The 86427-nt window shown below is 67.6% G+C and carries 57 protein-coding genes and 1 tRNA gene; 38 read left to right on the top strand and 20 right to left on the bottom strand.

Going from position 1 to position 86427, the window contains the following annotated elements:
- Positions 1-2305 (bottom strand): C25 family cysteine peptidase (locus PLE19_01100; GenBank protein HPD13514.1); only part of this gene is annotated, 2305 nt, incomplete at its 3' end.
- 348 nt (positions 2306-2653) lie between these two features.
- Between PLE19_01100 and PLE19_01095 the strand changes: the two genes are divergently transcribed.
- From PLE19_01095 to PLE19_01085, 3 genes are all read left to right on the top strand, one after another.
- A complete protein-coding gene (locus PLE19_01095; GenBank protein HPD13513.1) occupies positions 2654-4033 on the top strand; it encodes an NAD-binding protein in 1380 nt (459 codons plus the stop codon).
- 175 nt (positions 4034-4208) lie between these two features.
- A complete protein-coding gene (locus PLE19_01090) occupies positions 4209-6158 on the top strand; it encodes a hypothetical protein (protein HPD13512.1) in 1950 nt (649 codons plus the stop codon).
- Positions 6159-6255: 97 nt separating this feature from the next.
- Positions 6256-7602 carry a Xaa-Pro peptidase family protein gene (locus PLE19_01085; GenBank protein HPD13511.1) on the top strand — a complete coding sequence of 449 codons (1347 nt, stop codon included), beginning with the start codon at positions 6256-6258 and terminating at the stop codon, positions 7600-7602.
- A 13-nt stretch (positions 7603-7615) separates the two neighbouring features.
- On the opposite strand, the gene PLE19_01080 is transcribed toward PLE19_01085, so the two are convergent.
- The 5 genes from PLE19_01080 to PLE19_01060 all read right to left on the bottom strand — a co-directional run bounded on the left by PLE19_01080 (position 7616) and on the right by PLE19_01060 (position 13959).
- Positions 7616-8281: a YiiX/YebB-like N1pC/P60 family cysteine hydrolase gene (locus tag PLE19_01080; GenBank protein HPD13510.1), complete on the bottom strand. Its 666-nt coding sequence runs from the start codon at positions 8279-8281 to the stop codon at positions 7616-7618.
- On the bottom strand, positions 8278-10002 hold the full coding sequence (locus PLE19_01075; GenBank protein ID HPD13509.1) for a right-handed parallel beta-helix repeat-containing protein: 1725 nt from the start codon (positions 10000-10002) through the stop codon (positions 8278-8280). Before PLE19_01075 ends, PLE19_01080 begins: the two co-directional genes overlap by 4 nt.
- 11 nt (positions 10003-10013) lie before the next feature.
- The gene (locus PLE19_01070) at positions 10014-12227 is read right to left on the bottom strand and encodes a DUF4838 domain-containing protein (protein HPD13508.1); all 2214 of its coding nucleotides are present in this window, start codon (positions 12225-12227) and stop codon (positions 10014-10016) included.
- Between the two features lie 74 nt (positions 12228-12301).
- Positions 12302-13033, bottom strand: coding sequence for a hypothetical protein (locus tag PLE19_01065; GenBank protein HPD13507.1), 732 nt, complete (start codon positions 13031-13033; stop codon positions 12302-12304).
- Between the two features lie 89 nt (positions 13034-13122).
- Complete coding sequence (locus tag PLE19_01060; GenBank protein ID HPD13506.1) at positions 13123-13959, bottom strand: glycoside hydrolase family 16 protein; 837 nt, start codon at positions 13957-13959, stop codon at positions 13123-13125.
- A 131-nt stretch (positions 13960-14090) separates the two neighbouring features.
- Here PLE19_01060 and PLE19_01055 point away from each other — a divergent pair, with 131 nt between their 5' ends.
- Positions 14091-15344, top strand: coding sequence for a Gfo/Idh/MocA family oxidoreductase (locus PLE19_01055; GenBank protein ID HPD13505.1), 1254 nt, complete (start codon positions 14091-14093; stop codon positions 15342-15344).
- 112 nt (positions 15345-15456) lie between these two features.
- On the opposite strand, the gene PLE19_01050 is transcribed toward PLE19_01055, so the two are convergent.
- A complete protein-coding gene (locus tag PLE19_01050; protein ID HPD13504.1) occupies positions 15457-17748 on the bottom strand; it encodes a DUF2961 domain-containing protein in 2292 nt (763 codons plus the stop codon).
- A gap of 140 nt (positions 17749-17888) precedes the next feature.
- A complete protein-coding gene (locus PLE19_01045; GenBank protein HPD13503.1) occupies positions 17889-21164 on the bottom strand; it encodes a hypothetical protein in 3276 nt (1091 codons plus the stop codon).
- Between the two features lie 305 nt (positions 21165-21469).
- On the opposite strand from PLE19_01045, the gene PLE19_01040 reads away from it, so the two are divergent.
- Positions 21470-22762: a cellulase family glycosylhydrolase gene (locus PLE19_01040; GenBank protein ID HPD13502.1), complete on the top strand. Its 1293-nt coding sequence runs from the start codon at positions 21470-21472 to the stop codon at positions 22760-22762.
- 49 nt (positions 22763-22811) lie between these two features.
- Here PLE19_01040 and PLE19_01035 read toward each other — a convergent pair whose 3' ends face one another.
- The 4 genes from PLE19_01035 to PLE19_01020 all read right to left on the bottom strand — a co-directional run bounded on the left by PLE19_01035 (position 22812) and on the right by PLE19_01020 (position 30985).
- Positions 22812-26327: a DUF4838 domain-containing protein gene (locus PLE19_01035; GenBank protein HPD13501.1), complete on the bottom strand. Its 3516-nt coding sequence runs from the start codon at positions 26325-26327 to the stop codon at positions 22812-22814.
- A 154-nt stretch (positions 26328-26481) separates the two neighbouring features.
- A tRNA-Leu gene (locus PLE19_01030) sits at positions 26482-26567 on the bottom strand.
- A gap of 482 nt (positions 26568-27049) precedes the next feature.
- On the bottom strand, positions 27050-29587 hold the full coding sequence (locus tag PLE19_01025) for a hypothetical protein (GenBank protein ID HPD13500.1): 2538 nt from the start codon (positions 29585-29587) through the stop codon (positions 27050-27052).
- A gap of 3 nt (positions 29588-29590) precedes the next feature.
- Positions 29591-30985, bottom strand: coding sequence for a PQQ-binding-like beta-propeller repeat protein (locus tag PLE19_01020; protein ID HPD13499.1), 1395 nt, complete (start codon positions 30983-30985; stop codon positions 29591-29593).
- 469 nt (positions 30986-31454) lie between these two features.
- Here PLE19_01020 and PLE19_01015 point away from each other — a divergent pair, with 469 nt between their 5' ends.
- The 4 genes from PLE19_01015 (at position 31455) to PLE19_01000 (ending at position 37258) form a co-directional block, all read left to right on the top strand.
- Positions 31455-33212, top strand: coding sequence for a DUF4091 domain-containing protein (locus PLE19_01015; protein ID HPD13498.1), 1758 nt, complete (start codon positions 31455-31457; stop codon positions 33210-33212).
- A 2-nt stretch (positions 33213-33214) separates the two neighbouring features.
- Positions 33215-34570: a PQQ-binding-like beta-propeller repeat protein gene (locus tag PLE19_01010; GenBank protein ID HPD13497.1), complete on the top strand. Its 1356-nt coding sequence runs from the start codon at positions 33215-33217 to the stop codon at positions 34568-34570.
- Positions 34567-36768 carry a hypothetical protein gene (locus PLE19_01005; protein HPD13496.1) on the top strand — a complete coding sequence of 734 codons (2202 nt, stop codon included), beginning with the start codon at positions 34567-34569 and terminating at the stop codon, positions 36766-36768. The genes PLE19_01010 and PLE19_01005 overlap by 4 nt, the downstream gene beginning before the upstream one ends.
- A gap of 247 nt (positions 36769-37015) precedes the next feature.
- The gene (locus tag PLE19_01000; protein HPD13495.1) at positions 37016-37258 is read left to right on the top strand and encodes a hypothetical protein; all 243 of its coding nucleotides are present in this window, start codon (positions 37016-37018) and stop codon (positions 37256-37258) included.
- Between the two features lie 238 nt (positions 37259-37496).
- Here PLE19_01000 and PLE19_00995 read toward each other — a convergent pair whose 3' ends face one another.
- From PLE19_00995 to PLE19_00965, 7 genes are all read right to left on the bottom strand, one after another.
- Positions 37497-38879 carry a Gfo/Idh/MocA family oxidoreductase gene (locus PLE19_00995; protein ID HPD13494.1) on the bottom strand — a complete coding sequence of 461 codons (1383 nt, stop codon included), beginning with the start codon at positions 38877-38879 and terminating at the stop codon, positions 37497-37499.
- Positions 38880-38929: 50 nt separating this feature from the next.
- Positions 38930-40294 carry a Gfo/Idh/MocA family oxidoreductase gene (locus tag PLE19_00990; GenBank protein HPD13493.1) on the bottom strand — a complete coding sequence of 455 codons (1365 nt, stop codon included), beginning with the start codon at positions 40292-40294 and terminating at the stop codon, positions 38930-38932.
- 14 nt (positions 40295-40308) lie between these two features.
- A complete protein-coding gene (locus PLE19_00985) occupies positions 40309-41334 on the bottom strand; it encodes a ThuA domain-containing protein (protein HPD13492.1) in 1026 nt (341 codons plus the stop codon).
- A gap of 116 nt (positions 41335-41450) precedes the next feature.
- Positions 41451-42161 (bottom strand): discoidin domain-containing protein, encoded by a 711-nt coding sequence (locus tag PLE19_00980; protein ID HPD13491.1) that lies wholly within the window; start codon positions 42159-42161, stop codon positions 41451-41453.
- Positions 42162-42312: 151 nt separating this feature from the next.
- The gene (locus PLE19_00975; GenBank protein HPD13490.1) at positions 42313-43335 is read right to left on the bottom strand and encodes a carbohydrate ABC transporter permease; all 1023 of its coding nucleotides are present in this window, start codon (positions 43333-43335) and stop codon (positions 42313-42315) included.
- Positions 43336-43347: 12 nt separating this feature from the next.
- Positions 43348-44217 carry a sugar ABC transporter permease gene (locus PLE19_00970; GenBank protein ID HPD13489.1) on the bottom strand — a complete coding sequence of 290 codons (870 nt, stop codon included), beginning with the start codon at positions 44215-44217 and terminating at the stop codon, positions 43348-43350.
- Entirely contained in the window at positions 44214-45542 is a 1329-nt protein-coding gene (locus PLE19_00965; GenBank protein ID HPD13488.1) for an extracellular solute-binding protein, read from the bottom strand. Before PLE19_00965 ends, PLE19_00970 begins: the two co-directional genes overlap by 4 nt.
- Positions 45543-46560: 1018 nt before the next feature.
- Between PLE19_00965 and PLE19_00960 the strand changes: the two genes are divergently transcribed.
- The 29 genes from PLE19_00960 to PLE19_00820 all read left to right on the top strand — a co-directional run bounded on the left by PLE19_00960 (position 46561) and on the right by PLE19_00820 (position 83388).
- Positions 46561-47109, top strand: coding sequence for an antitermination protein NusG (locus PLE19_00960; protein ID HPD13487.1), 549 nt, complete (start codon positions 46561-46563; stop codon positions 47107-47109).
- Between the two features lie 8 nt (positions 47110-47117).
- Positions 47118-48638: an MraY family glycosyltransferase gene (locus PLE19_00955; GenBank protein ID HPD13486.1), complete on the top strand. Its 1521-nt coding sequence runs from the start codon at positions 47118-47120 to the stop codon at positions 48636-48638.
- Positions 48625-49476 (top strand): ABC transporter permease, encoded by an 852-nt coding sequence (locus PLE19_00950; protein HPD13485.1) that lies wholly within the window; start codon positions 48625-48627, stop codon positions 49474-49476. The genes PLE19_00955 and PLE19_00950 overlap by 14 nt, the downstream gene beginning before the upstream one ends.
- Positions 49477-49658: 182 nt before the next feature.
- Positions 49659-50957, top strand: coding sequence for an ABC transporter ATP-binding protein (locus PLE19_00945; protein ID HPD13484.1), 1299 nt, complete (start codon positions 49659-49661; stop codon positions 50955-50957).
- 140 nt (positions 50958-51097) lie between these two features.
- Positions 51098-51895: a class I SAM-dependent methyltransferase gene (locus tag PLE19_00940; protein HPD13483.1), complete on the top strand. Its 798-nt coding sequence runs from the start codon at positions 51098-51100 to the stop codon at positions 51893-51895.
- 89 nt (positions 51896-51984) lie between these two features.
- Positions 51985-52536 (top strand): class I SAM-dependent methyltransferase, encoded by a 552-nt coding sequence (locus PLE19_00935; GenBank protein HPD13482.1) that lies wholly within the window; start codon positions 51985-51987, stop codon positions 52534-52536.
- Positions 52537-52555: 19 nt separating this feature from the next.
- Positions 52556-53665, top strand: a complete 1110-nt coding sequence (locus tag PLE19_00930; GenBank protein ID HPD13481.1) for a glycosyltransferase — start codon at positions 52556-52558, stop codon at positions 53663-53665.
- Positions 53662-54876, top strand: a complete 1215-nt coding sequence (locus tag PLE19_00925; protein ID HPD13480.1) for a glycosyltransferase — start codon at positions 53662-53664, stop codon at positions 54874-54876. Before PLE19_00930 ends, PLE19_00925 begins: the two co-directional genes overlap by 4 nt.
- Positions 54873-56111, top strand: coding sequence for a glycosyltransferase (locus PLE19_00920; GenBank protein HPD13479.1), 1239 nt, complete (start codon positions 54873-54875; stop codon positions 56109-56111). The genes PLE19_00925 and PLE19_00920 overlap by 4 nt, the downstream gene beginning before the upstream one ends.
- Positions 56108-57370 carry a glycosyltransferase gene (locus PLE19_00915; GenBank protein ID HPD13478.1) on the top strand — a complete coding sequence of 421 codons (1263 nt, stop codon included), beginning with the start codon at positions 56108-56110 and terminating at the stop codon, positions 57368-57370. The genes PLE19_00920 and PLE19_00915 overlap by 4 nt, the downstream gene beginning before the upstream one ends.
- A 90-nt stretch (positions 57371-57460) precedes the next feature.
- Positions 57461-58999, top strand: a complete 1539-nt coding sequence (locus tag PLE19_00910) for a hypothetical protein (GenBank protein ID HPD13477.1) — start codon at positions 57461-57463, stop codon at positions 58997-58999.
- Positions 59000-59074: 75 nt separating this feature from the next.
- Entirely contained in the window at positions 59075-59683 is a 609-nt protein-coding gene (locus PLE19_00905; GenBank protein HPD13476.1) for a class I SAM-dependent methyltransferase, read from the top strand.
- Positions 59684-59831: 148 nt separating this feature from the next.
- Entirely contained in the window at positions 59832-61523 is a 1692-nt protein-coding gene (locus PLE19_00900) for an asparagine synthetase B family protein (protein ID HPD13475.1), read from the top strand.
- Between the two features lie 20 nt (positions 61524-61543).
- Positions 61544-62434, top strand: coding sequence for an FkbM family methyltransferase (locus PLE19_00895; protein HPD13474.1), 891 nt, complete (start codon positions 61544-61546; stop codon positions 62432-62434).
- A gap of 76 nt (positions 62435-62510) precedes the next feature.
- On the top strand, positions 62511-63242 hold the full coding sequence (locus PLE19_00890) for a WecB/TagA/CpsF family glycosyltransferase (protein ID HPD13473.1): 732 nt from the start codon (positions 62511-62513) through the stop codon (positions 63240-63242).
- Complete coding sequence (locus PLE19_00885; GenBank protein HPD13472.1) at positions 63242-64123, top strand: PIG-L family deacetylase; 882 nt, start codon at positions 63242-63244, stop codon at positions 64121-64123. Before PLE19_00890 ends, PLE19_00885 begins: the two co-directional genes overlap by 1 nt.
- Positions 64124-64130: 7 nt before the next feature.
- Positions 64131-64934, top strand: a complete 804-nt coding sequence (locus PLE19_00880) for a methyltransferase domain-containing protein (GenBank protein HPD13471.1) — start codon at positions 64131-64133, stop codon at positions 64932-64934.
- Between the two features lie 4 nt (positions 64935-64938).
- Entirely contained in the window at positions 64939-66123 is a 1185-nt protein-coding gene (locus PLE19_00875) for a glycosyltransferase family 4 protein (protein ID HPD13470.1), read from the top strand.
- Entirely contained in the window at positions 66120-67046 is a 927-nt protein-coding gene (locus PLE19_00870) for a glycosyltransferase (protein HPD13469.1), read from the top strand. The genes PLE19_00875 and PLE19_00870 overlap by 4 nt, the downstream gene beginning before the upstream one ends.
- Entirely contained in the window at positions 67036-67797 is a 762-nt protein-coding gene (locus tag PLE19_00865; protein HPD13468.1) for a ChbG/HpnK family deacetylase, read from the top strand. Before PLE19_00870 ends, PLE19_00865 begins: the two co-directional genes overlap by 11 nt.
- Positions 67794-69032 (top strand): glycosyltransferase, encoded by a 1239-nt coding sequence (locus PLE19_00860; protein ID HPD13467.1) that lies wholly within the window; start codon positions 67794-67796, stop codon positions 69030-69032. Before PLE19_00865 ends, PLE19_00860 begins: the two co-directional genes overlap by 4 nt.
- A gap of 175 nt (positions 69033-69207) precedes the next feature.
- Positions 69208-70206 carry a GDP-mannose 4,6-dehydratase gene (locus PLE19_00855; GenBank protein HPD13466.1) on the top strand — a complete coding sequence of 333 codons (999 nt, stop codon included), beginning with the start codon at positions 69208-69210 and terminating at the stop codon, positions 70204-70206.
- Positions 70207-70550: 344 nt separating this feature from the next.
- On the top strand, positions 70551-71423 hold the full coding sequence (locus PLE19_00850; GenBank protein ID HPD13465.1) for a hypothetical protein: 873 nt from the start codon (positions 70551-70553) through the stop codon (positions 71421-71423).
- Position 71424: 1 nt separating this feature from the next.
- Positions 71425-72279 (top strand): glycosyltransferase family 2 protein, encoded by an 855-nt coding sequence (locus PLE19_00845; GenBank protein ID HPD13464.1) that lies wholly within the window; start codon positions 71425-71427, stop codon positions 72277-72279.
- Between the two features lie 163 nt (positions 72280-72442).
- On the top strand, positions 72443-74362 hold the full coding sequence (locus tag PLE19_00840; GenBank protein ID HPD13463.1) for a glycosyltransferase family 39 protein: 1920 nt from the start codon (positions 72443-72445) through the stop codon (positions 74360-74362).
- Between the two features lie 83 nt (positions 74363-74445).
- A complete protein-coding gene (locus PLE19_00835; protein ID HPD13462.1) occupies positions 74446-75630 on the top strand; it encodes a glycosyltransferase family 4 protein in 1185 nt (394 codons plus the stop codon).
- A gap of 70 nt (positions 75631-75700) precedes the next feature.
- Positions 75701-77026, top strand: a complete 1326-nt coding sequence (locus tag PLE19_00830; GenBank protein HPD13461.1) for an O-antigen ligase family protein — start codon at positions 75701-75703, stop codon at positions 77024-77026.
- Positions 77023-80250 (top strand): L-fucokinase, encoded by a 3228-nt coding sequence (locus PLE19_00825; GenBank protein HPD13460.1) that lies wholly within the window; start codon positions 77023-77025, stop codon positions 80248-80250. The genes PLE19_00830 and PLE19_00825 overlap by 4 nt, the downstream gene beginning before the upstream one ends.
- 390 nt (positions 80251-80640) lie before the next feature.
- On the top strand, positions 80641-83388 hold the full coding sequence (locus tag PLE19_00820; protein ID HPD13459.1) for a glycoside hydrolase N-terminal domain-containing protein: 2748 nt from the start codon (positions 80641-80643) through the stop codon (positions 83386-83388).
- Between the two features lie 54 nt (positions 83389-83442).
- Here PLE19_00820 and PLE19_00815 read toward each other — a convergent pair whose 3' ends face one another.
- On the bottom strand, positions 83443-85407 hold the full coding sequence (locus PLE19_00815; GenBank protein HPD13458.1) for a cache domain-containing protein: 1965 nt from the start codon (positions 85405-85407) through the stop codon (positions 83443-83445).
- Positions 85408-86427: the final 1020 nt, after the last annotated feature.

The raw sequence follows: 86427 nt of genomic DNA, 5'->3' as shown, positions 1-86427 counted from the left end.
CCGGCGTGAAGGTCAGGCTCGTGGGCGAGACCGTCCCCTCGCTCGGGTCGCTCGAAGAAAGGCCAATGGTGACGTTGGCCGTCGGCTGCGTGGCGAGGGCGACCGTGAACTGGGCGGTGCCGCCGGCCTCCGTGGTCTTGAGGCCCGAGGTGGGCTGAACGATGATGCCAGGTCCGACGTAGACGGCCACCGCCGTGCGATTGGCGGTCATGGCGACCGTGAGCGTGGTTTGCCCGACCGGCTGGTCCACGTCGTCCAGCTTCCAGCGGCGGAAGGGGACCGTGCCGTAGGTGGGGGGCGCTGTGAGGGCAACATTGGAACCGCGTGGGTAACTGCGGGTGAACTCGGTGACGCCATTCGGCGCCGGGTTGACGGTGACGTTGAGGCCGGTGAAGTAATTATTGACAGTGGGGGTGGCGTCGAAGGACTTGACGGTAAGATTCTGGGGCGAGGTGGCAGTGGTGACGGCGGTGTAAGGGTCGCCGAAGAGGGTGAGCTCGAAGTAGCACCAGCGGTAGACCATGCCATCGGGGCCTTCGACGTGCTCGACGCTGCCGAGCATGTCGGTCTTGGAGCGCTGATGGGCCACCCCGATGCGGTTGTAGCCTTTGGTGAGCAGGTTATTGAAGAAGGTCTTCTGGAACTCACCGCTGAACATCCACTCGGCGTAAGGGTTGTACCAGCCGTAGCGCGAGTTCATGACGACGGCGAAGGCGCCGACGCCGTTAAGCAGGTGCAGGACCTCGGCGAAGCAGTCCGAGTAGTCGAAGGCGCCGGGATAGCAGCCGATGCTGTTGACGAGAAACAGTCCCGTGTTGGTGAGCGAGGAGAGGTTGCTGTTGCTCAGGCGCAGCGCGTAGTTCCAGTTGGTGTGGCCGCAATGGGCGACGAGGTGCGGCGAGTTGTTGAGGGCTTGGAGGCATTGGGTGGCGCTCCAGTAGGCTACGCGGTCGTCCAGCCAGTTCACCGTGTAGTTCGAGAAATGAGGCAGGAGAGGGTCGAGGCCGTCGCCGCCCTCGGCCCCGCCGCCGAGGGATTCGGCGAGGAAGAGGGCCGTGTCGGGGTGCGGGTGGGGAGTCGTCTCGTAGGCAATGGTCTTAGCGACGAACTGCTGGGTGAGCGCCACGGTGTCCACGGCGGCGCGGCCCAGGTAGACCTCGGGCACGAGGTCCACGTCGCCGCCGCCGGCGCCGTCGTTGGGCTCGCCCCAGAGGGCGTCGCCATCGAAGTTCCACGGGCCATCGAGGCAGGCATAGTAGAGGTCGCAGGGGATGCTGTTGTCCACATAGTCGCCCAGGGCGGCGGCGCCCGACACCTTGCCGTAGACGCCGCGGGCGGGGATGACGCCGACGTCGCCACCGAGGAGCACGTACTGAATGCCCCAGTTCGTGTAGGCGTAGATGATGTAGTTGCGGAGCTTCTCGGCGGTGTCTACGCCCGCATAGCTATTGACGATGTTCTCGATGGCCTCGGCCTTCACGCGCAGGCCTTGGGCGGTGCGGTGATTGAGGAGCGGCTGGAAGGAGCTGAGGAGCGAGGAGCCGGTGACGAGGAGATAGTCGTAGGGGCCCTCAGCCGGCTGCGGGCCGCCGGTGGGTGCCGGAGCGCTGGGCTCCGCGGGCTGCTCGGGCAGAGCCTCGGGGTTGTCCACCAGCGCGGCCACGCGGGCGGCATCGGCCTTCGAGCGCCGAAGGGTCGTATTCGCCGCGGCCTTGCCCCCCTGTGGCGCTATGTGCACGGTGAGCTCGATACAAGGCGAGAAGAGGAGCTTTCTGGCCTTGGGGGTGTACTGGACCGGGAAGATGCGGATCAGCGCGATGTCGTAACCGCACATCCGCTGGACCGACAGCAGCTCGGCCCGCTGCTGGGGATAGGGGTTGTTGGAGTTGTAGACCTCGGGCCTGGGCCTATCGGCGGCCCGGGCCGCGGCCACGCGGGCCGCATCGGCCCCGAAAGGCACCGCCACGCGCCCGAACTCCACCGGGCGAGCCACGTCCAACGATCTGGCCGGCCCCGTCAGGCGGGCCTCGACCCCTGTGACCGTGCAGCCCAGGGGCAGGAGCACGCGCGCGAGGCGGAAGGGCAACGCCGGCTCGCCCACGCGGCGCGTCCGGCCGCAGCCGGGCATGGCCAGGCGCGTGTGGTCGCCGGCCGCGCTCATCTGGGGGCTCTCGAAGTCGTAGGCGAGGGTGATCGCCTGCTGGCCCTGCGGCGGCGCGGCAGCCGCGCCCGCCTGCGCGCACAGGGCCAGGCTCGCCAGGATGTGAAGGAACACCCACTGCGCCGCAAGCCGCCGGCACAGCATGCTCGTCTCCTTGTTTCTTGCTAGGGTCCGCCAGCGTTGGCGTCCTGAACCTCTGGAGCCCAGAACCGCCCTCCCCCCTGGCCAACGCCGACAGCTCCAACCGCGCCGCAGACACTCCCCGACCGTCCCACGAAATCTCTTCTACGATTATACCGCACTGCCTGCTGATATCAAGAGGAAGGAACCTTACTCTGGCGTAAGCTCTTGATTCGGAGTATCATAAGAAGGTGTTTGGGCCGACCGGCTCCGGCGGGGCCACGCGTGAGAGGGGCGCCCGCGAGCGCTCGGACGGGGTGGCGGTTGCCCATGGCGAGCCGGCGTGCGGCTCGGCGGCAATGGGGGTGCACGATGACGAGCGAGGCAGATACTGGCCGCCACCCGGACGCGCCGGCCGGGACCCGCTACTGGGCGCGGCGGGTCCTCTTCAGCGGCAACCCGCGCGTCAAGTGGGGCATCCTCGCCATCCTGTGGCTTGCCGCCCTGCTCTTGGGCCACCTGGGGTACGCCAGACACTTCGCCGACACCGGCCGGCCGACGACCTTCTGGCACACGCTCCACTCGACCCTGGAGTTGTTCAAGCTCAGCGCGCGCAACATCTCGAATCCCCTGGCGGTGAACTGGGCGCTCGAGGTCGCTCGCTTTCTCGCGCCGGGGGTGATGTTCTACACCGTGTTCCAGACGATGGTGATGCTCTTCGCCCGGCAATCGCAGTTGCTGTGGCTCCGCCGCGCCCGCGGCCACGTGGTGATCTGCGGCCTGGGGCGCAAGGCCATGCTGCTGGCGCGGGACTTCCGCGAGCGCGGCCACCTGGTGGCGGTCATCGAGTCGGACCCTGCCAACGAGTTCATCAGCCAGTGCCGCGGCTTCGGCGCCGTCGTGGTGGTGGGGGATGCCAGCGAGCCGGAGATGCTGCGCCAGGCGCGGGTGCCGATGGCGCGATACCTGATCGCCCTGACCAACGACGACGGGGTCAACACCGAGATCGCCGTGCGGGCGGAGGGACTGGTGCGCGGGCGCCAGGGCGGCGCCCTGGAGTGCTACGCCCACATCAACGACCGCGAGCTGTGCCGTGTACTTCGCGAGACCCAGGCCCGCGCCGAGCGGCCCGACGCCTTTCGGCTGCAATTCTTCAATGTCTACGAGCGCGGGGCCGAGGCCCTGCTTCAGGCCCACCCGCCCTTCGCCGCCGCCGAGGGCCAGGAGCCGCAGCTCGTGGTCGTGGGCCTCGGGCGCCTGGGCCAGAGCCTCATTGTGCGCGCCGCGCATGCCTGGCGCGGCCACCCACATGCCGCCGGGGCGCGTCCCCATATCACCGTGGTGGACGAGCAGGCGGAGGCCAGCGTGGCGGCCCTCAAGTTCCGGTACCCCGGGCTCGACCGCACGTGCGTCCTCCTGCCGCGCCAGATGGGCGTCGCCACGCCCCAGTTCCAGCGGGCCGAGTTCCTGGCCGACGAGTACGGGGTCTGCCGCGCCACCATCGTCTACGTGTGCCTGCCCGAGGACGCGGAGAGCCTCTCGGCCGCGCTGATCGCCCACCACCGGCTGCGCGATCTCGGCCGCAACGTGCCCGTCGTTGTGCGCCTCCATGAGGGCCATGGGCTGTCGGAGCTCCTAGGCCGCCTCAGGGCCGAGGGCGGCGCGTTCGAGAACCTGCACGCCTTCCGCCTCTTCGATGAGACCTGTCGCGCGGCCTTCATCCTCCAGCGCGGCGCGGGTGCAACGCCGTGAGGGCGCGCCGGCGCCCCGTAGCGCCGCCCGGCCTTGCGTGGGGCTCTCCTCCTCGCTTGACACGGCGGGGCTGTTCGCCACAATGGACGCCGGCGGACCTCTCTGCAGGGAGACGCCGCCGCGGGTAGAGTCGACAGCCACCGCGCCGCGATCCTGCGATAAGACAGGGGGCCCGATGACGGAATTCCTGGTGAATCCCGCGCGGACGGCGGGCGAGATTTCCCCGCTGTGGTTCGGCCATAACCTCGAGCACACGCGGAGTTGCCTCTGGCGCGGCCTGAGCGCCCAGCTTCTCCGCAACCGCAAGTTCGCCGGCATGCCGCAACACAATGGCCTCGCCAACGGTTGGCAGCCGGCCGGCTCGCGCCAGAGCTGGTTCCTGCTCGAAATGCAGGGCGGCTACAAGGCGACTGACGGCGATCCGTTCACCAGGCACTATGACGCGCGGAACGGCTCGGCCTGCCAGCGGCAGCGGGTCGAGTGCTTCACGAAGGCCCGCTGCGGCATCGCCCAGCGCGGCATCCCGCTCGTGCGCGGGCGGCGCTACGTCGGTCGCCTCGCGCTCCGCGCCGACCGCGATCTGGCGGTGAGCGTCCGCATCTCGGGCAAGGCGCCGAACCCTGCCCGCTTCAAGGCCAACGCCGCTGGATGGGCGGAGGTGGACTTCGGCTTCGCCGCCCCGGCCACCACGGCCGACGCGCGCCTCGAGATCACGTTTCAGGGGCCGGGCGTGCTCTACGTAGGCACGGCCTCGCTCCTGCCCGCCGACCACTTCCACGGCCTGCGCCGCGACGTGGTCAAGCTGCTCAAAGAAATCGGCATGCCGCTCCTGCGCTGGCCGGGGGGCAACTTCGCCGGCGACTACCGCTGGCAGGACGGCCTGCTGCCCGTGGACCGCCGCGCGCCGCTGAAGAGCGCCTTCATCGAGACGCTGCCCCATACCGACGGGTTCGACGACCACGAGATCGGCACCGACGAGTTCCTCGCCCTCTGCCGCGAGCTGGGCGCCGAGCCGTTCCTCACCATCAACATGAGCCTGGAGGGCGTCGAGGAGGCCGCCGCCTGGGTCGAGTACTGCAACGGCGGCCCCGAGACGAAGTGGGGCCGCCTGCGCGCCGAACGCGGCCACCCGCAACCCTACAATGTGCGGCACTGGACCCTCGGCAACGAGATGGGCTACTCGCACATGAAAGGCCCCAACACGCCCCGCGAGTACAGCCGCCTGGCCGCCGACTGCGCCCGCGCGATGCGCGCCGTCAGCCCCGGCCTCGTCTTCACGTCGTCCACCGGCTGGAGCGAGCAGTGGTACCAGGGCCTCCTGGCCTTCGAGGAGGACTACTATCAGAACATCTCACACCACACCTACAATACTCTCATGCGGCGGTTCGAGGGTGCGGAGGGGGAGGCCGAGTTCCGCCACCTCGCCTCGTGCCCCGACATCATCTTCCACACCCGCGCCCGCGGCGAGGGCTACACGGGCGAGACGCGCCTCACCATGCTCGACATCCGCGACCTCATCGCCGAAAGCCCCCGCCGCGACAAGAACATCGGCATCGCCTTCGACGAGTGGAACGTGTGGTACGCCTGGTATCGCGAGCCGGGCGTGGCCGAGGGCATCTACGCGGCGCTCATGCTCGGCCACCTGTGCCGCGAGGCGCGCAAGCTCGGCGTCGCTATCGGCGCCTACTTCGAGCCGGTCAACGAGGGCGCCATCCTCGTCGAGCCGGCCTCCGCGCGGCTCACGCCCACCGGCCAGGTCCACGCGCTTTTCAAGGCCCACCACGGCAATGAACTGCTCGACATTGAGCCCTCGCCGGAAGGCGACGACCTCGATATAGTTGCCTCGCGCAACCCGCGCACCGGGCAGCTCACCGTCACCCTCGTCAATCGCAGCCCCGACGCCGCCCGCGAGGCGGCGATCTCGCTGGCGGGCGCCCAGACACTCCCTTGTGGGCGGGGCGTCTCTGCCCCGCGGGAGGCCTGTCTCCTCACAGCCAGCAACTACCGCCCCGGTTCCGTGTTTCGCCGCCGGCGGCTCGCCGTGCGGCGCGGGCCGGAGGGGCAACTCGTGGTCTCACTGCCGCCCCACAGTGTGGCGAGGGTCCAATGGGGAATGAATGGATGAATGGATGGGTGGATGAGTGCCGGGCAATCATCCATTTATCCACCCATCCAATCATCCTCTCGTGTTGTGTCCACAAGCCACGGTTCGAGGAGTTTGCATGGCACCACAGACTGAGGCCAATGCGGCCGAGAGCAAGCTGTTCCAGACCGACTTCCCGCCCGAAGAGTTCCAGGAGCGATGGGCGAAGGTTTTCGACGCCATCGGCCCCGAGGCCCACGCCCTGATCCAGGGCGCGCCGCAGCAGGGCGGAATGGAGGTCTTCCGACAGTCCAACGAGTTCTACTATTGTTGTGGCATCGAGGTGCCGCACGCATACCTGTTCCTCGACGGGCGGAGCCGCAAGGCGCGGCTCTTCCTGCCCCACCGCCCCGAGCAGGCGGCCGCCGAAGGCCCATCACTCGCCGCCGAGGACGCCGACCTGGTCAAGCGCCTGACGGGCGTGGACAGCGTCCACCCGCCCGAAGCGCTTGCCGGCCACCTTCAGCAGGTGAGCGTGCTCTACACCCCGTTCCGCCCGACCGAGGGCCGCACGGCCAGCCGGGGCTCCATGCTCCACGCCGAGCGATCGGCGGCGAGCGACCCGTGGGACGGCCGCCTGAGCCGCGAGCAGCACCTCATCGCCCTGCTGCGTGCGCGCCTGCCGAGGCTGGAGCTTCGCGACCTCACGCCCACCCTCGACACGCTCCGCTCCGTCAAGAGCACGCGCGAGGTGGCCCTCCTGCGCCGCGCGGGCGAGCTGACGGCGCTGGCCGTCGCCGAGGCCATGCGAGCGACGAAGCCGGGCATGGTCGAGCGCGAGCTGGCCGCCATCGCGGTCGGCCTCTACATTCGCCACGGTGCCCGCGGCGAGGGCTACGCCGCCATCATCGCCTCGGGGGCCAACATGTGGCACGGCCACTACAACCGCAACGACGCCGTGATGCAGGACGGCGATATCGTGTTGATGGACGTAGCGCCCGACTACCACTACTACACGAGCGATATCGGCCGCATCTGGCCCGTCGGCGGCGCGTATGCCCCCTGGCAGCGCGAGTTGTACAGCTTCATCGTCGAGTACCACAAGACCCTTCTGCCTCTCATCCGCCCGGGCCGGACGGCGGACGAGATTCACGCCGAGGCCGCTGCGGCGATGGCGAAGGTGGTCGAGCGCACGAGGTTCTCGAAGCCCATCTACGAGGCGGCGGCCCGCCGGGCGCTGGAGTTCAAGGGCCACCTCTCGCACCCGGTCGGCATGGCCGTCCACGACGACGGCCCCTATCGCGCCCAGCCCTTGCGTCCGGGCGTCGTCTTCTCGGTGGACCCGCAGATGTGGGTGCCCGAGGAGAAGGTCTACATCCGCTGCGAGGACACCGTGGCCGTGACGGAGACGGGCATCGAGAACCTCACTGCCCTCGCCCCGCTCGATCTCGACGCCGTCGAGGCCGCGATGCGGGGGAGAGCCTGAGCCGGTGCGCCGCTCACCACCCCGTCGGCCGGCCGTAGGCGTGGATGATCCGGATCGCGGACGAGCGCGAGATGCCGCCGGGGTTGATGCCCGGCTGCCCCTCGGGGACCGGGGCGTCGAGCTTGCGGAAGTAGTCGGCCCAGGTGGGCAGCGTCGCGCCGGTCGCGGGGTCGCGGAAGGTCATGGGCGCCAGGTCGAAGAGCGGCTGCCCGCCGTTCGCCCGCCGGAACGCTTCGTAGACCAGTTCTGAGCAATAGAAGCCGTCGTTACCGATGGCGAAGACCTTGTCGTAGGGCTTGCCCAGGAGCGCGACGGCCTCGTCGAGCGCCCGGGGGATCAGGTGGCGATAGGCGGGCCGCAGGCGCCCCACGACCACTTTCGGGCGGCCGCGGGCGTCGCGGCTGCGTGCGAGGAACTGCTCGAGCGAGGTCGTCTTCACCCCGCCCCCACCCGCCTCGATGACGATGGCCCGCCCGTCGTTCGAGCGGGCGGCGATGCCCACGTGGGAGAACTTGGCTCCACCAACCCCCTCGGTCACCGCCTCAATGGCGTCGCACAGCGGCCCGGCATCGAGGTCCTGGAACAGCAGGTCGCCGGGCTCGGGTGTGAACCGCCCGCCGAACTGCTGGCAGCCGGCCAGAGCGCAGGCGAGCGCGACGACGGAGAGGATGCGCTTCACTGGCCGCGCCTCGAGAGCGGCCATTCGTCGAGAAGCCATTGGGGAATCTCGGGGAACTTGCCTTTCTCGCCGAACACCTCGTCGCCGGGCTCCAGGGCGCCGGCGGAGGGGGCCTTGTCCTTCCCCTCGGGGGTGAGATGCGGGAAAGGAATGCCCAGGCCGATGGCTTGACTGTCGGGCTTGAGCCGGAAGTCGAACTTCGCTCTGTCAACGAACGGGTCGGCCGCCGCGAACTTGCTCGCCAGCGCCCAGGCAGGCACCTCCTTGCCCCCGTCGCCGCGCGGCAGCAGCAGGTTACCCCGCACGGTGTTGAGGGCCGGGCCGCGGGCGTCGTCGAGGAAGTTCACATAGCCGCCAGGATGCGCCTCGCCGCCGGGGGCGTATTCGAGGATGTTGTTGAGGATGAGATTGCCGAAGCTCTCGCCGATCTGGACCGGCGCACCGTCGCTGCCGACGAGCGTGTTGTGGGCGATCAGGTTGAAGTGGCACTTGTGGACCGACATCGCGCGGTCCACCGGGCCGAGGACGAGGTTGTGGACAATGCGGTTGCCCCCCGCCCAGCGGCTGCCGCCCCAAACGTAGACCGCCGCGCTCTTGCGGCCGGCGAGCGGGAAGCAGCGGTTGCGCTTGTCGGGGCCGAAGACGTTTCGCTCGACCACGATATTGCGCGGGCTATCCACGCCGGTGCCCGAATAGATGTGGATCGCCCCGCCGCTGGTGCGCCACCAGACGTTTCGCCGCAGCACGAGGTTTTCGGCGCCCTGCGAGATATAGATGCCGTGGTCGCCCTGGCCCATGCCCGCGTTATAGATCACGCAGTCCTCGATCAGGTTGAAGCGGCTCTCGTTGGAGGTCATGCCGCAGCCCATCATGTCGCGGACGATGCAGTTTCGGACGATGTTGAACGAGCCATAGGAGTTGTTGGCGAGGCCCGAGATGTCGAGGTACGTGCCCGCCTCCTGTTTGTAGGTGTGGACCAGCTTGCCGCCGAGGCCGATGCCGATGACCCCGCGGCGGACCAGGAAGCCGTCCACAATGTTGTACGCGCCGCTCACATGCAGGATGGTGCCGGAAAGGGCGAAGACTTCCTTGGGCTCCGCCCCGGCCCAGGGGCGGATGTGGACGAGGAAGCGGGAGCCGGCAAACCGCGAATCCCGCGAATCCCGCGAATGGGCCGGGCGTTCTCCTGATTCGCCCGATTCGCGGTTTCTCGCCCCGCCTTTGTCCTCCTCCAGCACGTCGGGGTCGCGCTCTATCTTCTCGCTGGCAAACATCCCCTCATCGAGGGACTCCTTGCCGTCGCGCCGCCAGCGCGAGGTGGAGGGGATGAGCCCTTCGCCGTTCACGAGGAAGCGCTCGGGCACGGCGTTCATTCGGCAGGTCCACACGCCCGCGAGGTTGGGCGCCTTCTGCCAGCCGGCGACGGGCGTGCCGCCGTCGAGGATCGCCCGGTGGCGGTTCGCGGCGCGGTAGACGATCGGCCCCTTCTCGTTGCCGATGGACGAGATGCTCAAGGTGCCCTTGTAGACGCCATCAAGGAAGACCACCTCGTCCCCGGGCTTGAGCTTCTCGCGGGGGATGGCTGCGAGGCTGAATGGCTTCTCGCGGGTGCCGTCGCCCTGCGCCGTGCCGTCGGGCGCAACGAAGAAGCTCGCCGCGCGGCTGGCTTGCATGGCCACGACCAGCGCGCCCACCACAGCAAGGAGTTTCCTTTTCTGCATTCCTGCCTTCCTCATTGATTCCGTGCCTTCGCGGGCGGCTCGGGCTTGGGGCCGGCGTAGAGCATCGCGGGGCGCACGATGCCGCCGAGCATCAGCTCGCTGATGCTCAGGTGGCCGGTCTTGACCACGACAAGGTTCTCCTTGCCCGCGAGCAGCTTGCCCGTGACCTCGACCTCGCTGGGCTTGCGGGCGCCGGTGAACTCGCCCACGAGCTCCCCGTTCACCCACACTTTCGTCGGGCTGCCGTCCACCTCGCCGAACCACAGGTGCAGCGGGCCGGCGGGCAGGGCGTCGGGCGCCTTGAGCCGCGTGCGGTACCACATCCAGGTGAGCTGTTCGGGCACCTTCTGCTCGTTGAGGGTGGCGGAGTAGGTCTTCACCTTCTGCCAGCCATCGGCAGCGACTTCGGCCTTGAACCAGCCCTCTTTTTCGCCACCGTCGGCGGGGTCGTAACGGAAGTCCCACTCGTCGGGCAGTTGGGCCACGAGCGTGCGCTCGCCGGTCGTGCGGGCGAGTCCGCTCTCGATGACGGGCTTGAGGAACCATTCGGCGTAGCCGCGCTTGTAGCCGCCCATGGTGCTGTACTGCCTGGCGAAGGCGTCGTCCATGTGCTTCAGCCAGGCGTCGAAGGCGGTCTTGGCCGCCGCGAAGTCGCAGCGGTTGATGGCGTCGCGGACGGCGAGGAAGAAGCGGGCGCTCTCGAGGCCGGAGCGGAAGAGCGTGACCCGCTCGCGCTCGACATCATTCTCGGCGGCCCTTGCCGCGGCGTCGAGGTCGGCCTCGCATTGTTTCACGAGGTCGGGGGTCCAGATGGCGTGGACGCCGTGGAAGGAGCCGACGTGGACGTCGGCCTCGCGCACCGCCTTGTCAATCCGCTCCCAATAGGCTTTCACGTCGCGCGCGGCCTTGCCGAAGAGCTTGGCGTAGTAGTCGTCGAGGATGGCGTCCGCGTCGGCATCGGCCTTCCACATCAGGCGGCTGGCCAGATAGGTGTGGGGGCCGTAGAGGTTCCAGGCCGACATGGACTCCAGGTTGATGCCCCAGCAGCCGGTGCTCTTGAGGAAGGGGATGTTCTCCTTCATGTAGGCGATCTTGGAGATGGGCACCGTGACCTCGGCGAGGTTGTAGTTGTAGTCGTAGCAGGCGGTCTGCATGAGCTTGGCCCAGGCCTCGACGACGGCCTTGTAGCGCTGGCGCGATTCGCAGCGGGGGTTGTTGACGCCGTGGATGCGGCAGAAGCGGATGGTCGTGACCCAGGCGCAGAGGTTGCCCGCGACCTTGCTCACGGTCTTCGGCGGCAGCGTGTAGTCGGAGTAGCAGTAGAAGCTCAGGATGAAGCCGGGCGCGTCGCGGGCCACCTGCTGGCCGACGGCGTCGAAGAAGCGGACGTAGCGGTCGGACATCGAGAGGGTGCCGGAGCTGGGCTCGATGTAGCCGGGCACATCGAGGGCCCTGCACTTGTCGCACTCGCAGAAGCCGCGGCCGTCGGGCGGCGAGATGGTGTCGGCCTTCAGCCCCTTCTTCGCCTTGGCGACGTAGGCTTCGGCGAACAGGCGGGCAACGTCGGGGTGGCTCGTGCACAGCCAGCCGCCGGGCCGCCGCTCGCCCCCGCGGAGGGCGTAGTACTCGGGGTGGTCCTTGAAATACTTGTCGGGCGGCACGTGCTCCCAGTCGTGGCGGTTGGGCAGGTCAACTCCGCCCAGGCGCGAGCGGGCCTGCGGCACGAAGTTCCAGACGTTGCGGTAGAGGAAGTCGGGCTTCTCGCTCGCGTCGAAGCCGTCGAGCGAGATGGTCTTCAGCTCGGGGATCACCTCGCCCAGCCTGTTGGCCATGAACCAGCGGCAGCCGAGGGCCTCGAGGAAATGCGTGACGGCGAAACGGGTGGCGAGGGGCGATTCGCCGGCCGCAAGCAGGTGGCTGCCCTTTGTCTGGAGGCAATAGCCGTCGAGCGAGACGGTTTTCGGCGGGGGCTTGAGGCCCATCTCCAGCGCCAGAGCGCCCAGCACGATGGCCGGCTCGCCCGCGGGGGGCCGCTCGCCCGCCGCGGCGACCTTCGTGTCGAGGTTCGCGCCTGACATCCTGGCGATGAACTCGGCGGCATCGGCAGCGGCCTCCTTCGCATCGCCCGCGTGCCACACCGCGCCGAGCGGCTTCCCCTCCCGCACGATCTCCACGCCCCACGCCGTCGCCGCGAGCAGCAGGCCGAGAACTGGTAGGGCGTGCATGCTTGCACGCGGGATTGGACGGGAGGCACTGCGAAGATGGTGTGCAAGTATGCACACCCTACCCATCTCTTGCATCACTGGCTCCTCTTGCTGGCGCGGCGTCCCCAGGTGCGGGCGTCGGCTTCGAGCATCCGCAGGACGTCGGTGTAGTTCAGCTCGTGGGTTCGGGCGTATGCGAGGAACTGGCGCGGGGTGCGCACGCCGGCCTGGATCACCGCCTTGTAGAGTTCGCCCGACATCCCGAAGCGGCACATGTCGCGCTTGGCGTAGTAGCGCTTGAGCTTGAGGATAGCCGCCCGCAACTCAGGCGTCAACCGCCGCCGTACCCAGCGGGTCGGCCCCGTGCCCAGGTTCTCGGGGTCGCTCGTCACCCACACGTCCACGTGCCAGGTCCGCTCGCCGACACGGGTATCGAAGCCGATCTTCACGGCGTCGCGGAAGAGGAAGCGCAGGAGTTCGAGCCTGTGGATTCCGCGCTCCAGCAGCCCTTTGGCGATGGCGAGCGCGGCGGGCACCTCGGGGGCGTCGAGGCCAGACCAGGCTGCAAACCGCGAATCTTGCGAATCACGCGAATGGGCCGCTCGGATTCCTGATTCGCCAGATTCGGGCGATTCGCGGTTTCTCACGCGGCGGGGCACGAGCACGTGGATGTCAATGTCGGGCTTGACGATCAGCTTGAGCGGCACGCTGCCGACGAGCCACGCGCGGCCCACGCCGCGCGCCAGCTTCATCAGCCCCAGACTGCGCACCAGCCCCGTCGCCTCGCGGCACAGCGTCTCCTGGCTCGCAGCGGCCGCGCGTTTCATCCGCGTCCCCTCTGGGTTCCGCGTGCAAGTATGCACGCCCTACCATTCCGTACCCGAACACCTGACACCGAACACCCAACACCGCCTCTCTACTTCAGCGGCTTGGGCTTCCAAACCACTTGCCCCGTCTTCGCGTCCACCAGGTCGTAGACGCGGACGTAGTCGGTGAGGAACTCGTCGGGCAGCTTGGCCTTGGCGAGTTCGCCGGCCCAGCCCTTCAATTCCACTTCGTCGCTGAGCTTGAGGTAGAGCGGCACCTGGCACACGCCGCCGGCGTTCGTCCGCCAGGTCTCCTGGCCGTCCACATAGAAGACGTACTCGTCGGGCGTCCAGAGCAGGCCGTAGGTGTGCCAGCCCTCCATGATGCCGGGGTTGCGGGAGACGTGGCCCTTGGACTTGTGGTCCTTGCCGTAGCCGTCCCAGTGCAGGGTGTGCTGCACGCGGTCGTCGAGCCAGGGCTTCTCCATGATGTCAATCTCGGTGCCGTCCATCCCCTCGTTGCCCACGGTGGTCACGCCGCTGCCGAACATCCAGAAGGCCGACCAGTGCCCTTGCTGCCTCTGGAGGCGGATGCGGGCCACGTAGTAGCCGAAGGCGTGCTCGAACTTGCCCCGTGTGCGCACGCAGCCGTCGAGGTACGTGTCGCCCTCCTTGAGCGTCCGGATCACCAGGCTGCCCTTGCCGTCGAGCGCCACGGCCTTGGGCGACCAGCGCCCCGCGCGGCGGGGGCAGTCGGTCACCTCCCACTTGCTCTCGTCCACCTTGTCGCCCTCGAACTCGTCGTGCCAGACCAGCTTCCAGGTCTGGCCTTCGGGCGCGGGGGGCAAGGCATCGGGCGGGTCGAGCCTGGGCTTCATCGGGGCCTCCTCGGCAGCGAACACGCATGGGGCGATCAGGCTGAGCAGCGCACACACTCTCATCTGCATGGCACGCTCCTTTCGCCCCCATCCTAGCCAGGCAAGCCCAGACAAGCAAGTGGCCCAGCGTCTCCGTATTGCAGGGAACCGAGACGTATGATAGGCTGCGTGCGCAGCGGACCCCGCGGAAAGGAGAGCCTATGCCCCCCGTGACCCTGGTGATCGTGGGAGCCGGCGGCCGAGGCACCGGCTATGCGTCGTACGCCGCGAAGTACCCGGACGAGGCGAAGGTGGTCGGCGTGGCCGAGCCGCGCGACTACTACCGCGAGAACCTCGCGCGCGTTCACGACATTCCGAAGCAGCACGTGTTCACCGACTGGCGGGCGCTGGCCCGCCGCAAGCGCTTCGCCGACGCGGCCGTGGTGGCCACGCAGGACGACATGCACGCCGGCCCCGCCATCGCGCTGGCCCGCAAGGGCTACCACATCCTGCTCGAGAAGCCGATGGCGCCGAGCGAGCGCGACTGCCGCCGCATCGTGGCGGCGGTGACGAAGGCGGGGGTCGTGTTCGCCGTGGGCCACGTGATGCGCTACACGCGTTACACGCAGAAGCTCAAGGCCCTGCTCGACGCGGGCGCGGTGGGCGACCTCGTGAGCCTTCAGCACCTCGAGCCGGTCGGCTACTGGCACCAGGCCCACTCGTTCGTGCGCGGCAACTGGCGCAACTCCGCCCTGTCCTCGCCCATGCTACTGGCCAAGTCGTGCCACGACCTCGATTGGATTCGCTACATGATGGGCGTGCCCTGCTGCCGCGTGGCCTCGTTCGGCACGCTCAAGCACTTCCGCAAGGAGGAGGCGCCCCGGGGCGCCACGGCCCGCTGCCTCGACTGCCCCGTGGAGGCCGCCTGCCCCTATTCCGCACTGAAGATCTACGTCCGCGACCGCCTCGAACGCGGCCACCTCGGCTGGCCGCTCGACGTGCTGACGCCCCAGCCCACGCGCGAGAGCGTGCTCGACGCCCTCCGCACCGGCCCCTACGGCCGCTGCGTCTACGCCTGCGACAACGACGTGGTGGACCACCAGGTCGTCTCGATGGAGTTCGCGGGCGGCCGCACGGCCACGTTCACCATGACCGCCTTCAACCGCGGCGGCAACCGCCGCACGCGCCTGTTCGGCACCCGCGGCGAAATCCACGGCGACGGCTCGAGGCTCACCCACTACGACTTCCTCACCGACCGCACGCAGGAGATTGACACGACCGCGCCCGACCCCAGCATTCTGGGCGGCCACGGCGGCGGCGACTTCGGCCTGATGCACAGCTTCCTGGCCGCCGTGGCGAAGGGCGACCCGGGCCTCGTCCTGTCCGGCCCGCAGGAGACGCTCGAGAGCCACCTCATCGTCTTCGCAGCGGAGAAGGCGCGCAAGACGGGGCGAGTCATTACGGTGCGCCAATAGGCGCAGAAAGAAGAGCAGCCGCGCCGACCCGGCGCCGCGCCACCGCGCCGCGCAGGGGGCGCGGCCCTGCACGCCGCCCGAGGGGGTTCGGCCCGGTCCGCACAGGCAGCCTCTATGGCATCTCCCAGGCGTCGAGAACCAACTGCGCCTTCGCCTCCCGCTCCTGCCCCTTCCCCGCCGCCAGGCAAGTCAGCTCCAGGATGACAGGGGCAGGCAGCCTCAGGGCGCCCGCGGGCAGGGTCCAGGAGACCACGGTGGCCGCATCCTTGCCCGGGGAGAGCTCGACGGCGGCCGCCGCCTCCCCCCAGGCCCGCGCGGCCCAGCGCCCCTGCTCGGGCCCCAGGCAGCCCTTGAGCGTGATCGCCCTCGGGCGAGCGGGGCCCGTGGGCGCGAGCGCCACCATCGCCGCCTTGCCGCCGGGGGGCGACTCGAGGAGCAGGGCGCCCCAGCCCGACCACTCGAACCGCCCGTACTTCGGCACGGCGGCCACGAGGCCGCCCGAGGTGGCGGGCATCGGCAGCTCCTCGAACTCGTGCCACCCAGGGGCCGTCGGCGGCGGGGTGTCGCAGCGGAGGCGGTCGAGCTTGAGCAGATGGCTGTTGCTGTCGAGCGGCTTTCCCTGGCAGACCAGGCGGAGGACACCCTGCTGGTCAGGAGCGGGATTGAGGATGGGCGGGGTGCGGTGGCAGCCGGGGTCGCGGCGGAGGTCGAGCGCGTTGCCAGTGAACACCGGCGCCTTCACGGGCACCGATCCGAGGATGCGCCCCTGAATGAAGGCATCGGTCTGGGGAAAGCTCGGCCCCTCCCGCGCCTCCGCGCGCGAGAGGAGGTCCAGCTCGAACGTCCCGCGCCCCGGCCCCCAGAGCGGGTAGACGCCGATGGCGACGTAGCGGCTGGCGGGCAACCGCACCGCAAAGTCCACGTAACCGCCCGGCCTGTCGGCCACGATGTGCAGATACTTCCCGCCGTTCGGGTGGTAGTTGTGGTCCGTGTCCTCCACCACGCGCAGCTCGGTCTCGTGGGCCGTGGCCATTGGGGCGAGGTCCTCGGCCTCCGCCGCCCAGGTCGGCGGCGGAGCCTCGTCGGGGTAGACGGAGTGTGGAAGCGGCTCCGCCCTGTCGGGCAGCGCGGGCGCCTCGTAGGGCTTCGGGCCGAAGCGATACCAGAGGGCGAGCACGGTGCCGCTTGTGGGCGCGCCCTCGGCCTTCGGCCCAGGCGTGAAGCCGAACACGGCCTCGCGCTCGAACAGAATGGGGTCGGTGAGGAAGTGGCGCATCACGCCTGCATAGCCTTCTTCCAGCCGCGGATGGTTCCAGAGCGGCAGCCCGGTGATCGGCCCGCCGTAGATGCCCTGGAACCACAGGGGCAGCAACCCATGGCCGACGACCGGCTCGCGGCCATCCGCCGCGAGCGACACAAAGCTCTCGTGCACGGCCGGCGGCCAGAAGGCGTTGCCGGTGAGGAACAGCCCAAGGCCCACGACCTGGCCCGGCCCTGGCAACGCGACGAGGGGCTGGGGCTCGGCAGCGGGGCGAATGGGCGCGATGAGCCGCGTGCCACACAGCCGCCCGCAGCGGGCCGCTTCGTCCTCGCTCAGAGGCAGCACGGCCGCCCGCGTGTGCCCCACGAACTGCGTGAGGCTGGAGCGGTTGACCAGTTCGATCCGCAAGCCGCGCGCGAAGGGAATGGGAAGGTTGAAGTGCACCGTGGCCTGGGGGAAATGGACGCGCGGCGCGTTCAGATACCACGGGTACCGCAGGCCGGCCGCCAGGTCGCCGTTATAGCGGTCCCAGCGCCCGGTCGGCCACGGGTGCGGCACGCCGGCGAGGTCGGTCAACGGCATGCGCAGCGACGGAGCCATCGCCCCATCACAGGTGAACTCGGCCACGACCTCCCGCAGCGTGCCGGTCAGAGCGGGGTTCATGTGGAACTCAAGGGCAACGACCTCCCCGCTCCCCTCTTGCTCAAACGCTACGACGCGGCCATGGGCAGGCAGCACGAATGGGCGCTCTGTGAATGGCTTGCCCTCGTGCAGGCCGAAGCCGCCCATCTTCCAGGCTTCGGCTGCCGCCCTCAGCTTCTCGGCATCAGGCACGGCCACCGGCGTGCCCTTGGGGAACACGCGGTAGCTGGCGAAGTGCGCGTATTGCGGCTTGCCCGCAATGACCCGCAACCGATTCTGGAAGCCGATGGGCGCGACGAGATGCCGCATCCCGCCGCCCTCGAAGGCCAACGGCTCGGGCGGGTGCTCCTGCCGTTTGCCGTCTGCCTCGACGATGGGAAGGGCGCCGGCCGACGATGGCGTCCACAGATGATCGAGCACTCCAGGCCCGGGGACGTCGAGGGCGACGAAGCCGCCTTCGGTCGGCTCCAGCTTCCGCTTGCCCCAGGGGTCGTTGCTCACCACCCTTTGCCCCACCAGCGGCCTCGCAAGCCAGCGCCAATCCAACAGCGTCGCAGCGTCGCCGGCCAGCGGAGCCTCGTAAGCCAGCGCCGTGGAAGCGAGAAGCAAGATACGGGCTGAAGCCCGCACTACAAATGCGCTCACTCGAGGAGTTCCTGGGGAAGTTGGGCGGGCTTGGCCTCGTGCGTGCGGGCCTTGGGCGATTCGTCGGCGCCGCGATAGGTGAGCGACTTGCCGCCAACGACGACGCGGGACTGAATCTGCCCAATGTGGTCGTGGCCGATGACGGCGAGCATGCCATCGCTCGCCAGCGGGCCGGCGGAGGCGGGCTTGCCCGTGGTGTTGAGCATCACCCACGTGTCACTGCGGAGCTTGTTCATCGGGTCCATCTCGCTTGTGGCCTTGAGCACGGTCAGGTCGTCATCATCGTGCGCTACTTCGATGCGCTTCTGGTCCTTGAGGAACTCGCTCGGGGTCATGGAGGGGACGTGCGGCAGGAGGATGCTGGTGAACGTGAGCGTCTGCCCCGCCCTGGCCATGCCCGACCACACCTGCCGCAACTGCACGGGGGCGTTCCGCCACACGTTCTCCATCGTCTTGTCCTGCACCGTGTGCGTGCGGTCGGCACGCGGCGTGAAGTAGACCAGGAGGTCCCAAGAGGGATTGCGGATGGCCTGGACGCCGCGTCCGAGGCCGAGGCCGGTGTAGTAGAGCTGGTCGAACCAGGCGTTGAACCAGTTCTCGCCGCACTCGGGGCCGAGGCTGCGGGTCTGGTAGCAGGGGCCGAGCCGCACCTTCATCGTCGCCCCGAACTCCACGCGGTCCTTCACCACGATGAAGCCGTTCTTGACGAACAGGATGTCGCGGGTGTAGGTGAGCGGCAGGTGCTGGTAGGCGGTGGTCCTGATGCGGGCGAAGGTGAAGGCGGGGTCTTCCACGAAGACCGGCACCTCGGTGGTCATGGGCCGCGGGTCGGCGGCCAGGCCGTCCAGGTCTTCCACCCACAGAATGTTATTGAAGTCGGGCGTCAGCTCGTAGTAGCCGTTGCCGGCGAGGAGCGCGCCGTCGTGGATCATCAGGTTGGTGAGGTTGCCTGGCAGCTCGCCGCAGTGGCCGCCGTGGGGCAACAGCTCCACGAGGCCCCAGAGGTCCTGCGCCTGGGCGCCGCTGGCGAGCACCAGCTTGTCGGGCACCCACTGCGAGCCGTCCATCCGCAGGTGCCACAGGCCGGGCCGGGCCTTCAACTCCTCGAGCGGCACCCTGGCCATCGGGTGGCGCCAGGTGATGCGGCTCTGGCCCGAGGGCGGGGCCGGCTGCACCGCATCGTCGGCGAAGAGGTAGGCGAGGACGAAGTTGTCGCGGGCGTTGTCAAACGGCAGGTGGTACTGGTTCGCGCGGTAATCCATGTGATTATAGAAGTACTCGGCGATGCGGTGGCTGGTCCAGCGGAAGCGGCCGTCGCGGGTGATGTTGGACATCCACTCGTAGGCCCACATCGAGTGGCCGACCTCGGGCCAGCCGGAGCCGGAGCCGAAGGGGACGCAGGCGCCGCTGGGGGCGACCATTTCAACGTAGCGGGCGAGGGTGCGGCGGAAGCCCTTGTGCTGGGCAAACGCCCCCCAGTCGCCCGTGTGGAAGTAGAGCGCGGCGGCGGCATCGAAGAAGACCCAGTGATAGCCCGCCGAGTTGTCGTCGTCGTCGCCCACCGCGCCGATCAGCTTGTCGTGGTAGTTGGTGTATTCGATGATGCGCGGGTCAATCGGCTTGCCGTCGGCCTCGGCCACCTGGCGGGCGGCCTTCTGAATCGAATAGCGGTGCCACACGCGATTGTGGGTGCCCGATTCGTTGAAAAGGTGCGGTTCGGGCTGTGCGGCGACCTTGAGCAGAATCGCCCGATAGCGCTTCTCGGCGTCGGGCGGGGCGAAGGGGCTCTTCGGGTCCTTCAGCCACGTGAGGTAGCGGTACATGGCGGTGCTGGTGAACTGGAACCAGCCCATCCCCTTCTCTTCCTCGATCTTGAGCATGGCGTCCATCACGTCGCGGGCGAGGGCGGCATATTCGGGGTCGGCAGTGAGACGGTGCATGGCCAGGCACTGGAAGGCTTCGCGGTAGGCCCAGGGGTTGCCGCCTTTGGCGTACTGCTGCGCCCGCCCTTTGAGGCCGGGCTCGACGTACTTGCGGAGCCAGGGCACGTAGTCCTCCTTGCCCTTGACGTAGCCGTGCTTGTAGAAGCCGGTGCGGTGGGCGCTCCAGGCGTTGTGCGCGATGCGGTCGGGCGGCATGTGATGAATTTCGCCCGGGAAACCTCCCGCAGGTTTCGAAACCTGCGGGAGGTTAACGCTCTCGGGCGCGACGACACAGAACGGCTCCCTCGCGGCGACGACCCCGCCCCGCGGCGTCCGCGCCACCAGCTCTGCAAGATAGCCGCCCGGTTCGGCGATGGGCGAAAGCTCGACGAGTGCCTGGCCGGTCTTGCCCTTCGGCACATCCAGGGGTGCCTTCGCCTCCTGCACCACCTTGTCCTGGGCGTTCCGCACGACGATGGCCTCGATGCGAACACCGTCCTTCAGGGCGTCCAGCTCGGCGCGAACGGCCAGCCCCTTGTTGGAGGGCACATCGTCCATCGAGAGGGTGAGGAGGCCGAGGGCGTCGTCCTGCTCCACGAGGCGGAAGATCGGGCAGTCCTTCGGCTCGCCGTGGAAGCCCCAGCCGACCTGGTTGAGGGCCTCATCGGGATCAATGTCGGCGGCGAGGAATGCCATGAAGAGCCTCTCGCCGGGCCGCGGCGCGAAGGCGAGGTCCTTCCACGGGATGGCCGCCTCGACGTTGTAGCCCTGGGGCGTCTCGGTGCAGGCCCACTTCGAGTTCTCGGTGAGCACCCAATAGGCGTCGCGCTTGTCGAGGGCCGCGGCGTCGGGCAGCAGCCTCCCGCGCGGATTCGGGCCGGTGGGCGCGTAGCGGAGACCGAGGAAGGGGGTCTTGCTGTAGGGCGAGTTGGTCTTCATCGGCTGGCGGAAGGAGTGGACGAGCAGCATCAGGCTGTCGCAGCCCCAGCCGGGCGGCCCCTGGTTGCCGGCGCTGTCGGGCTTGATGCCCACGAGATGGTCGTCCACCATCTGGCCGGCCACGTAGAGACACTGCTCGTCCCAGGCGAGAGCGGCCCGGCCGCTGATGTCGGCATCGCCCTTCGGCGGATTCGTCGGCTCGTTGGCGTGGATGCTGGAGAGCGGGTCCTTGCTCGTCGGGCTGATGACGTAGGGCGAGGCCGCCAGGTCCCACTCGTCCAGCCTGCCGTCAATCACCACGGGCTTCGGCGGCTTGCGGATCAGGTACTGCGTCGGCGTATCCGCCAGGCTGCCGGCCTGGGCCGCCGCGCACAGCAGGAAAGCCAGGCCACACACCAGGGTTCGCCCCATCGGGTTCACTCCTTGCGCAAGGGACCGCTCTCTCGTTCAGCCGCCGGCTGCCATCATGCACACCCCCAATGCCGTGTCAAGAACCCCGCCCTCGGCCCCCGAGAGCGCCAGCACGGGGCACTTGACTCGCGGGTGGCGCCAAGGCATGTCTGAAGGGGCCGCGTGTGCGCGGGCGGACAACCCATCTCGAACACAGCGAGGCGCGAACCGTGTTGCTCACCGCAATGGTACCCCTTGTCCTCCTGGCCGCACCAGGGGAGCCAGACGCCGCCGTTCCGCCGGGGACGCGTCTGCCGAAGGTGCGAGTGGACACTGCCCGCCGCGGCTTCGTGGACGCCGCCGGCCGGCCCTTCGTGCCCTTCGGGGTGAGCTACTACCGGCCGGGGACAGGCTGGGCGCCGCAGTTGTGGAAGCAGTTCGATGCGGAGGCCACCCGCAGAGACTTCGCCCTGCTGCGGAAGCTCGGCGCCAACGTGGTGCGGGTCTTCGCATCCTTCGGCTCGTTCTTCAAGGAGCCCGACAGGCTCGACCCCGAGGGGCTGGCGAAGTTCGACAAGCTGCTCGACCTGGCCGACGAGGCGGGGCTGTACGTCCATCCCACGGGGCCCGACCATTGGGAGGGCATGCCGCCGTGGGCCAAGGGGATGAACTTCTTCAGCCTCGATGCCCACGAGGCCTGCCTCCAGGCCCTCGACGACTACTGGCGGTTGTTCGCCACGCGCTATCGGGGGCGGACCACCCTCTGGGCCTATGACCTCCGCAACGAGCCGTCCGTGGCCTGGGACACGCCTCACCTGCGCACCCAGTGGGACGCCTGGCGGAAGCAGCACGGCCAGGAGCCAGTCCCCGTGCCCGACCCGAAGGCGCAGCCGCCCGCGGCTCACGCGGGCGACTACCAGCGGTTCCGCGAGAGCGCGGCCGAAAAGTGGGTCGCGCGCCAGGCCCAGGCGATTCGTGCCGCCGACCCCGATGCGCTGGTGACAGTGGGCCTGATCCAATGGTCGGTTCCGGCGCAGAAGATCGGCCTGGACCAATATGCGGGTTTCCGGCCGGCCGCCATCGCGAAGCACCTGGACTTCATGTCCCTGCACTTCTACCCGCTGGCGAGCGGGGCCTACAGGTACGAGAGCCCGGAGGCCGAAGCCGCCAACCTGGCGGTGCTGGAGGCCATGGCGCGCGAGGCGGCAAGGCCCGGGCTGCCGCTCGTCATCGCGGAGTTCGGCTGGTACGGCGGCGGGCCGCTCGACGCCGGAGGCAAGCCTGCCACCGAGGAGCAGCAAGCGCAGTGGTGCCGGCGCGTGGTCGAGGTCACCGCGCCCATCGCCTGCGGCTGGCTCAACTGGGGCCTGTACGACCACCCCGAAGCGAGGGACGTGAGCCGGCTGACGGGGTTGTTCACGGTGGACGGCAGGGAGAAGGCCTGGGGCCGCGTCTTCCGCGAGCTGGCGGCGCGGCACCGCGCCCAGCCCCCCGCCTATGAGCCGCCCGTGAGGCCCGACCTGCCGTGGGACGATTGCGTCGCGAGCGGCGAGGCGATGGAGAAGTTCCGCCAAGCCTATCTTCGGGCGTTCCTTGCGGAGCGGGGACCCAAGCGGTAGACGCGGGCCCCGCGCGGCCGGTTCGCAGGCAGAGCGCCCCGGGCGTGGTTCAGCGCCCGCGAGCCGCGCCGCCGGGCAGCGCGACGCGGAAGCCCGTCTTCACCCAGTCGCGGACGTGGGGGGGCATGGCCATGCGGGCGGCGCAGCGGGCCAGGCGCTCGTCCCACATGCTGTCGCCGCCGCGAAGCACCTTGTGCGAGCCGGCCTCGGGGCCGAGCGGGTTGTTGCGCGGAGCGCGCTCGTAGTAGCGATACCCATACCAGTCGGCCACCCACTCCCATACGTTGCCGGCCATGTCCTCGGCCCCGTAGGGGCTGGCGCCCGCAGGCGAGCTGCCGACGGGGAACATGCCGGCCTTGTGGCGGTAGTGGGTACGTTCCATGCCCACGGCGCGCTCGGGGTCCCAGGCGTTGCCCCAGGGGTAGAGGCGGCCGTCGGTGCCCCGGGCGGCCTTCTCCCACTGGGCCTCGGTGGGCAGGGCGCCCCCCGCCCACCTCGCGTAGGCATCGGCGTCGTGCCAGTTCACGAGCATCGGGTAGCTCCCCTCGTCGGCCTTCTCATCCACGCGCAGGCTCTGGCCCCAGGCCAGGGGCGGCATCTCGCGGCCGGCCTTCTCGCAGAATGCCCGGTACTGCTTGAGCGTGACGGGGAACCTGTAGACCCAGAAGCCGTCGAGGCAGACCTTCCGCTGCGGCCGCTCGTCGGCGCTGCCCTCGCCCTTCGGGCTGCCGCGCAGGAACTCGCCCGCAGGCACCCAGACCAGTTCGGCGCCATCGCGCTCGTTCACCGCCCGCCCGTCGCCGACAACCCGGATGGCGCTTGTAGTGCGGCCTTCAGGCCGTATCTTCTCTTCGCTCGGAGAGGGGCTGAAGCCCGCACTGCGAACGGGGGCATTGCTGACCCGTAGCGTCTGCGTCGGCAGCTCAATGGCTCTGGCCTCCTTGTCCGTCGCGGCCGGCGTGCCGACGAGGGTGACGGTGAGGCGGCGCTTCTCGGCCACGGGCTGGAGGTCCATCCGCTCCCAGCCCGCCGCGGGAAGGGTGAGGGTGACGAGGAGGCCGTCGCCGCGGTCGAGGCGCACGGCGACCTCGCCCTCGGGATCAGCGATGGGCAGCGAGACGACCTGCGCGTCGGAGACGGCCGTCACGTCATCGAAGCGCTGGTCCATGAAGTCGGCGCCCGGCAGGCGCTCGCCGACTCTCTCGCCGCGGACGCCGCCGGGCCGGACGTGGCGCAGGTCGAGCATTCGCTCGATGCCGCCGCCGCGGACGGCCACCCGCGCCCTCGCGGGCTCGGGCAACTGGAGCATCCAGCGGGTGGTGAAGCGCGTCTTGTCCGGCAGGCCGCCGCCCTTGTCCTGCTCATAACGGCGGGACACAACGACGCCCGCGCCGTCGGGCGTGAAGGCGACGGAGCGGGGCATGCGATTCGCCTTGGTGAATCCCCAGTAGGGCGGCGAGAGGAGGAGGTCCGTCTCCACGCTCGCAGTACGGCCTTCAGGCCGCCTCCCCTCCCCCGCCAGGCTCCAGAGCTGCGAGCTGATGCGGTCGAACAGGTCCCGGTAGCCGAACTCGGCGCCGTCGGCGGCCAGGATCTCCTTGCCCGTGGGCAGGTGGACGATGCTGGTGATCTGGCCGCGGAGGTTCGGCACGACGTCCACGGCGTAGTGGGCGTTTCGCAACGAGGCGATGAGGCCGCCCTGGGAGGCGACGAACCAGGAGGTCTCGCGCTCGGGGCCGTGCTCGCTGTTGTCGCCCAGGGCGTAGATGTCGGCGATGCGGCGGATGCGGGCCGGCAGGTCGGCCCGGCCGCCGGGCACGAGCCAGCGCTGGCCGTCCTCGCGGCAGCTCACGGGCTGGAACGGCGCGGCGCAGCGCGCCTCGTCGAGCACGAGCAGGTCCACACTCGTCGCCCGCGCTTCGGCCACGTGCTGGGCATAGAGGGGGTCGCGCTCGCGCGCCGCGGCGCGCATGGCCCGGGCCATCAGGGCATCCATCTTCTCCAACACGTCTGGCGGGTACATCTTCGCCCGCAGGTTCTGGGGCCAATAGGTCCAGCGGACGCCGCTGGGGACGTAGCTGTGGCAGGCGTCCTCGTACGCCTGCCTGGTGAGCCGCAGGTACTCCCAAAGGTGCCCTGCCGCGCGGCGGCCATAGTAGTCGTCGAGGAACTGGCGGATGAGCTTCTCAGCATCGGCCCTGGGGTTCCAGGCGAGCTTGAGGAAGAGCCAGTTACGCAGCCAGTTCCAGTTGCTTGTGCCCCAGCAGACCTGGAGGGCGGCGCCCGTGACGCCGCTCTCGTGCCAGAGGCGGACGTTGTCGGGCAGGAAGAAGAGGTTGGGCCACTCGACGAGGGGGTTGCTGGTGAGCGCCCAGTCCCAGAGGGTCACGCGGCCTGGGGCGAGCCTGGGCCAGCCCTCGATGGCCCGCAGGTAATCGCGGTTGGCGGGGTTGCCGCGAATCGGCCCGACCTGGTCGCCGGCGTGGTTCTGCGAGAGGGAGCTGGAGACGACGTTGAACCACAGGTTCGGATGCGGCTTCATCGTCTTCGGCGGGATGAGGGTTTCGAAGTACGAGAAGGTGACGATCTGGAGGTCGGGATAGGTCCTGGTCGTGATATCCAGGATGCGGTTGAGGAGCAGGAGCAGCGGTGCGGCCTCGGTGCCCTCCCTCTCCACCAGTTCGCGGCAGGCGGGGCACTGGCAGCCCGTGTAGCCGTCGCCCTGGGCGAGGGGGATGGGCAACGCGGGGTCCTTCCACTTCGCCATCTGCTTCTCCATCAGGTTCTTCGCCAGCTCTCTGGCCAGTTCCTCATTGGTGCCGCAGAGGCCCATGGCCCAGTCGTGCTGGCGCTTGCCGCCGCGGAGCGGATACCACTCGGGGTGCTTCTCGAAGTAGGTCTTCGGGTCGGCGAAGTGGTAGAAGTTGTGGGTGCCGCACACGGCTCCGCCGTGGGGTGCGATGGGCAGGCCGCCGCCGCGGTTCTTGAAGAGCCAGTCGCCGAGGCTCAGGTAGTAGACGAAGCCGCGGAGCTGGAAGGCCGGCTCCTGCACCTCGTCTATCTGGCCCAGCCGCAGGCGGGGCCGCTGGGGGACGAGCTCGAACTTCGGCCCGAGGTATCTGTTGAACGGCATGGCCGAGTAGCTGTAGAAGCGGCAGCCGAGATGGTCCTCGAGGAAGCCCCAGACGGCATAGGTGAGGCCCAGCTCGGTCGCGGCGGTGAGGAGCAACCGGTGGCCCTCCGTGTGAATTCGGTATGCCTGTTTCGCCGTGGCGCGGTCGCTCGCCCCGGGCACCCTCTCGACCACTTGGAGCACAATGGCGGGCCGCCCTGGGGCCTCCGCGCCGAAGGGGAGCTCCACCCCCGTGATCTTCAGGAGGTACGCCTGGAGGTCCTTCGCCTGCCTCTCGAAGCCGTTGTGGACGATGACGGCCTCGGTGCCCCCCTTGTCTGCAAGCACGAGGTCAGCCTGTGCCCGCATCGCAGAGGCCGCCAGCGCGAGAACCAGGATGGCCGTCGCGCCCAAAACCCGCGGAACCAGCGATAGCCGCACGGCCGGTCTCATCGGCGCTCCTCCTGCTGGGGTCGTTCCGGGTCGCACGGCATTGCCTGGAGACGGATCATGGCAAAGCGGGCTGTGGAGCGAGACACCAGAGGTGAGATGGGAGAGGGCCAGGGCAGGATGACATGGCTCCTTGCCCTGCCGCGTGCTGCGTCGTTGGTGCCGGAGGAGGGAGTCGAACCCTCACGACCTTGCGGCCACTGGATTTTGAATCCAGCGCGTCTGCCATTCCGCCACTCCGGCCTGGCTTGCGGTTCCTTCGTGGCCGGTTCCTGCTGCGTCGGGGCAAGCCGCCCCAGGTGCCTTGCAGGATACCAGTTCCGCGCCGCCGTTGTCAAACGCCCCGTTGCACGCGCTCGGTCTGCCGCTGTGCGGCCCGCTGCACCTTGGCCATCGGGCGCCTGAACCGTTGAGGGGGCCGCGGCCCTGGCAGTTCCTTGGGAGGGCGCACCCGAGTGCCTGGGCGGGAGCAGCGTGTCCATGCTGTATCAACCCTGTGAGGAGGAAAGTGATACAGCATGGGCAGATGGGCGAGAATGGGCGATTCTCGCGGCTCCGGCCATGCTCGCTCATCTGCGGGATGAGCCGGCATGCCATGGGGGCTGCATGAGGAGCGTAAGGCGATGGGACATAGAGGGTTATGCGATGGCCCTCGCGGGTGCCGGAGCCCCCTTCCGACCCTCCCCGGCAGCGGCCGCGTCAGGATCGCCAGACCCTGAGGAGCCTCATTTCAACGCCTCCCATCGCTCGCCTCTGTATGCCCTGATCGTCTCCGCGAGCTTGTGGATGTAGAACCAGTCGCCGCGGCCAATCCAGGGGAGGTCGGCGTAGCGCCAGAGCCGCTCAGGCGGGTCGCCTGTCACCCAGGCCCGCGCGAGGAAGGCCTGGTAGGAGTCGGCCGGATGAAGGCTGTAGGTTTCGAACGACAGCGTGCAGTCGGCGTAGGGCGTGTACCACTCGGGGTTGCTCTCCTCGAGGATGCGGACGTAGTGGCCGACTTCGGCCTTGAGGTGGTCTTGAAGGAAGCGGCCAAGTTCCGGGACCATGTGGAGGTAGGCGATGAGCCGGTGGGGGTGCCAGTGGACGTGGACGTAGCACTCGCGCATGGTGAGGAGGAACTCGTCCATCTCGGCGACGACGAGCGGGTCGTCGTCGGGGGTCTTGCGCCCGAAAGTGTGGAGGCCGGTGCCGAAGAAGCTGCGGGGCGGCGCGTCGGCGGGGCGCAGGGCGAGGAACTTGTCCTCGTGGAGGATGTATTTCCACTGCTCGATGGCGAAGCGCAGGATGGCTGTGCGGGCGAGATGGTACATTGCGCGTTCCACTTCGGCCTGGTTGCCGAGCATACGCGCCAGGCGAACCCGTCCGACCAGGCCGGCGAAGAGGCGGTTGGCGTCGTCCACGCCGCCCTTGCCGTAGTCGCGGTCGAAGGTGTCGCGGCCCTTGTCGTTCTTGAACAGGGTCTTGGCCCCACGCAGGAGGCCGAGGGACGCCCAGTCCGAGCGGGCGAGGTAGGGCTCCAGGATGCGCGGAAGGGCGGCGGGCTTCTCGCCCGCGTAGCGGCAGTAGTCGGCCAGATAGTACTCGGCTTCGCAGGGGAGGACGTTGTTGAGCAAGTGGAAGTTCAACTCCCGCTGCGGCCACGGGCGGACCTTGTGGATGGTGGGCAGGTAGTGCTCGCGCTGGGCGTCGGCAGTGGCGGGCATGTGGGCGACCTTCTCGGAGGGGTACTTGGCTTCCCAGGCTCGGGCCAGCTCTGTGAGCTTGGCGCGGTGCTCGGGGGTGGCGAGGTCGAGGCATTGGCCGATGAAGTACAGGTTCTCGCCAGGGATGCCCCAGAGGAGGCGATGGCCCTCGTTGTGGGCGCGGCTGGCGCGTCCGCCGAAGCCGCCGACCGCCAGGATGGGGAACCAGGGGGCCATGATGCCGGCCTCGATGACCTTGGCGACCTCGCGGTCGAAGGCCCGGCGCACTTCTTCGGGCTCCTTGCCTTCTCCGGTCGAGCGAACCTCAAAGGCGTAACGGCCTAGTCCCTTCACAGAGTAGGCGTAGCCGTCGCCACCTTCCATTCCCACGTACGGCCCCCACTTGGTCATGAAGCCGGAGCTGCTGGGTTCTCCCCGGAGGCTTAGCGGCGAGAACTTCTTCCTTGCTGCCACCGCAAGCATTGGCGGGAGCGGGGCGAAGCGCTTGCCGCCATCGGCGAGCCGCAGGAACTCCACCTTGCCCGTTACGGTGAGCGTGTCGGCGGCGGCGTGGTAGGCGTGTGTCTCAGTCACACTAACCGGCACTTCCCTCAGGTGCTCGGCCCACCAGGCGCACTGCGCGGCGACCTCCTTGGGTAGCCCATCTTTCCATGTCTCGGTTGGCGGGAGATCGGCGAATTGGAACTCGTGATTCGCCCGGAAGGCACCGACATGAGCCGGATAGGGTTTCGGCTTCTCGCCAGGGACGGCCTTCGGCAAGCGCTCGCCGAGAAGCGGCAGGACTGCGACACGTTTAACCCCCTCGCTTGCGAACGCGACGGCCAGGCCGTCCGGCCCGGCGGCGAGCGTGGCCGGCGGCGCGCTGAAGACGAGAAGCACGGGGCAGTCCACGGCGATGGTGCGATGGCCGATGTCGGCCTCCGCGCGAATCCGCGAGTCAACCCCGTACCACGCCAGGAGCCAGCTCTTGACCGCCAGGTTGCCGATCTCCTCGCGGGATGTCGCCGCGCCCTCGGTGGCGAAGTGCTTCGGCACCGGCGGCGGGACGGACAGGCGCTGCTCAGGCGGCACCCAGCTCGCATCGCCACGGGCGAACTTGGAGACCTTCGCGCCCTCGAAGAGCCGCAGCTCTTTCCCCGTCAGCTCGAAGACCACGGCAGGCGAGAGACGCGTGACGTATACTCTGAAAGTCTGAGCCTTGCCACCCTCCTGGTAGGCAAACGAGCTCTGCACGGTGGCCCAGGAGGACTCGGAGTCCTCGGGCGTGAGCGCCGCAGGGCCGGGCCGCACGAGGCCGATGTCGGCCCAATCCGAACCGGCGTAGGTGCACCAGCCCTCCAGCCCGTAGCCGCCCTCCTCAAAGCAGATGTGTGCGCGGCGGCCGAGGCGGATGCCGTCCTTCTCGGTCGCCGCTCGCCAGCCGAGACCGCCGGCGATCACGCTGCCGTCGGGCTGCTTCGTGAAGTGCAGCCCCACATACTCATCCTCTCCCGCGGGGAGCGCGGCAGGACTCGAGAGAAGCGAGGCCAGGAGGAGCGGGAGCGTGCGTCTCGCGGCCATTTCTCAATCCCCCACCCAGCAGCGAAGGGTATGGTTGGTGATGCGATAGAAGCGCTTCCCCGCGATGGCGATGGGATTGGCAAGAGGCTGGGCGTTGTACTCCATGTCCGAGCCCATCTGTGGGGTCGGGATGTCAAGCTTCAAAGGCCTGGTGAGGTCGAAGGCGCAGAAGATGCCCGCCTCGCCCTCCTCCTGCTCGGAGACGTAGAGGATATCGCCGCCGACGGAGAGCGCGTGGGCCTCGTCGTTGCTCGCGGGCTTGCACTTCGGCGTCCAGAGCAACTCGGAGAGGCGCCCAGTCTTCGGGTCCATGCGTGCGAAGGCCATCGTGCTGCCCCAGGGGGCGGCAATCGGGCCGGCGAAAATCGGCAGATACCAGTTGCCCGCCCCGTCGCGGCAGACGGAGAATGCCGGCCCGTCCACGGTGGAAACCCGCCCGCTGTGGACGGGCATGTAGAGTTCCTCGCCCGTCTTTGCGTCCAGGACGAAGAGCTCCTGCCTCAGCTCGGGCTCGCGGCGGAGGGCCTCCAGCGCCTTGTCCTGAAGCTCGTCGGGTATCCTGAGATAATGCCCCGCGTCGGTGGCCTCCTGGATGCTCGCCTTCGCGATCCGGAGGTCCGTGTCGTCAATCGCGCTCCAGGTGCGGACGACGACCTTGCCCTGATCCACAAAGGCGTTGCCGTCGCGGAAGGTGAAGCCCCAGAGGCGCTTCGACTTCCAGAGGATCTTGCCGTCGCGGGCGTCAAGGCACAGAACTCTGATCTCCTCGTTGGCGACGAACACGCGGCCGTCGGCACAGGCGGCCGTGTGCCACACGTAGCCGCCCGTGTCGGTCGCCCAAAGCCGCCTGCCCGTCTTCACGTCCAGGCAGCAGAACGTGCCGTCGCGCGCGCCGATGAAGACCTTGTCCTCGGCGATGCAGGGAGCGGTGCAGAAGCCGCGGATGCCGCCATAGAAGTCCCAGGCCTTGGAGCCATCCGCCGCCTTGAGCCCGTAGACCTTGCCGTCCAGGCTGCCGAAGATGACCAGGCCATCGGCGCATCCGACCGAGTTGAGGATCGGCCCGGCCTTCTCCCATTTCCACGCCCTTTCGCCAGTCGTGGCGTCAATAGCGTAGACGCGCCCAGTCTTGGACGGGACGAACACGCGTCCGTTGTAGATGATGGCCTGCACGACCGGGTGAATCTTGTCGTGCTCTTTGGCCGCGAAGTCGTAGTTCCAGGCGTGCTGGAAGGGCGGCTTTGGGCCGTCGCTGGTGTAGCCGCTGCGCGCGGCGTCGTGTTGGAGCTGCGGCCAATCCGCTCCCTGGCAAGCTGCCGCCACAACGGCCACAATCCCTGCGGCGAAGGCGGCCATGCTGGCCGCCGCTTCGCGGGGCGTACACGCAGCCTCTTTCATCTCGTATCTCCGGGATCACGGGCCCCCAGCATGTCACGCAGCGGTCCACCCAGCATGCTCCCCAGGGAGAAGATATGCCCCGCCTCGAGGCGAGTCAAGCGGCTTGCACGGGTGCGGGCCGGAATTGCAGGCAGGGTGATTGTCTCTGGAGCCTGAAGGGCTCGCATGGGATAGCCCAGGGCAACGCCCTGGGTTCAGCGGGATCCACGAGTCCAGCCCTGAAGGGGCGAGATAGAAGCTCTCGATTCCGCCCTGTCAGGGCTGCCGCGGGGCGGTCTTGTTCCCAGGGCGTTGCCCTGGGCTATCCTATTTCGCTCCTTCGGAACTCCCGCAGCCGCCTACAATTCCGGCCCACACCCGGCTTGCACCCTGAGCGGTGGCGGAAGGTGGCTATGGCTGCTTGATTCCGGATGCCAGGCAGCCTAGACTGCGGCTGTGGGAGAGCTCTCGTGTTGAAAGGAGCGCCTGGATGAAGGGGTCTTGGCTGCCTGCCGCCGTGGGAGAGCTGTGCGTCCTTGCGATCGGCTTGGGCGGCGCGCGCGCTGCCGAGATCGGGCTGCGGGTGTGGGCCGTGGACCCTCTGGTGAAGGTGCTTCGCACGGATGAGCCGCCGGCAGCACCACCAAGAAGCGTCATCATAGAGGCCGCCCGCAGCGAGGTCGAGAATGGCCAGATCGCCTTCCGCACAACGGCCGATGTGGCCAGGCTCGCCGCGTCGGCGACAGTGCTGAAATCGGCGGCAGGCGCCGAGCTTGCAATGCCGCGGGTCCGCTTCGTCGGCTATGTGCCCATCAAGAAGAACACGGAGCCACACCTCGCCGAAACAGGCGAACAGGTCCTCGTGGCGAAGGCGCCGGTAGACCTGCCCGACCCGCTGCTCGAGGACAGCTCCATTTCCGCCAAGGCCGGGCAAACCGGCGCGGTGTGGCTCACCGTGGCGGTCCCCGACGACGCGGCGCCGGGCACCTACGAGGGCCACGTGGCCATTGCGGCGGACGGAGTGGAACAGAAGGTGCCGCTCAGTGTCAGGGTCTATGCCGCGCGCGTCCCCCGCCAGATGAGCCTGAAGGTGGTCAACTGGTACTACCCCGTCGTCCTCACCCACATGTACCAGGCCCCGTGGTGGTCGGAGAAGCACTGGAAGCTGATCGAGGCCGACGCCGCGAGCATGGCTGCCCACCGCCAGAGCGTCGGCCACGTGACGCTTCACGAGACCGTCCGCGCGGTTCAGGACGAGAAGGGCGCCGTGGCGTTTGACTTCGCTAACTTCGACCGTATGGTCGAGACCTTCCGCCAGGCGGGCCTGCCGTGGGTCATGGGCTCCGCGCTCGCAGGCCGCCACGAATGGATGTCCAAGGACTTCTATGCCATCCCTCTCCCGCTCACAAAGCCCGATGGCACCAAAGGCCAATTCCCCGCGCCCGAGGACCCAGCCTCGAAGGAAGAGGCGAGGAAGCGGGTGTTCGTGATGACGGATGCCTTTGAGAAGTATCTTGCTGCGTTCCTCCCCGCCTTCCAGAAGCATCTTGAGGAGAAGGGCTGGGTGGAGAGCTACATCCAGCTCCAGGCCGACGAGCCGGTGGGGAGCAACGCGGCGGCCTATGTGCGGCTGGGGCAGCTCGTCAAGAAGTACGCCCCGAAGCTCCGCCGCGCCGAAGCCATCCGCGCGACCAACATCGTCGGGGCGCTTGACATCTGGGCGCCGCTCCTTGACCAGCTCGACCGCCAGATGAAGTTCTTCCAGGAGCGCCAGGCCGCCGGCGACGAGGTGTGGTTCTATACCTGCGAGCGCCCGCGCGGCAAGTACATGAACCGCCTGATTGACTACCCGCTCATCAAGACGCGGCTCCTCCACTGGGCCAACTTCGCCACGGGCACCACCGGCTACCTCCACTGGGGCTTCAACCCCTCGTGGGGAAACCCGTTTCAGAACCCCGGCGACCCGCCGGGCGACGCGACGCTCGTCTATCCCGGCGTGGCCAAGCTCCGCGGCGCACCGTCCTCCGAGGACAAGCTCCACTCGCTCGATAGCCTCCGCTACGAGGCGATGCGCGACGGGATTGAGGACTACGAGCTCCTCCGCCTCCTGGCCGCGAAGAGGCCGCAGGAGGCCGATGCCATCTGCCGCAGCGTCGTCCGCAGCCTCACCGACTACACCCTCGACCCCGCCGAGTTCAACCAGGCCCGCCGCAAGCTCCTTGAGGCAGCCGCCAGACTGGGGGAGTAACCGTGAGAACCGCTCTTCTGGCCGTGATCGCCGGCGCCTTCGGCCTCGGGGCCGCGTTGGCGGACGAATGGCCGTGCTACGCCCACGACCCCGCGCACACGAGCTTCTCCAACGAGCCGATCAGCCCCGATCTGGTGATCGCGTGGGACAAGGAGATCGGCCGCTCAACCGCGCAGCCCGTCGTGGCCGGCGGCAGGGTCTACATCGGCACGTGGGGCGGCCGCCTCTTCTGCCTGAATGCCGACACAGGCGATGAGCTCTGGCACTTTGATGCGAAAGGCAAGATCGGCTTCGCCGCCGCCGTGAACTCCAACATCGTCGTTTTCGGCAGCGACGACAAGACGGTCTACGCCCTTGACGCGCAATCGGGCAAGCTCGTCTGGCGCAAGGAGACGGGCGACAAGATATGGTCGGCGCCCGCCATCGTGGACGGCGTGGTCTTCATCGGCTCAAACGACTTCAACCTCTATGCTTTGGACCTTAAGACTGGCGAGGAGAAGTGGAAGGCCGACTGCGGCAGCCAGGTGTGGTCCAGCCCCGCCGTCGCCGGCGGCATCGTCTACGCCGCGGCACGCGAAGGCATGCTCTTCGCCTTCGACAAGGCCACCGGCAAGCAGCTATGGAGCCACAAGACTCAAGGGAAGATCGCCTATTCGTCGCCCTCGGTCGCCGACGGCGTGGTCTGCATCGGCACGCTACTCGGGCGGGTCTGGGACGACGGCACCGGCTACGAGTGGTTCATCCACGAGAACCTCGCCAAGGCCCTCGTCGAGCAGGGCAAGGGCATCACTTTCTACGCCCTGGATGCGAAGACGGGCGAGGAACTGTGGAGCTGGCCCCGCGAGGCCAAGCCGCCGCAGGAGATGGAGTGGGGCGGGAACCGCAGTTGGTTCCGCAAGCTCTACTCCATCGCCCAGTTCCAGGGCCTCGCCCCCTCCATCGCCGATGGCGTGGTCTACGCCCATTGCACGATCTACAATCACGAACACAACGCCCCCGTCCTCGCCTTCGACCTCAAGACCGGGAAGCTCCTCTGGGACGAGGAGTTCACCCGCGCCTGGACGGGCGGGCACCTGATCAAGAACAACGTGGCCTTGACGCAGGACTTCATCTTCGGCACGTCGTTCATCGGCCGCCGCGACGGCACGATTCTGGAGCTCAGCAGGCGCCATCCCTGGCCCTGGGGCGAATGCCCCGACGCCGGCAAGCTCACGGGCGGCGCCAAGGGCTTCCACGTCTACTCGCCCGTCGTCGCCGAGGGGAAGGTCTTCGCCAACGGCATCATCAGGGCCATCCCGGCAATGTCCCACGGCGGCGACAACCTGCGAGCCTTCAAGCCAAGGGAGGCCAAGCGATGAGGCCAATCGTCTTCTCCATCTGTTCAGTCTTGACCGCGCTCGCGGCCGGCGCCGAGTGGTCGCGCGGCGTTGACCAGGCGGCGATGGGCACCTTCTGGCAGCCCGGCCGCGAGGTGCTTGGCATGGCCCTCACGGTGAAGCTGAAGCCCAACGCCTGGCCCGAGCTCGCCCTGCGGGGAACCGAGCTCGGCTTTGGCGAGGTCCGACTGCCCGGCGACGGCCCAGTGAAGGCCACACTGGTCTCCGCCGACTGGTGCGCGGCCAGGTGCCGCTTCGAGAGCGCGGCCGGCGCGCTCGAGCTATGGGTGAGCAACCTTTCGCCAGCGGTACTCATTCGGACCGATGCACGCAAGATAGCCCTTTTCGCCGGCGCTGCCCCTACGCAGACCAGGGCACCCCTCTCCGAGCCGTTCGCACTGGTCTCCTTCCACAAAGCGAAGGGGTTCAGCGACGGCCAGATTCCCGCCGTCCACGGCACGCCGGCGGTCGTCGGGGTGGACGCCCCGATGCTCATCACCCTGCAAACGAGGCTCAAGGGCGTCGGGCACCATGGCGCGGTGGTGCTGGACTTCGGCGAGAAGCCGGCCGGCGTCATGCAGGTGATGCCGCTCTTCGGGGCCAGGAAGCTCAGGGGCTCCGAGACAGGCGCATGGAAGGAGGAACTGCCGGCCGAGGTGAGGGAGCGATGCCGACGCCTCGTCCGAATGAGCCGCTTCTTCCCCGTTGCGTGCAAGGAGGAATACCGCCTGGGAGCCGATGGCTCGGTGAGCGTCCGCCAGGGCTTTGACTGCGAAGAGATCAAAGACGACTGGGGCACGAAGGGGGAGAAGCTCGCCCCTCTGCCCCCCGCGCTCGGCATTGCCCTGGCCTTCGCAGGCAAAGGGCCGCTGCCCATAGAAGTCGCGCCCGCTCCAACCGACCTGTCGTATCCGACGGTCAACGGCCCGCTCCTGGCCTGCGAAGGCGACAGCCACACCCTCCGCTTCCCCGGCGGCCGCAGATACGTTGACGAAGTGCTTGAGATCACGCCAGGCGACGACCCGATAAGCAAAGAGGCCCTTGCGAAGCTGAACGCCCAGGTGGAGAAGATCCTCAAGAGCGACAAGCCCTTCCGCTGGCTCTCAAGCTCCTCCAACTACCAGTTCTTCCGCTTCGGGGCCAGGAACGAGCAGCTCTTCTCCCTTTGCCAATCGCTGCCGTTGCTCAAGCCCGAGCTCCGGCAAGAGGCCAAGGCACGTGCCAAGGCGATGCTGGGCGAGGTCCTCGCCGAAGCCAACTTCCTCAAGGAAACCGTCCGCACACCGTCGGGACAGGTGGCCGTCCTCCGCCCGAAGTCCGAGCGCAGCATCAGCGGCGTCTGGGAATCCGAGGACCTCTACAACGGCATCGCGCTCTCCGCTGTCTGGGCCTACGCCCACTACACGGGCGACCTTGACGCCGTAAAGCCCAATCGGGCGTTCCTGGATGCAATGGCTAACCACGTGCTCACCCGCCACAACTGGCTCCTCGGCTTTGCCGTGGAAGGCTGGGCGACGACCGGCTTCTGCCACACTGCGCAGGTGAACGCCCTCATCGCCTACGCCCGCCTGATGAAGGCCCTGGGCGACGAAGCCGCGTATGGCAAGGCCGCCTACCTCGTCGCCAAGCACCTCGTCGGTTGGTATGCCCACTTCTTCGGCACCGACTACATCGCCAGCTACATGGGCCGCGACCACACGTCGGGCGCCAACCGCTTCCGACACCTCACCGGCGTCCTGCCCGACCACCTCGCCCGCAAGACCGACATCATCTATGACACGAAGGTGAACTGGTGGATAACGACCCACGGGCCCGGCCCCGAGGGCGACCCGACGCTCTTCCTGGCCCCCTGGACAGGCATCTTCCCCCTCGCCCGCGACGAGATGCACCGCTTCTGGCGCGATCACATGAAGGGCGAGGTCGCCGTCGTTTGGGACTTCTTCACCTGGCTCTGGCCTGAGACCTTCAACCAGTTCTCGCAGGACCAGATGAACAACTGGGGTGGGATCACGCCCTACTATCAGGTCAAGGCATTCGTCCTCGACGGCACGCCCGAGTGGCTCCTCGAGAACCTGCCGTGGCCGGAGGTGACGCAGGACCCCTTCTACCTTCAGAACCTTCGAGCCATCCTCGTCGCTGCCGGCCAGAGCCGATGGGCGCCCCTTTCCCAGCGGCACTGAAGGGAGGAGTGACCTCAGATGGCAGGCCGAACTTCTCGCATTCTGTGGGCGGGAGTCCTGTGCTGGCTGGCGGGAGCATCACAGGCAGCGGGATTGCGCGTCTGAGCACGCCCTGGATGCCCAGGGCAACCTCGCGCTCCGCTCGCCCGCCATCCAGCACTGGGACCCCACTGGCCGCGAGAAAGCGGGCAGGCTCGACTCCACGGATGTTGACGCCCCAGGCTACGGCCGCTTCCTGAAAGCCCTCATGCCCGCGCTGGAGAAGCGCCTGGACGGGAAGGGCTGGACGCGCAACTTCACGATCTCGCTCCGCGACGAAACCTTCGCGCAATACGCCCGTTCGCGCGTCGCGCTCGCCAAGTTCATTCGCGCCATCGCCCGAAAGATCAAGTTCGTAGACGCCAACCGCAATACCGACCAGAGCGCCTGCTTCTTCGGCCTCGGCTCCGAAATGAACGCCTTCTCAAGACTTCTCATCCATTCCAAGTAGCGCAATCGTCCCCGCGCTCCCGTGTGGGGACGCGCGGTCCGGGACGCTCCCGCGTCCTTCTCTCGTGTGTGGGGCTGTCAGTCATCCCCCAGGTGGCCGTGGGCGCCACGCAGGCCTGGGCATGGGTGCTCGACGAACCCGCGCAATCGCTGGAGAGATACCTCGACGTGCCCTGGCTGCCGCTGGGGGAATGAACTCCGCAGGTTCAGGACCGCGCGGGGCAGGCGCTGCCCCGCGCTCACAGCGACCAGCCGTCGCGGTAGGGGCGGCGCAAGAGGGCATCGGCCTCCGCGTTGTTGGTGATCTTGCCCTCCAAGGGGTCGTACTCAAGCTCCCCTTCGCATAGGGTGGCGACGTTGGCGAGGAGCATCATCTCCATGTAGGGGCCGGCAAGGCTGAAGCTGGACATGGGCGTTACGCTCTCGCCCTTGGCGGCCCGCACCCAGTCGCGCTCCGGCCCCTGCGAGCCGAGGAGCTTCTTCGGGGCGTCCTTCTGCGCATCCTTGAACTGGTCGGCGGGCAGAAGCTCGGTCGTGGCGCTGTGGCCGCCGCCGAGGATCATTCCCTTGGAGCCGACAAGGAGAGAGCCGGCGAACTCCTTCCATTTCTTCTCGCCCGCGTCGCCCCAGTCCAACTGCCTGCCCACAAGCCCCTCGATCTTCTTGCGGGAGGGCGAGTCCAGTCCGCCGCCGTTGACCCAGTGGATCGTTGCCGGTGGCATGCCGCCGCGCGCGGGAATGGCGAAATGCACCAGCTCCCACTTGGGATAGGAGAGCCTGTTGATGCCCGAGAACTCGGCCTGCACTTTGATGCGGGGCTTGGTGGCGGGGTCGGCATGCCAGAGGTCCACCACCTGGAGGGCGAAGAAGGCGAGGTAGCCGCTGTGCGAGCCCCACATGCCGAGCTGCCCGGTGCCGAAGTCCCGCCACCCGCTCCAGGCAAGCCACTTGGGGTGGAAGGGACGGTCTTGAGCCGGACCGAGCCAGATGTCCCACTTCAGGTAGGGCGGCACCGGCAGTTCTTCCTTGGGCGCTTCCTTGGTGTCGGGGCCGCCGCCGGAGTTCCAGACGAATGCCTCCTTGACCTCGCCGAGCGCGCCTTCCTGGACGAGTTCGACCCCGCGGCGAAAGGCCCCGCTGGCGGAGCCCTGGTTGCCCATCTGGGAGGAGACCTTCATCTTCTCGGCCGTCAGGCGCATCGTGCGGGCCTCGTAGGGGCAGGCGGCCATCGGCTTCTCAACGAAGGCGTGCTTGCCCGCTTTCATCGCGGCCACGCAGGCGACGGCGTGGGTGTGGTCGGGCGTGGACACGATCACCGCGTCAATCTGCTTGCTCATCTCGTCGAGCATCTTGCGGAAGTCGTGGAACTTCGGCAGATCGGGGAAGAGCTTGTAGGCGGCCTCGGCCTTGCTCTCGTTCACGTCGCACAGCGCCACCACGTTCTCCATCTTCGGCATCACGTCCACAAACCACTTCCCACGCCCGCCGCAGCCGATGAGGGCGATGTTCAGCTTGCCATTGGCCGCATAGGTGCGTGCAGAGCGGCTGCCGGCAAGGTCGACCAGTCCCGCTCCACCCAGGGCCGCGCGGCGGAGGAAACCGCGTCGAGTCTGCGCCACCATAGTTCATCTCCTCTTCTCGGTGTTGCGGTCGCCAACTCCCCCGTGGCAGTTCAACGGGTGGGCAACTCCCAGCCTTCCCGGCGGGGCGGGTTCAAGAGCGCGTCCGCCTCGGCGTTGTTCACAATCTTGCACTCCAGCGGGTCGTACTCCAGCTCATCGGGGAACTGGGTAGCGATGCTGCCGAGGGCCATGAACTCCCAGTAGGGGCCGGTGTTGCCGAAGTTGCCCCAGGCCGGGATGCCGCCGCGGCAGGCCTGGAAGAAGTCGCCCTCGTGGCCGCGCGAAGGGGGCAACTTCTTGGGGCCGGAGATGACCTCGCCCTTCTCCTGCTCTCCCGGGACCGGCACGAACCAGCATTCGCCGGCGTTGTTCTCCATTCTGCCCTTGGTGCCGACGATGAGCCCGCCACAGGCCCAGGCTTTGAACTTCTTCCCGCGGTAGTCCACGATCTTGTCCCAGGCCTGTTGTGCAGCGCCGCCCTGGCCATTGACCCAGGTGAAGGTGAGGGGCGGGAAGCCCTCGCGGGCGGGCACCTTCCAGCGGATAACCTGCCAGCGCGGGAAGGAGAGCTTGTTGATCTCGGAGACTTCGGCCTGGACGCGAATGCGTGGTCTGCTCTCCGGCGGCATCGCCCACACCGAGCCGAGCTTGAGGGCGTTCCAGCCGAGGAAGCAGACGTGGGAGCCCCAGTTGCCGAGCTGGTAGTTGCTGAAGTCGCGCCAGACGGTCCAGCCGAGCCACCGCGGATGGAACTCGCGGTACTGGGCCGGCCCGAGCCAAAGGTCCCACTTCAGGTACTCGGGGCATGGCGCGGCCTCCTTGGGCGGCTCCTTGATGTTGGGGCCGCCATCGGCATTGAAGCCGTACCACTCCGTCACCTCGCCAAGGGCGCCCTCCTCCACCAGCTCGACGCCGCGGCGGAAGGAGTTGCTGGCGGAGCCCTGGTTCCCCATCTGGCTGGCGACCTTATGCTTCTGGGCTATGTCGCGCATCACGCGAGCTTCATACACTGTCCGCGTCAGCGGCTTCTCGCACAGGACGTGTTTGCCGGCTTGCATCGCGGCCACGGCGGCGGCGGCGTGCGTGAAGTCAGGCGTGGCGACGAAGACGGCATCCATCTCCTTGCCCATCTTGTCCAGCATGACGCGGAAGTCGTGGAACTTCGGCAGATCGGGAAAGAGCTTGCAGGCCGCCTCGGCCTTGCTCTCGTTCACGTCGCACAGCGCCACCACGTTCTCCATCTTGGGAACCACGTCCACGTACCACTTGCCGCGCCCGCCCACGCCGATGAGGGCGATGTTCAGCTTGCCATTGGCCGCATAGGTCCGCGCGGAGCGGCTGTTGGCCAGCAGCAGCGCGCCGGCGCCGAGAGCGGCCCGGCGCACGAACTCGCGACGCGAGACTTGGCCTCCCATCCTCGTGTCCTCCTTCACTTCTCGCTCGGTGTGGTGTCGCCTGGCAGGTCACCCAGGGCGAACTGGATGCCGCCCAGCAGGTAGCGCATGAAGAGCGGGTTGGAGTAGGGGGCCTTCTGTACGCCCAGCGAAAGGTAGAAGACCCGCCCCTTGCCGTACGACTTGACCCAACTGATGGGGTACTCCCTGCGTCCGGTGGATTGCTCCAGCTTCTCCACGCTTGGCTTCAGCCAGGCCGCCTTTGGATCGGCGACAGGGTCAGGCGTCTGAGTGAGGTCGAGGCTCAAGAGGACGCGCACCTTCTTCGGCGAGTAAGGTGGGCCGGGGACATAGCCCTGATCAAACACCTTGAACGCCTGCCCCGCAAGGCAGGCCGTCAGCGGGTGGGCCGGGTCGTCCACCTTGAGAACAAAGTTGCCTACGTAGTGGCCGGCGTAGAAGGCGCCCATCAGCTCGCCGAACTCCTTCCAGTCCCGCAGGGCGCAGATGGAGCCCTCGATGCCGGCGATGCCCTTGCCGTCCTCGCCGACGAACTTGAGGATGCTGGCCTTGACCTTCTGGTCCAAGGCAATCGCGGCCTCCTGCTCCTCCTTGGGCATGCTCTTCAGCCAGTGCGGCAGGAAGGGGGTGGGGTCGTGCAGGCCGTTGAGGAAGATGGCATCGAAGCCCTTGAGCTTCTCCGGCAGGAGCATCTGCGGGTCGTCGGTGACCACGACCTCGAAGGCGCCTGTCTTCCGGCCCAGGGTCTTCACCGTTTCCTCGGTCATGGGGTTGGCCATGTGGGTCCAGACCCGGCCCCAGAGGAGGAGCTTGCGGGGCTTCTGTGGCGCCGCGGGAGGCTTGTCCGGCGCAAGCTCCTCGATGGTCTTCATGTCCTGCGGCGCGGGCTGGATGAGGAAGGTCCTCTTCATCATGGCCTCCCGCTGCTCTGGCGGGGTAGGCCCCGGCCAGGGCCAGGTGGGCGGGGGCTCCTTCACGGCTTCGCCGCCGAGCGCCACTGCCGCGACCACGAGACCCCAGAGATTCCCGAGCGCTCTCACGGCCTTCTCCTTTCGCCCAAGGGCCTGCAACCCCCAGCCCCGCGCCGCTCAGAGCCGCGTCACGCACAGACGCACGTCGAGCCCGACGCGGCATGGCCCGTGTGCTCCTCGCTCGACTACGGCGCGGCAGGCCTCCTGCCGTACACCTCGATCTCGGTGCAGTGATTCAGGCCGTTCTCCGTGTTCCCGTTGCCCCAGAGGCGGACGTAGCGGGCCTCGACGCCGCCCGCGTCAAGGAGGAGCCCCTCGTGGGTGTCTATGTACTCCTTGTCCCTGCCGACGCCGAGGCCGAGTGAGTTATCGTGGTCGTTGTTGTAGAGGGTGCGGACGTCACGTGCGAACTTCGGATCGTCGGAGACCTGGACGACCACGTCGTGGTAGACCCGCGCCTGGGCGTGGTAATGCCATACGACAACGGCGAAGACCTGGTAACGCTCCTTGAGGTCCACCTGGAACCACTGCTTGCCCGGGCCGATCTCCACATAGCTCCCCTCGATGCCATCCTTATCGCCGTCCGTAACCTGGCTCAGTTCGCCCATGATGGGCGAGGTGTCGCTGGCCGTGACCGGCTTGTTGAGCGCCACATTGGTGAGGCCCGCAGGGACCAGGAGGTCCGGACGCTTCCCCTGGCGGGGCTTCTCGAGGTTGGGGGTCTTGAGGTTGATCGGCGTGCCGATGAATCGCGGCCGGGGCAGCTCGAGGACCAGCGCCACTTTGCCCGGCGCGGGCTCGCCCGCCGCGCTGGCGCAGCAGAACAGGCAGGCCCCGGCCGCGAGGCCCGCGGCTGCCCATCCTCCCCATATCGTTCTGGTTCCTGCCACACCCATTGTGAATGCCTCCTGCGGGCCGCATCAGGACGGCCCGGGGCGTTGTGCTGTTCTTCGCCTGGATCTCGAGCCCCCGCAGCCCGGAACGCGGACGCCCCGCCCGCGGCCAAGAGCCTGCCCTGAGCGACGGCTCAAACGCCCCCCCCGCGAGCTACCCCTTCAGCGCGCCGAGGGTCACGCCGCGAGTCAGGTGGCGCTGCAAGAGCAGGTAGGCCGCGAGGATCGGCAGCACGGTGATGACGAGGCCGGCGAACATCAGGCCGTAGTCGCTCTTGTAGTCGGCGAGAATCGAGACGCTGGCGAGGCCCAGCGGCAGGGTGCGCATCGCCTCGTCGTCGAGGAACACCAGGGCGTAGAGGTACTCGTTCCAGACGCCGAGGAAGTTGAAGATCGCCACGCTCGTGAGGCCGGGCCTCGCCATCGGCAGCATCACCCGCCAGAAGGCCTGCCACTCGGTGGCGCCGTCTATCAGCGCCGCCTCGCGGAGCTCCGACGGGATCGTGCGCATGAAGTTCGTGAGCACGAACACGCTGAAGGGCAAGCTCACCGCCGTGTAGAGCAGGACCAGAGTCACGTGGCTGTTGTGCATCTGGACCCGGTACGGCCCGACGCCCAACGCCCTGCTGACGGCGAGCGTGACGGCGGAGAGCTGGTCGGACATCCACGAGAACTGGAAGAAGAGCGGCACGAGGATGAGCTGAGCCGGAAACATCATCCCGGCTAGAAAGAGCAGATAGAGGACCTTGCGGCCGGGGAACTCGAATCGCGCGAGCACATAGGCCGCCATCGCCGCGAGGCCCACCGTGAGCACCACCGCGCAGGCCGCGATCTTCACGCTGTTGGCAAAGTAGTCGCGGAAGTGGGACTTCGTCCAGGCCGTGGCGTAGTTGTCGGCCGTCTGCCGCCAGTGCGCGGCCGTGGGCTCGCGGAGCACGCGGGGCAGGGCGAACGGCGATTCGAGAATCTCGCGGCTCGGCTTGAGCGACGTGAGGATCACCCACAGGAACGGCGTCACGACGAGGAGGAACTGCGTCCAGAGCAGCACGTAGCCCGCCGACCGCACCAGCGCCTCGCCCCGCGTGTGGCCCCGCCGCCGGTGCAGGAGCCAGGCCAGGCCCGCGACCAGCGCGAGCAGGCCGAGCACGAGAGTTCCCACGAGCGTCCAGCGCGTCATCCGCTTGCCGCCTCAGTATTCCAGCCGTTCCTTGCGGAAGAGCTTCAGGCTCACCAGCGTCACCGCCAGGATCAGGACGAACTGCACGATGGACATCGCGGCGCCGTAGCCGCTGCGGTACTGGTTGAAGGCCATCGAGTAGATGAGCGTGGCCACGACGTGCGAGTCCTGGGTCGGGTACTGCTTCTCGAAGATCCAGATGAGGTCGAAGAACTTCAGCCCGCCGATGATGGCGAAGATCAGGCACATGGCGATGGTGTCGCGCAGGAGCGGGAGGGTGACGTGGCGGAACTGGTGCCAGAGGCCCGCGCCGTCCATCCGCGCCGCCTCGTAGAGGGTCGAGGGGATGCTGCTCATCGCGGCGAGGAAGAGGATCATGTAGAAGCCGGCGCCGCCCCACACCAGGATTGGCACGAGGGAGCGGAGCAGGTTGGCCGAGCTCATGAACTGCACGGGCGCGAAGCCCATCGCCCGCAGCACGCGGTTGACCGCCCCGATGTCGGTGGCGGAGAACACGAGGATCCACAACGCCGCGGTGGCCGCCAGCGGCAGGATGTTCGGGAAGAAGAACACCACCCGGAAGAGGCGGCTGCCGTGCAGTTGCTGGTCAATGAAGAAGGCGAAGGCCAGGGCCACGAGCAGCGTGGCCGTGCCCGGCACGAGGATGATGAAGAGGTTGTTGAGGAGCGCCGCCGTGAAATCGCTGCCCGTGCCCGCCAGCTCGGCGAAGTTCTCGAGGCCGACCCACCGCGGCCTGGTGACGCCGGTGAAGTCGGTGAAGCTGTAGCCGAAGGCGCTGAGGGCGGGGATGAGGACGAACACCGTGTAGAGGGCCACCGCGGGGAGCAGGAAGAGGGCGATCATCCAGCGCGAGGGCCTCATGGCGACGCCCTCCGGAACTTCGCGGGCACCTCCATCGGCGGCGCCTTGGGGATTCGCGGGTTCCCGCGCACCGTCTGGCAGGCCGCCTCCATCGCCTGGCAGAATGCCTCGGGGCGGCACTGGCCGGTGATGAGGAAGCGGATCTGGTCCACCATCGTCTGGCCCAGCCCCGGGTAGAAGAAGCTCAGCCGCGACTGGAACGAGTAGGCCGCCTTGTCCATCAGCTCCTTGGCGGCCTTGAGGTCGGGCGGCAGCGCCACGTCGTCGGCCGCGCCCCGCACGGGCGCCAGGCTGCCCGAGTGCTCGATCCACCGGGCCATGTTCTGGCGCGAGGTGAGGAAGCGGAGGAAATCCTCGGCCTGCTCCGCGTGGGGCGCGTCGCGGAACACCATGCAGATGTGGCTGCCGCCGCCCTGCCACATGTAGGGCACGTCGGGGCGCAGCGGGGGCAGGTCGAAGCAGCTCAACTCGAAGTCGGGCGGCGTGTTCTGCTCCATCTCGTGCTTGAGCCACAGGCCGCAGGCGACCATGGCGCAGCGGCGGTTCACAAACTCCATCTGGCTCTCGATGTGGCTGAGGGCCATGCAATTGGGGTCGAAGTAGTCGAGGGCGATATGCTGCATAAGCCGGGCGGCCTCGGCTACGGGGGGCGCCAGCCAGGCCCCGGGCTCGAGGTTCTGCGTGGCGGCGAAGGCCTCGAGGCCGCCCGCGCGCTGCACCAGGCCGAAGAAGGTGCCGATGGCGTAGCTGGGGTATTTGCCCTGGAAGGCGAAGGGCGCGAGGCCCGCCTTCTTGATCTCCTGGCACACGCGCTCGAAGTCGGCCCACGTGCGCGGCACCTGCCAGCCGCGGTCGCGCCAGAGCTTCCGGTCGTACCAGATCACCCACCCGCCGAACTCCGTGGGAATGGCGAGGCAGTGGCCCTGATAGGTGGTGAGGTCGAGCACGCCGGGCAGGAAGGTGTCGCCCCACGTCTTGCCGGGCTGGCCGTACGCGGGGCGCGAGAGGTCGAGCGGGCGGAGCTTGCCGCCCTGCATCAGCAGCCAGATCGGCAGGTCGCACAGCGCGAGCTCGGGCGGATTGCCCCGGAGAATGCGCGGCCGCAGCTTCTCGCTCACGCGTGGCGAGCCCCACAGGCTCACGCGCACGCCGGGCGCGAGCGCCTCGTAGGCGCGGCTGGTCCGCTCGTGCCAGCCGAGGCCGTAGCCGCCCTCGAAGATGGCGAACTCGAGCGTCGCCGGGCCGTCCGAGCCAGTCTGTGCCTTCTCGCAGCCGGCCGCGGCCAGCAACAGGGCGGCCAGCAGGCGTTCACCGTGGCGAGCCAATGCGGCCTCCTGCAAGGCGCAAGGGACCCAGAGCGCCCCCACCGGTAGCAGCTTTGGAGCGGTTTGTCAAAGCCGATCGCTGAGTGGCAGGAAGGCGGCTGCGATGTCTGAGGGTGTGGAACGCGGATCACTTGCGCGCGGCTTCCGAGAACTGTCCCCCAACCTGCCGCCGGCGTCTGGCAATTCATGGCCTTTCTGGAATGCGGCATCCGCTCTGGTGCGATCCCCACTACTCCGGCCGTGAATCAGTTTGCAGCGGCCGGAACTATTCCTCTCTCTCGCCCCTATGCTCCGCGTGGGGGCGGAGGTCCGGACGCTCCCGCGTCCGACAACCTCCCGCGGGTTCGCAACCCGCGGGAGGTTCCCACTCCGACGCGCGCGGAAGCGAAGAGGCCGCGGAGCGGCCAAGAGGCGCGTCCCCACGCAGAGCGTAGGGACGAGAGGAAGGAGCAAAGCGTAGGGACGAGGGAAACGTATTGGAACGTTCGGGAGGGGCGGCTCGCGGGTCGGGTCCGGGCGCAGTCTGCGCCCCTGGCGAAGGCGGAAGCTCACATCGCGACCGCCTCAGTACCAGGCGCGCCGGCGCCTCGCAGAAGCACCTCCAGGTGGCCCGACGCGCAGGGAGGGGCTGAGCACAGCGCTCCGCGCCCCCTCTGCCTTCTCCCCCACGCCGGGCCGCGCTCCGTTGACAAGCTCGGCGCCATGCACTATAGTGTATGCGGGCTATACGGCAGTTGCAGTCCACCCCGGCTCCCGCCGCAGAAGGGCCTGCCATGGCCGGCGGCGGGGCGGGCATGGCGTGTCGCCCGCCGGCTTGGTTGTGCGGCCGGCCAGGGGCGGCATTGCCGTCCAAAGAGAGGGTGCCCCCTCACGGCGCGCAACACGCGGGCGTTCTGGCCCGGCTCCCCCCGCGGGCCCGGGGCGCCGAAGGAACTGGCACCGGCGGACACGTATCCTCGGTTTCCGGCTCCGCCGGTGCACCGACAGGGACGGAGTGTGGCCCAAAGGGGACTGGCTGGTGCTGAAAGCTGCCGAGAACCCGCCGAGTCTGCCGCCCGGCGTCGAGGTGCCGGCGGGCCTGCGGGGCCGCTGGTGGGTGGCGCACACCAAGGCCCGCAACGAGAAGGCGCTCGCCTGGGACCTGCTGCGCCACGGCATCGGGTACTTCCTTCCGCTGTGCCAGCACGTGTTCTTCTCCGGCGGCCGCAAGCGCCGGACGCTGATCCCCCTCTTCACTTCTTATGTCTTCTTCTGCGGCGACGAGGCCGCTCGGCGCGCGGCGCTGACGACGAACCGCGTCTGCCGAACCCTGGAGGTGGCCGACCAGGAACGCCTGGTCCGCGAGCTGTCGGCCGTCCAGCGCGCGATATCCGCCAGCGCCGACCTGGAGCCTTACCCTCAGGCCGCCGTCGGCCGCCGATGCCGCGTCAGAGCAGGGCCCTTCGCGGACCTGGAGGGCGTTGTCGTAGACCGCCGGGCCCGCGCGCAACTGGTGCTCGAGGTGAGCCTCCTTCGTGTCGGTGCAGCGCTCCTGGTGGACGCTGACCTCCTGGAGCCTGTGGACTAGGCGCTCCGATGAAGACCTATGTGGCCACCGTAGCCGCCGCGGCGGGGCTCTCGCTAGCCATCACCCCCCTGGTGGCATGGATTGCGCGCCGAATCCGCCTGGTGGACAGGCCGGACCCCCGAAAGGTCCACTCCGGGGCCATTCCCCGCGTCGGCGGGGTCGCCATCATCGTGGCCACGGCGGCTGCCGTGCTCCTCGGGATGACGCTGACGAACATCATCGGGACCGCGCTGCGCGCCGCCCAGAAGGGCCTCCTTGTGATTCTGGCCTTCGCCGGACTGGTCGCCGTCGCGGGCCTGGTGGACGATGTTCGCGGCCTTCGCGCCCGCTACAAGCTCCTGATACAGGTGGCCGCCGCCTGCGGCGTGTGCGCCTTCGGCATCCGCATCGAGGCCATCGTCGTCAAGGGGGTCCTCTCGCTCGACCTCGGCTGGCTCTCGTGGCCCCTCACAGTCCTCTGGATCGTCGGGATCACCAACGCCGTGAACCTGATTGACGGCCTGGACGGCCTGTGCGCCGGCATCTGCGCGGCGGCCTGCGCGGTCATCGGCATCTTCGCCATCCACACCAACCAGGCGGTCATGGCCGTGCTCATGGCGGCTCTCCTGGGCAGCCTTCTGGGCTTCCTCTACCACAACTTCAACCCCGCCAAGGTCTTCATGGGCGACTGCGGCACCTATTTCCTCGGCTTCGTCCTGGCCACCGCGAGCGTCTTCTGCGCCACCAAGGCATCCACCATAGTGGGTCTCGCGCTCCCCGCCCTCGCCCTGGGCGTGCCCATCTTCGACACGCTGTTCAGCATGCTCCGACGCTTCCTCGAGCGCCGCTCGATCTTCGCGCCCGACCGCGGCCACATCCATCACCGCCTGATCGACATGGGCGTCCAGCACCGCCACGTCGTCCTGATCCTCTACCTCGTCACCATCCTTGCCGCAGGAATGGGCCTGTTCATGATGCTCACGCGCGACGCCGGGCAGCTTCTCGTTCTCGCCGGCGTCCTCGTGCTCCTGCTCCTGGTCTTCGGGATCGCGGGCTCCGTGTCCCTGAGCGACACGATGGCGGGCATCCAGCGCAAGCTGGCCATCTCCCGCGCCATCCAACAGGGCCGGCGCGAGTTCGAGAGCGCCGAGCTGGGCCTCCGCCGAGCGACCACGTTCGATGAATGGTGGCAGGCCCTCTGCGCGGCCGCCGCCCAAATGCAGCTCGCCGCTCTCACCCTCACCCTCGACAACCGCGACGGCACGCAACGCACCCTCACCTGGAGCCAGGCGAACCCCCAGGGCCACCCCACCCTCAAGGCCACCATCCCCGTGCGCCACCGCCGCAGCGGCGCGAGCCTCGATGCCCAGGTCGAGGCCCCCGTCAACGGCTCGCTCGAAATCGCCGGCCAGACGCTCGCCTACTTCACCCGTCTCCTCGACGAGCACAACCCGGCCTCCCTGCCCGCCCCGTCGCGCCCCGTTCACGCCCCGGACCCCGCCACGCCCGATCCAGCCCCCGGAGCCGCACAGTCCCATGGCCGTCGCTGAGCCATCCGCCCCTCCGGCCCCGCTGCCCGAGCTGGTCATCAAGCCCTGCAAGGGCTGGCTCCCCATCAACTTCCGCGAAATCTGGCGCTACCGCGAACTCCTCTACTTCCTCGCCTGGCGCGACGTCAAGGTCCGCTACAAGCAGACCGTGCTCGGCTTCCTCTGGGCCTTCCTCCAGCCCTTCACCAAGATGGTCATCTTCAGCGCCATCTTCGGCGGCCTGGCCAAGATCGACTCCGAGGGCTTCCCCTACCCCATCTTCCTCTACGCCGGCCTGCTGCCCTGGCAATTCTTCTCCGAATCGCTCAGCCGCAGCAGCAGCAGCGTCGTCGGCTCCTCCAACCTCATCACCAAAGTCTACTTCCCACGCCTCATCATCCCCCTCTCCGCCATCGGAGCATGCCTGGTGGACTTTGCGATCTCCTTCACCATCCTCATCGGCCTGATGCTCTACTACAGCATCCCGCCCACCCTGGCCACGCTGCTCGTCGTGCCCCTGGTCGCCCTCACCATCTTCGCCGCCTTCGGCGTAGGGTGTCTGCTCAGCGCCCTCGACGTCACCTACCGCGACTTCCGCTACATGATCCCCTTCGTCATCCAGATCTGGATGTTCCTCACCCCCGTCCTCTACCCCGTCCAGATCGTGCCACCGAGGTGGCAGTGGCTGCTCCTGCTCAACCCCCTCACCGGCATCGTGGACGCCTACCGCTCCGCCATCCTCGGCAAGCCGTTCCACTGGGGCCAGCTCGCCGTCTCCACGGGCGTCATCCTGCTCGCCATCCTCATCGGCACCCTCTACTTCCGCAAGACCGAGCGGCGCTTTGCAGACATCATCTAGCCCACTCCCCCACCCATTGGGAGGCCAGCAGACCATCACCACAACATGGTCTAAGTCTCCCAGACTCTCCCAGAGTTCCCGGTTCCTAGGGGAGGCCCTCTGGCGCCCCCAGCCCCTAGGGGCTGCCCTCTGTGACACCACAGCCCACTGTAGGTCCGCAGACCCATGCCGGAGGCCCTCGGATGCCTGAGCCCGTCATCCGAGTCGAGGGCCTCTCCAAGAGCTACCGCATCGGCGCGCGCGAGAGCTACCACACCTTCCGCGAGGCCATCACCGACGCCCTCGCCGCACCGTTCAGAAGGCTTCGGAACCTCGGCCGCGCCCCGAGCGGCGGCGACGACACCATCTGGGCCCTCAAAGACGTCTCCTTCGAGGTCCAGCAAGGCGAGGTGCTTGGCATCATTGGCCGCAACGGCGCCGGCAAGAGCACCCTGCTCAAGATCCTCTCCCGCATCACCGAGCCGACCGAGGGCCGCGCCCGCATACGGGGCCGTGTCGCCAGCCTCCTGGAGGTCGGCACCGGCTTCCATCCCGAGCTCACGGGCCGCGAGAACATCTACCTCAACGGCGCCATCCTCGGCATGAGCAGGGCCGAGATCGCCCGCAAGTTCGACGAGATTGTCGCCTTCGCCGAGCTGGACAAGTTCATAGACACCCCCGTCAAGCGGTATTCCTCGGGCATGTACGTCCGTCTCGCCTTCGCCGTCGCCGCCCACCTCGAGCCCGAGATCCTGCTCGTGGACGAGGTGCTCGCCGTGGGGGATGCGGGGTTCCAACAGAAGTGCCTGGGGAAGATGAGCGAGGTCGCGCACGGCGGCCGAACGGTGCTCTTCGTGAGCCACAACATGGCCGCGATTGCACACTTATGTCGTCGAGCCTTGGTGCTGGACGCGGGCAGCCTTGTGGCGGATCTCGATCCAGGCGCGGCTGTCAGGCTCTACCTGCGGACTCTAGGCGAAAGCAGCGGAGCGAGTGTGTGTCTGCGGACCAGGACGGAGGAGAGCGGTGATGGATCTGCCAGGATTCTTGAGGGTTCCATCCGTGATAGGGAGGGCAACCCTAAGGTCAACTTCAGCCTTGGCGAGTCCATCGTCTTTGAGTTTGCTGTTCGCTACTTGTCGCCTTCTCAGCACTATAGCCACGGCATCCTCATCGTCAACAGCGACGGAACTCCAGTCTATCACCTTTGGGACGTCGACTCAAGGTCGAGTGCTCTCCACCCGGCTCGCCAGCGTGTGGTCCGCGCATGCATTCCCCAGCTTCAGCTTGTTCCCGACCGCTACAGGGTGTCGTTCTGGGTTGGCGACACCATCGGGAATCGAGCCGACCTTGCAGATGGTTGCCTCAGCTTCACTGTTGACCAATCGAATCCTCGGGTGAGACGACCACTTCTCAAGGCAAAGGGCGTCGTCTTCCAGCTCGCTGACTGGTCGTACCGGGATGTGGACACCCATCTGGCAGGCGACATTGCTCAGCCGTGAGCTTAGAGAATGTCTTCGCCTGATGCGGCCGGCGCGCCGAGCTGACTCCGGGTCAGATACATGGGGAGGTCGTTGGCGGGCCAGCCTGCATGCAGCACACGTATCCCACTAGCGACTGCCGATCCGGCAGGGACACTGCGATGCGCGAGGCAACTGATGGTGAGCACGTGAGCGGTGAGACACAGCCAAGTGTGCCTCCGTTCAGCAAGTACGTCAGGCGGGGAGCCTATCATTGGCTCGCGTTCAGCCGCGACCCCAGGAACCATGACCTCCTCACGGCCGCTCGGTACCGCGCAGTGCTGGATGCTGTACGTATCCGGGACGGCATGTCCGTTCTGGACGTCGGCTCTGGTGATGGCGCGCTCACTTACATGCTGTATCGCCGCAACCCGAATGGTCAGACATCGTGCGTCGAGCCGGACCTCACAGGCAGGGCACTGGCTGCCGAGATGCTGCGTAGGAAGGGCGCATCAGTCAAAGTTCTGGATGCTCTGGCCCTCGTCGGAGACGGAACACAGGATGTTGTGGTCTGCGCGGACGTGATCGAACACGTCGCGGACGCCCGAGGATTGCTGGCCGACATGCGGCGGGTCATGCGGCCGAACGGACGTCTCGTCCTATCCACCCCGGTCCGCCTTACCGAATTCGTACAGGCCAGGGAACACGTGCGAGAGTTCTTTCCCGGCGAGTTCAGCCGTCTTGTCGGCGAGTCCCTCTGCGTCACACAGCATGCCTTCTGCACATCGTTGTTCGCGCTCGATCTGTACTACTGGTACCCCAGGTTGTTCCTCCGAAGACCCGTCTTCCGCTGGCTGATGAGTCTTGCCAATATCTGGTTTGGAAAGAACCTCCTCTACAAGTTCAACCCTACAGGAAAGTATTGGCTCACCCAGGTCGTGGTGGCCACGCGCCCCCTTCTGCCCGAAACACCAAGGTAGCGATGCGTATCTTACAGAAGGTGCGCGAACTTGTGTGGCGCCTGTCAATGAGGGGCCTGCGTCGTGGGCCTCGCATTACCCGCTACTTCATGTATGAACGACTCCGTGCTGTCGGAACGCTCTTGCCGCACCGAACAGGATGCGTGCTCGCTATCAGTCATTCGGCCAATCTCTGCGGACTCCTCAGCCTGAAGCCAACGGCAGTTGTCGAGGCCAACTACCCAGAGCACAGCATTCTCCACCTTGACTACCCAGATGCCAGCTTTGACCACGTGCTATCGGACCAAGTGCTGGAGCATGTCGAGGGAAGTCCACAACAGGCCATAGATGAATGCCACCGAGTTCTGAGAAGGGGCGGCATAGCTGTCCACACCACCTGTCTGCTCCACCCAATCCATGGCGCCCCAGAGGACTTCTGGCGATTCACACCCCAAGGCTTGTCTCTGCTCCACCGAGCTTGGACAAGGGTTATCGAGGTCGGTAGCTGGGGGAACAGAGAAGTGTGGCCGATAGTGGGCGACGAAGGTGATGGTCTCAGGTACGAAGGGGTCCCGCACGCCAGGTGGCACCCTTTCCACCGACTGGCCACAAGAAACGATCCACGGTGGCCCATTGTCACCTGGATCATAGCGGTCAAGTGACACCGATGGTGAAGTGTTCATGACGGCGCCAGCGGTGACAGTGCTGATGTCCGTTCACAACGGCGAGGCCTTCCTTCGCCAGGCGGTGGATAGCATCCTCGCCCAGACGTTCCGGGATTTCGAGTTCCTCATCGTGGACGATGGCAGCACGGACGGCACAGGGGCGATTCTGCGCAGCTACTCGGATCCCAGGGTTGTGGTCGTACGCAATGACCGTTGCCTCACGCTGCCTGTGTCGCTGAACCGGGGCCTTCGGGCGGCGCGCGCCCCCCTTGTGGCACGTGCGGACGCGGATGATGTCTACGTCCCCACCCGCCTGGCCAGGCAGGTGAGCTACATGGAACGCAGCCAGCAGATCGGTGCATCGTCCGCCGCTTTCTGGACTACTGACGAGAAGGGAGGGATTCTTGAGCGTCACTCGCCTCCGTGCAGAGATGAACAGATCAGGCTGATGCTTCTCTGGACCGCCTGCCTCTCTCACCCCCTGGCCATCTTCCGGCGCGAGCTGGTTCTGACCTTCGGCGGATACGATGAGAGGTTCTGGGTTGCGCAGGACTATGACCTGTGGGCGAGACTCCGTGACCATACGATCTTCGGCAACCTCTCTGCCCCCCTGATGAGACACCGATCCCATCCCCGTTCGAGCGCGGCCACCCGCGGGCTTGCTGGCAGAGAGCTTGGTTGCAGCGTCTCCCGGCGCCTGATGTCTCGCTACCTCGGGCGCGAGCTTGGCGGGCCGGAGGCCGCGGGGCTAAGATGGCTTCTGTGTGGTCATGGCCCGATCAAAGCCGACCTACTGCCTCTCGTCCTCTCGCTCCTTGCCGAACTGCTCCTCCAGGCCAGAGCGCGCGAGTCCAGCTCCACTTTCGCCTGGCTCAGGAGAGCAGCATCAGCGTCGCTCCTCCAGCAGTCCATCGCTCTCGTTCGACGCAACAGCGCGGCAAGCCGCCGGCTGTTCTGGCGAGCCCTCCGTCTCTGGCCGCCCCGAATGGCAACCCTGGCCGCCGTAAAGCAGGTCGGGCGCCTTCTGGGCATCAAGCGCGCGCACTTCCTGCCTGCCCATCAGGGAAGAAGCGGGACAGCGCGCCACACCCCGACCCCAGAAGACCCCGCGGAGGATGGCGCCTGAGGGTTCTGCTGCTCACCCCCTGGTATCCTCCCGGAGCTGGCGGCTTCGTTCGGGCGCACGCCAAGGCCGCTGCCCTGCACAACGAGGTCGTGGTGCTTCACATGGCCGGCCGCTGCCCGCACCTGCGCCGGCGCTACCTCGTGGAACGCGAGCCGGATGAAGCCCTCACCGCGGGCATCCCGACCTATCGCGTCCGGCACCGCTGTGCCGCGGTTCCAGGCTGGTCGTTTCTCTGGGAAACGTACAGCACGTTCCGAGCGTTCCGACAGCTCTGGGCCGGCGGGTTCAGGCCGGACCTTCTTCACGCGCACGTGTTCGATGCCGGGTTCGCGGCGGTGCTCCTTGGCAAGCGCTATGGCCTCCCCGTGGTCATCTCGGAGCACTTCAGCTCCTTCCTGATGAAGACCCTGTCGAGACGCCAGGTTCGCAAGGCCAGGTTCGCCTTCGCGAGAGCGCGGCTGGTGTTGCCGATAAGCCTCGCCTTGCAGCACGCTATCGAAGCATACGGCATCCGTGCGCGCTTTCGCGTCGTGCCGAATCCTGTGGACACGGCGACCTTCCGTCCCAAGGTGGCGCCGCCTGCTGAGCCGGCGAGGCGCCTCCTTTCGGTCGGCTTCTACGACGGACGGCACCTCAAAGGGATACCCGTTCTGCTCCGCTCGTTGGCGGCCCTCCGGGGCACACGCGCGGATTGGCGGCTAGACATTGTGGGCGACGGCCCGGCTCGGGAGGGATACGTGAAGACGGCCGCCGATCTCGGTCTTCTGGACAAGGTGAGCTTCCTGGGCGCCCGACCGCACGGGGAGGTCGCCGAAAGGATGCGGGGAGCCGACCTCGTGGTCGTCAGCAGCCTGTGCGAGACCTTCTCCATCGTCGCCATTGAGGCCCTGGCCACCGGCACGCCCGTGCTGGCGACCCGCTGCGGCGGGCCCGAGGAGTTCATCACCCCCGAGGTCGGCATGCTCGTGCCTCCGAACGACGAGGCCGCGCTGTGCCGAGGAATTGACTACATGCTCGACCATCTGAGCGACTTCCCGCCGAGTCGGCTCTCGGAGTACGCGGCCCAGCGCTTCAGCCTCGCGAGCGTGGGCCGGCAATTGCACGCCGCGTACGAGGAATGCCTGAACCGGCCCGCCGTCCCATTCGGTGCCTCGGGCGGCGCCGGTACCCGCGGCCCGGGAGCCGGCGCTCGGCCTGGGGCAGGACCATGAGAAGCGTCCTCCTCATCGCCCCCGACTTCCCGCCGATGAACCGGCAGTCGTCCCGCCGCGCGGCGGCGATGGCCAAGTACCTCCCGGCCTGCGGCTGGCACGTCACCGTGCTGACGTCGCTGCCCGCAGACTGCCTGGGCCCGATGTCTGATGAGGAGGTCCGAGCCAACGTCGGCATTCCCGAATCGCAGATCATCCGCAAGCACCTCCCCGCGGAACGCGCCGCCTCGATGGGCAGGCTGGCACGAAGGTGGCTCGGGGTGATCGACATTCTGTGTCTTCCTGGATCCCGCAGCTCGCGATGGGCGCGGCAGGTGCTGGCAGAACTGGGGCGCCAGCCGTGCGCCCCTGAGGTGATCTGGGCCACTGGACCGCATTGGGGCCCGTTCGTCGCGGCCACGATCGCAGCGAGAGAGCACGGTGTGCCCTGGGTGGCTGACCACAGGGATCCGGTGGATCTGATCGTCCAGAACCAAGCCCTCAGGAGGCTGGTGGCCTGGCGCGAGAGGCGCATCTGTCGAACCGCCTCGCACCAGATCGCGGTATCGGAGCCCTGGGCCGCGCTGCTGCGGCAGAGAGCCGCCGTTCCTGTCACGGTGATCCCGAACGGCTTTGACCCGGACTGGCTGTGTGCAGAGCCTCCCCGGCCGAGGGTGGGCACGTTCACAATCGCCTACACGGGTTCAGCGTGGGGTTCTCGGGACGTGCTGCCAGTGACCAGGGCGATGAATGAGTTGATCACCGAGGGTGCTGTACCAGCGGAAGAAGTGGAGATCCTGCTCTACTCGCTTTCCGCTGAGTTCCTGCGGGAGCACGGACTCAATTCATTCCGCAAGCCGCCCCGCATCCTGCCGAAGCTGTCCCTGACCGAGATTCTCCGCGCACAGCGTGAGGCGACGGTGCTGCTCGTGCTCGGCATGCCAGACACACCGGGGGTGCTGACGAGCAAGGTCTTCGAGTATATGGCTGCCGGGCGTCCTGTATTGTCCTACCCCAAACATCCCGAGTGCCTGGACCGTGTGCTGGAGGCGACGGGGATTGGGGTCTCGTGCGACTCCGTAGAGGAGCTGAAGACGGTGCTGTTGCGGTGGTATCGGGAGTGGAAGCAGACGGGCGACATCCGCATGAGCCGCAATCCGGACGAGATCATGAAGTACAGCCGCAAGGAACAGGCCAAGACGCTGGCGGCAGTGCTCGACCGCGTGGTGGCCGAGCACAAGGGACGCGGCGCGTGAGGAGGGTGCTCTTCGTCACGCCCGCCTTCCTGCCCGAGAACCACATCTCGGCCCGCCGCCCCGCCGGCCTGGCGAAGTACCTGAGGGAGTTCGGCTGGGAGGTGACGGTGCTGACGCAGTGCGAGCCCGCACACCTGCGCGACCCCGTGAGCCCCGAGGAACTGCGCCGCGAGGCGGGCCTCGACGAGTCGCGCGTCCTCCGAATCGTGCGGAGCGTGCGGCCGCTGTCGGCCAACCCGCTCCTGAAGGCGATGCGGGGCATCGCCGAATACTGGGTGCTGCCAGGCTCCGACAACAGCCGCACGGCCCGCCAGGGCCTCCGGCAGGCGCGCGGGCTGTCTCTGGACGTGGATGCGATCTGGGCGACGGCGCCCGGCTACAGCGTGTTCCTCATCGCCTCGGGCCTCTCGCGGCGGCTGGGCGTGCCGTGGGTGGCGGACTTTCGTGACATTGCGGAGAAGTACGTCGTCTACCCCTGGTGGGTGCGCAAGGTGATGGCGTGGCGCGAGGCGCGCTTCTGCCGCACCGCGGCGCGGATCACCACCATCGAGCCGAATGCACACATTCTGAGCCGCCGGCACCGCGCGCCCATCACGTTCATCTCGAACGGCTTCGACCCTGAGCAACTGTGCGAGGCCCCCGGGCGGCCCGAGGGAGATGTCTTCCGCATCGTCTACACGGGCACCATCCAGGGCCGGCAGGACCCAGGGCCGATCCTCCAGGCCGTGGATGAGCTGGTGCGCGACGGCGCCATTCCGGCGAGCGAGATCGCCGTGGAGTTTCACGGCTGCCTGGGCCGTCGGGCGCGGCGGGCGTGCCTGCCCGAGGCGCGCCGGTCGGCCGCGCCGGTGAGGCAGTTGCCCTGGGTGCCGAATGCCGAGGCCCTGCGGGTGCAGCGCGGGGCCACGGTGCTCCTGTCGCTGGGCATTCCGGGCGCGCCGTGCGTGTTGCCGGGCAAGCTCTTCGAGTACATGGCCGCGGGCCGGCCCGTCCTGGCATATCCCAGCGACCCGGAGGGCGTGGACCCTCTCCTTGCGAGCACCGGGATCGGCCGGGCGTGTGGCTCGGTGGCGGAGGCCAAGGCCGTGCTCCTGGGGTGGCATCGCGAGTGGAAGGGCACGGGGGATATCCGGATGGACCGAAGGCCCGCCGAAATCCAGAAGTGGAGCCGCCGGGAGCAAGCGGGCGCGCTGGGGGCGGTGCTGGATTCGGCGTCCCCGCCTGGCACCCCGTGCCCGCTGGCGGCGGGTTGGCGCTGAGAGGCCAGCAGAACACTCAAGCGGACATGGTGCCCTGGATCGCGCTTCGTGGTGGTGGATGGCTCTCGGACCCCGACAGCGAGGTCTGCAATGACACACCCGGTGAGATGTAGAATAGCCGGCGGATTGCTGGGTCTCATCGGGACATGCATGGTCCTGTTCTGCATCGGCCATCACGGGGCCGGAATCTCGCCCGACTCCGTGGGCTATATTGCAGCAGCAAGGCACATGGCCGCGGGAGCGGGCGCCACCATTTGGGATGGCACCCCTCTGGTCATGCAGCCCCCACTCTATCCAATGCTCCTGGCAACGGTCCAGTGGAGTACTGGGGCTGACCCCCTGGGCTCGGCTCACGTGGTCAATGCCGTGCTCTTCGGTCTGATCGTGTACCTCTCAGGGGAGTTGGCCGCCCGGCACCTCAGAGCCTCGCCGGTTCTCGTGGTCCTTGTGCAGGCCCTCGTGCTGTTCTCGAAACCGCTGCTCTCTGTGTCAGTGATGGCATGGTCCGAGCCCCTCTTCATCGCCTTGTCCGTGTGTTTCCTGCTGGCCGTGGAGTCGTATCTGCGAGAGCCGCGGGTCCGCTTCCTGATGGCAGCCGCCATGGCTGCCGGCTTCGCTGCTGCGACCAGGTATGCCGGCGTGACGATCATCGCCACCGGCGTGGCGGTCATCCTCTTCGCTGTAGGGCGCGAATGGCGCACGCGGATCGCGCATGTCTGCCTCCTGCTGCCTATAGCGGCAGCTCCGCTGGGTGCATGGGCGATCAGGAACTATGCACTGACGGGCACACTCTTGGGGCCACGTGCAAGCTCCGTATACGGGCTGCATCAGACCTGCATGCTAGTTGCCGCTGTGATTGTGTCGTGGTATGTCCCCATCGTTGAGTTCTGTAGGCTTGTGCATCTGTCGCCCCAGCTTGCCCTGTGTTGCATTGCGGTGCCAACCCTGGTAGCCGAACACGTCGGCACCGGCCAAGGAGGTTCCGGGGCGTCTATGTCTCCCCTTCTCGTGTTCATCGGGGTCTACGTCCTATTCCTAGCTGTGACCTCGGCCACCACAGCCTACGACCCGCCTAACAGCAGGTTGGTATCGCCTGTGTATGTCCCCTTGACAGTACTCCTCCTCCGTGCCGCAGGGGAGTTTGAGCGACACATACGGAATCTCCGCCCCGCTCGCCCGATGCGAACTCGCCTGCTGGCTGTAGGCGCCGCAATATGGCTGCTATACCCGGTCGTCGCGAGTGGGTCTCGTCTCCTGGCTCTGTGGCGAGAGGGGCCAGAGGGATACACCAGCAAGCCGTGGACGCAGAGCCGAACCATCCAGTGGCTACGGAGCCATCCTCTGGAGCCCGAGTGCAGAGTCTACAGCAACGCGCCTTACGCGCTCTACATTCAGACAAAGATGCCCGCAAGCGAGAGCCCTGCAAAGGGCATGTACAACTCGCGCGAAGCGATGGGTGAATCCCACGCGTTCAGTGGCCCGTGGCCGGAGGAGGAGAAGGCATATCTTGTGTGGTTCAGGCGAGGGCGGGCGAGGCACCTCTTCACAGTGGAGCAGCTTCGGCAGAGGGTGAGGTTGCACGAGGTCGCGGAGCTCGACGACGGCACGGTCTATGCAGTTTCGAGGTAACATGCCTCCTATCTGAGGGTTGGCGTTGCGGCGCTTATCCTCAGCGCATCGGGCCACAAGCGGAGCATAAGGCCCATGGGCAGGGAGACAAGAGAGAGCATCGTTGCGGAGACCATCAGAGGGAAGAACGTGCTTGATGTGGGGTGCATTGGCAGAGATGCCGACAGGGAAGCAAACCCCGCGTGGCTTCATCACATTGTCCGCAAGCACGCGCGGCGGGTCATTGGCCTCGACAAAGATGAGCGTGGTGTGCAGGCTTTGTGTCGCAAGGGGTACAGCATTCTCCACGGCGATGCTGAGATGGTGACGCTTGGCGAGGAGTTCGACTGCATTGTCGCGGGGGAGGTGATCGAGCACCTGTCAAACCCGGGTCTGTTCCTGAGGAACATGAAACGCCATCTCGTGCCTGGGGGAGCGCTGATCTTGACCACGCCGAACGCCTTCTACCCGAAACTGGTCTGGGAAGTGTTGAGGTACGGAAGGGTCTCGCTCAACCATGAGCACACCTGCTGGTATTGCCCTGGGACTCTGCGACATCTTCTCTCGAGGGAGGGATTCACGGAGGTGGCGATGCACTACGTAACGGACTCCACCAGATACTGGGGCCTCGGCAGGTTGCCTGGCTACCTGCGCCAGTGGTTCTGCAAGACACTTGTCGTGGTGGCCAGGGCCGGGGTTCGGTAGCTCATGCGGCCTTCCAACACCAGACCACGCTGCTTGCAGTGCGCGATAGGACTTCTCTGGCAACTGAGGCACGCATATCCAGGCAGACATCAATATGCTCTGTGACTTGGCGCAGCCCTGCTCGCCGAGTACGTCGCAGGCTAACCATGTGGCGGCTACTGGCTTCGCCTTCAGCCCGAACGCGCTGCTCGAAGGAACCGCTCTCGCAGGCGCGCTATCGCGAATCCTCGGCGAGGAAGCCCCGGAGGCACAGGCGGTCTGCCGCTGGCTGCGTGGGTTGAACGGCTCGTTCGCTCTTGCTGTGGAGACCGACCGCGTGTGCTTCGCGGCGGTCGATCGGCTGCGCAGCCGGCCGCTCTTCTACGCCGAATCCAATGGGAAGCTGTTCGTTAGTGACGACGCCGAATGGGTGCGATCGCAGGTGGCCGACGATGCGGCGGATCAGGACGCCCTGGCGGAGTTCCTCCTCACGGGGTATGTCACGGGGCAAGATACCCTCTGCCCCAGGGTGAAGCAGTTGCAGGCTGGGGAATGCCTGATCGCCGACAAGCGCGAGCGTGTGCCCCGGGTGAGAACGCACCGGTACTACCGGTTCGTACATGGCGACTACCTGGAGGCAAATGAGGAGGCGCTCCTTGCCACGATGGATGAGATGCTCGTGGGCGTCTTCGAGCGTCTTCTCGCCTCCACGGCAGGCCGCCCCCTGGTTGTGCCGCTCAGCGGAGGCCAGGATTCCCGGCTCGTCGTGGCCATGCTTCGCCGCCTGGGCAGGAGCGACGTCCTGTGCCTCTCCTATGGCCGTCCCAACAACTGGGAGTCGAGGGTCAGCCAAGCCGTGGCTCTCAAGCTGGGATACGCCTGGGAGTTCGTGCCAGCGTGCTGCTCGCAATGGCGGCAGCAACTGCTCAGCGAGGAGGCCAAGGCATACCACAGCTACCGCGGCGGACTCAGTTCCCTGGCCAGTGTGCAGGACTGGCCAGCGATTTGGGCACTGAAAGCAGCCGGCAAGATCCCGGACGACGCGGTTATAGTCCCTGGCCATACGGGCGACGTGATCTCCGGCAGCCACATCCCACGTGACTTTGCGGACAGAACGACCGTTGGCGCGCAGGACCTGCTGAGGATACTGCTTCACGACCACTACGGCCTGTGGCGCTGGCCTCGGCGCCGCGGCGCTCTCCACGCGGTGATGGCGGAACGGGTCCTTCGCTGCATTGGCGACCTGCCGACCGAGACCCCCGAGGAGGCGGCCAGCGCCCTCGAGTGCTGGGAGTGGCAGGAACGCCAGGCGAAGTTCATCGTCAATTTCTGTCGCGCCTACGAGTTCTGGGGCTATGACTGGCGCATCCCGCTGTGGGACAGCGCCATGTGCGACTTCTGGGCGCGGGTGCCCCTCCGCCTCAGGCTGGGCCAGCGGCTGTACAATGCGTACGTCAACAGGGTTCTGTTCTCCGAGCTGGGCATATCCCAGGACGACTTCCGCGATCTCCGCCGCACCGCCCGCGGGCGCGACGCCTTCGAGGGAAACTGGCGGCTGGAGAAGCTGCCCTTCTATCACCCCTGGTGGGGCTTCGGGAGCTACCGCAGGCTGGCGGAGGCCTACCCCGTCTACAGGCACCTCTTCGGCTTCTCGATGCCGACGCTATCAAGGTCCATCTGCTTTGCCTACGAGGCTGCTGCTCAGCTCCGGGCGCTCGGAGATGCGGGGCGAGTGAGGTTGAAGTTCCGGCCCATCGGGGCCGTGCGCAAGGGGGTCGAGTTGGCCGCGCTCTTCCTGGGGGCGCTGGCTGTCAAGGTCGCCAGGTTCGCGCGGCGCCGCCTGGGGCGCAGAGCGCGCTGAGCGATGGGGGAGTTCCGCTGGTGCGTCCCCTGGTTCGGGCGATGGTCAGGGCGCTCATCCGCGCCTACCCTCTCTACAGAGGCGGCGTGCGCCTGGCCCACATGGCCCTGCCTCGCCGGCTCACCCAGGATGGGAACCTGGTGCTGACGCGCCTGCGAGGCGGCCCGCGCCTGCTGGTGCACCCCAACGACTACTGCGGCCGGGCCATCTACTACTGGGGCGATTACGACAGGAAGATCACGTGGATTTGCCGGCGCCTCCTGCGGCCTGGCGACTGCTTCCTGGATGTTGGCGGCGGCTATGGCGAAGTGGGCATGTATGCCGCGACATTCGTCGGCCCCACCGGGCAGGTGCACATTTTCGAGCCGCAGCCGCAATTGGCGGAGTGCATCCGGCGGTCGGCCGAGCTGAATGGCTTCCGCCATGTCCAGACGCACGCGCTCGCGCTGTCGGACAAGGATGGTGAGGTGGACCTCTTCATCCCGCGTGGCAACCGAGGCTGCGGCTCCTTCATCCGCCCCGGCCCCGAGGCGGACCCGACTCCGGTGCAGGTGCGGCAAGCCAGCGCGTATCTCGAGGCGCTGCATCTGCCCCCGCTCCGGCTCCTCAAGCTCGATGTGGAGGGGCACGAGGAGGAGGTGCTGGCGGGCGCGCTCGGCCTGCTCGATTCGAACCGCCCCGCGGCCATCATCTTCGAATCGTACAAGAGCCAGCCCTTCTTCGAGCGCGGGGAGGTGCGGTTGATGTCTCGCCTGGGATACCGATTTCTCCAGATCAGGCAGAAGAACCTCTTCCGCGTCCAACTGCGGGAGCTGCGCGACTCCGCTCAGTTGGAGAGCGGGTATGACTTCGTCGCGCTCTCCTCGAATCCCGAGGGACAGGATGCCCGCAGGCTCTTGCCCATCGCCTGACACCCACGCCCGCGCCTCGAACGCAGACGGCGGCGCAGGAACGCGCGCTCCGGCGGTCAGGATCCTGGGGGCCCGGGTGCACCTGACGAGCCCTCGCCAGGTGATCCAGGAGATGGCCGGCTGGGTCGAGGCGCGCGAACACCAGTGCCGGCGGATCGTGGTCACAGGGTTCCACGGCATCTGGGAAGCGCACAAGAGCCCGGACCTCAAGGCCGTGCTGAACTCGGCGGATCTCTGGGTCCCCGATGGGATTGCGCCCGTCTGGGTCGCTCGCCTGAAGGGATTCCGCGGCATCCAGCGCATTCCCGGGGCCGACCTGATGCGGGCGTTCCTCGAGCGCGCAAACGAACGCGGCTACAGCAGCTTCTTCTATGGGGACCGACCGGAGACCCTCTCCCTTCTGCGCCAGCGTCTGGAGCGCGAGTACCCGAACCACGGGGTGGCCGGCACGTTCTCCCCGCCCTTCGGGGCCGTTTCGCCCGAGGAAGATGAAGCCCATGTCAGGATGATCAACGAGGCCCGGCCCGATGTTCTCTGGGTCGGGCTCGGTCTGCCGAAGCAGGAGAGGTGGATTGCCGAGCACCAGAAACGCTTGAGGGTCCCCGTCGCGGTCGGGGTCGGAGCGGCCTTCGGGTTCCTGAGCGGCAGAGTCAAGCGGGCGCCGGCCTGGGTGGGCCGCTGCGGGTTCGAGTGGCTATGGCGCCTCGTCCACGAACCCAGAAAGGTCTGGCGTCGGGACTTTCTGGACGGCCCGCGATTCCTCGGCCATGTGCTTCTGGAACTGAGCGGACTCAGGAAGTACGAGTGATGCGTCCGTTGCCTCTCACCGCGAAGGCGGCTGTGCAGGCGGGTGGGGTGAAGTCCCTCCTCAAACGCGCGCTGGGCGACACAGTTGTGGCGCAGCTTCGCGCCTGGCAGGGGGCGCCGAGGCGCCGCGTTCTGCAATGGGTTCTGGCCCGCCGCGCCAGGCCGGAGGCCCTCCCCGGGGGTCCTGCCCTGGTGATTGCCCCTCACCCCGATGACGAGGTATTCGCCACGGCAGGACTTCTCGCCCTCAAGGCTCAGGCCGACGCCCGCGTGGGCGTGGCCTTCCTGACCAGCGGCGAGGCATCGCACCAGCGCTGCTGCGGTGCGCCTGTCGAGGAGATCGCCCGGGCGCGCCGTCTTCTGGCCTGCGAGGCGGGCGCGCGCCTGGGGCTCGGCCCCCAGGCCATGCACTGGCTTGGACTGCCCGACGGCCGCTTGCCCCGCAACGGGCAGGAGGGGTTTGCCACGGCGGTGTCCGCGGTGGCCGAGGTCCTGCGCCAGGCGGCCCCCCAGGAGGTCTACGCGCCCCATCCTCTGGACTGCTGGGCCGACCATGCGGCCGCCAGCGAGATTGTGGCGCAAGCCGTTCGCCGAAGCGGCTTTCCGTGCGCGGTGCACTGGTACCTGGTCTGGGGATGGTACAAACTGCCCCTTCGCCGGCTCGCCGAGCCGGGCCTGGCGAATGCCTGGAAGCTGGACATCGCGCCGGTGCTGTCTGCCAAGCGTCAGGCGATCCGCTGTTACCGCCAGGCCGTCGCCCCGCGGTGCGGCAAGCCGTACATCGGAGTCCTGCCTCCTGGCTTCGCGGCCCCTTTCGAGGCGCCGAGCGAGGTCTTCTTCACGCCCTCTGGGGCCACGCCCGCCAGCGCGGGGGAAGGCTGACCGACGCATGAAGAGGCTTCTCAAACGGCTCCTGGGGCCACGCGTGTGCCGAGGGCTCCGCAGCGGCCAGCGGATGCTCCTGGGTCTGTGGTACCGCTGCGGCAACCGGGTGGAGTGCCCGATCTGCGGCCATCGCTTCTCGAAGTTCCTGCCCTTCGGCGGCAGAGAGAACGACTGGTGCCCCTCCTGCCTGTCTCTCGGGCGGCACCGCCTGCTCTACCTGTTCCTGAGGGACCGGATGGCGTTCTTCCGGAGCCGATTGCGTGTGCTCCACTTCGCGCCCGAGCGGTGTCTCGCGCGCGAGATTCGCCGGCATCCGGCCATCGAGTACGTGACGGCCGACCTGATGGTCTCGTTCATCCACGAGCTGTGCGAGGCGCCCGATCTCGTCATGTCCATCACACACATCGGCTTCGGCGACGAGACGTTCGACGTCGTCATCGCCAACCACGTGCTGGAGCAGGTGGAGGATGACCGCCGCGCGCTTCGCGAGGTGTACCGCGTGCTCCGTCCCGGAGGCTATGCCATCCTTCAGGTGGATGTAGACCGGCGGCGCGAGCACACTCTGGAGGACCCCGGTTTCTCCCCTGAGGAACGGGCCAGGCACTTCGGCTTCTCCGACGAGGTCAGGCTCTATGGCCTCGACTACAGGAGCCGGCTGGAGGACGCGGGCTTCGCCGTCGCAGTCGAAGATTACGTTCGCCACCTGGATGCTGCCCGCCATGCTCTGGACGAGGACGAGGTGATCTACGTCTGCCGGAGGCATCCGGGCGCTCATGCCCAGGCACTGCCTCCGGGCGGCGGATCATGAGGCAATGAGGATTGCCATCGCCCATCCCTCTCTTCGGCTCGGCGGTTCCGAGGCGGCCGTGCTGTGGGCAATCGAAGAGCTCCGGCACGAGCATGACGTAACTCTGGCCACCTGTGGGCCAGTGGACATCGCCAGGCTGAATGAGGCCTACGCGACGCGGCTGGCCCCGGAAGACTTCCGCGTGAGGCGGCATCCCCTCTCTTTCCTCCTGGGGCGGACCGCCCGGTTCGCCGCCTGGCGTGGAGCGATCCACGCCCGCCTGTGCCGCGCGCTGGCGGCCGACTTCGACGTGCTCATCAGCGGGTACAACGTCGCGGATTTCGGGGTTCCCGGGATCCACCTGATTGCGGACTTCTCCTGGGACGAGGCGCTCCGACGGGCGTGCACCCCCCCTGCTCCGGGGTGGGCGGGCCTGGCGTACCGCGACAACCCCCTCCGCAGAGGCTACCTCGCCTGCGCCCGCATGCTTCGGAAGCCATCGGGACGAGAACCCTTCGCACGCGACAACCTGTTCCTGGCCAATTCACAGTGGACGGCCGCCCTGATGAAGCGCCGTCACGGCGTGGAGGCCGACGTGCTGTACCCGCCCGTGGCGGGGGATTTCCCCGAGGTCCCATTCCCCGCGAAGGAGCATGGCTTCGTCTACATCGGGCGCATCTCGCCCGAGAAGCGCATCGAGGACATCATCGCTGTGCTCTTGCACGTGCGGAGCCGCGGCCACGACATCCACCTGCACATCGCAGGGGCGATCGGGCGCGACCCGTACGGACGAAAGGTCAGCCGCCTCTGCGCCGAGCAGGGGCGCTGGGTTACAGCCCGAGGGCCGTGCAGCGGGGAGACGAAGAGGGAGCTGCTCAGCACCCATCGCTTTGGCATCAACGCCTGTCCGCGGGAAGGCTTTGGCATATCCGTGGCGGAACTGGTCAAGGCAGGCAGCATCGTGTTCGTGCCCTCTGAAGGTGGACAGGCGGAGATTGTCGCTCATCCCCTGCTCACCTTTGCCGGCCTGGACGATGCCGTGGCCAAGATTGACACCGTGTTGCGCCGGACGGAGCTTCAGCAGGAGCTGTGCCGGCACCTGGCCGAGCGGGGCAAGGCATTCTCGATCCCGAGCTTCACGGCCGGCATGCGGGACGCCGTGGCGAGGTTCCTCCAGAGGAGGCGCATGGGCGGGCATTCGGCCGCATGAGCAGCTTCCGGAACAAGGTGGCCCTCGTGGTGGCGACGAAGGACCGGCCGGACGACCTCCGCCGCATGCTGGCGAGCCTGGCCGCCCAGTCCTGTCCGCCCTCCCAAGTGGTGATCGTGGATGCGAGCGAGGAGCCGGTCGAGTGGGTCGCGGCGGAGCGTGGCGCGCTGAACGTCGCCTACGTCCGCCACCTGCCTCCTTCGGCGACCCGGCAACGGAACGCGGGCGTGGACGCCGTGGACCGCGGCATCGGGCTGATCGGTTTCCTGGACGACGACGCCGTGCTGGAGCCCGGGGCGATGGAGGCTATGCTGCGCTTCTGGGAGGAAGCCCCGGCAGACGTCGGCGGCGCGGCCTTCAACTGGGCGAACTGCCCGCCGAGAGCCGCATCCTGGCTCAAGTCCTCCCGCCTGGCTTCCTGGCTGGGGCTCTACAGCAAGGAGAAAGGCGTGGTCATGCCCAGCGGGTGGCAGACCATCGTCGGCAGGGTGTCCGAGACGATGTTCACCGAGTGGCTGCCGAGCGGCGCCTCGGTGTGGCGTCGGGCCGTGCTTGACGAGTTCCGCTTCGACGAGTGGTTCGACGGCTACAGCTATCTCGAGGACGTGGACTTCAGTTACTCCGTCAGCAGGCGGTACAGGCTGGCCGTGGTCGCGCAGGCGGGCTTCTGCCACTACCCTTCGCCTTCAGGAAGACTCGATGCCTACCGGTTCGGGAAGCTCGAGGTACGCAACCGCCTCTACCTGGTGAGGAAACACGGGCTCTCCGTGCCACGGTGCTACCTGGGCCTGCTGGCCAGGATGCTGCTCTCCATCGGGCGAGTCGTGACCTGCCGAAGGCCGGGCGAGAGCTTCAAACGGGTCTGCGGCAATCTGGCGGGCATCTGCCGCGGGCTGCCCCGAGGCCAGCGCGATGGTCGTTAATGCCGACGACTTCGGGCTCGATGGGAACGTGAACCGGGCCGTCCTCGAGAGCTTCGAGCGCGGGTACTGCTCCGACACCACGATCATGCCGAACATGCCCGGGTTCGAGGAGGCGTGCGAGCTGGCTCACGAGCGCGGGCTTGCCCATCGCGTGGGCGTTCATCTCGTCCTCACTGACGGCCTGCCCCTCACCGAGGAGATCCGACGCTGCCGGCGGTTCTGCAACGAAGACGGCGCCTTCGTCCTGCGCAAACGCCCCCACGTGTGGCGGCTGTCCGCGAGCGAAACGACGGCGCTGCGGGGGGAACTCGGGGCGCAGGTTGCCGCGTGCCGCAGGCGTGGCATTCCGATCTCCCACGCAGACTCCCACGAGCATGTGCACGAGGAGTGGGCCATCGCCTCCGTGGTGGTGCGGCTCTGCCTCGAGGAGGGCATTCCGCACGTGCGGATCGCCCGGAACTGCGGGCCGCGCCGATCCCTCGGCACCTGGGCCTATCGCAAGCTGGCGAACCTGCGCCTGAGACGCGCGGGGCTCGCGTGGACGAACTACTTCGGCTCGGCCGAGGACTACCGGCACCTTCTCGCCAGGAGAGGCGTGACGCCGCGGACGCAGTCCGCGGAAGTCATGATCCATCCCATGTACGACGCCTCGGGGGTTCTTGTGGACAGGCTGAGCCAGCGTCCGTTGGCCGACTGTGCGGACCTCCTGCGGCTCGCGGCCACGGGACCTTCGGCTCGGAGCGGTGGATGAAACGGCGTCTCAGAGTCCTCGTCTCGGCCTACTCCTGCGACCCGACGCGCGGGTCGGAGCCGGGCGTGGGCTGGGGTTGGGTCAAGGCGCTCTCCAGGCACCACGACCTCCTGGTCCTCACGAGCGATCTCTTCCGCGCCAACATCGAGGCGGAACTGCATCGCGATCCGGCGCTTCGGGACCATCTTCAGTTCTGCTATGTGCCCAGGACGCGCTATCTCCGGCTCTCGCGCCTGTGGAAGCCGGCCCTGCTCTGGACCTGCCGGCGCTGGCAGAGGGACGCCTACCGGCTCGCCCTCCAGCTTCAACGGGACCCGGGCTTCGACTTGGTGCACCAGCTCACGTGGGTGACCTTCCGAGAGCCCGGCTACCTGTGGAGGCTGGACGTGCCGTTCGTCTGGGGGCCGATCGGCGGCTTGGAGAACACCCCCTGGCGGCTCCTGCCGATGCTGGGTTTGCGAGGACTCGTCCATTTCGCCAGCCGGAACGTGCTCAACACGCTGCACAAGAGGTGGCTGCCTCGCCCCAGGAGAGCCTTCCCCAGGGCTCGCGGCGGAATCATCGCCGCCACCGAAGGCATTCGGCGCGAGATTCAGAGGCACTATGGCGAGGACAGCCAGGTCATCTGCGAGACGGCCCCTCCGGAGCCGATCGCGGCGGCCCATTCCATTCGGCTCGACGGCGAGCCGCTCCGCATCTCGTGGAGCGGCGCGCACGACCCCGGCAAGGCGCTCCCGCTCCTGCTGCACGCGGTCGCGCGCCTGCCGGCTTCGGTGGGATGGGAGCTGCACATCCTGGGCGAGGGGCCCTGCACCACGGAGTGGCGGCGCATCGCCCGAAGGCTGGACGTGGACGCCCGCTGCACGTGGCACGGGCGCCTGCCGCGGCCGCAGGCGATCGCCCTCCTCGGGAACTCCCACGTTTTCGCGCTCACCAGCATCAAGGACCTCACGACGACGGTGGTGATGGAGGCCCTCTCACAGGGCGTGCCGGTCGTGTGCCTCGACCACTGCGGCTTCGCCGACGTCGTGACCTCGGAGTGTGGCGTGAAGGTTCCCGTCGAGGGCCGGGCCTCCATCTGCTCTCGGTTCGCGGACGCCCTCGGGCATCTCTGGGCGCACGAGGCCGAGCGGCAGAAGCTGGCCGCCGGGGCGCTGGAGCGCGCGGGCCTGTTCACCTTCGAGCGCAAGGCTGAGGCGGTGAGCGAGATCTATCAACAGCTTGCGGGTGGCTAAGTTGCGGCGACAGGCAACAATCGGGGGGCTGTCACATGAGGCACTTCAGGCTTCCTCGCAAGCGTGTGGACGAACACGAGAGCCAATGTCATCTCGACCTGCCCTCCAGTCGGCCGGCACGATGGCCTCGTGAGAACACCAGGGTATTGGCCAACGGTCAGCAGGGAGACAACGAATGTCAGATGGAGTAGTACTGATTACGGGCGTGGCCGGGATGATCGGCTCACACCTGCTTGATGCCTTGCTCGGGCGCGGCTGCCGCGTCATCGGTATTGACAACATGTCCTTCGGCCGGATGGAGAACATCCGGCATCAGCTCGCCAACGAGGCATTCAGGTTCTACCCCGTTGACATTCTGGACATGGACACCCTCAAGATTCTCGCCCGGGAGGCCGACACCCTCGTGCATCTGGCTGCCGTGAAGAAGGTGGCCGAGGCCGATTCGAGCATGGCCACCCTCAAGGTGAACGCCCAGGGCACCGAGAACGTCCTCGATGCCGCGCGGATGTGGCGGAAGAAGGTCATCTTCGCCTCCACGTCGGACGTCTATGGCATGTCGCCCGACCTGCCCTTCCGCGAGGACGGCGACCTGCTGCTCGGCCCCAGCCTCATCCGCCGCTGGAGCTATGCCGTGGCCAAGCTATACGGCGAGCAGCTTGCGTTCGCCTACCATCACGACTACGCCGTGCCCGTGGTCGTCCTCCGCTACTTCGGCGGATTCAGCCCTCGCTCCAGCTTCACTTGGGTCGGCGGCCACATCCCCATCTTCATTCACAAGATCCTGCGCCATGAGGAGGTGCCCATCCACGGCGACGGTTCCCAGACCCGCTCGATGGCCTACGTGGACGACCTCATCCAGGGCACCATTCTGGCGATGGAGAACGAGCGGGCCGTCGGCCAGATCATCAACCTCGGCAGCCCCGAGGAGATGAGCGTCCTCGACGCCGCGCGCCTCATCCACCGCCTGGCCGACACGGGGAGGCCCCTCAAGCTCAAGTTCATCCCCTTCCAGGAAGTCTTCGGCAGGTACAAAGACATCATGCGACGGCGGCCCGACCTTACCAAGGCCCACACCCTGCTCGGCTACGAGCCGAAGCACTCGATGGCGGACGCCATTCGCCTCTGCCTCGCCGAAGCCCGGCGGAACCTCCAGATTCCCACTGAAGCCGTGTGAGCCGATGGAACGCCTTATCCCCATCGCCGCGTCCTGAACGAGAGCGCCAACGTCGGCATACTCCTCACCAACTGAGCGCGCGCAATCAATCGCCCCGCCTGATGACCCGAGGATGCAGGAGAACGGCCTTGTCGGAGCAGTGCAGGCTTGCAGCGCCCCACAGGATTACGAGAGCTAGCAGTCGGCATGGAGCAGTCAATACCATGCGAGGACGGTGGTGTCTCAACAGGCTTACCAGCTGTCGGCGCTGGTTGGAGGCGATGCAACCGAGAGGGCTACATGGTCTTGTAGTACCCGTGATGCTGGCGATGATATCGACATATTATGTCTGCAGGACCGTGATATTGCCAAACGTCGAGAAGCGTATCGCACATGTTGACAGGATCCTGACCGGGCAGGCGCAATCGCCCTATCAGTTCAGGATTCTGAAACCCCTGCTTGGAACGGTTGTCGAAACCATGGCCTCAACAGTTGTGCGGAACAGGCGTATGCAGCATGTCTTCTCCTATGCGTCGATCTCCATGGTTACGTTTCTGGCCATCTTCATCTGCTTTCACCGGTACCTGTGGAGAGGCTTCGGCCAGAGCGGCGCGATAGTGGGCGTGCTTCTGTTGCAGGTTGTAATACCCCTATCGGTAACAGGGTACTACATGGAAGGCGATTTCATCACGCTCTGGTTTTACACACTGGGGTTGGCCCTGTTCCGAAGTGGCAGGGTTCAGTACTTGCCCGTGATCGTCTTTTTGGGAGCCCTCAATCGCGAGCAGATAGCCTTTCTCATTGTGTGGTATGTCATCGACCTCGTCGCCCAACGGAGGCTGGACAGACGCGGGATTCTTCTCGCTCTAGCGAGTCTCCTGCTGTGGGCGGTCGCTATGCTTGGCACCCGGGCGTACTACGGGGCCAAGCCGACTCAGTTCACCACTGCCTTCCACATCGCGTCCAACTCCAACGTGCACGACCTGTTGACATCGATTGTCCCACTATGGACAGTGGAGGTGGCGGGCTTTGCCCTTCTGTCTACGGTCGCGTTCAGGAAGAGCGACGCATTCCATCGCCTGGCGTTCTTAAGCCTGCTCCCCTATACGATCCTGTTCTTCTTCAATGGGCTGCTGCGCGAACTAGCGAAGTTTCTACCCGCGTTCCTAATCATGATCCCCATGGCGCTTCGAGGGGTTCTTGATGGGAATCCCAGCACAGAGTCTTCGGAGAGCTAACATGCTTGAGGGTGCGCGCTATGCCGCGGACGCCCCGTTACGATCGTTGCACGTTATCGTACCGGTGCTCAATGAGGCCCCCAATCTCGAGGGTCTCTTCGCCAGTTTCCGGGAACTTGCGGCTTCGCAAGCGGGGCGTTACGGGACTTGCGTCATCCTCGTGGACGATGGGAGCAACGATGGCACACCCGAGCTGGCCGCGGCCCTGGGCCATGGCCTCGCTCTGGCTGTACTGAAGCACGAGGGAAACATGGGACCAGGGAGTGCGTTCGGGACCGCCTTCGAACACCTCGCCGGCGACCTCGAACCCACGGACTTCGTCGCCACGGTGGAGGGTGACAACACGGGGCGAGTCGAGACTCTTCTTCGCATGCTCGAACGGTGCGAACGGGAGGACCTCGACGTCGTCCTCGCCTCACCCTACGCCTACGGTGGCGGGTTTGAGCACACAAGCTGGTGGCGGCGGTTCCTGAGCTTCGGGGCGAACGCCATCGTGCTTCGGGGTCTCCTGGGTATGACAGGCATCCACACGATGAGTTCCTTCTTCCGCGTTTTCCGCGGGCGGGCCGTCCTTGCCCTCCAGGCTGCTTACGGCCCTCGAATCATCGAGCGCGCTGGGTTCGAGGGCGTCGTCGAGATGCTCAAGAAGGCAATGAACCTGCGCCTCAGCATCTCCGAAGTCCCGTTTCGCCTCGACACCGCCGCCCGCCGCGGCAAGAGCCGTATGCGCATTCTCCGGACCATCGGCGGTTACCTGGGCCTCTGCCTTGCCGTGCGGCGCTGGAGGCTCCCCGGACCTGTTCGCCACCACCCTGGGGCGCAGCCTGGGGAGGACCGATGCCCGCAGTACCGGTGAGCCCCGGGTTTGTTGCGGCGAGAGCCGACGTGATTGCGCAGGGGCGAGGCCCGGTATGAGACTCTTCGCGTGTTAGGGCAGTAGATTGCACAACATTCTGGCCACAGTGAGTCTGTTTCTGTGCTGCTACTTCTTGCTCGTTCTATTTCGACCTCGGGGACATGTGGCAACCATCCTTCTCTCTTTCTGTCTGTTGACCGCAGAGATTGTCCTCGGAGGATACCTTCTGTCCGCCATCAACCGCTTGAGTGATCTCGGTTACTGGTCACTCTATGGCGTGATCACAGCTTCGCTGTGCTTCGCGCTTGCTGTCGTCAACGGTCGGCTCGGGCAACTGGTCCTTCCACGGAGAAGGTTATTGCCCAAGGTCAGCGTCTCTTGGTTCACAGCCCAAGTGCGGTCGTGGTCATGGTATGAGCGAACCACCCTTCTCGCAATGTTCGCCGCAGCCGCGGCATGTGGTTTGGCCAACTTGGCAGTAGCCCTGTTCACAGCGCCCACTCACTGGGACGGTATGACATGCTATCTCGCGAGGGTAGCCTACTACCTGCAACACGGTAGCCTCGCGCACTATGATGCCAACTTCTACGCGCAGATTGCTACACCGAAGAACCACGCGGTGCTTGCGCTGTATACCTTGCTCGTTTCTGGAAGGAACGAGAACGCTTGCCAGCTGATTCAGTATCTTTCCTACTGGGTTGCTACCTGCGCCGTCTACGGCATCACGGCGAGCCTTGGTTGCAGCAGGAAGGAAGCCCTATTCGCCTCTCTTGTGTTCGCACTGCTTCCACAGTGCCTGCTCCAGGCGGTCACCACGCAGCAGGACTTGCTCGTGGCAGCGTACTCTGGCTCACTTAGCTACTTCCTCCTGGTCTTCAGGCGAACCCACCAATGGAGGTACCTCGCTTTCTCAGGGTTGGCGGCGGGCCTCTCCGTCGGCACGAAGGTGACCGCATTGCTTGCCCTCCTAGCGATGACGCCAGTGTTTCTGTACTGCCTTGTGGGAACCTGTCAGCCAGCCCGAGGACGGTTGCGGGCCCTGCTTGTCTTTGCCGCTTCGGTGTCTCTTGGTATCGCTGTCTTTGGACTTCCCTCAGGGTACCTGGAGAACTACCGGGTGTTCGGGAACCCGATCGGTCCCCCAGAGGTGCGGCAGCTCCTTGGCGTGTCGGAACGTTCCTACAGTTCCTATGGTAGCAGTGCGTGGGAAGGGGTGAAGAACGCCGCGCGTATCGGTTTTGGGTTCCTGTCTCTTGACGGGCTTCCCCCGGTCAGCCCCGTATCCGGAGTGCAGGTCCTCGTGCGGCTGATTCCGAGGACGGCAGCAGAGAAGATCGGGATGAATCTGCCGTTCTCCATCGGCGGCCATCCAAACCGCTGGTTCAACTACAACAGGCCGCCGACGATCCATGAGGACATGTCCTATTGGGGGATTCTTGGCTTCGGTCTCATATGGATTGCTGTGGCTATGTCAGTAGCCGGGGTCATGGGCTACTGGAGATTCAGGCCGTTTTCCTTTGCCTCCCTATTGTTCTTTGTCGGGGTTTCCTTTGGTGTCAGATACGGCACAGATGTCAGCAGGTACTTCCCACCCTGCGCGGTGTGCGCGGTCCCCGTGGTGGGTTTGTGCCTCAGAGCACGATCGGGGTTCCTTCGGGCCTATGTTGCCATCGTCGTGCTGATCGGCTGTGCCTCGGCCCTCTCTGCTGTCACCGTGAGACCGGACCGACCGTTGGTAGCTCTGCACTACCAGGGGAGTGTCTGGGAGTCGGTGTTCAGGAGAGATAGGATCAGCCAGCTTATGGCGCACAACAGGAGATATGCGCCCGCCATGAGGAGATATGAGGAGCTTGTCCCGAAATGCGCGACAGTGGCCGTGTGGTTGGCGGCGCGAAGCTACGAGTATCCGCTCTTCGGCGCGACACTGACGAGGAGGATCATCCCGCTGAACGTCTACGGCAAGGGCACGCAGCCCATCCCGACTGATGCTGATTACCTTCTCTACGGCGAAGGGTACCCACGCGGCCTTGCTGATGATGTGCATCTCGGGGCTGACTGGTACTTGCGCGAACTGAGGAAGTAGCGCGTCCTCTGCTCTGTCCCCGATCACGGAGTCGTCAGCGCCCTGTGGCAGACGCCGCTTAGGATGCGTTGGGGAGCCATGCGGTGAGAGTTCTCTTGGTTCACAATGACTACGCTAGGCCGAGTGGCGAGGAGCATGCGTGCGAGAGCATTGCGCGGCTGCTCGAGGAGCGGGGCCATTGCGTGACGTGGTTCGGGAAGTCGTCCGCGGGTATTCCTGGATCCCTGGCAGGCAAGACGCGGGCGTTCTTCTCCGGCATCCACAGCTTCAGGTCGCGCCGCGAGATGGCTGAACTCCTTCGCGGGAGCGACTTCGACATCGTCCAGGTTCAGAATCTCTATCCATTGCTCTCGCCCTCGATTCTGGCGCCGGTGCGGAGGCGGGGAATCCCCATAGTCATGCGCTGCCCGAACTACCGCCTCTTCTGCCCGACCGGCCTCTTGCTCTCGGGCGGCCGCCTGTGCGAGAAGTGCATGGGCACAGGGGGCGAGCTGTGGTGCGTGCTGAAGAACTGCGCCGGCAGCCTGCCGAAGAGCCTCGGGTATGCGCTGCGGAACGCTTTCGCCAGAATCACGGGGATGATCCGAGAGAACGTGGCCGTGTTTGTGGTGCTGTCAGAGTTCCAGCGAAGGCGGTTCATTGATCGAGGAATCCCCGCCGACAGGGTCGAGGTCGTCCCGAACATGATCGCGGGGTCGGCGCTAGCCCCACCGGCGGAGCCTGGGGAAGGCAGCACGATCTCCTTCGTCGGGCGGCTCAGCCCCGAGAAGGGGATCGCGGACTTTCTGGCGGCGGCCCGGGCGCTGCCCGAGCTTCGCTTCGCCGTGGCGGGCGACGCCTCCGCGATGCCGGAGGCCGTGGCGGGCGCCCCTCCGAACGTGTTGTTCCATGGCTTTCTGTCAGGGGAACGGCTCGCGGAGTTCTACCGGGAGACCCGAATCCTGGTCTGTTGCAGCAAGTGGTTCGAGGGCTTCCCCAATGTGCTGGTCGAGGCGATGTGCGCGGGGCGGCCCGTGGTGGCCACACGGATCGGTGCGCTGCCAGAGATCGTGGAAGAAGGGGTCACCGGCCTGCTCTACGAGCCCGGCAATGTGCCCCAGTTGGTGGAGAGACTCCGCCGCTTGTGGGCCGAGCCTGGCCTGTGTCGGGAGATGGGCATGGCGGGCCGCCAGAAGGCCACGACCGAGTACTCGCGCGACCGGTGCTATGAACGGCTGATGTGGGTCTATCAGAAAGCGCTCGCCCTGGGACGCGCCGAGGCGCCCTGAGGGAAACTCGATGGGGCCTGCGGCACCCGCAGTAAGACGACCCGCCCTGGGAGGAGCGCTGTCCTGGAGTTTGCTCCTCTGGGTGATGCTCTGGCTCAATATCGAGGCCGACCCTCGGCATTGGCGCAATCCGACCGGGCTGGTTGGATACCTGCACTTCGCCCGGTCGCTGCTGGCGTTCGCCGCTGCCGTGGGGGCCTATCTCTTCGTTCGTCGGCGGGGCACGCTCGGCGTCTTCGGCAGGTCGGGTCCCGTTCGGCTCATGGCCGTGTATGGCCTGTTCATGCTGGGCACTTCGCTGCTCTCTGCGTCGCCATTCGAGGCCCTCTACTGGGGGGCGCTGTACCTGTCGGTGTTCATCGTGCTGGAGGCTGTGGTGGCCCGAAGCGATCCGTTGTCTGGCAGTGCTCAGCTTCTCACGCTCACGTGGGTGATGGTGGCCACCCTGGCCGTGGGGCTGGCGATCGTGGCCTGGGATGTTCTGTTCAGCTCGGGCGATTGGTGGTCTTCGGACGTCGAGGTTGTCAATGTGATCCCTGCGGTGGGGGGAGTGACCATGTCGCGGTCCACGGGCATCGGACGCCTGGCGGCCGTGCCGGCCGTGTTCGCCTTCAGCCGGATGTGGCAGGCGAGAGGCCCGGGCCGGGTGCTCTGGGGGGCCGTGTGCGGTGCGTCCATCGTGCTGATGCTCGCCACACGCGCCCGAACGCCGCTCATCGGCTTCGTGGTCGCCGCTCTCTTCATGCTGTCGGTGCAGAGAGGCAAGGGTGCATTGTTCCTCACGATGGGCGTCGCAGGTTTGGCCATGCTTGCAGATGCCACCATGGCGGAGAGAATAGAGGGCATCGTGTACCGGCGCGGACCCGGCGAGAACCTGATGCGGATGACAGGACGAACCGAGGTGTGGCGGGAGGGCTGGGAGGTCTTCCTGCGATCGCCCGTGCTGGGTCTTGGGCCCCTGGCAGACAGGTTCCACATGGGCCTCCAACACGTGCACAACACCTGGCTCCTCGCGCTGATGCAGGCCGGGGTGGCCGGCACGGCCTTCTTCGTCGCGTCGTGGGTGGTCGGGTGGCGGCTGTTCTTCCGCAGCCTCCGGAGTCTGGCAGCGCTCTCGGCGCAGCACCGGACCCTTCTGATTGAAGCGGGCGCGGTCCTGGCCTTCTTCACCGTTCGCAGCATCCCCGAGACTACGGCTGCTGCGTTCTCGGTGGACCTGCTCGTGATCGTTCCCATACTGGCCTATCTCGAGGTCCTCGACCGCAGTCTGAGGCAAGCCCGGGCCCGTCAGAGTCCGCCTCAGCCGGGGAGCGGGAGGCACTGTCGCCTGCCTGTGGCCGGCCAACCGGCCGCCCTGGTTGGGCGCAGTGCCTGGAGCCGTGGAGGGGTGGGATGAGCGCCATGGCGCACTTGCCCGATGGCGCGGGGGGCCACTCGAGGCCCGCCGCCGACAACTGGGACTACGTGATCGTCACCGCCTCGAACGAGCGGCAGGCGCGCACATATGAAGCGCAGTTGCGCGTGCGCGAGGAGTTGGGGCTCCTGGCCGGCATCCGCAGGGCGCTGGTGGTGCCCGACCCGGCGGGAAGGCGGGTCGGCAGCGGTGGGAGCACGGTGGCGTGCCTGATGGAAGTGATCACTCGCGAGCTGGCGGGACGCCAAGCCGAGCTCGGCGAACCCGCGGCCTGGCAAGCGGCCCTCGAGAGGCTCCGTATCCTGATCGTGCATGCGGGAGGGGACTCGATGCGTCTTCCCGCCTATGGGCCGTGCGGCAAGGCGTTCATGCCCGTCCCCGGCGAGTCGAACAGCGGCGTAGCGGAGACGCTGTTCGATCGGCAGTTGCCCGCCTATCTTGCCCTGCCGGCGCTCCCGCCGGGGTGCGGCCAGGTCGTGGTAGCCGCCGGCGATGACATCAAGGAGTTCGATCCGACAGAGGTGCGCCTGGCCCCGGCAGGCGTGACGGCCCTGGGTTGCTTGGCCACTCCCGAGCAGGCGAGCCGCCACGGGGTCTTCTGCCTCGGCCCGGGCGGGCAGGCTCGCCGCTTCCTCCAGAAGCCCAGCCCGGCCGATCTGGCTCAGAGCGGGGGGATGGACCGCTACGGGCGGTGTGTGCTGGACATCGCGGCGATGAGCTTCGATGCCGCCACGGCCGTGCGCTGGCTCCGGGGCTGCGGCGCGACCCCGAGCCGCGATGGCCGCCTCGCCTGGAGCGGCCCGGTCGGCGATGCGGTCGCGACGCGCGGGCTGGACCTCTACCGCGAAATCTGCTGCGCGATGGGAACCGAAACGACACCTGCCCTCCACTGCGCGGCCGCCCGGGCAGGCGGCTCCACGTGGGAGGAGCCGCTGCTCCGCTCTCTCTTCGACGTCCTCTCGGGCATCCCGCTGCACGTGCACGTGGTGCCCCAGTGCCGCTTCCTCCACCTGGGTACGACGCGCGAGCTGGTCGCCAACGCAGCGCTCCTGGACACGCGCGAACCCGACGCCGGCAGAACGGATGTCCCCGTCAGCATCAACAACGAGGTGACAGGGGGGGGCGGCCTCGCGGGGGGTGCCGCGTGGGTGGAGGGGTGCCGCATCCGCGAGCGCGTCACGCTGCAAGGGGCGAACGTCGTCATCGGCGTGGACGTCGAGGAGCCGCTGAGCCTGCCGCGCGGGGCCTGCCTGGACGTGCTGCGCGGCCAGCGGCGGACTGGCCAGGACGCCTGGTTCGTGCGGTGCTACGGCGTGGACGACCGGTTCAAGGACACGGCCGGCGAGGGCGCCACTTTCTGCGGGCGTCCCGTGGGCGAGTGGCTCGCTGCCGTGGGTGCCCGGCCTGAAGACGTGTGGGACCGCTCGCTCGCCCCGGGTCGGCGAACGGTCTGGCAGGCGCGGCTCTTCCCCGCCGTGGCGCAGGCCATGGGCTATCGGGACTGGTTGTGGATGTTCGCGCCCGAGGAGGCATCGGCGTCACAGCGCGAGGCCTGGCTCGCCGCGGAGCGCTACAGCCTGGCGGAGATCGCCCTCCTGGCCGACCTGGAGGCGTTCGAGGAGCGCAGGGCCCGAATCCACGCAGCGGCCCTCGCCTCCTCCGCCCATCGCGTGTTCCGCCGCGACGGTCCGCTGTCCGCAAAGGATCTGGCGTATCTCCTCGGCCATTCCGAGCGGCCCGCCACCACGGCGGCGGAGTTGCTTCGCGAGGCACGCTGGCAACACGCGAGCGCCGAAGGCAGCGCGGGCATGGGGCCGCTCGTCTGCTCCCGAATCCTCCACTCCCTGGGGTCCGCGGTCGAGAGCCTGTGCGCCCGGGATAAACGATGGGGCCCGAGCTTTCCGGCAGCGCTCCGTGAAGTCCTGCCCCCGGACGACCAATCGTGGCTCGCCGCGCTCGGGGCGTCGTGCGCGGCGCCAACGGGCGCAACCGAATGGTGCGAGAGCGCGAAGCGAGCGGCCTTCCGTTGTCTCGAACAGGCGGTCATCGCCAGCGGCCAGTGCAGACTGCCACGGCCGAGGAGCGCCCTGAGAAGGGACGAGATTGTGTGGGGCCGCGCCCCTGCCCGGCTGGAACTCGCCGGGGGCTGGACGGACACGCCGCCCTACACGCTGGAGCGCGGCGGCTGCGTCCTCAACGCCGCCATTGACCTCAACGGCCAGCCGCCGATCCACGCCTACGCGCGCGTGATCGGCGAGCCCGTCATTCGCATCGCGTCCATTGACCTGGGGCGGCGGATCGAGCTGACCCGGCTCGACGAGCTGATGGACCATCGCACGCCCGGCGACGACTTTGCGGTGGTCAAGGCGGCGCTGGCCCTCTCCGGGTTCTCGCCGGTGTCGAGCGAGTGGGAGGAAGGCATCACGCTGCCGCAGGCGCTGGAATCGTTCGGCGGCGGGGTGGAACTGACCACTCTCGCCGCGGTCCCCAAAGGCAGCGGCCTCGGCACGTCGAGTCTCATGGGCGCCGTGGTCCTCGCCGTGCTCCATCGCCTCATGGGGCGCACCGTGGCCCCGCGAGAGCTGTTCCACCATGTTCTGCGGCTCGAACAGGCCATGACCACGGGCGGCGGCTGGCAGGACCAGGTGGGCGGCGCCACCGACGGGGTCAAGCTCACCACCACCGAGCCAGGGCTCGTGCCCGACCCCACGATTCAGTACCTGCCCGCGGACGTCCTTGACCCGCGGCTCTGCCGTGGGCAGGCGCTGCTCTACTACACGGGCATGACGCGGCTCGCCAAGAACATCCTCGAGCAGTACGTGGGCCGGTACCTCGACCGCGACAGAGCTACAATGGGCACGCTGGGCCAGATTCGCGGCCTCGCCGTGCGCATGGCGGAGGCCATGGGGCGGCGGGACCTGCCCGAGTTCGGGCGGCTGCTCGGCAGGTCCTGGGAGCTCCACAAGCAGTTGAACCCCGAGGCCACGAGCGGCCCACTCGAGGCCCTGATGGCTCGCGTGCAGCCGTTCGTGCACGGCGCCCGGATCGTGGGCGCCGGCAGCGGAGGGTTCCTGCTGATGGTCTGCAAATCGCCGGAGGATGCCGCGGCGGTGCGCAAGGAGCTCGAGGCGGCCCCTCCCAACGAGCGGGCGCGGTTCTTCGACTTCGAGATCAGCCGGACGGGCCTGGTAGTAACCGCCTGCTGACCCGCCCCGATAGGTCCGCCTTTCGGGGCGTCGCCCGACGGCGGCGCTCTCTGCGCGACGCCTGCCGAGGAAGCCCACATCAGAACCCCCTGGTGTGGGCTTCTTGCATGTGACGCCGGAACGCGCGCCAGCACCGCCGCTCGACGGCGCCCCGGTTGCCCGGCCGCGTCCGATCACGTGGGCAAGAAGGGGCGAGACGCGGCAGGTCGCCCGGCACCAGGGGGACCCCAGGGCTGGCGCCTGGTGCGGGCGGTTTCCCGCTCACGAGAACCCGAGCTTGACCGACACAACGGCCTGCGGCATACTACCCATGCCGGGAATGCTCGAGCGGCGGCGGGGGCATGCGCCGCGTCGGGGCATTGCCGCCTACCTCAGGAGGACACCCAACCCATGAGACTGCTTGACCCTCAAACCATTCTCGCTGCCCTGCTGCTGGCTCCGCTGACCGGGTTGCTGGTCACCGCCAGCATCGCCGATCCCGCTACGACGCTCTGGTTCGACAGGCCGGCGAAGAGCTTCCACGAGTCGCTCCCGCTCGGCAACGGCCGTCTGGGGGCGATGGACCTGGGCGGAGTGGACGCGGCGCGCATCATCCTCAACGAGTCGTCCGTCTGGTCCGGCGGGCCGTACGATGGCAACAACTATGAGGCGTACAAGTGCCTGCCGGAGGTCCGCGAGAAGCTGTTCGCAGGCGACATCGCCGGAGCCGCCAGCGTGCTGAGCAGGAACTTCCGCTACGCGGACGGCGTGCGGGGCTGGATGGACGAGAACCAGTTCGGCTGCTACCAGACGCTGGGCGACCTGACGATCGAGTTCGGCGGGATTGCCCGGCCGCGGGTCACTTCGCCGAGCGGCCACGGGCCGGGCGACGGCAAGGGCATCGAGAACAGCGTGGACGGCGACCCCGGCACGAAGTGGTGCGTGGACAAGGCCGGCAAGCTGGTGCAGTGGCAGATGGAGCTGCCGGCGGCGCGCACGGTGACCGGCTACGCGTTGACCAGCGCCGACGACGTGCCCACCCGCGACCCGCAGGTGTGGGTGCTCGAGGGCTCGGCAGACGGCGCGACGTGGGTCGAGCTGGACCGCCGCAGCCCCGGCAAGCCGTTCGAGAAGCGCCATCAGACCAAGACCTTCGAGATCGCCACGCCGGGCGCCTACCGGTTCTATCGGTTCAGCTTCACGCCGCAGGAGACGTACTTCCAGGTGGCCGAGATCCGCCTGGCCGGCGCGGCGGCGGACCCGCCGGCGTTCAGCGATTACCGGCGCGAACTCGACCTGATGACGGGCCTGGCCACCACCCGCTACACGCACAAGGGCGTGACGTTCACCCGCGAACTGGTGGCCTCGAAGCCGAACGAGGTCCTCGCCGTGCGCCTCAAGGCGGACAAGCCCGGAGCCTTGACGTTCACCGCGGCGCTCTCGCGCCGGCGACATGCCACCGCGAAGCGCGACGGCGAGCGCCACAAGCTCGAGGGCCAGTTGCCCTTCAACAAGCCGGGCGGCGGGGGCGAGGGCGTGCGCTTCCTGGCACTGCTCGGCGCGGCCACCGTGGGCGGCAAGGTCTCCGCCACGGACGACGGGCTGGCCGTCGCGGGCGCGGAGGAGGCGATGCTGATCGTGTCGGCAGGCACAGACCTGTTCGACAAGGGCTTCGAGGCCACGACGCGCCAGCGCCTCGACGCAGCGCTGGCGCTGCGATTCGACGACCTGCGCGACCGGGCCATCGCGGACCACCGGAGCTACATGGACCGCTGCCAACTGACGCTGCCGGCGGGGCCGAACGCGGCCCTGCCCACGCCCGAGCGCGTCCGGCGCAACGAGAATGCGCCCGACCCCGCGCTGGCGGCGCTGTACTTCCAGTTCGGCCGCTACCTCCTGGTGGCCGGCTCGCGGCCGGACTCGCCGCTGCCCAACAACCTTCAGGGCATCTGGGCCGAGGAGTATTCGACGCCGTGGCGCGGCGATTTCCACAGCAACATCAACCTTCAGATGAACTACTGGCCCGCCGAGCCAGCCAACCTGTCCGATTGCCATCGGCCCCTGTTGCGGTTCATCCAGGGCGTGGCCCGCGAGGGCGCCAAGACCGCCAAAGCCTACTTCAACGCGCCCGGCTGGATGGCCAATCACACGCAGAACCCGTGGTTCGAGACCGCCCCCAGCTACCTGCCGGCCTGCATGGGGCCCACGTGCGGCGCGTGGCTGGCCCAGCACATCTGGCTGCACTATGAGTTCACCCAGGACGAGGCGTTCCTGCGCGAGTACTACCCGATTCTGCGGGGCGCGTGCGAGTTCTTCCAGGCCAGCCTGGTCGAGGACCCGCGGCACCGCTGGCTGGTCACCGTGCCGTCGAACTCCCCGGAGAACTCCTACGCCTTCACCGACAAGGCCGGCAAGCGGCAGACCACGGCGCTGTGCGTCGGCTCGACCTACGACATGCAGATCATCCGCGAGCTGTTCCTCCACACCGCGGCCGCGGCGCGCCGGCTCGGCGTGGACGCCGAGTTCGCTGGGCGACTCGATGCGATGCGCGCCCGGCTGGCGCCGACTCGGGTGAACGCGGCGGGCCGCATCATGGAGTGGCCGGAGGATTTCGAGGAGACGGAGCCGCACCACCGCCATTGCTCGCACCTGTGGGGGCTGTACCCCGGCACCGAGATCAATCCCAGCACGCCGGAGCTCTTCCGGGGCGCGCGGCTCTCGCTCGAGCGCCGCGGCGACGCCTCCACCGGCTGGTCCATGGCGTGGAAGGCCAACTTCTGGGCGCGCCTGCGTGACGGCGACCGGGCGGGCAAGCTGCTGGCGATGCTGATCGGCCGCGGCGCCGGCAACCTGATGTGCCTGCACCCGCCGTTCCAGATTGACGGCAACTTCGGCGGCTGCGCCGCCGTGGCCGAGATGCTCTTGCAGAGCCACGCCGACGAACTCGTGCTGCTGCCCGCCCTGCCCGCGGCCTGGTCCGCCGGCAAAGTCACCGGGCTCCGCGCCCGCGGCGGCTTCACGGTGGACATCGAGTGGAGGGACGGCAAGGTCACGAGCTACCGCGTGGCGTCGCCCGAGCCGCGCCCGGTGAAGCTCCGCGTCCACGGCGAGGCGAAGACGATCCAGTCGGAGCGGATGCCGCTGCGCCGGGGAATCTAGGGGCCGGCCCGGAAATCCCCGTGGGCTGCGTGGCCGGCGCCCGCCGGCCGGCGGCTACTCCGTGGCAGGGGCGGGCTGCTGGCGGGGCACGGAGAAGGTGAAGCGGGCCCACTGGCCGGGCTGGCTCTCGGCCCAGATGCGGCCGCGGTGCTTCTCGATGATCTCGCGGCAGACGAAGAGGCCGAGGCCCGTGCCCTTGCGGGCCTTGGTGGCGGGCTGGTCGAGGCGGACGAATTTGCCGAAGAGCTTCGGCAGGTTCTCGGGCTGGATGCCCTCGCCCTCGTTGGTGACGGCGAGCTGGACGGCGTCGCCGACGGCCTCGGCGGCGATCTCGACGCGGCCGCCCGGTCGGCCGTACTTGGCGGCGTTGGTGAGCAGGTTGTCGAGCACGATGCGCAGCAGGCCGGGGTCGGCCTCGAGGCTCAGGCCCTCGGGCACGCGGGTCTCGACGCGCATCTGGGCCTCGTCGAACTGGGCGCGCACCTGGCCGAGGATGGGCTCGACCACGTCGGCGCGGAGGTCGGTGGGCTGGAACTTGGCCGTCATCTCGCCCTTCTCGATGCGCGAGAGGCTCAGGTAGTTGGCGATCATTTCCTCGAGGTACTTGGCGTTGCGCAGGATGCGGTCGGCCGCCTGTTTGGGCTTCTCGCCGAGGGGGCCGAGATAGCCGTCGCGCAGCGCGGCGGCCGAGAAGATCACGCTGTTGAGCGGGTTCTTGAGTTCGTGGGTGACGAAGCCGAGCATTTCCATGTAGCTGCGGTTGAGCTGGGCGAGGCGCTCGTTGGCCGATTCGAGTTCGCGGTTCTGGCGGCGGAGGTCGAGGTCGCGCTGGCGGATGGCGTCGGCCATTTGCACGTAGGCGTCGGTGAGTTCGGCCAGCTCGGGCGAGGTCTTCAGGCTGCGGGGCCGGTAGTCGTTGTCGCCGCTGGCCAGGTGGCGCGAGGCGGCGAGCAGCTCGCCCACGGGGCGCGCGATGGTGCGCGCGAGGACGAGCGACAGCGCGACCGCGGCCGCGAGCGCGATGCCCACGGGGATGACGAAGCTGCGCAGGATCTGGCGCTTGAGGTCGGCGTACTTCTGTTCGAGGACGCCGACGTAGAGGATGCCGATGGTGTGCCCGCGGGGGTCGCGGATCGGCTCATAGGCGGTGAGGTACCAGTAGCGCACGACAAAGGCGCGGTCGAGCCACCGCTGGCCGCTCTCGAGCACGCGGTCGTAGACCTCGGCGGAGACGCGGGTGCCGATGGCGCGGTTGCCGGCCTCGGTGGTGACGTTGGTGGCGATGCGGGCATCCCACAGGAAGATGGTCACGGTGCCCAGGGGCTTGCCGTCGTAGGACTCGTCGCCGAACACCGTGGCGCGGATGTCGTCCACCAGGGGCCAGTTGCGGTTGAGCAGGATGCCGCCGTAGAGGGCTCCGAGCGGCGCGCCGCCGGCCGGCCCGGGCACGGGGGCGGCGGCCCAGAGCATCATGCCCCGGGACTCGACGGAGTCGGGGCGCGGCTTGGCCCGCGGGGTCTCGACCAGGGGCAGGTAGGCTTGGCGGGGCAGGTCGGAGCCTTCGAGCGCCAGCTCGTCGGCGTGCAGGATGGCGATGCCGCGGCCCGCCTCGCCCTTGAGCGCGCGCTCGACCAGGGGGTCGAGGGCGCGGTTGCCCTCGGTGCTGTAGGGGTGGCGGGTGCGGAGCACCACGCGGCCCGCCGCGTCGCACAGGCTGAGCGCGTCGAAGCCATAGTGGAGGCGCTCGCGCTCGAGGGTCACGCGGGCCTCGGGCGAGGCGCCCTCGGCCAGCACGGCCTGGGGCACGGCCCTGCGGGCGATGGACTCGAGGACCTGCTGAAGCGCGAGGAGGCGCTGCTCGACGTAGGTGCGGGCGGAGCGCAGGTTCGCCTCGGTGTTGGCCTGGGCTTCGCGGCGGATGGTGCGGTCAATCATCGCGCTGCCCGTGTAGATCGTCGCCCCGCCGAGCAAGACGACGACAAACAGGAACGCGGCGATCAGCCTGGCTCGCAGTCCCATCGCGAGGACCCCTCTGCCCGGTGCAGAGCCGTTGGGCGATGCCCCATGATGATACCGCGCGCCACGGGTCGGTGCAACCCGAGGTGGGCCGCGAGGGAGGCGGTTGCGACGTCTGAAGTTGTTGAACGCAGATCACGTGCGCGCGGCTTCCGAAAGCTGTCCCCCGCCCCTGCCGTCTGGCAATTCGTGGCCTTTCCTGAATGTGGCATCCGTTCTGGTGCGATTCTTACTACTCCGGCCGCGAATCACTTTGCAGTGACCGAAACCATGTTGCGTCGGCCAGGGTCTCGAGCGTAGCCGCAAGCGTCCCGCGTGCGGTGGTCTTCGAGAAGCGAGACGCTTGTCGCTACGCGGAAGAATGCAGACTGATTCGCGGCCGGAGGAGTAGACCACCCGCAGAGGGCTTTGCGGAGTGGTTGCCATGCCTCCTTTCGGCCTCCGATTGCCCCAGAGACCCCCCTCCCGAAGGCTCCAATACCTTCGGGAGGGCTGGCTCCCATGCTCGCCCCTACGCTCCGCGTGGGGGCGGAGGTCCGGACGCTCCCGCGTCCAACCCCAACCTCCCGCGGGTTTGGAACCCGCGGGAGGTTCCTGACTCCCGCGTCAAGTTTTCCCTGAAGACGAAGAGGCCGCGGAGCGGCCAAGAGGCGCGTCCCCACGCAGAGCGTAGGGACGAGAAAGAGGAGCCGCAAGCGGAACGCTCGCGGCTACGTTTGCGGCGGGCCTTCGCCTGTTCCGGGGGATTCTCGCATCAGAAACCACCTGCGATTCCGGCCCGCGCCCGCGGCCGGCGGGCGCAGCCTGGCCATGCTGTATCAACCCTGTGAGGAGGAGAGTGATACAGCATGGGTAGATGGGCGAGAATGGGCGATTCTCGCGGTTCCGGCCATACCTGCTCATCTGCGGGATGAGCAAGTATGTGAGGGCGAGCGGCCGGAGAGCGTAAGACGCTGCGGCACTTCGCGGGGTGTGGGCCGGAATTGCAGGCAGGGTGATTGCCTCTGGAGCCTGAAGGGCTCG

Source organism: Planctomycetota bacterium, assembly GCA_035384565.1.
GTDB lineage: Bacteria > Planctomycetota > PUPC01 > DSUN01 > DSUN01 > DAOOIT01.
The sequence above is the reverse complement of the archived record's forward strand: the minus strand, read 5'-3'. Positions and strand labels throughout refer to the sequence as shown.

Coding starts and splice junctions, on each gene's coding strand:
- PLE19_01095 (HPD13513.1), top strand. CDS start 2,654: ATGACGAGCGAGGCAGATACTGGCCGCCACCCGGACGCGCCGGCCGGG.
- PLE19_01090 (HPD13512.1), top strand. CDS start 4,209: ATGACGGAATTCCTGGTGAATCCCGCGCGGACGGCGGGCGAGATTTCC.
- PLE19_01085 (HPD13511.1), top strand. CDS start 6,256: ATGGCACCACAGACTGAGGCCAATGCGGCCGAGAGCAAGCTGTTCCAG.
- PLE19_01075 (HPD13509.1), bottom strand. CDS start 10,002: ATGCAGAAAAGGAAACTCCTTGCTGTGGTGGGCGCGCTGGTCGTGGCC.
- PLE19_01070 (HPD13508.1), bottom strand. CDS start 12,227: ATGCACGCCCTACCAGTTCTCGGCCTGCTGCTCGCGGCGACGGCGTGG.
- PLE19_01065 (HPD13507.1), bottom strand. CDS start 13,033: ATGAAACGCGCGGCCGCTGCGAGCCAGGAGACGCTGTGCCGCGAGGCG.
- PLE19_01060 (HPD13506.1), bottom strand. CDS start 13,959: ATGCAGATGAGAGTGTGTGCGCTGCTCAGCCTGATCGCCCCATGCGTG.
- PLE19_01055 (HPD13505.1), top strand. CDS start 14,091: ATGCCCCCCGTGACCCTGGTGATCGTGGGAGCCGGCGGCCGAGGCACC.
- PLE19_01045 (HPD13503.1), bottom strand. CDS start 21,164: ATGGGGCGAACCCTGGTGTGTGGCCTGGCTTTCCTGCTGTGCGCGGCG.
- PLE19_01035 (HPD13501.1), bottom strand. CDS start 26,327: ATGAGACCGGCCGTGCGGCTATCGCTGGTTCCGCGGGTTTTGGGCGCG.
- PLE19_01025 (HPD13500.1), bottom strand. CDS start 29,587: ATGGCCGCGAGACGCACGCTCCCGCTCCTCCTGGCCTCGCTTCTCTCG.
- PLE19_01020 (HPD13499.1), bottom strand. CDS start 30,985: ATGAAAGAGGCTGCGTGTACGCCCCGCGAAGCGGCGGCCAGCATGGCC.
- PLE19_01015 (HPD13498.1), top strand. CDS start 31,455: ATGAAGGGGTCTTGGCTGCCTGCCGCCGTGGGAGAGCTGTGCGTCCTT.
- PLE19_01005 (HPD13496.1), top strand. CDS start 34,567: ATGAGGCCAATCGTCTTCTCCATCTGTTCAGTCTTGACCGCGCTCGCG.
- PLE19_01000 (HPD13495.1), top strand. CDS start 37,016: ATGCCCGCGCTGGAGAAGCGCCTGGACGGGAAGGGCTGGACGCGCAAC.
- PLE19_00995 (HPD13494.1), bottom strand. CDS start 38,879: ATGGTGGCGCAGACTCGACGCGGTTTCCTCCGCCGCGCGGCCCTGGGT.
- PLE19_00990 (HPD13493.1), bottom strand. CDS start 40,294: ATGGGAGGCCAAGTCTCGCGTCGCGAGTTCGTGCGCCGGGCCGCTCTC.
- PLE19_00980 (HPD13491.1), bottom strand. CDS start 42,161: ATGGGTGTGGCAGGAACCAGAACGATATGGGGAGGATGGGCAGCCGCG.
- PLE19_00975 (HPD13490.1), bottom strand. CDS start 43,335: ATGACGCGCTGGACGCTCGTGGGAACTCTCGTGCTCGGCCTGCTCGCG.
- PLE19_00970 (HPD13489.1), bottom strand. CDS start 44,217: ATGAGGCCCTCGCGCTGGATGATCGCCCTCTTCCTGCTCCCCGCGGTG.
- PLE19_00955 (HPD13486.1), top strand. CDS start 47,118: ATGAAGACCTATGTGGCCACCGTAGCCGCCGCGGCGGGGCTCTCGCTA.
- PLE19_00950 (HPD13485.1), top strand. CDS start 48,625: ATGGCCGTCGCTGAGCCATCCGCCCCTCCGGCCCCGCTGCCCGAGCTG.
- PLE19_00945 (HPD13484.1), top strand. CDS start 49,659: ATGCCTGAGCCCGTCATCCGAGTCGAGGGCCTCTCCAAGAGCTACCGC.
- PLE19_00940 (HPD13483.1), top strand. CDS start 51,098: ATGCGCGAGGCAACTGATGGTGAGCACGTGAGCGGTGAGACACAGCCA.
- PLE19_00935 (HPD13482.1), top strand. CDS start 51,985: ATGTATGAACGACTCCGTGCTGTCGGAACGCTCTTGCCGCACCGAACA.
- PLE19_00930 (HPD13481.1), top strand. CDS start 52,556: ATGACGGCGCCAGCGGTGACAGTGCTGATGTCCGTTCACAACGGCGAG.
- PLE19_00920 (HPD13479.1), top strand. CDS start 54,873: ATGAGAAGCGTCCTCCTCATCGCCCCCGACTTCCCGCCGATGAACCGG.
- PLE19_00910 (HPD13477.1), top strand. CDS start 57,461: ATGACACACCCGGTGAGATGTAGAATAGCCGGCGGATTGCTGGGTCTC.
- PLE19_00905 (HPD13476.1), top strand. CDS start 59,075: ATGGGCAGGGAGACAAGAGAGAGCATCGTTGCGGAGACCATCAGAGGG.
- PLE19_00885 (HPD13472.1), top strand. CDS start 63,242: ATGCGTCCGTTGCCTCTCACCGCGAAGGCGGCTGTGCAGGCGGGTGGG.
- PLE19_00880 (HPD13471.1), top strand. CDS start 64,131: ATGAAGAGGCTTCTCAAACGGCTCCTGGGGCCACGCGTGTGCCGAGGG.
- PLE19_00875 (HPD13470.1), top strand. CDS start 64,939: ATGAGGATTGCCATCGCCCATCCCTCTCTTCGGCTCGGCGGTTCCGAG.
- PLE19_00870 (HPD13469.1), top strand. CDS start 66,120: ATGAGCAGCTTCCGGAACAAGGTGGCCCTCGTGGTGGCGACGAAGGAC.
- PLE19_00865 (HPD13468.1), top strand. CDS start 67,036: ATGGTCGTTAATGCCGACGACTTCGGGCTCGATGGGAACGTGAACCGG.
- PLE19_00860 (HPD13467.1), top strand. CDS start 67,794: ATGAAACGGCGTCTCAGAGTCCTCGTCTCGGCCTACTCCTGCGACCCG.
- PLE19_00855 (HPD13466.1), top strand. CDS start 69,208: ATGTCAGATGGAGTAGTACTGATTACGGGCGTGGCCGGGATGATCGGC.
- PLE19_00845 (HPD13464.1), top strand. CDS start 71,425: ATGCTTGAGGGTGCGCGCTATGCCGCGGACGCCCCGTTACGATCGTTG.
- PLE19_00825 (HPD13460.1), top strand. CDS start 77,023: ATGAGCGCCATGGCGCACTTGCCCGATGGCGCGGGGGGCCACTCGAGG.
- PLE19_00820 (HPD13459.1), top strand. CDS start 80,641: ATGAGACTGCTTGACCCTCAAACCATTCTCGCTGCCCTGCTGCTGGCT.
- PLE19_00815 (HPD13458.1), bottom strand. CDS start 85,407: ATGGGACTGCGAGCCAGGCTGATCGCCGCGTTCCTGTTTGTCGTCGTC.